Annotated in this window: 100 protein-coding genes and 9 pseudogenes (1 of these 109 cut by a window edge); 73 read left to right on the top strand and 36 right to left on the bottom strand. The window is 70.9% G+C overall.

All coding sequences use genetic code 11. The features are described from left to right. The 9 genes from ACT2CW_RS19215 to ACT2CW_RS19175 form a co-directional block, all read left to right on the top strand. Positions 1 to 316, top strand: partial view of a TetR/AcrR family transcriptional regulator gene (locus tag ACT2CW_RS19215; protein ID WP_445517513.1) — the 3' portion only. 266 nt of this gene lie to the left of the window's left edge; only the last 316 of its 582 coding nucleotides appear in the window; its start codon lies beyond the left edge, outside the window; it ends in the stop codon at positions 314 to 316. A gap of 115 nt (positions 317 to 431) precedes the next feature. Further along, complete coding sequence (locus ACT2CW_RS19210) at positions 432 to 1,214, top strand: DUF6182 family protein (RefSeq protein ID WP_445517512.1); 783 nt, start codon at positions 432 to 434, stop codon at positions 1,212 to 1,214. 168 nt (positions 1,215 to 1,382) lie between these two features. Next, entirely contained in the window at positions 1,383 to 2,018 is a 636-nt protein-coding gene (locus ACT2CW_RS19205) for a hypothetical protein (RefSeq protein WP_164422699.1), read from the top strand. Further along, entirely contained in the window at positions 2,011 to 3,738 is a 1,728-nt protein-coding gene (locus ACT2CW_RS19200) for a GH3 family domain-containing protein (RefSeq protein WP_182468314.1), read from the top strand. The genes ACT2CW_RS19205 and ACT2CW_RS19200 overlap by 8 nt, the downstream gene beginning before the upstream one ends. 59 nt (positions 3,739 to 3,797) lie before the next feature. After that, positions 3,798 to 4,694 carry a class I SAM-dependent methyltransferase gene (locus tag ACT2CW_RS19195; RefSeq protein WP_445517511.1) on the top strand — a complete coding sequence of 299 codons (897 nt, stop codon included), beginning with the start codon at positions 3,798 to 3,800 and terminating at the stop codon, positions 4,692 to 4,694. Positions 4,695 to 4,696: 2 nt separating this feature from the next. Next, entirely contained in the window at positions 4,697 to 5,878 is a 1,182-nt protein-coding gene (locus ACT2CW_RS19190; RefSeq protein ID WP_445517510.1) for a hypothetical protein, read from the top strand. A 122-nt stretch (positions 5,879 to 6,000) separates the two neighbouring features. Next, positions 6,001 to 8,232 carry a BTAD domain-containing putative transcriptional regulator gene (locus ACT2CW_RS19185; protein ID WP_445517509.1) on the top strand — a complete coding sequence of 744 codons (2,232 nt, stop codon included), beginning with the start codon at positions 6,001 to 6,003 and terminating at the stop codon, positions 8,230 to 8,232. Between the two features lie 35 nt (positions 8,233 to 8,267). Then, entirely contained in the window at positions 8,268 to 8,963 is a 696-nt protein-coding gene (locus ACT2CW_RS19180; RefSeq protein WP_445517508.1) for a response regulator transcription factor, read from the top strand. Positions 8,964 to 8,968: 5 nt separating this feature from the next. Continuing rightward, a complete protein-coding gene (locus ACT2CW_RS19175; protein ID WP_445517507.1) occupies positions 8,969 to 10,279 on the top strand; it encodes a sensor histidine kinase in 1,311 nt (436 codons plus the stop codon). Between the two features lie 23 nt (positions 10,280 to 10,302). On the opposite strand, the gene ACT2CW_RS19170 is transcribed toward ACT2CW_RS19175, so the two are convergent. The 3 genes from ACT2CW_RS19170 to ACT2CW_RS19160 are packed head-to-tail and all read right to left on the bottom strand — an operon-like array spanning position 10,303 to position 13,365. After that, positions 10,303 to 11,181 carry a LysR family transcriptional regulator gene (locus ACT2CW_RS19170; RefSeq protein ID WP_445517506.1) on the bottom strand — a complete coding sequence of 293 codons (879 nt, stop codon included), beginning with the start codon at positions 11,179 to 11,181 and terminating at the stop codon, positions 10,303 to 10,305. After that, the gene (locus ACT2CW_RS19165; protein ID WP_445517505.1) at positions 11,165 to 12,772 is read right to left on the bottom strand and encodes an MFS transporter; all 1,608 of its coding nucleotides are present in this window, start codon (positions 12,770 to 12,772) and stop codon (positions 11,165 to 11,167) included. The genes ACT2CW_RS19170 and ACT2CW_RS19165 overlap by 17 nt, the downstream gene beginning before the upstream one ends. Then, positions 12,769 to 13,365, bottom strand: coding sequence for a flavodoxin family protein (locus tag ACT2CW_RS19160; RefSeq protein ID WP_445517736.1), 597 nt, complete (start codon positions 13,363 to 13,365; stop codon positions 12,769 to 12,771). The genes ACT2CW_RS19165 and ACT2CW_RS19160 overlap by 4 nt, the downstream gene beginning before the upstream one ends. Before the next feature lie 209 nt (positions 13,366 to 13,574). Between ACT2CW_RS19160 and ACT2CW_RS19155 the strand changes: the two genes are divergently transcribed. From ACT2CW_RS19155 to ACT2CW_RS19080, 16 genes and pseudogenes are all read left to right on the top strand, one after another. Continuing rightward, positions 13,575 to 14,381, top strand: a complete 807-nt coding sequence (locus tag ACT2CW_RS19155; RefSeq protein WP_164422713.1) for a 2-amino-3,7-dideoxy-D-threo-hept-6-ulosonate synthase — start codon at positions 13,575 to 13,577, stop codon at positions 14,379 to 14,381. Then, positions 14,378 to 15,415 carry a 3-dehydroquinate synthase II gene (locus ACT2CW_RS19150; RefSeq protein ID WP_330808131.1) on the top strand — a complete coding sequence of 346 codons (1,038 nt, stop codon included), beginning with the start codon at positions 14,378 to 14,380 and terminating at the stop codon, positions 15,413 to 15,415. Before ACT2CW_RS19155 ends, ACT2CW_RS19150 begins: the two co-directional genes overlap by 4 nt. Beyond that, positions 15,415 to 16,800 carry a class I adenylate-forming enzyme family protein gene (locus ACT2CW_RS19145; RefSeq protein WP_445517504.1) on the top strand — a complete coding sequence of 462 codons (1,386 nt, stop codon included), beginning with the start codon at positions 15,415 to 15,417 and terminating at the stop codon, positions 16,798 to 16,800. The genes ACT2CW_RS19150 and ACT2CW_RS19145 overlap by 1 nt, the downstream gene beginning before the upstream one ends. Positions 16,801 to 16,865: 65 nt before the next feature. Continuing rightward, positions 16,866 to 17,144, top strand: a complete 279-nt coding sequence (locus tag ACT2CW_RS19140) for a phosphopantetheine-binding protein (RefSeq protein WP_037965528.1) — start codon at positions 16,866 to 16,868, stop codon at positions 17,142 to 17,144. Continuing rightward, positions 17,141 to 17,404, top strand: a complete 264-nt coding sequence (locus ACT2CW_RS19135) for a phosphopantetheine-binding protein (RefSeq protein WP_037965531.1) — start codon at positions 17,141 to 17,143, stop codon at positions 17,402 to 17,404. Before ACT2CW_RS19140 ends, ACT2CW_RS19135 begins: the two co-directional genes overlap by 4 nt. Then, positions 17,394 to 18,632, top strand: a complete 1,239-nt coding sequence (locus tag ACT2CW_RS19130) for a beta-ketoacyl-[acyl-carrier-protein] synthase family protein (protein WP_445517503.1) — start codon at positions 17,394 to 17,396, stop codon at positions 18,630 to 18,632. Before ACT2CW_RS19135 ends, ACT2CW_RS19130 begins: the two co-directional genes overlap by 11 nt. Before the next feature lie 8 nt (positions 18,633 to 18,640). Then, positions 18,641 to 19,231, top strand: a complete 591-nt coding sequence (locus ACT2CW_RS19125) for a hypothetical protein (RefSeq protein WP_445517502.1) — start codon at positions 18,641 to 18,643, stop codon at positions 19,229 to 19,231. After that, the gene (locus ACT2CW_RS19120) at positions 19,228 to 20,952 is read left to right on the top strand and encodes an AMP-binding protein (protein WP_445517501.1); all 1,725 of its coding nucleotides are present in this window, start codon (positions 19,228 to 19,230) and stop codon (positions 20,950 to 20,952) included. Before ACT2CW_RS19125 ends, ACT2CW_RS19120 begins: the two co-directional genes overlap by 4 nt. Next, positions 20,949 to 21,476, top strand: a complete 528-nt coding sequence (locus ACT2CW_RS19115; RefSeq protein ID WP_445517500.1) for a hypothetical protein — start codon at positions 20,949 to 20,951, stop codon at positions 21,474 to 21,476. The genes ACT2CW_RS19120 and ACT2CW_RS19115 overlap by 4 nt, the downstream gene beginning before the upstream one ends. Further along, on the top strand, positions 21,473 to 22,393 hold the full coding sequence (locus ACT2CW_RS19110; RefSeq protein ID WP_445517499.1) for an NAD-dependent epimerase/dehydratase family protein: 921 nt from the start codon (positions 21,473 to 21,475) through the stop codon (positions 22,391 to 22,393). The genes ACT2CW_RS19115 and ACT2CW_RS19110 overlap by 4 nt, the downstream gene beginning before the upstream one ends. 393 nt (positions 22,394 to 22,786) lie before the next feature. Next, positions 22,787 to 23,347 carry a GNAT family N-acetyltransferase gene (locus ACT2CW_RS19105; protein ID WP_445517498.1) on the top strand — a complete coding sequence of 187 codons (561 nt, stop codon included), beginning with the start codon at positions 22,787 to 22,789 and terminating at the stop codon, positions 23,345 to 23,347. 134 nt (positions 23,348 to 23,481) lie between these two features. Beyond that, positions 23,482 to 23,604 carry a putative leader peptide gene (locus ACT2CW_RS19100; RefSeq protein WP_414082842.1) on the top strand — a complete coding sequence of 41 codons (123 nt, stop codon included), beginning with the start codon at positions 23,482 to 23,484 and terminating at the stop codon, positions 23,602 to 23,604. Positions 23,605 to 23,636: 32 nt separating this feature from the next. Then, positions 23,637 to 24,890: an LLM class flavin-dependent oxidoreductase gene (locus tag ACT2CW_RS19095; RefSeq protein ID WP_445517497.1), complete on the top strand. Its 1,254-nt coding sequence runs from the start codon at positions 23,637 to 23,639 to the stop codon at positions 24,888 to 24,890. Positions 24,891 to 24,909: 19 nt separating this feature from the next. After that, on the top strand, positions 24,910 to 26,286 hold the full coding sequence (locus tag ACT2CW_RS19090; RefSeq protein ID WP_164422769.1) for an NtaA/DmoA family FMN-dependent monooxygenase: 1,377 nt from the start codon (positions 24,910 to 24,912) through the stop codon (positions 26,284 to 26,286). Continuing rightward, positions 26,283 to 26,540 (top strand): annotated as a pseudogene (locus tag ACT2CW_RS19085) (LLM class flavin-dependent oxidoreductase); the annotation flags it as partial. The gene ACT2CW_RS19090 and the pseudogene ACT2CW_RS19085, both read left to right, overlap by 4 nt. Before the next feature lie 43 nt (positions 26,541 to 26,583). After that, a pseudogene (locus tag ACT2CW_RS19080) lies at positions 26,584 to 26,763 on the top strand (LLM class flavin-dependent oxidoreductase); the annotation flags it as partial. Here ACT2CW_RS19080 and ACT2CW_RS19075 read toward each other — a convergent pair. From ACT2CW_RS19075 to ACT2CW_RS19060, 4 genes and pseudogenes are all read right to left on the bottom strand, one after another. Further along, positions 26,727 to 26,981 carry a hypothetical protein gene (locus tag ACT2CW_RS19075; RefSeq protein ID WP_445517746.1) on the bottom strand — a complete coding sequence of 85 codons (255 nt, stop codon included), beginning with the start codon at positions 26,979 to 26,981 and terminating at the stop codon, positions 26,727 to 26,729. The pseudogene ACT2CW_RS19080 and the gene ACT2CW_RS19075 overlap by 37 nt on opposite strands. A gap of 71 nt (positions 26,982 to 27,052) precedes the next feature. Continuing rightward, positions 27,053 to 27,214: pseudogene (locus ACT2CW_RS19070) on the bottom strand (LLM class flavin-dependent oxidoreductase); the annotation flags it as partial. Between the two features lie 52 nt (positions 27,215 to 27,266). Then, a pseudogene (locus tag ACT2CW_RS19065) lies at positions 27,267 to 27,482 on the bottom strand (LLM class flavin-dependent oxidoreductase); the annotation flags it as partial. Positions 27,483 to 27,913: 431 nt separating this feature from the next. Beyond that, complete coding sequence (locus ACT2CW_RS19060; RefSeq protein ID WP_445517496.1) at positions 27,914 to 28,348, bottom strand: thioredoxin family protein; 435 nt, start codon at positions 28,346 to 28,348, stop codon at positions 27,914 to 27,916. A gap of 208 nt (positions 28,349 to 28,556) precedes the next feature. On the opposite strand from ACT2CW_RS19060, the gene ACT2CW_RS19055 reads away from it, so the two are divergent. Further along, positions 28,557 to 28,967 carry a DUF4395 domain-containing protein gene (locus ACT2CW_RS19055; protein ID WP_445517495.1) on the top strand — a complete coding sequence of 137 codons (411 nt, stop codon included), beginning with the start codon at positions 28,557 to 28,559 and terminating at the stop codon, positions 28,965 to 28,967. A gap of 219 nt (positions 28,968 to 29,186) precedes the next feature. Here ACT2CW_RS19055 and ACT2CW_RS19050 read toward each other — a convergent pair whose 3' ends face one another. The 6 genes from ACT2CW_RS19050 to ACT2CW_RS19025 form a co-directional block, all read right to left on the bottom strand. Then, on the bottom strand, positions 29,187 to 30,596 hold the full coding sequence (locus ACT2CW_RS19050) for a PLP-dependent cysteine synthase family protein (RefSeq protein ID WP_445517494.1): 1,410 nt from the start codon (positions 30,594 to 30,596) through the stop codon (positions 29,187 to 29,189). Positions 30,597 to 30,789: 193 nt separating this feature from the next. Beyond that, positions 30,790 to 31,989, bottom strand: coding sequence for a S8 family peptidase (locus tag ACT2CW_RS19045; RefSeq protein ID WP_445517493.1), 1,200 nt, complete (start codon positions 31,987 to 31,989; stop codon positions 30,790 to 30,792). A gap of 372 nt (positions 31,990 to 32,361) precedes the next feature. Further along, positions 32,362 to 33,297: an NADP-dependent oxidoreductase gene (locus ACT2CW_RS19040; RefSeq protein WP_445517492.1), complete on the bottom strand. Its 936-nt coding sequence runs from the start codon at positions 33,295 to 33,297 to the stop codon at positions 32,362 to 32,364. Positions 33,298 to 33,468: 171 nt separating this feature from the next. Then, complete coding sequence (locus tag ACT2CW_RS19035) at positions 33,469 to 34,683, bottom strand: acyl-CoA dehydrogenase family protein (RefSeq protein ID WP_445517491.1); 1,215 nt, start codon at positions 34,681 to 34,683, stop codon at positions 33,469 to 33,471. 39 nt (positions 34,684 to 34,722) lie between these two features. Continuing rightward, a complete protein-coding gene (locus ACT2CW_RS19030; protein ID WP_445517490.1) occupies positions 34,723 to 35,217 on the bottom strand; it encodes a flavin reductase family protein in 495 nt (164 codons plus the stop codon). Positions 35,218 to 35,388: 171 nt separating this feature from the next. Then, positions 35,389 to 36,750 carry a PucR family transcriptional regulator gene (locus ACT2CW_RS19025; RefSeq protein WP_445517489.1) on the bottom strand — a complete coding sequence of 454 codons (1,362 nt, stop codon included), beginning with the start codon at positions 36,748 to 36,750 and terminating at the stop codon, positions 35,389 to 35,391. A 100-nt stretch (positions 36,751 to 36,850) separates the two neighbouring features. On the opposite strand from ACT2CW_RS19025, the pseudogene ACT2CW_RS19020 reads away from it, so the two are divergent. Beyond that, positions 36,851 to 36,955: pseudogene (locus tag ACT2CW_RS19020) on the top strand (TetR/AcrR family transcriptional regulator); the annotation flags it as partial. 60 nt (positions 36,956 to 37,015) lie between these two features. On the opposite strand, the gene ACT2CW_RS19015 reads toward ACT2CW_RS19020, so the two are convergent. Continuing rightward, on the bottom strand, positions 37,016 to 37,591 hold the full coding sequence (locus ACT2CW_RS19015; RefSeq protein ID WP_445517488.1) for a TetR/AcrR family transcriptional regulator: 576 nt from the start codon (positions 37,589 to 37,591) through the stop codon (positions 37,016 to 37,018). An 88-nt stretch (positions 37,592 to 37,679) separates the two neighbouring features. On the opposite strand from ACT2CW_RS19015, the gene ACT2CW_RS19010 reads away from it, so the two are divergent. Then, on the top strand, positions 37,680 to 38,603 hold the full coding sequence (locus ACT2CW_RS19010) for an SDR family oxidoreductase (protein ID WP_445517487.1): 924 nt from the start codon (positions 37,680 to 37,682) through the stop codon (positions 38,601 to 38,603). Between the two features lie 354 nt (positions 38,604 to 38,957). Then, positions 38,958 to 40,595, top strand: coding sequence for a DHA2 family efflux MFS transporter permease subunit (locus ACT2CW_RS19005; protein ID WP_445517486.1), 1,638 nt, complete (start codon positions 38,958 to 38,960; stop codon positions 40,593 to 40,595). 86 nt (positions 40,596 to 40,681) lie between these two features. Here ACT2CW_RS19005 and ACT2CW_RS19000 read toward each other — a convergent pair whose 3' ends face one another. Continuing rightward, positions 40,682 to 41,851, bottom strand: a complete 1,170-nt coding sequence (locus tag ACT2CW_RS19000; RefSeq protein WP_445517485.1) for an ROK family transcriptional regulator — start codon at positions 41,849 to 41,851, stop codon at positions 40,682 to 40,684. Positions 41,852 to 42,017: 166 nt separating this feature from the next. Between ACT2CW_RS19000 and ACT2CW_RS18995 the strand changes: the two genes are divergently transcribed. The 4 genes from ACT2CW_RS18995 to ACT2CW_RS18980 are packed head-to-tail and all read left to right on the top strand — an operon-like array spanning position 42,018 to position 46,502. Continuing rightward, the gene (locus ACT2CW_RS18995) at positions 42,018 to 42,977 is read left to right on the top strand and encodes a carbohydrate ABC transporter permease (RefSeq protein WP_164422825.1); all 960 of its coding nucleotides are present in this window, start codon (positions 42,018 to 42,020) and stop codon (positions 42,975 to 42,977) included. 18 nt (positions 42,978 to 42,995) lie between these two features. Then, positions 42,996 to 43,916 (top strand): carbohydrate ABC transporter permease, encoded by a 921-nt coding sequence (locus ACT2CW_RS18990; protein ID WP_445517484.1) that lies wholly within the window; start codon positions 42,996 to 42,998, stop codon positions 43,914 to 43,916. A 10-nt stretch (positions 43,917 to 43,926) separates the two neighbouring features. Continuing rightward, the gene (locus tag ACT2CW_RS18985; protein WP_445517483.1) at positions 43,927 to 45,267 is read left to right on the top strand and encodes an ABC transporter substrate-binding protein; all 1,341 of its coding nucleotides are present in this window, start codon (positions 43,927 to 43,929) and stop codon (positions 45,265 to 45,267) included. Positions 45,268 to 45,299: 32 nt separating this feature from the next. Then, positions 45,300 to 46,502: a Gfo/Idh/MocA family protein gene (locus ACT2CW_RS18980; protein ID WP_445517482.1), complete on the top strand. Its 1,203-nt coding sequence runs from the start codon at positions 45,300 to 45,302 to the stop codon at positions 46,500 to 46,502. Positions 46,503 to 46,537: 35 nt separating this feature from the next. Here the strand turns inward: ACT2CW_RS18980 and ACT2CW_RS18975 are convergent, their stop codons facing one another. Both ACT2CW_RS18975 and ACT2CW_RS18970 read right to left on the bottom strand, forming a co-directional pair. Beyond that, positions 46,538 to 47,224 (bottom strand): GntR family transcriptional regulator, encoded by a 687-nt coding sequence (locus tag ACT2CW_RS18975; RefSeq protein WP_182468291.1) that lies wholly within the window; start codon positions 47,222 to 47,224, stop codon positions 46,538 to 46,540. A 129-nt stretch (positions 47,225 to 47,353) separates the two neighbouring features. Beyond that, complete coding sequence (locus tag ACT2CW_RS18970; RefSeq protein WP_445517481.1) at positions 47,354 to 48,727, bottom strand: aminopeptidase P family protein; 1,374 nt, start codon at positions 48,725 to 48,727, stop codon at positions 47,354 to 47,356. Positions 48,728 to 48,933: 206 nt separating this feature from the next. Here ACT2CW_RS18970 and ACT2CW_RS18965 point away from each other — a divergent pair, with 206 nt between their 5' ends. Further along, a complete protein-coding gene (locus tag ACT2CW_RS18965; RefSeq protein ID WP_445517480.1) occupies positions 48,934 to 51,297 on the top strand; it encodes a collagenase in 2,364 nt (787 codons plus the stop codon). Positions 51,298 to 51,334: 37 nt separating this feature from the next. Here ACT2CW_RS18965 and ACT2CW_RS18960 read toward each other — a convergent pair whose 3' ends face one another. The 4 genes and pseudogenes from ACT2CW_RS18960 to ACT2CW_RS18945 form a co-directional block, all read right to left on the bottom strand. Continuing rightward, positions 51,335 to 51,973, bottom strand: coding sequence for an Rv1733c family protein (locus ACT2CW_RS18960; RefSeq protein ID WP_445517479.1), 639 nt, complete (start codon positions 51,971 to 51,973; stop codon positions 51,335 to 51,337). 65 nt (positions 51,974 to 52,038) lie between these two features. Beyond that, positions 52,039 to 52,463, bottom strand: a pseudogene (locus ACT2CW_RS18955) (hypothetical protein); the annotation flags it as partial. Further along, positions 52,460 to 52,828: a TraR/DksA family transcriptional regulator gene (locus ACT2CW_RS18950; RefSeq protein WP_445517478.1), complete on the bottom strand. Its 369-nt coding sequence runs from the start codon at positions 52,826 to 52,828 to the stop codon at positions 52,460 to 52,462. The gene ACT2CW_RS18950 and the pseudogene ACT2CW_RS18955, both read right to left, overlap by 4 nt. A 58-nt stretch (positions 52,829 to 52,886) precedes the next feature. Next, positions 52,887 to 53,216, bottom strand: a complete 330-nt coding sequence (locus ACT2CW_RS18945; RefSeq protein ID WP_182468286.1) for a TraR/DksA family transcriptional regulator — start codon at positions 53,214 to 53,216, stop codon at positions 52,887 to 52,889. A 379-nt stretch (positions 53,217 to 53,595) separates the two neighbouring features. Here ACT2CW_RS18945 and ACT2CW_RS18940 point away from each other — a divergent pair, with 379 nt between their 5' ends. The 4 genes from ACT2CW_RS18940 (at position 53,596) to secD (ending at position 58,171) form a co-directional block, all read left to right on the top strand. Then, on the top strand, positions 53,596 to 54,558 hold the full coding sequence (locus ACT2CW_RS18940; protein WP_445517477.1) for a HAMP domain-containing sensor histidine kinase: 963 nt from the start codon (positions 53,596 to 53,598) through the stop codon (positions 54,556 to 54,558). 2 nt (positions 54,559 to 54,560) lie between these two features. Then, entirely contained in the window at positions 54,561 to 55,280 is a 720-nt protein-coding gene (locus ACT2CW_RS18935; protein WP_445517476.1) for a response regulator, read from the top strand. 20 nt (positions 55,281 to 55,300) lie between these two features. Then, positions 55,301 to 55,762, top strand: a complete 462-nt coding sequence (locus ACT2CW_RS18930; RefSeq protein WP_445517475.1) for a hypothetical protein — start codon at positions 55,301 to 55,303, stop codon at positions 55,760 to 55,762. 147 nt (positions 55,763 to 55,909) lie between these two features. Further along, positions 55,910 to 58,171, top strand: a complete 2,262-nt coding sequence (gene secD / locus ACT2CW_RS18925) for a protein translocase subunit SecD (RefSeq protein ID WP_445517735.1) — start codon at positions 55,910 to 55,912, stop codon at positions 58,169 to 58,171. Here the strand turns inward: secD and ACT2CW_RS18920 are convergent. Next, a complete protein-coding gene (locus tag ACT2CW_RS18920) occupies positions 58,140 to 58,712 on the bottom strand; it encodes a TetR/AcrR family transcriptional regulator (protein ID WP_445517474.1) in 573 nt (190 codons plus the stop codon). The two genes, secD and ACT2CW_RS18920, sit on opposite strands and share 32 nt — an antisense overlap. 143 nt (positions 58,713 to 58,855) lie before the next feature. Here ACT2CW_RS18920 and ACT2CW_RS18915 point away from each other — a divergent pair, with 143 nt between their 5' ends. The 4 genes from ACT2CW_RS18915 (at position 58,856) to ACT2CW_RS18900 (ending at position 64,908) form a co-directional block, all read left to right on the top strand. Continuing rightward, positions 58,856 to 59,593: an SDR family oxidoreductase gene (locus ACT2CW_RS18915; protein WP_445517473.1), complete on the top strand. Its 738-nt coding sequence runs from the start codon at positions 58,856 to 58,858 to the stop codon at positions 59,591 to 59,593. 150 nt (positions 59,594 to 59,743) lie between these two features. Then, positions 59,744 to 60,409 carry a hypothetical protein gene (locus ACT2CW_RS18910; RefSeq protein WP_445517472.1) on the top strand — a complete coding sequence of 222 codons (666 nt, stop codon included), beginning with the start codon at positions 59,744 to 59,746 and terminating at the stop codon, positions 60,407 to 60,409. 27 nt (positions 60,410 to 60,436) lie between these two features. Next, positions 60,437 to 61,837, top strand: a complete 1,401-nt coding sequence (locus ACT2CW_RS18905) for a lanthionine synthetase C family protein (RefSeq protein ID WP_445517471.1) — start codon at positions 60,437 to 60,439, stop codon at positions 61,835 to 61,837. Then, entirely contained in the window at positions 61,834 to 64,908 is a 3,075-nt protein-coding gene (locus ACT2CW_RS18900) for a lantibiotic dehydratase (RefSeq protein WP_445517470.1), read from the top strand. Before ACT2CW_RS18905 ends, ACT2CW_RS18900 begins: the two co-directional genes overlap by 4 nt. 27 nt (positions 64,909 to 64,935) lie before the next feature. Here the strand turns inward: ACT2CW_RS18900 and pdxA are convergent, their stop codons facing one another. Continuing rightward, the gene (pdxA, locus tag ACT2CW_RS18895; protein ID WP_445517469.1) at positions 64,936 to 65,949 is read right to left on the bottom strand and encodes a 4-hydroxythreonine-4-phosphate dehydrogenase PdxA; all 1,014 of its coding nucleotides are present in this window, start codon (positions 65,947 to 65,949) and stop codon (positions 64,936 to 64,938) included. 574 nt (positions 65,950 to 66,523) lie between these two features. On the opposite strand from pdxA, the gene ACT2CW_RS18890 reads away from it, so the two are divergent. From ACT2CW_RS18890 to larC, 15 genes are all read left to right on the top strand, one after another. Next, the gene (locus ACT2CW_RS18890) at positions 66,524 to 67,504 is read left to right on the top strand and encodes an aldo/keto reductase (RefSeq protein ID WP_445517468.1); all 981 of its coding nucleotides are present in this window, start codon (positions 66,524 to 66,526) and stop codon (positions 67,502 to 67,504) included. A gap of 39 nt (positions 67,505 to 67,543) precedes the next feature. Next, on the top strand, positions 67,544 to 68,329 hold the full coding sequence (locus ACT2CW_RS18885; RefSeq protein ID WP_445517467.1) for an HpcH/HpaI aldolase family protein: 786 nt from the start codon (positions 67,544 to 67,546) through the stop codon (positions 68,327 to 68,329). Continuing rightward, positions 68,329 to 69,282, top strand: coding sequence for a phosphoglycerate dehydrogenase (locus tag ACT2CW_RS18880; protein WP_445517466.1), 954 nt, complete (start codon positions 68,329 to 68,331; stop codon positions 69,280 to 69,282). The genes ACT2CW_RS18885 and ACT2CW_RS18880 overlap by 1 nt, the downstream gene beginning before the upstream one ends. A gap of 100 nt (positions 69,283 to 69,382) precedes the next feature. Further along, on the top strand, positions 69,383 to 70,810 hold the full coding sequence (locus ACT2CW_RS18875) for an Nramp family divalent metal transporter (RefSeq protein ID WP_445517465.1): 1,428 nt from the start codon (positions 69,383 to 69,385) through the stop codon (positions 70,808 to 70,810). Positions 70,811 to 71,001: 191 nt separating this feature from the next. Continuing rightward, positions 71,002 to 71,577 (top strand): PadR family transcriptional regulator, encoded by a 576-nt coding sequence (locus ACT2CW_RS18870; RefSeq protein ID WP_164422860.1) that lies wholly within the window; start codon positions 71,002 to 71,004, stop codon positions 71,575 to 71,577. A 237-nt stretch (positions 71,578 to 71,814) separates the two neighbouring features. Then, entirely contained in the window at positions 71,815 to 73,368 is a 1,554-nt protein-coding gene (locus tag ACT2CW_RS18865; RefSeq protein ID WP_445517464.1) for a class I adenylate-forming enzyme family protein, read from the top strand. A 5-nt stretch (positions 73,369 to 73,373) separates the two neighbouring features. After that, positions 73,374 to 75,806 (top strand): xanthine dehydrogenase family protein molybdopterin-binding subunit, encoded by a 2,433-nt coding sequence (locus ACT2CW_RS18860; RefSeq protein ID WP_445517463.1) that lies wholly within the window; start codon positions 73,374 to 73,376, stop codon positions 75,804 to 75,806. A gap of 1 nt (position 75,807) precedes the next feature. Further along, the gene (locus tag ACT2CW_RS18855; RefSeq protein ID WP_445517462.1) at positions 75,808 to 76,587 is read left to right on the top strand and encodes an enoyl-CoA hydratase/isomerase family protein; all 780 of its coding nucleotides are present in this window, start codon (positions 75,808 to 75,810) and stop codon (positions 76,585 to 76,587) included. An 8-nt stretch (positions 76,588 to 76,595) separates the two neighbouring features. Next, the gene (locus ACT2CW_RS18850; protein ID WP_445517461.1) at positions 76,596 to 77,492 is read left to right on the top strand and encodes an FAD binding domain-containing protein; all 897 of its coding nucleotides are present in this window, start codon (positions 76,596 to 76,598) and stop codon (positions 77,490 to 77,492) included. After that, complete coding sequence (locus tag ACT2CW_RS18845) at positions 77,489 to 78,802, top strand: 2Fe-2S iron-sulfur cluster-binding protein (protein WP_445517460.1); 1,314 nt, start codon at positions 77,489 to 77,491, stop codon at positions 78,800 to 78,802. The genes ACT2CW_RS18850 and ACT2CW_RS18845 overlap by 4 nt, the downstream gene beginning before the upstream one ends. A gap of 114 nt (positions 78,803 to 78,916) precedes the next feature. Continuing rightward, entirely contained in the window at positions 78,917 to 80,371 is a 1,455-nt protein-coding gene (locus tag ACT2CW_RS18840; RefSeq protein ID WP_445517459.1) for a lactate racemase domain-containing protein, read from the top strand. Between the two features lie 83 nt (positions 80,372 to 80,454). Beyond that, on the top strand, positions 80,455 to 80,649 hold the full coding sequence (locus ACT2CW_RS18835) for a hypothetical protein (protein ID WP_445517458.1): 195 nt from the start codon (positions 80,455 to 80,457) through the stop codon (positions 80,647 to 80,649). A 2-nt stretch (positions 80,650 to 80,651) separates the two neighbouring features. Further along, positions 80,652 to 81,476, top strand: coding sequence for an ATP-dependent sacrificial sulfur transferase LarE (larE, locus tag ACT2CW_RS18830; protein WP_445517457.1), 825 nt, complete (start codon positions 80,652 to 80,654; stop codon positions 81,474 to 81,476). Then, a complete protein-coding gene (gene larB / locus ACT2CW_RS18825) occupies positions 81,473 to 82,156 on the top strand; it encodes a nickel pincer cofactor biosynthesis protein LarB (RefSeq protein ID WP_445517456.1) in 684 nt (227 codons plus the stop codon). The genes larE and larB overlap by 4 nt, the downstream gene beginning before the upstream one ends. Continuing rightward, positions 82,149 to 83,360: a nickel pincer cofactor biosynthesis protein LarC gene (gene larC / locus ACT2CW_RS18820; RefSeq protein ID WP_445517455.1), complete on the top strand. Its 1,212-nt coding sequence runs from the start codon at positions 82,149 to 82,151 to the stop codon at positions 83,358 to 83,360. The genes larB and larC overlap by 8 nt, the downstream gene beginning before the upstream one ends. 13 nt (positions 83,361 to 83,373) lie before the next feature. Here the strand turns inward: larC and ACT2CW_RS18815 are convergent. Beyond that, positions 83,374 to 83,856, bottom strand: a pseudogene (locus ACT2CW_RS18815) (erythromycin esterase family protein); the annotation flags it as partial. Between the two features lie 103 nt (positions 83,857 to 83,959). Between ACT2CW_RS18815 and ACT2CW_RS18810 the strand changes: the two are divergent. Continuing rightward, entirely contained in the window at positions 83,960 to 84,349 is a 390-nt protein-coding gene (locus tag ACT2CW_RS18810) for a hypothetical protein (protein ID WP_445517454.1), read from the top strand. Here the strand turns inward: ACT2CW_RS18810 and ACT2CW_RS18805 are convergent. Continuing rightward, complete coding sequence (locus ACT2CW_RS18805) at positions 84,333 to 84,914, bottom strand: DUF305 domain-containing protein (protein ID WP_445517453.1); 582 nt, start codon at positions 84,912 to 84,914, stop codon at positions 84,333 to 84,335. The two genes, ACT2CW_RS18810 and ACT2CW_RS18805, sit on opposite strands and share 17 nt — an antisense overlap. Before the next feature lie 523 nt (positions 84,915 to 85,437). Between ACT2CW_RS18805 and ACT2CW_RS18800 the strand changes: the two genes are divergently transcribed. The 7 genes and pseudogenes from ACT2CW_RS18800 (at position 85,438) to ACT2CW_RS18770 (ending at position 90,437) form a co-directional block, all read left to right on the top strand. Continuing rightward, a complete protein-coding gene (locus ACT2CW_RS18800; protein WP_445517452.1) occupies positions 85,438 to 86,628 on the top strand; it encodes a permease in 1,191 nt (396 codons plus the stop codon). Positions 86,629 to 86,832: 204 nt separating this feature from the next. Then, positions 86,833 to 87,168, top strand: a complete 336-nt coding sequence (locus tag ACT2CW_RS18795; RefSeq protein ID WP_445517451.1) for an ArsR/SmtB family transcription factor — start codon at positions 86,833 to 86,835, stop codon at positions 87,166 to 87,168. Next, positions 87,168 to 87,902 carry a cation transporter gene (locus tag ACT2CW_RS18790; protein ID WP_445517450.1) on the top strand — a complete coding sequence of 245 codons (735 nt, stop codon included), beginning with the start codon at positions 87,168 to 87,170 and terminating at the stop codon, positions 87,900 to 87,902. Before ACT2CW_RS18795 ends, ACT2CW_RS18790 begins: the two co-directional genes overlap by 1 nt. Continuing rightward, entirely contained in the window at positions 87,899 to 88,522 is a 624-nt protein-coding gene (locus ACT2CW_RS18785) for a methyltransferase family protein (RefSeq protein WP_445517449.1), read from the top strand. Before ACT2CW_RS18790 ends, ACT2CW_RS18785 begins: the two co-directional genes overlap by 4 nt. 295 nt (positions 88,523 to 88,817) lie before the next feature. Next, a pseudogene (locus ACT2CW_RS18780) lies at positions 88,818 to 89,078 on the top strand (ArsR/SmtB family transcription factor); the annotation flags it as partial. A gap of 51 nt (positions 89,079 to 89,129) precedes the next feature. Next, positions 89,130 to 89,639 carry a GNAT family N-acetyltransferase gene (locus ACT2CW_RS18775; protein WP_445517448.1) on the top strand — a complete coding sequence of 170 codons (510 nt, stop codon included), beginning with the start codon at positions 89,130 to 89,132 and terminating at the stop codon, positions 89,637 to 89,639. Between the two features lie 81 nt (positions 89,640 to 89,720). Then, on the top strand, positions 89,721 to 90,437 hold the full coding sequence (locus ACT2CW_RS18770) for a TIGR02391 family protein (protein WP_445517447.1): 717 nt from the start codon (positions 89,721 to 89,723) through the stop codon (positions 90,435 to 90,437). Here ACT2CW_RS18770 and arsB read toward each other — a convergent pair whose 3' ends face one another. Both arsB and ACT2CW_RS18760 read right to left on the bottom strand, forming a co-directional pair. Beyond that, positions 90,438 to 91,544 carry an ACR3 family arsenite efflux transporter gene (arsB, locus tag ACT2CW_RS18765; RefSeq protein WP_445517734.1) on the bottom strand — a complete coding sequence of 369 codons (1,107 nt, stop codon included), beginning with the start codon at positions 91,542 to 91,544 and terminating at the stop codon, positions 90,438 to 90,440. It lies immediately after the preceding gene. After that, the gene (locus tag ACT2CW_RS18760) at positions 91,535 to 91,849 is read right to left on the bottom strand and encodes an ArsR/SmtB family transcription factor (RefSeq protein WP_164422905.1); all 315 of its coding nucleotides are present in this window, start codon (positions 91,847 to 91,849) and stop codon (positions 91,535 to 91,537) included. Before ACT2CW_RS18760 ends, arsB begins: the two co-directional genes overlap by 10 nt. Positions 91,850 to 91,957: 108 nt before the next feature. On the opposite strand from ACT2CW_RS18760, the gene ACT2CW_RS18755 reads away from it, so the two are divergent. The 4 genes and pseudogenes from ACT2CW_RS18755 to ACT2CW_RS18740 all read left to right on the top strand — a co-directional run bounded on the left by ACT2CW_RS18755 (position 91,958) and on the right by ACT2CW_RS18740 (position 99,273). After that, a complete protein-coding gene (locus ACT2CW_RS18755; RefSeq protein ID WP_445517446.1) occupies positions 91,958 to 92,449 on the top strand; it encodes an arsenate-mycothiol transferase ArsC in 492 nt (163 codons plus the stop codon). 51 nt (positions 92,450 to 92,500) lie between these two features. Further along, complete coding sequence (locus tag ACT2CW_RS18750) at positions 92,501 to 92,920, top strand: arsenate reductase ArsC (protein ID WP_164422907.1); 420 nt, start codon at positions 92,501 to 92,503, stop codon at positions 92,918 to 92,920. A gap of 5 nt (positions 92,921 to 92,925) precedes the next feature. Beyond that, positions 92,926 to 93,138, top strand: a pseudogene (locus ACT2CW_RS18745) (FAD-binding protein); the annotation flags it as partial. A 540-nt stretch (positions 93,139 to 93,678) separates the two neighbouring features. Next, the gene (locus ACT2CW_RS18740) at positions 93,679 to 99,273 is read left to right on the top strand and encodes a CHAT domain-containing protein (RefSeq protein WP_445517445.1); all 5,595 of its coding nucleotides are present in this window, start codon (positions 93,679 to 93,681) and stop codon (positions 99,271 to 99,273) included. Between the two features lie 10 nt (positions 99,274 to 99,283). Here the strand turns inward: ACT2CW_RS18740 and ACT2CW_RS18735 are convergent, their stop codons facing one another. After that, the gene (locus ACT2CW_RS18735; protein WP_445517444.1) at positions 99,284 to 99,832 is read right to left on the bottom strand and encodes a restriction endonuclease; all 549 of its coding nucleotides are present in this window, start codon (positions 99,830 to 99,832) and stop codon (positions 99,284 to 99,286) included. A gap of 152 nt (positions 99,833 to 99,984) precedes the next feature. Beyond that, positions 99,985 to 100,377, bottom strand: a complete 393-nt coding sequence (locus tag ACT2CW_RS18730) for an ArsR/SmtB family transcription factor (RefSeq protein WP_445517443.1) — start codon at positions 100,375 to 100,377, stop codon at positions 99,985 to 99,987. 105 nt (positions 100,378 to 100,482) lie between these two features. Between ACT2CW_RS18730 and ACT2CW_RS18725 the strand changes: the two genes are divergently transcribed. The 4 genes from ACT2CW_RS18725 (at position 100,483) to ACT2CW_RS18710 (ending at position 105,032) form a co-directional block, all read left to right on the top strand. Next, positions 100,483 to 102,459, top strand: a complete 1,977-nt coding sequence (locus tag ACT2CW_RS18725; RefSeq protein ID WP_445517442.1) for a heavy metal translocating P-type ATPase — start codon at positions 100,483 to 100,485, stop codon at positions 102,457 to 102,459. Positions 102,460 to 102,783: 324 nt separating this feature from the next. Next, positions 102,784 to 103,236, top strand: coding sequence for a DUF6153 family protein (locus ACT2CW_RS18720; RefSeq protein WP_445517441.1), 453 nt, complete (start codon positions 102,784 to 102,786; stop codon positions 103,234 to 103,236). An 86-nt stretch (positions 103,237 to 103,322) separates the two neighbouring features. Then, a complete protein-coding gene (locus ACT2CW_RS18715; protein WP_445517440.1) occupies positions 103,323 to 104,033 on the top strand; it encodes a DUF305 domain-containing protein in 711 nt (236 codons plus the stop codon). Positions 104,034 to 104,165: 132 nt separating this feature from the next. Next, complete coding sequence (locus ACT2CW_RS18710; protein ID WP_445517439.1) at positions 104,166 to 105,032, top strand: F510_1955 family glycosylhydrolase; 867 nt, start codon at positions 104,166 to 104,168, stop codon at positions 105,030 to 105,032. Between the two features lie 93 nt (positions 105,033 to 105,125). Here ACT2CW_RS18710 and serA read toward each other — a convergent pair whose 3' ends face one another. The 7 genes from serA to ACT2CW_RS18675 form a co-directional block, all read right to left on the bottom strand. Then, entirely contained in the window at positions 105,126 to 106,715 is a 1,590-nt protein-coding gene (gene serA, locus ACT2CW_RS18705; protein WP_445517438.1) for a phosphoglycerate dehydrogenase, read from the bottom strand. 129 nt (positions 106,716 to 106,844) lie between these two features. Further along, positions 106,845 to 108,170 (bottom strand): MFS transporter, encoded by a 1,326-nt coding sequence (locus ACT2CW_RS18700; RefSeq protein ID WP_445517437.1) that lies wholly within the window; start codon positions 108,168 to 108,170, stop codon positions 106,845 to 106,847. Next, complete coding sequence (locus ACT2CW_RS18695) at positions 108,170 to 109,315, bottom strand: PLP-dependent cysteine synthase family protein (RefSeq protein ID WP_445517436.1); 1,146 nt, start codon at positions 109,313 to 109,315, stop codon at positions 108,170 to 108,172. Before ACT2CW_RS18695 ends, ACT2CW_RS18700 begins: the two co-directional genes overlap by 1 nt. 1,506 nt (positions 109,316 to 110,821) lie before the next feature. Beyond that, entirely contained in the window at positions 110,822 to 111,172 is a 351-nt protein-coding gene (locus ACT2CW_RS18690; RefSeq protein ID WP_445517435.1) for a winged helix-turn-helix transcriptional regulator, read from the bottom strand. A 46-nt stretch (positions 111,173 to 111,218) separates the two neighbouring features. Then, positions 111,219 to 112,346, bottom strand: coding sequence for an NADH:flavin oxidoreductase (locus tag ACT2CW_RS18685; protein WP_445517434.1), 1,128 nt, complete (start codon positions 112,344 to 112,346; stop codon positions 111,219 to 111,221). A gap of 280 nt (positions 112,347 to 112,626) precedes the next feature. Continuing rightward, positions 112,627 to 113,307, bottom strand: a complete 681-nt coding sequence (locus ACT2CW_RS18680) for a response regulator (protein WP_164422930.1) — start codon at positions 113,305 to 113,307, stop codon at positions 112,627 to 112,629. 90 nt (positions 113,308 to 113,397) lie between these two features. Beyond that, positions 113,398 to 114,594, bottom strand: a complete 1,197-nt coding sequence (locus tag ACT2CW_RS18675; protein ID WP_445517433.1) for a sensor histidine kinase — start codon at positions 114,592 to 114,594, stop codon at positions 113,398 to 113,400. Positions 114,595 to 114,708: the final 114 nt, after the last annotated feature.

Here is a 114,708-nt window from a genome sequence, read left to right as displayed (position 1 = left end):
ACTGCCCCCGGTGGACGCGCTGCGGACCTGGATGGAGCGCTTCATCGACTTCATGGCCGCCAAGAGCGGGATGGCCGACGCGCTGAGGGTGGTGCTGACCGACGACGGCGAGCGGCTCCAGACCCGGGCTCTTCTCGCCGAGGCGATCGACCATCTGCTGTCGGGGGAGGGCCGGTCGGTGGCGCGGCCGGAAGCCGATGCCCAGGACGTGTTGATGGCCCTCGGCGGGATCAGCCTCATGGCCGCCGGTGAGGACCGGCGCGACCTGGCCACCCGGCTCATCGACCTACTGCTGCGCGGCGTCGTGAGGAGCTGACACAGTCCGCGCTACCGGGACGATAGAGGTCCTTTGAACACTCGGTGGACCCACGCCGGGTGGCCAAAGGAGTGGCGCCATCGCGGGACGGTCCGGCGCCAGAGAGTAGTTGCGCATGTTTACCCAACAGTTTCTCCAGACTCAGCTCGCCTCCAGGATCCGCGCCGCACGCGCGGGGCATGACACGGAGGCACTGGACGCCCAGCCGCTCACCGCGGAACGGATGGCGGAGCTGGCCGCTGAGGCCGCGTCGGCGACGACGACCGTGACCGTCGTCCTGCGCCGGTTCGAGCCCCGGATCTACGCGGAATCGGTGCTGGGCTACGCGCTGAGCCTTCCGGACCCCCTGCGTGAGGCATGGCTCCGGGCCTACACCAGGACCGTGTTCCTGACCGGCAACCCGGCGAACCTCGCCACCCGATTCGACTTCCACCACACCAGCCGGGACGGCTCCATGGCGTGGACGGCGCCCGATGACTCGGGGGAGCGGTCACCGCTTCGCCGGCTGCTCAGACTGTTCCCCACGGCGGGGTTGCCGGCCCTCCCCGCCCGGCTGGAGGTGTCCGCGACGGCCTCGCCGGAACGGGACCCCCACGCACCGGTCCGCCGTGCGCGGCTGTACGCCGTCACGACCCGGGTGTCCCTGGCCGCCTACCTCGTCCACGTCCACCATGTCCTCGCCGAGGCCGTCATCACGAAGCTGATCGACGAGCACACCCGGCTGACGATCCACCACGTACCGCAACTCGATCCGTCGGACGGCCCCTTCGACATGCTGCGCGTCGTCCCCGACGCGGACGCGGACGCCTCCGGTGACGGTCCGGAGACCGCCGGCCCCGGCCGGCTGCGCGCCTGCGCGGGACTCTCCCTCGGCGGCGGGGTCCGGGCCCTGACGTGACGCCTCGCCGCCGCCGGCGCTATCGAGGCGATACATCGCGCTCGGATACTCGGTAAATCCAAGTGAACGAGCGAAGGAGGAACTAATGCCCGAAACGCGTACGGCCCGTGCGCTGCCATCCGAAGGGGGCCCGGAGCCCGGTACCACCGCCGGGGGGAGGCCCGCCGGGTGAGGCCGCGATCAACGGTCCTGCTGGGGCCCGACTACTCCGGAAAGTCCTCGGTGCTGGAGCGGCTCGCCGAGCGGGGGACCTGGACGGTCGTCTCGTACGACGAGGCCCTGCTGGACCCGGTGTACTCGCTCATCGGCAGGGTGCGCGACGAATTCCTGACGGAGGCGCTGCGCGCGCCCGCGGGACGTTACTCCTCGGATCTCTTTCTCACCCTGGTGCAGATCGCGGCGGTGCACCTTCGTGACCGGGTGGCGGACGCCCCGCCGGACCGGCCGGTGATCGTGGACTCCTACCACTACAAGCTCCTGGCCAAGTGCTCCCTCCTCGGCCACGACAACCCGTCGCTGCTCTCCTGGTGGCGGTCCTTCCCGCCGCCCGACCAGGTCGTCTACCTCGATGTGGAGCCCGCCGTCGCCTGGGAGCGAAGCGGCTGGGGGGCGGACGCGAATCCGATGGAGCACTACGGCGAGAAGCCCACCGAGGAGTCGTTCACACGCTTTCAGGCCGATCTGGGCGATGTGATGAGGAAGGAGCTGGCCGGGCTGAACGTCATCACCCTCGGCCAGTCCGATGGTGTCGAGGAGTCCGTGGAACTCGTGGAGAAGGCAGTGAGGAACGGTGCACATGGCTGAGGCGGCGGAGACGGCCGACGCGGCGGGCGGGACGTTCTCCGCCTACCGGAGCAGGGTGTTCGGCGAGCGCGACCGGCTGTGGGCGGCGCTGGACAACGCGCGGGAATCCCAGGACGACGCGCTGCGCGGCATGCTGCGCGAGAACGCGGACACCGAGTTCGGCAGGGCGCACGGCTTCTCCCGCTGCGGCGGCGTGGACGAGTACCGCGCGGCGGTCCCCATCGCCGACTACGCCTCGCTCGCCCCCTGGATCGAGTCGGCCGCCGCCGGGGCGCGGAACGTACTCAGCGCGGATCCCGCCGTGGTCTTCTTCAAGAGCAGCGGCAGCACCGGGGACAGCAAACAGATCCCGATCACCCGGCAGTTCATGCGCACGTCCTTCTTCCCCTTCTACTACGCGGCGTGGGCCAACTTCGTCGAACACTTCCCGGAGGCCGTCCACCGCGCGGACGCCACGCTCAACCTCAAACACGACCCGGCCCCCGCGGTCGGCACCACCCGTTCCGGACAGCCGCATCTGGGCGCCAGCCAGGTCGACTTCGGCCAGGCGTTCGGCGAACCCCTCGCGGCGGAGCCGGGCAGCCGGGCTCCCTGGGGCACCCTGCCGGACTTCGTGGACCCCGCGGACCACCTTCAGCGCGGCTATGTACGGCTGCGCGCCGCGATCGAGCACGATGTGCGGTGCGTCATCGGTATCAACCCGGCGATGGTCGCCGCCGTGCCGCACCAACTCGTCCAGTGGTGGCCCCGGTTGGTCAAGGACCTGTACGACGGCACGATCGACGGCCACCCCGGCTCCACCCCCGACCCCGGCCGCGCCCGCCTGCTGGAGAGGTCGGCGGAGCGCGCGGGAGGGCTGCTGCCCACGCATGTCTGGCCCCGGATGCAGTTGCTGTTCTGCTGGACCACCGGCCTGGCCTCGCTCTATCTGCCACGGCTGCGGGAGGCGTTCGGCCCCCGGGTCACCGCGCTGCCCGCCCCGGTGGCGGCGTCGGAAGGCTTCGTGGCCGTCGCCCTCGACCGCCATCTGACGGCCGGATCACCGGCGATCACCGGCGGGCTGCTGGAGTTCGTCGACGCCGACGAGGACCTCCGGCCCGACTCCGCCACTCAGCTCTTCCACGAACTGGAGACCGGTCGCGAGTACCACGCCGTCATCAGCCACGTCGGCGGCCTGTACCGGTACGCGCTCGGTGATGTGGTGCGGGTGGTCGACCGGGTCGGGGACATCCCGCGGGTCGAGTACGCCGGCCGGCGCACCCTCTCGGACGCCGTCGGCGAGCGGCTGCGCGAGTCCCATGTGGTGACCGCCCTGCGCACGGCGCTCGCGTCCACCGGGCTCGAGGTGCGCAACGCCACCTGCCGGGTGGTCGACGCCCCGGCGACGCGGACCGGTGGGGACCCGGCGGGCGCGGGGCCAGCGCAAGGTGCCGTGCGGCCGCGCTACGCCTTCGCGCTGGAGCCGTTCCTGCCCTGGTCGGACCGGGAGACCGCGGCCTTGGGACGTGCGGTCGACGCGGCGCTGAGCGCCGCCGCCCCCGGCTACCGGTCGGCGCGTGGGACGGGCCGGCTCGACGCCCCCGAGATCCACCGCGTGGCGCCGGACGCCTTCGCCCGCGACTGGCAGCACAGGGTCGCCGCCGGAACCCGTCCGGCCCAGGTCAAGGACCGGGTCTTCCAGCAGGACGACGCCGCCTGGCAGCGCCTGCTCGGCAGCTGAGGCGTATCTGCGGCCGCCTGCCCGGCCCTCTTCACCAACCTCGTACAAGGAGCACCCACGTGGCACCATTGGACGCGATCGCCCGGACGTCCCTGCTGACGGCGGCGCTGCGCGCCGAGGAGACCCGGCGACCGGACCGGCTCTACGAGGACCCCTTGGCCGCCCGGCTCGTGGGCGCCCTCGGAGGCGATCTGCTCGGCCAGGTCGTCGATGCGAGCGGGCCGCGTGACACCGATCCCGGACAGGGCGATCCCGGACGACACGTTTCCGTGCGGAAGGTGCCGAGCACCGTCGATTTCAACGCGATCCGGACCCGGTACTTCGACGACTATCTGCTCACCCAGGTGAGGGACGGCGGATATCCCCAGGTGGTCATGGTGGCCGCGGGCATGGACACCCGCGCCCACCGGTTGCCCTGGCCCCGGGCGATCGAGCTCTTCGAACTGGATCGTCCGGGTGTCCTGGAGGCGAAGGAGTCGGCCCTCGGCGACGAGCCGGTGCACCAGCGGGTCACCAGGCGTCCGATCGGCGTCGACCTCCTCGGCCCGGACTGGATGGACGCCCTCGTCATGGCCGGTTACCGGCCGGAAGAGCCCTCCCTGTGGCTGCTCGAAGGACTGCTGTACTACCTCACCGATGACGAGACCCGGCGGCTTCTCTCCCGTCTCGCGGACCTGACGGCCCCCGGCAGCCGGATAGCCGCGGACATGGTCAGCGCCACCACCCTGACGGCCCCCGCCGTCGCGCCGCTGCTCGACGTCTTCGAACGCCAGGGCTGTCCCTGGCTGTCCGGACACGACGAGCCGGAGGCGCTCTTCGCCGAGTACGGCATCGAGGCGGAAGCGGTGCAGCCGGGCGAGGAATCCGCGCACTACGGACGGTGGCCCGACCCCGTCCATCCGCGCCATGTCCCGGATGTCGAGCGGGTGTTCCTCGTCCACGGCGTGCGGAAGTGAGCATGGCCACGCCCCGACGGTCCACCACCGGACCGCACGACGGCACCGGTCCGGTGGCGGTGGACGGTTCCCCGCGCCGTCCCAGGGTGCTGATCGCCCCGGTGACCGTGACCCCCACCAAGGCGCTGGGCCTCAGCCACCTCAAGGGCCTGCTGTGGGTGGACGTCATGTACCGCGCCACCCGATCGCTGGCCGATGTCGACTACCTCTACAACCACACCGCCTTCAACATCACCCGCCAGACCGCGGGCTTCTGGGAGTACCTGGACCGCGCCTGCCCGGACATCGACCCGTCCCGGTGCACGGAGGACGATGCCGGCCGTCTCTACACCGCCTTCCAGGCGCAGCCGTCGCCACCGCCGGAAGAGGCGCTTCAGCCGTACGTCCGCGCGGTCGAGGAGACCGGCTGGACGCATCCGGTGAGCCGGCGCCTGCTGGAGATCTGGCGCGGCCACTATGACTGGCTGGGGCTGTACGATCCGGGCATCACCCGCACCATGCCGCCCAGGATGGGGCTCGAGGAGGTGGTCGAGTACCTCGCCAAGCGCGGTCTGTGCCTGGACGCCCGCTGCGACGGAGGCCCCGTCTATCTCGATGCCACCGCCCAGGGCCTGCCGCTGCGCGCCGTCACCTCGGCCACCGGCCACCCGAACTACCTGGGCTGCGCGCTGCGTGACCTGGTGCCGATGCTCGAGCAGTACGACGAGATCGTTCTTGTTCACGACCTCGAGCTGACCGAGGACTACATCCTCCTCCAGAAGGTCTTCGGCGCGCTCGGCGCCGACACCTATCGCCTCGGTCTCGGCAGAGTGCCGCTCGACGGCATCGTGCGCTCCAGCCGCCATGGAGTCGACCACCGCCACACGGTCGCCGGGCTCGCGGACGAGTTCGGCACCTGCGGATCCACGGACGCCGTCCGCCTCGGCATGCGCCTGTACTTCATCGCGGCTCTCGGCAAGGGCTGCGGTCAGTCGTTCCGCATGGACCTGCTGCGCGAATTCATCGACCGTGCCGGGAAACTGCTCGCCAGGGACGACGCTCCCGACGCACCGGACGTGGCGGCGTTTCTGCGGCGGAACACCGGCGGCCGGGCATTCGTCGACGCTTATCGCCTCACCTCCGCGCTCCTCGGAAGACATCGTCGAGTTCCGCTGAGGGCCCTCATCTCCGCTCTCCACGGCTGAAATTCCTGACCCGGAACACTAGGTTTTCTGCCGGTGTTTTGGTTTGAGTCATGGTTTAGCCTTATTGAGGCCACGCTGCGGAGAGCGTGGTGAGGTCTACTCGACGTCCGAATGAGGTAGTTGTGGACTTCGCGCTTCTCGGGCCTCTCGTCATCAACGTCGAGGGCCGTCAGCTGACCGTTCCGGCGGCGCGGCAGCGCGTTCTTCTTGCCGCGCTGCTGCTCAACGCCAACCGCGTCGTGTCCGCCGACCGCCTCTCGCACTTTCTGTGGGACGGATCTCCGCCGTCCAGTGCCTCGGCCACCCTGCGTACCTATGTGATGCGGCTGAGACAGGTGCTCGGACCCCAGGCGGGCCGGCGGATCGTGACCCGTTCCCCGGGATATCTCATCGAACTGGGCGAGCGCGAAAGCGATCTCGGCCGGTTCGTCGCGCACCGCCGGGCGGGCGAATCCGCCATCGCCTCCGGCGACCTGGCCTCCGGCGCCGAGGAACTGAACCGGGCACTGTCGCTGTGGCGGGACGAACCACTGCTGGACATCGCCTCGTCCACCCTGTGCGACGTCGAGGTGCGCCACCTCCAGGAGCTGCGCAGACAGACCGTCGGCAAGTGGATCGACGCCGAGCTGGAACTCGGCCGGCACCACCGCATGCTTCCCGAACTGTGGCGGCTGGTCCTCCAGAACCCGCTGGACGAACCGATGGCGGCCCGCCTGATGCTGGCCCTGTCCCGATCGGGTCAGCAGGCGGAGGCGCTCCAGGTCTTCCAGCGCAGCCGTGCCCTGCTGATCGACCAGTTGGGCGCCGAACCCGGGCCCGAGCTGAGGCGCATGCAGCAGCAGGTGCTGAGGGACGACGAGCCGCGGCCCTCCGCCGGGCACGACAGGCGCCTGAGCGCCGCCCGGCCCTCCCGGAGCCGACCGCGGCCGGCGCAGCTGCCGGTCGCGCCCACGGCCTTCGCCGGCCGGGCCGACGAGGCCGCGGCTCTCCGTTCCCTGGTGTGCTCCCCGGTGTCGGACCCCGGCGGTGCGGTGATCGTGGCCCTCACCGGCGGGCCCGGCGTCGGCAAGAGCGCACTGGCCCTGCACCTGGCCCATGGCCTGCGCGACACGTTCGAGGACGGCCAGCTCTTCGCCGAACTGCGGGACGCGGACGGGCGGCCGGTCTCTCCCGCCGATGTACTGGCCCGGTTCCTGACCGACCTGGGGCTGCGCCGATCGGCCGTTCCGCACAGCCTGGTCGAACGGACGCATCTGTACCGGACATTGATGGCCGACCGCAGGATGCTCGTCGTCCTCGACGACGCCCAGGACGCCGCCCAGGTCCGCAGCCTGATCCCGGGAAGCGGCGACAGCCGGCTGATCATCACCAGCCGCGGCCACCTCGCGGATCTGGAGGGGGCGTACACCTTCACGGTGCGGCCGCTCCCCGAGGCCGCCTCACTGGAGTTGCTGGGTGGCGTCGTCGGTCATCAGCGCGTGCGGGAGGAGCCGTTCGCGGCCCGGCGCATAGCCTCCGTCTGCGCCGGGCTGCCGCTGGCGCTCCGGATAGCCGGCGCGCGCTGTCTGGCCCGGGAGCAGTGGTCGCTCGACGACATGGCCGAACGGCTCACCTCATCCGGCCGATTACTCGACGAGTTACGTGTCGGCGATCTCACCGTGGGCACCGGGCTGCGCTCCCAGTACGCCGCGCTGCGCGCCCGCTCCGCCCACCCCGGCCCTCCGGCGGACCCGGCCCCCGACGCCGCCTTCCGCGCCCTGGGTGTCCTGGGCGCCGCCGATGTCACCCCCGAGCCGGTGGCCGTCATGCTGAACTGCCGGGTCCACCAGGCCCAGGACACCCTGGAACGGCTGGTCGACGCCCGGCTGCTGACCTCCCCGAGCCCCGGCCGGTACCACCTCGACGACCTGGTGCGGGCGCTGGCCCGGGAGGTGGCCGAGGCCGAGGAGCCACCGGTCGGCCGCGCCGTTCTCCGCGAGCTGCTGACCTGGTACGGCTGGGTCTGCGAGCGGTTCAACCCCGATGTGGGGCCCGGCACCCGGCCGCCGTCGTCGCGCACCGGCCGCACGCTCCCCGCCGTCGACGGCGACGAGTCCGCCGCACGCTGGCTGGCCCGGCAGCGGGACTCCATCGTGGCCGCGGTGCTCGCGGGACGGCGCAGCGGGGTGGGTCACACCGCCGACCTGCTCGTCGCGGTCCTCGCCGATCTGAGGTCCGTCGAGGGCCTTCTCCCTGGTCTGGAAGCCGTTCTCGACAGCATCCTGAGCCGTGTCGGCGCCCGGACCGGACCCACGACGCGCGCTTTCCCCGAGAGCCATTTCTGGCGGCTTCACGGCCCTGTTTCGCACCCCTGACGTCGTACCGACGCGGGTTGGGCCAAGATGAGCGGATGATCTACCCAGCCGATATAGACCGGTCGACTGCGGATCAGACACGGCTGTTACTGGTCGAGGACGACCGGGAAACCGCAGACATGCTGGCCGAACTGTTCAATTCAGAGGGTTACGACGTCGATGTGGCATTCGATGGCCAACGGGGGCTTCATCTCGCTCTGGGACGACGACATCAGGTGATGGTCATCGACCGGATGATTCCGGGCATCGAGGGCCTGGACCTGGTGAAACGATTACGAAGGGTCGGTGTCACCACCCGGGTGCTGGTGCTGAGCGCGCTGGGGGCACTCGACGAGCGTGTCACCGGCCTCGACTCCGGCGCGGACGACTATCTGGTCAAGCCCTTCGAAGTGGACGAACTCCTGGCGAGGGTACGGGCGCTGCACCGCCGCGACCTCGTCGCCGCGGAAGTCCTTCCGCTCGGCAACGGAGAGCTCGACCTCCGGCGCCGCGAGGTGCGCCTGGCCGACGGCACGGGCGTCGAACTCTCCCTGCGGGAATTCGGACTGCTCCATGCCCTCGCCGAAGGCCCCAGGATGGTGCACGAGCGTGCGCACCTCCGCGAGCGTGTCTTCCCCGACACCTCGGCCGAGTCCATCGTCGACACCTATGTCTACTACCTGCGGCGGAAACTCGGCCGCGATGTCGTCCGCACCGTGCGCGGACGCGGCTACCAGCTGGGGGCGCTGTGAAAGCGATGCCGATCCGTCTTCCGCGCCGCAGGGCGCGGAGCCCCGAGCAGCGCAGGCTCGCCGCCGCCCAGTGGACGATCACCTGGCGGATCTCGCTGGTGATGTCGGTGATCATGCTGATCGTCGGGGGCATCGTCTACACCGTGGTGCTGTTCGCCCAGCGCGCCGACGCGGAGCGCGAGACCCAGTGGGGCATCGACCACAACACCGTCGAGAGCCCGCCGGTCTGTGTGTGGATGACCGTGGAGCGGGGCGGAGTGGTCAGCAGCACCCCCGGCACCCCCGCCGGACTGCCCGTGAGATCCAGCCTGGCCGCGGTCCGCGCGGGCGCTCCCGCGGTGCTGGAACGGGTGGAGCGAGGCGGTGAGCAGTACACGGTGCGCACCGCCCGGCGTGGCCCGGAGCTCGTCCAGGCGGCGTACGGGGAACGGTTCCAGCGCGCCGACCGCAACCATCTGCTGCTCGCCTTCGCGGCGGCCGAGGCGGTCGGTCTGCTGCTCGTCGCGGCCGCCAGCGGCATGCTCGCGCGACGGTCGATGGAGCCGCTCTCCGACGCGCTGGACCGGCAGCGGCGGTTCGTCGCGGACGCCAGCCATGAACTGCGCACCCCGCTGACCCAGTTGCACACCCGCGCCCAGCTGCTGGCCCGGCGCTCCGGCTCGGAGATCCCCCAGCAGCTGGCCACCGACCTCCAGCGCCTGGTGACCGGCACCCGCCAGCTCGGCGACGTCATCGACGACCTGCTGCTGTCCGCGCGGCTGCCCCAGTCGCCGGGGTCCCGCGATCCGGTCGACCTGACCGCGCTCGCCGAGGAGGCGGTGTCCGCCGAGGACGCCCGGGCCCAGGAGATGGGGCTGACCGTGCGTCTGCGGCCCGGGCCTGGGCGGCATGTGGTGGTGGGCACCGCGCCGGCCCTGCGCCGGGTGATCGCCGCGCTGGTCGACAACGCGATGGGGCACACCCCGCCCGGCGGGGAGGTGACGGTGTCCGTGGACGCCCCGCTTCCCGGCACCGTGTCGCTGTCCGTACGCGACACCGGCGTGGGGTTCGCGCCGGAGGAGGCCGCGCGCCTCTTCGAGCGGTTCGCCAGGGGCTCCGCCGGTCGCGGCAGACGGTTCGGGCTCGGACTGGCGCTCGCCCGCGAGGTGGTCGAAAGCCACGGGGGGCGGATCACCGCGGACGGGCGACCGGGGCACGGTGCGCTGTTCACCGTGGAGCTGCCGGCGGCGCGGACCGGGGAGGCGGTTCCGCGGGAGCGGACGATCGCGTCGTGCCTCTCCGTCGGAGGCAGACGGCCCGACGCCCGGGGGGACTGAGCCGGCCGGGTCCGCGGCCGGGCTCACGAGGCGTACGGCCGGCGCCAGTCGAGCGCGCCGCCGTCGAGGTCCTCGGCGAGCCCGGCCAGCGGCGACTCGGCGTCCCACACCAGCCGCGTCCGGCGCCACAGCCGGCCGTTCGCCAGCCGTTTCAACGAGACCCCCGGGCAGTGGTCGCCCGGTGCGAAGAAGGCCCCGATCGCGTTCCCGGCGCTCACGATGGCCGCCGCGGTCGTCGGGTCGGCGCCGAAGTACCGGAACCGAGGGGTGAACCCCGCACGCTCGCAGGCGATCCTCAGGCTCAGGCCGAGCCCGTCGGAGCGGTCGCCCGGCGCGACCCAGGTGTCCTCGGCCAGCTCCTCGAGGGTGATCAGCTGCCGGTGGGCCAGCCGGTGGCCGGGGGACAGACCGATCAGCACCGGTTCGGTGTCGAGGTCGCGGACGGCGAACTCGCGGATCGCGGGCGGCACGACGTCCGGGAACTCGCTGATGACCGCGAGCGCGATCTTCTCGGTGCGCAGCAGCTCCAGCACGGCCTGGGACGAGGGCTCCAGATAGGTCAGCTGTTCATGATGGGGCAGCCGCTCCCGGACGAGCTCGGCGATCAGCGGCACCCAGGGGTTGTCCACTCCGCCCAGTCCGACGGCCCGCGGTGGTTCGGCCGGCTGGGCCAGCGCCCGCGCCGTGGAGAGCAGATCGCCGAACTCGTCGAGCAGCTGTCGGGCCCTCCCCAGCACATGGACGCCGAGCTCGGTCGGCACCACGCCGTGCGGGCGGCGGCGGAACAGCGGTCCGCCGAATTCCTGCTCAATGCGTCTGAGCTGGGTGGACAGGCCGGATTGGGCGATCTTCAAGGTGGCGGCCGCATGGCTGATACTGCCCGATTCAGCCACGGTGAGCACGATTCGAAGATGGCGCAGCCCCATATCCACTTCCTGCTCCCGTCGTTGAAGGTCGCGGCCGGAAATATCCGATGACGAGGACGGCACCGGCGAGGGACAGCAGCGCCGTCCACGCGGCGGTGACGTACATGGCGTGCAGATAGGCCCGGTCCGCGGCGGCGATGAGCTCGGGCCGGTTCAGCGACCGCGCCACCGCCCGGGCGGCCTCCGCGGAGTCCAGGGCCTTCTCCCGTGGCCCGGGAGGCAGATCGCCGAGCTCGGGCCGGATGGCCCCGCGATAGGCGGTGGCGAGGACCGAGCCGAGCACCGCGACCCCGAGCGTGCTGCCCACCGGCCGGGCCGCGGCGTTGATCGCCGCGCCGGCCCCGGTGTACCGCGGCGGCAGGGCGGCCATCATCTCCGCCGTCATCGGCGCGACCACCAGCCCGATACCCGCTCCTTGCGCGAACAGGGTCCCGGCGATCCAGGCCACCGGGGTGTCCGCGTCGAAGAGCAGGTAGTCGCCGAAGGTGGCGCTCGACAGGAGTATCCCCGCGACCGCGCACCAGCGGACGGTCAGCAGCCGGGACAGCGCGGGGGAGACCTGGTTGCCGAGGACGATGCCGCCCGCGGCGGCCGACATCACGGCCCCGGCGGCCAGCGTCGACAGCCCGTGCACCCCCTGGAGATAGAAGGCGCAGTAGAAGAGCTGCCCCGCCAGGCCGAAGAAGAGCAGCAGCAGGGTCACGCTGCCGCCTGCGAAGCGCGCCTCGGTGAACAGGCGCACATCGAAACCCGGCACGGCCCGGCGGCTCTGCGACACCACGAACGCCGCCAGCAGGACGAGGCCGAGCGCCATGGGCAGCAGCGCGGCCGGGCTCGTCCATCCGGACGGGCGGCCGCCCCGGATGACGCCGTACACCACAAGGCCCAGCCCCAGCACGGAGAGCGCCAGGCCCAGCGGGTCGAGCACCCTGCGCTCGGCGTAGCGCAGCTCGGGCACCAGCAGACCCGCGCCGATCAGGCACACGGCCACCACCGGAAGGTTGACCAGGAACACCGAGCCCCACCAGAACCGGGTCAGCAGCGCACCGCCGACCACCGGTCCGAGCGCGACGGCGGCGCCGCCCGCGGAGGCCCAGACCGCGATCGCCCGGGTCCGGACGGCCGGCGCGGTACCGCGGGTGACGATCGCCAGCGTCGCCGGTGTGATCAGCGCCCCGCCCGCGCCCATGAAACCGCGGGTGACGATCAGCTCCGTGGCCCCGTCCGAGAACGCGGCCAGCGCGGAGGCGCAGGCCAGGAGCGTCAGCCCGGCGATCAGCGTGCGGCGCGGCCCGTAGCGGTCGGCGAGCGCGCCACCGGCGAAGCTGCCCGCGGCGAAGACCAGCGAGTACGAGGCGTTGGCCCACGCCAGGTCCGCCGCGCTCGCCCCGAGCCCGTGCACCGGATCGGCGAGGGTCTCCATCGCCACGTTGAGGACCGTGTTGTCCAGCAGGACCAGCGTCTGGGCCAGGACCGCGACGGCCACGGTCCACCACTGCCGGGCGGGGGCCGCCACGGCATGGCCCTCGTCCCCGGCCGCGGTCGGCGCGGCGGGCCGGTGGCTCACGACTCCAGCGCTCGTCTGCCCGCGACAACGGTCCGGGTGAGTTCCGCGACCCGGTGCCCGAGATGTTCCGCGGTGGCGAGGTCGGACTTGTGCACCGTCCCCGTTCTGTCGTCCACCGGGGACTGCGCGGCGGCGCCCTGGTAGAAACCGAGCCGGTTCGGGTCGAACTCGCTGCCGGCGGAGGAGTTCCAGCCGGGGGCCAGCCCGAGGCTGACCCAGAGCATGCCGTGCTGTGCGGCGAAGGTGGCGAAATAGCCCAGGGTGCCGGCCTTGTCCCCGGCCATCGAACCGGAGTTGGTGAATCCCGCCGCCAGTTTGTCCTGCCAGCGGCGGGTGAGCCAGCGTCTGGCGCTCGCCTCCGCGAAGGTGTGGAAGGCCGATGAGGCCGTACCCATATAGGTCGGCGCACCGAAGACGATCGCGTCGGCGTCGTCGAGCCGATGCCATTCCTGATCGGTGATCCGGTCGACCCGGACGGATGTCACCTCGGTGTGCGGAACCCGGCTCGCTCCGGCTTCTACGGCCTCGCTCAGCCGGGCGGTGTGACCACGTCCGCCGTGACAGGCGATCGAGATGCGTACCGGGTCGGTCAGGGCGGTCAAACCAGCCTCCTGGAAAACGCGGTTTCGGCTCCGGCGGAATAGCCGTCGGACAGCCTGTCAGAGCAATCTCAGAAATTCCTCAGAGTCGCATAACCGCAGAGTTATGGAGATTCGATATCCGCCCGCTATTGCATAACCGTGCCATTCTGTCTCCGCAATCCTCTGCGTGGTTCGCCCCTTGGGAGAGGTGTGCCTGGCACATGACCGATATTGGTAAATCATTCCGGATGCGGAGGCTCTCGGTCGCGGGGGACGGAAGATATCTTTTCGTCCCGCTCGACCACAGTGTGTCCGATGGGCCGGTGGTGTCCCAGGCCCGCTGGAACGGGCTGCTGAGGGCCCTTGTGGACGGCGGCGCGGACGCGGTCGTCGTCCACAAGGGCCGGGCGCGGGCGATCGCACCGGACATCCTGCGCCACTGCGCCCTGGTCGTTCACCTGAGCGCGGGAACCGTGCACGCGGCCGACACCGACGCCAAGGTGCTCGTCGGCGACGTCGAAGAGGCCGTACGGCTGGGCGCGGACGCGGTGAGCGTGCATGTGAATCTCGGATCGGACACCGAGCACCGGCAGCTCAAGGATCTCGGGACCGTCGCGGCCTCGTGCGACCTGTGGAACATGCCGCTGCTCGCGATGATCTACCCGAGGGGGCCGCGGATCGCCGATCCGCACGACCCGGCGCTGCTCGCCCATGCCGTCAACATCGCCGCGGATCTCGGCGCCGACCTCGTGAAGACCTCGATCGCCCTGCCGATGGAGCGGATGGCCGAGGTGGTGAACAGCTGTCCGCTGCCGATCCTCGCCGCGGGCGGCCCGCCCGACGGCTCGGACCTGGTCAGCCATGGGACCTCGTTGATGCTCGCGGGCTGCCGGGGCCTCGCGGTGGGCCGCCGGATCTTCTCCTCGCCCTCACCCTCCTCACTGGTGGCACGACTCGCCGCCGTGGTGCACGCCGCCGAAGCCGGGACGACCCCCCACCCCTCGACGATCGCGACAGGAGCCGCATGAAGTTCGCATGGATCGACCTCCGCACCGTTCCGCAGGCCCGGCTCGAGTCCGTCGTGGACGCCGCCATCCACACCCGGATGCAGGGTGTGCTGTGCGATGACGAATCCGTCCTCAAGGCGCTGCCCCCCACGGTCACCGCCGTCACCACCGCGGCGGTGACCGAGGAGAAGCAGCTGTACGGCCTCGACGCCGACGCGGCCTGGGTCGATGTGCACGACGAACCGTCGCTGCGGCTGGCGTGCGCCGCCGCGGTCGCGCTGCCCCACACCGTGGTCCGCTTCGCCGACCCGACCAAGATCCCCCTGGAGATCGTGCTCGCCGCGGCGGACCGCTCCGCCGGAAAGCTGATCACCGTCTGCGCGGACCTGGAAGAGGCCGCCACCGTGCTGGACGTGCTCGAACGCGGTTCGGACGGGGTCCTGTTGGCGCCCTCCGACGCCGGCGAGGTGTTCGCGCTGGCCCGGCTGCTGGAGGCCGGGACCTCTCCGCTGGAGCTGACCACGCTGACCGTCGACCGCATCGAGCACCACGGGCTCGGCGACCGGGTGTGCGTGGACACCTGCACCCACTTCGCCGAGGACGAGGGCATCCTGGTCGGCTCGTACTCGACCGGCTTCATCCTGTGCTGTAGCGAGACCCATCCGCTGCCGTACATGCCGACCCGTCCGTTCCGGGTCAACGCCGGCGCCCTGCACTCCTATGTGCTCGGCCCGGAGAACCGGACCAACTACCTGAGCGAGCTGGGCTCGGGCAGCACGACCCTGGCCGTCAACGCCGAGGGCCGGACCCGGCCGGTCACGGTCGGCCGGGCCAAGCTGGAGTCCCGTCCGCTGCTGACCATCACCGCGCGGTCGGCCGACGGCACCGTGGTGAGCCTGACCGTCCAGGACGACTGGCATGTGCGGGTGCTCGGGCCCGGCGGCAAGGTCCACAACGTCACCGAGCTGCGGCAGGGCGACGAGCTGCTCGGCTACCTGGCCACGGATCAGCGCCATGTGGGCTTTCCCATCGGCGAGTTCTGCAAGGAACACTGATGAGCGCACCGATGCGGGAGCTCATCGACACGCTGTTCGACGCCCATCCCGACGACCTGCCCTACCTCGTCCACGGCGACCACCCGGTGAGCCGTGGCGAGGTCCGGGCCGCCGTGGACATGGAGGCGGCGGTCTTCGCCGGGCACGGCATCGGCGAGGGGCATACGGTGATGCTCCAGATCCCGCCGAGCTGCACCCAGATAGAGGTGCTGCTCGCGCTGTGGCGGCTGGGCGCCCAGGTGCTGCTGGTCGACCACCGGCTCAAACCGTCCGAAGTGGACGCCCTGCGCTCGCTGTGCCATCCGCAGTTCCTGGTCCACGCGGGCACGGCGGGCCGCTCACCGCTCAGGTTCGAGCCCAGGTACGAGGTGGTCACCTCCCGGTACCCGGACGGCCGCCCGGCGACGACCGAGCACAAACTGGTGCAGTTCAGCTCGGGTTCCACCGGGCTGCCCAAGGTGATCGGACGGACCGCCGCCTCCCTGTCGGCCGAGATCGAGCGGTTCACCCGGATCGAGGGGATGCCGGTCCTGGGCGAGCGGATGCTGCTGCTGAGCTCGACCGCGCACAGTTTCGGCCTGATCGCCGGGGTGCTGCACTCCCTCGCCGCGGGCGTCTCGGCGGTCTTCGCGCGGCGGGTGTCGGCCAAGGACATCCTCGCCGCCGCCGGGGGCCACGACGTCCACGTGATCTTCGGTACCCCGTTCCACTACGAACTGCTCAGCACCGCCCGCAGCCTGCCCGCCCTGCCCTCGCTGCGCGCGGCGGTCTCCGGTGGGGAGATCATGCCGCCGCAGACCGCCGCGCGGTTCGCCGAGCGGTTCGGCACCGGGGTCGGCGAGTCGTACGGGACCACCGAGACGGGCGTCATCGCGATGGAGGTCAGCGGCGCCTCGCGGCCCGCGGTCGGCCGGGCGGCGCCCGGTGTGCGCTTGAGGATCCGCGAGGGCGAGCTGGACGTCTGGCTGCCGGACGGCTCACCGTATCTGCACGACTCGGGCGGCGACCGGTTCGCCGACGGCTGGCTGCGCACCCACGACCGGGCCGAACTGGATCCCTCCGGCGCCGTGCGGCTGCTGGGCCGTGGCGACTCCCTGGTGGTCATCGGCGGCCTCAAGGTCGATCTGACCGAGGTGGAGGCCGTACTGCGCCGGCACCCCGGGGTGAGCGGGGCCGTGGTCGTACACGCCGGAGCCACCGAAGCCTATGTCTCGGTCGCGGCGGACGGCCCCTCGGCGGGGGAGTTGCTGCGCTGGTGCCGGGACCGGCTGGCCGACTACAAGGTGCCGCGCGTCGTCCACGTCCTGGCGGATCTGCCCCGCACCTCCAACGGCAAGCTGGTCAGGCGCCGCGATGCGCTGCTCGCCCGCGCTCCCGACCGCTGACCCGGCTGACCGCCCCTTGCCGACCACCCCCCAACGACCCCTGTGGCACAGAAAGGTTGCGCACCATGGAGACGCAGACGGCCTTGCAGAAGGAGATCCGCGAGTTCGTGCTCAGCACGATCAGCGAGGAGATGAACCATCCGCTCGCCGCGGACGAGATCAGCGATGACAGCCCCATGGGCACCGGTGGAATCGACATCGACTCACTGGGCCTGATCGAACTGCTCCTCCGCCTGGAGCGCCGGTTCGACGTGAAGTTCCCCGACAGCGACATCGAACAGGCCGGCGCGATGAACCTGGGCGACCTGATCAACGATGTCGTGAAGCGGGGCGCCACGGCATGACCGCGGAATCCGAAGCCCGGCCGAGGATCACCACCGACGCCGTCCGGGAACTGCTGTCCGACCCCAAGATCTTCGCCGATCTGCCGCCCGGCCTGGACGACGACGCCGAACTCGCCCTGGACTCGCTGGGACTGGTGTGGTTCCTGCACCAACTGGAGCTGCGCTACGGCCTGGAGATCGAGCCGGCCGACGCGTTCCTCGCCGAGTTCACCTCGATCCGCCGGATCACCGACTACCTGGTGGACGTCCATGAGCCGTGAGGTACTGCTGACCGGATTCGGGGTGCGCACGGCCTTCGGCACCGGGGCGGACGCCGTGCGGGAGGGGGTGTTCGACGGGCGGCCCGCGTTCGCGCCGATCACCCGCTTCGACACCGGCCCGTACCGAACGGGTCTGGCCGCCACCGGCGGCCCGGCCGCCCCGCTGCGGGAGGTACTGGCCGACGTAGGCGGGGCGGCGGTCGCCATGGCCGGGTTGCCGACGGGGGCCGAGGCCGCCGTCCTGGTGGGGACCGCGGGCGACTTCACCGGCCTGACCCGCTTCTGGCGCGGCGCGGACGTGCCCGGCGCGTCCGGCGCATCTGGCGCTCCCGGGTTTTCCGGGGCAGCCGACTCTCCCGGGTCTCCCGGCTCTTCCGACTCTCCCGGCTCTTCCGACGCGGTGGACTCCGGCGGCGCCGTGGAGACCGTACCCGCGTGGCAGGCCGAGGCCCTCGCGGACACCCTCGGTCTGCGCGGCCCCCGGCTGGCGTTCACCAGCGCGTGCGTCGCCTCGGCCACCGCGATCACACACGCCTGCCGGCTCATCGCCTCCGGCCGGGCCGACACCGCGGTCTGTGCCGGGGCGTATCTGGTGGAGGAGGAGAACCTGGCCAAGTTCGACTCGGGATTCGCGCTGTCCCGGGACGGGATGGTGCGTCCGTTCTGCGCCGACCGCAGCGGTCTGCTGCTCGGGGACGGAGCCGCCGCCGTCGTGCTCGAATCCGCCGGGAGCGCCCGGCGCCGGGGAGCGCGCGCGCTCGGCGCGCTGACCGGCTGGGGCGCCGCCGGTGACGCCCACCACGTCGCCCGGCCCCATCCGGAGGGTGCCGGGCTGGTCATGGCCGCCGGCCGGGCCCTGCGGCGTGCGGGCGGCCCGCGGATCGACTACGTGAACGCGCATGGCACCGCCACCCGGTACAACGACCCCGCCGAGACACGGGGCTTGCACACGCTCCTCGGCGCGGCGGCCGCCCGGACGCCGGTGAGTTCGACGAAGAGCACCACGGGACATCTGCTGGAGGCGTCCGGAGTCGTGGAACTCGTGATCACTCTGCTCGCGCTGCGGGACGGGGTGCTGCCGCCCACCGCCGGGTTCACCGAACCCGATTCGCACTGCGACCTCGACTATGTGCCCAACCGCCCGCACAAGGCCGAGCTCCGGTGCGCGCTCACCGTCAACGCCGCGTTCGGCGGCGCCAACACCGCGCTGGTACTGGAGCGAGCATGATCGCCGCGATGTCCGGTCCCTCCGCGCCACCGGTCTCCGGTTTCGTGGAGTCCGCCTTCAACCCGATGGTGTACGAGGCCGTCGAGCGCTGCCTGACCGCCCGGCCGGGCGACGGCGATCGGACCGCCATGGTCCTGGCCAGCACGATGGGGGACGCCGCCACCCTCGACCTCGGCAGCCGTCTGCTGGTGGCCGGGCAGGTGCACAATCCGCTGCTGTTCATGCAGTCCACCGCCAACGCAGTGCTGGGGCAGCTCGGCCGCGAGTTCGCCATCACCGGGCCGCTGGTCTGCCTGTCCACCGTGGCGGACCCGGCCGGTGAACTGCTGGCCGCCGCGGAACTGCTGCTGGAGGACGAGGAGCTGGACCGCGTCGTGCTCATCGGGGTCGAGCTGACCGGCACCGAGCGCACCACGGCGGCGTACCGCGAGCTTCGTACCGGCCCGCCCGCCGCGGACCTGGCCGTGGCCCTCGTACTGGACCGGGACGATCCGCTCCCGCGCCCGCCGTCCGACATCCCGCCCGCCCCCTCGGGGGAGTACGGCACCCTTCGCGGCCTGGTCGAGCTGGCCGCCCGAATCCAAGGAACCACTCCATGATCACCAAACAGGAACGCGCGCGGATCAGCGAGGACGCCACCCTGGGAGCCGGGAACGTGATCCACCGGCTGAAGGCGTACGGCAGACCGCTCGACGAGCAGGTCCTGTGGACCGACGCCACCTGGCAGGCGCCGGACGGCGGCCACCCCGAGGTGCTGACCCTGGGAGAGCTGCACGAGGCCGTGGAGATCTATGCGAGCTGGTACCACGCACAGGGCGTCGGGCCCCGCGACCCGGTGGCGATCCAGACCTGGTCCAGCACCGAGTTCGCCATCAACTTCCTCGCCCTCACCTCCCTGGGCGCGATCCCCTCGTTCGTCAACGGCAACCTCCGCCCGGAGATCGCCCGCGAGTACGTACGGCGCCAGGGCGCGGTCGGCGCCATCACCGACCAGGCCCACCACGCGGTCCTGGCCCCGGACCGGGAAGAACTGGGCCTCGGCTTCTGCGTCACGGCGGCCGACATCCGCGCGGAGAACCGCGCACCTCTCCCCGCCAGCTACCCGTACGCCCACCACGCCACCGACCCCATCATCATCTCCCACTCCTCGGGCACCACCGGTATGCCCAAGGCCGTACCGCACACCCACGAAACCCTGCTGTACGCGCAGTTGCACCGGCTGAAGCTGTCGGTCGGCTCCGCGATGGGCCGGCTGCTGGTCGCGCTGCCCGGCTCGCACAACGCCGCCATCTCGGTCATGCTGTTCGGCTTCCTGCTGCGCTCGCCCGTCCGCATGCTGTCCAGCCAGCGAGGGGTCGACGTCCTGGACGCCATGGAGTCCTTCCGCCCCACCACGGTGTTCGCGTTCGCCGGAACCTACGGGGAGATGGCGGCCCAGGATCTCTCCGTGCGCGATCTGTCCAGCGTGGAGGCCTGGTACAACACCGGGGACGCGGCGCACGAGAGCCATATCAAGGCGCTGATCGCGCAGGGCAGCCATGAGACGGTCGGCCAGGACCTGAAGCGCCGCCGCGTCTCCGGGTCCGTCTTCACCGACGGGCTCGGCTCCTCCGAGACCGGCTACTCGCTCTTCCACAACGGACACCGGCCCGGCAAGTCGTCGTTCTCCCGCTGTGTCGGCAAACCGATGAGCTTCGCCGAGGCCGCGGTGCTCTCCGAGGACGGCACACCGCTGCCGCCCGGCGAGATCGGCCGCCTCGGTGTGCGCTCACCCACGCTCACCCCCGGATACTGGAACGACTCGCTGACCTTCCACCGGCTGCGGCTCGGTGGCTACTGGCTCACCGGCGATCTGTCCTACCGGGACGAGGAAGGCAACTTCTACCACCTCGACCGGGCGCCGGACGCGATCCGCACCCCCGCGGGCATCGTGTTCAGCACCCGCACCGAGGAGTTGCTGCTGCGCGAGCTGCCCGAGCTCGAGGACTGCACGGTGGTGGCCGTCGCGCCCGAGGGCGTACGCGCGGACTGGGACGGCGACGGGACCGCCGACGCCTACGCCCTGCTTCAGGTGCGCGCGGACACGTCGGAGACGGCGGACACCGGGGACACAGGGGACACGGGCGGGGACGACGCCCGATGGACGGCCGACGTCAACCGGGTGCTGGCCGCCGAAGGCTTCCCGCAGCTGACCGGAGCGCTCCGGATGGACGCGAGCGAAGTGGTGAAGGGAGCCACCGGCAAGGTGCTCAAGCGGGAGATGCGCGAGCGGTTCCGGGCCCGGGTGGCCGACGGTCAGCTGGACGGGAAGGCGCGATGACGGCACTCGACCACACGAGCCACGGCACGGGCCCCCGTCCGAGGACCATGGATGTGTACCGGCAGTGGTGGCTGCACGACGCGCGCTGGTACCAGGGCGTGGCGAAGCGGTTCGGGCACGAGGTGGCGAATGAGATCAACGCCGAGGCGCTGCGGTATGTGGCCGTCCAGGTGGGCAAGCGGATCCGTCGCCACTTCGGTGGAAAACCGGCCGCCGACCTCGAGGAACTCCGCCGCCGGTACGACGCCTGCTCCGAGTGGATGTTCCCGAACGAACTGCGCGACGGCGGGACCGCGGTGCTCCCGGACGGCGATATCGAGCTCACCATGCGGCAGAACTTCGCCGTGACCATGGTCCGGATGGCCGGTTCGCTCGACGGCTACGAATGCCCGTGCACCGACATCCACGCCGGCTGGTCGGAGGGGCTCGGGGTAGAACTCACCCGCAACTGCGCCACCGCGTGTCTGCGGGACGGCGATCCCGCGTGCCGTCTGCTGATGCGGGCCCGGGGAGGCGTGGCATGACGGTGCGAGTGCTTGTCGCCGGGGCCACCGGGGTGATCGGCCGCGCCCTGGTCCCGCTGCTCAGCGCCCGCGGCCACCATGTGACCGCGCTGGTACGGGAGCCGTCCGGGGCGGCCTCGCTGAGCCCGGACGGCGTCGTGGTGGCCGACGCGCTGGACGCCGAGGCGGTGCGCGCGGCGATGCTCTCGGCGCGGCCCGAGGTGGTGGTGCATCAGCTGACCGCGCTGCGCGGGCCCACCGCGGAGGGCCTGGAGCACACCGCCCGGCTGCGCACCGAGGGCACGGCACATCTGATCGCCGCGGCCGAGGCGGCCGGAGCGCGGCGGATGGTGGCCCAGAGCATCGCGTTCGCCACGGCCCCCGACGGCGGGCCGGTGCTCACCGAGGACGCACCGCTCCATGTCGACGCACCGGATCCGGGCTGGGCGCTCACCGCCCGCGCGATCGCCGAATTGGAGCGCCGGGTACTGGGCGCCGCGCACCTCTCCGGGACCGTGCTGCGCTACGGCACCCTGTACGGTCCTGGCACCCTCTACCACCGCGGCGGCGCGATCCACGACGCGGTGGCACGGGGCAGGCTGCCGCTGCCCGACCCCGCCACCGGCGTCACCTCGTTCCTCCATGTCGAGGACGCCGCGCGGGCCGCGGTCCGTGCCGTCGAGGCGGATACCGACGGCGTGTTCAACGTGGCCGATGACGACCCGGCGGAGGCCGCGGTCTGGCTGCCCGAATACGCCCGACTGCTCGGAGCGCCCCCGCCCCGTACGGTGCCGGCCGCTCTGGCCGAGCGGCTGCTGGGCTGGCTCACCGCCCACCAGCTGACCGCCATGCGCGGCGCGTCCAACGACCGCATCCGGCAGGCGCTCGACTGGAAGCCCTCGATACCCAGCTGGCGGACCCGCCTGGCCGCCGACTGACCGGCCGCGCGCTGGGGTCCGCCACCACTCCTTCACTCTGCCGAGGTCAACAGCGGACCGCGGGGTGAGATGCGCGGTGTGCCCGGCGGCCGTCCACCGTTTCGCATGGTGGTCACTGCTTGACCAGTGCACGAACGCCGGTGTTGGGTGACGCCCATGGCCTCCACACTTTTGGTGCACCGCCACCACGTCGACCTCGGTCGAGTGGCGAGCGCGCAGTGTTGTTGAGGCATTGACGGCTGCCCGCCGGGGCGCCTTCTCCCAGCTGTTTCTTCGCGTGTGATCCGTCTGCCCGTACGGGTGCCGCACTCCCGTGCGCCTTTGGGGCATGACGGCACGTCAACTCGTTCGCGTCGGTTCCGAAGAGCCCGCGCACCTCATGAGGAAACCACTGTGACCGACACCTGTCATCGGGAGCCGCGCCAAGCCCCCGCCGCCGTACCCGCCCCCGCGCTCGCCACGGACGGGCCCGTCCGCTGGGTGGCCCTGGGCTGGGACGACCCGGCGGCCGCCGAGCTGCGGGCGCTGATGGACGCGGAGATCAAGCCCCGCTACGCAGCCTTCGGGCCGCGTCCGCATCTGCCGCCCCAGCCCACCGCCGACGAGGTGGCCGTCACCTGGATCGCCTTCACCGGCTCCGGCGAACCCGTGGCCACCGCCTCGCTGCGCGCGCTGCCCGGCGACCGGTGGGAGGTCAAGCGCGTCTTCGTCCGTGCCGACCACCGCGGCCGCGGGCTGGCCGCGGCGGCCCTGGCCGCCGTCGAGGCGTCCGCGGCCGAACGGGGCGTGGCGGAGCTGATGTTGCAGACGGGTGTCCGGCAGCCGGAGGCCGCCGCCCTCTACGCACGCGAGGGCTGGTACCGCATCCCGCCGTATCCGCCCTACTCCCGCGACCCGTACAGCGTCTGCTTCGCCAAGTGGCTGCCCGGCGCACTTTTGCCGGGCTGGTCATAGGTGGCGGGGAATATGGCCCGGCCCCGTCTGGGTTGGCGATTGCGTGAGGTCACCGGCCTCACGTAGCGTTCCGAGCTATCAGCGAGGGCTCGAAGGCCCGTCGGACACGGGAACGGACATGGGAACGGGAGGCGATGGTGTCGCGGCCGATGATCTGCCCGCCCGCGCCTGCTCCGGCCCTCCGCGGGGGTGTCCGCCTGTACTCCCGGCACCACATCGACCTGCTGCGCGTCGCCGGCGCGCTCTGTCGCCGCTGACCTGATCACCTCGAGGACACCGCGCCCTCCCGATGAGGGGCGGTGATCACCCATGGCCGACCAGGGAGGCACCCTTCGTGTCCGAATCCTCATCCACACCGCTGCACCTCGCCGTCGCCCTTGACGGGGCGGGCTGGCATCCGGCCGCGTGGCGCGAGCCGCAGGCCCGCCCCCGGGAGCTGTTCGACGCCGCGTACTGGACCGATGTCGTCACCGAGGCCGAGCGCGGGCTGCTCGACTTCGTGACCTTCGAGGACGGGCTCTCGCTCCAGTCATCACACCGCACCGAGCCCGACGGCCGCACCGACCAGGTGCGCGGGCGGCTGGACGCGGTGCTCATCGCCTCCCGGGTGGCGCCGCTGACCCGGCACATCGGGCTGGTGCCGACCGTCGTCGCCACCCACACCGAGCCGTTCCACATCTCCAAGGCGATCGCCACCCTGGACTACGTCAGCACCGGCCGCGCCGGGCTGCGGATCCGGGTGTCCAGGCGGAGCCACGAGGCGGAACACTTCGGCCGCCGCGCCATTCCACGCTTCGGCCCCGAGGAGCTGGACAGCCCGGTGGTCCGGGAGCTCACCGCCGAGCTCTTCGAGGAGGCCACCGACTACATCGAGGTGGTACGCCGCCTCTGGGACAGCTGGGAGGACGACGCCGAGATCCGGGACGTCGCCACCGGACGCTTCATCGACCGCGACAAGCTGCACTACATCGACTTCGAGGGCCGGCACTTCAGCGTCAAGGGCCCCTCGATCACCCCCAGGCCGCCCCAGGGACAGCCGGTCGTCAGCGCGCTGGCCCATCAGAGCGTGCCCTACCGGCTGGTGGCGACCTCCACCGACATCGGCTACCTCACCCCGCACGACACGGACCAGGCCCACGCCACCGTCGCCGAGATCCGCGCCGCCCAGGCAGCGGCGGGCCGGGCCGAGGAGCCCTTGCACCTCTTCGGCGACCTGGTGGTGTTCCTCGACGACGAACCGGGTGCCGCGGCCGCCCGGCTGGAGCGCCTGGACGCCCTCGCGGGCTACCCGTACACCAGCGACGCCAAGGTGTTCACCGGTACCCCCGCACAGCTCGCGGATCTGCTTCTGAGCTGGCAGCGGACCGGACTGTCGGGTTTCCGGCTGCGCCCCGGTGTGATCGGCCACGACCTCGAGGCGATCACCCGCGGCCTGGTGCCCGAACTCCAGCGCCGTGACGCCTTCCGCCGGTCCTACGAGGCCGACACCCTGCGCGGGCTGCTGGGCCTCGCCCGCCCCGCCAACCGCTACGCCACCGTCTGAGCCGGAGGGACCACCGACCATGAGCACACCGCTCAAGCAGATCCACCTGGCGGCACACTTCCCCGGTGTCAACAACACCACGGTGTGGAGTGACCCGGAGGCGGGCAGCCATATCGAGTTCAGCTCGTTCGCCCACTTCGCGCGCACCGCCGAGCGCGCCAAGTTCGACTTCCTGTTCCTCGCCGAAGGGCTGCGGCTGCGCGAACAGGGCGGCAAGATCTACGACTTGGACGTGGTGGGACGGCCGGACACCTTCACCGTCCTGTCCGCGCTCGCCGCCGTCACCGACCGCCTCGGCCTCACCGGCACCATCAACTCCACCTTCAATGAGCCCTACGAGGTGGCCCGCCAGTTCGCCAGCCTCGACCACCTGTCGGGCGGGCGCGCCGCGTGGAACGTCGTCACCTCGTGGGACGCCTTCACCGGGGAGAACTTCCGCCGCGGCGGCTTCCTCCCGCAGGACGAGCGGTACTCCCGGGCCAAGGAGTTCCTGGCCACCGCCACCGAGCTGTTCGACTCCTGGCGGGGCGACGAGATCGTCGCCGACCAGGCGTCCGGCACCTTCCTCGGCGACGCGCGGGCCGGAGCCTTCGCCCATCAGGGACGGCACTTCGACATCGCCGGGCAGTTCAACGTCCCGCGCAGCCCACAGGGCCGCCCCGTGATCTTCCAGGCCGGTGACTCCGAGGAGGGCAGGGAGTTCGCCGCGGCCGGCGCCGACGCCATCTTCAGCCGGTACAGCACCTTCAAGGAGGGGCAGGCGTTCTACACGGACGTCAAGGGCCGCCTCGCCCGCCATGGCCGCACCCACGACCAGCTGCTGATCCTGCCCGCCGCCACCTTCGTCCTCGGCGACACCGACGCCGAGGCGCGGGAGCTGGCCCACGAGGTACGCCGCCAACAGGTCAGCGGCGCCACCGCGATCAAACACCTGGAGTTCGTCTGGAACCGCGACCTGTCCGCGTACGACCCGGACGGCCCGCTCCCCGACATCGACCCCGACCCCGGTGAGCACACCATCGCCCGCGGCCGCGCCCAGGTGCGGATGTACCGCGATCCGCTGGCCGTCGCCCGGGAGTGGCGGGAGCTCGCGGCGGCGAACAAGTGGTCCATCCGTGACCTGGTCATCGAGACCGGCAGCCGCCAGTCGTTCATCGGCTCCCCGGCCACGGTCGCCGAGACCATCAACTCCTTCGTCCAGGCGGACGCCAGTGATGGCTTCATCCTCGTACCGCACATCACCCCCGGCGGGCTGGACGTCTTCGCGGACACCGTCGTCCCGCTGCTCCAGGAGCGCGGTGTGTTCCGCACCGAGTACGAGGGCACGACCCTGCGCGACCACCTCGGCCTGGCCCACCCCGGCACCGAGTCGCACCAGAACCGGGCCGCGTCATGAAGTTCCTGGCCATCACCCTCATCGTGCACGCCCCGGACCCGGTGACCGGGATCCAGAAGACCACCGGTGAGCGCTTCCGCGAGGTGATCGACAACGCGCTGCTGGCGGAGGAGCTCGGCTTCGACGGCTTCGGCGTCGGCGAACGCCATGAGCGGCCGTTCATCTCCTCCTCACCACCGGTCGTGCTCAGCCACCTCGCCGCACTCACCTCCCGGATCCGGCTGTTCACCGCGGTGACCCGACCCGCTGTTCTCGGCCAACGTCACTCACCCCATCAAGCCGTACGCCGAGCTGATCCTGGTCGCCGACCGCGTGGACACCCAGTTCGTCGGCTCACCCGCGCGCGTCGCCGACCAGCTCGAGCAACTCCAGGAAGCCACCGGCGCGGACGAGCTGCTCATCACCACCATCACCCACCGCCACGCCGACCGGGTGCGCTCCTACGAACTGCTCGCCGAGGAGTGGCGACGCCGCTGAGCCGGGGCGGAATCGCGCAGCAGGGGAAGCAGTTGGTCACCGATCCGGCTGATCTCTTGCTTGTAGGGGGTGTCGGACAGGACGAAGTGGGTGATGCCGAGCTCGCGGTAGCCGTGCAGCGCCCGGGCGACGTCATCGGCGGAGCCGACCAGCCAGGTGGTCCCCGCTCCGCCGGCGCCGAACGTGCCCGGGGTGGTGTACAGGCAGGTGTCGAGCACCTCTCCGCGCTGGGCGAGTGCCGTCGGTCCACCTCCTCGCTCAGCGTCTTGAGCCGGTCGACGCGTTCGGCGATCCCGTCGAGTGGTTCACCCCAGAAGAGCTGGACAACCGCCTCGGCCGCCGACACCCGTTCGGCGGCCGGGGACGCGCCGCCGAAATAGAGCGTCGGATGCGTCCTCCCACCGGTGGGGTACGGACGTGGAGCGACGGTTGAGCCGGTGACCCGCCGCACTGGCGAAGTTCGCCGGGTGCCAGTAGCCGGGGCGGATCGCGATCAAGGGTTTGAACGTCGTGGTCCGGGCGGCCAGCGCCGTGGCGACGGTGAAGGTGTCCGGACGCCCCCATCCGGTGCCGAGCAGCGCCCCGCTCCAGCCGTGGTCCTCCGCCAGCCGGGCGAGGTCGGTCGAGTACTCGATGGACCCCCAGCCGGATGTCGTGTCGTCACCGCGATGGCCCGGTTCGACGGTGTTGGGTATGTACCAGAGAAATTCCAGGCTCATGCTGGTTCCGATCGCTGCTTGGCTTGTGGGCACGACACGAGCCGGGCCGGTCATGGAGGGTGAGGGGCAGAGGGCGGTGGACCGGTCGACTGCGGCGCCGCCGTCTGTGAAGGGCCCGCGGGTCAAGGGGAACGCGGCGGAACGTGAACGGAGCGTTGGTTCACGTTCGGAGGGCCGCGGCGGCGCGGCGGCGGAGCGGATGGAGGATCAACACTGCGCGCTGGACACGCGAACGAGGTCAACACAACGCTCGCTGGTCAGGAGCAGGACCTCATAACATGTGATCGAGTCTCTGCGTGAGCGTTCAGAATGTCAATGAGCCTTTTACGGCCTCGGCCCGGCGCCACCCGGTGCGATGAGGACGGCGCCGTCCACTGTCGCCTGTCCCTGGCATGGTGCGCGGCCCGTCGCGGCCGCGCCCCTTGGCTCGATTACGGTGAGGCGGCGTTGGCGCCGGTCGCCTTATCGATCGCCGCCATCACCTCCGCGCGCCGGGGCTGCCCGGACGCCCTGCCGACGACCCGGCCGGCCCGGTCGAGCACCAGCACGGTGGGCGTCCGCAGGATCCCCAGCCGCTTGGCCAGCTCGAGCCGGTCCTCCGCGTCGATCTCGACATGCGTCGCTCCCGGCACCGTCCCGGAGATCTCCGCCAGCAGACGCCGCGTCACCCGGCAAGGGCCGCAGAAGGCGGTGGAGAACTGAACCAGGGTCGCCCGGTCGCCCAGCTCGGTCCCGAGCTCCACCGCCGACAGGCGCACCGCGCTATCCCGGGGCCGCGCCCGGAACCTCCCGCCGGACACCGCACGCGCCACTCCGACGACGCTCGCCAGAATGAGCACCGCCGCACACACCACCAAGCCGGTCATGCCACCAGTCTGCATCCACCCGGTCCCTTCGATGACAACCGGCCATCGCCCCCCGGCTGTCCTTCGCCTACCATGACCGCCATGGACTCCACCCGTTCGCCGCGGCTGACCAGCCGCCGCGTGGTCGACCTGTGCCGGGCCACGGCATCCCGTTGTCGCTGACACCCGCACCGGTCATCGCCGTTCCCGCCCTTCCGGAGTCCTCCTCATGCAGATCGATCCGCGCGGCCCCCGGTTCGCCGCCGCGCTCACCACACTCGTCCTGTCCGCGGTGCTGATCACCGGCAGCGGCGCCCTCCTCGCCGCGCAGACCGTGGTCTTCGCGCTCGGTGCGTTCGGCGGCCTGCGGTACTCCCCGTATGGCTGGCTGTACCGAGTCGCGGTTCGGCCCAGGCTCCCTGCGCCCGGTGAGCTGGAGGACGCCCGGCCGCCCCGCTTCGCCCAGGGTGTCGGCGCCGTCTTCGGCCTGCTCGGCACCGTCGGCCATCTCACCGGCACGCACTGGCTGGGCCTGGCCGCGACCGCTCTTGCCCTCGCGGCGGCCTTCCTCAACGCGGCCTTCGACTACTGCCTCGGTTGCGAGATGTACCTGCTCGTGCGCCGCGTCCGAAGCGCCTGATCACACGCCTTCGAGAGCTCTCCGGGCGTTGCGGGCCGCGGTTCGTACGGGAATCACGCGGGTCGCGACGGGTGGGCGCCGCTGCGGGGGTCAGGTACTGACCGCGCCCCGGTGGTCCGCCGCGAATGGTTGCCCGAGATCAGTTCGGACTCGCTGGTTCGTCAACAGCGTTGTGTTGCCACGCCATTGCAATCATGTGCATCCCGATTCCGCGTCGCCTCACGATGTCCCGGTTCCGCCACGTCCGCCCACGTCGGCCTGGCGCAGGGCGTCGTGGGTGACGGTGCCGGACACCCGGCCGTCAATGAGGACCCAGGCGGTGCCGGTGTCCGGGGCGAGCCGGGCGGCGGCCTCGTCGACGGCTTCACCGATGCCCACGGCCGGGGGCGAGGGGAGGAGATGGTCATGGAGCGGGGCGGTGGACGCTGAGGGATCCCCGGCCACCAGGGCGCGGAGGGCATCGGGCCGGACGGCGCCGATGACCTCGGACACATCGGTCGTCGCGTTGCCGCCGGAGCGGGGGAGACGCACCGGGACGAGCGCTCCGGCGGCGGTGAGCGCGTCCGCCACCGTGGCCGTGGACGGAAGGGCGGTGAGGGGGGCCGGGCGGTCGCCCAGGACGTCGGCGACCGTCGGCGTTCCCGGGAGGTCCTCCAGGAAGCCGAAGCGCCGCAGCCAGCCGTCGTCGAAGTACTTCGACAGATATCCCCGGCCCGAGTCCGGGAGCAGGACCACCACCAGGTCGTCCGGGGTGAGGGTGGCGGCCACCCGCAGGGCCGCGGCCACCGCCGTGCCTGCCGAGCCGCCCGCGAGGATGCCCTCCTCGCGGGCCAGTCTGCGCACCGTCGTGATCGACTCACGGTCTGCGATCCGCTCGAACCGGTCCACCACGGACGGGTCGTACGACTCCGGGTACTCGTCCTCCGCGGTCTGCGGGTGGAGGTAGTGGCCGATGCTCTCCACGTAGTACGGACTTCCGTCGCCGCCCGAGTACGTGGATGTCAGCGGATCGGCGCCGATCACCCGGACCAGGCCGCCGCTGGCCTCCTTGAGGAAACCGCCGGTCCCGGTGGCCGTCCCGCCCGTGCCGACGCCCACGACGAAGTGGGTGACCCGGCCGCCGGTCTCGGCCCAGATCTCCGGGCCGGTCGTGGTCCGGTGGGCCTCCGGATTGGCCGGGTTGTCGTACTGGTTGGCGTACCAGGCGCCAGGTGTCCGCGCCGCCAGGCGCGCGGCGACGTTGCGCACGTGCTCCGGATGCTCACGCGGGAGCGCCCCCGTGGTGACGACCACCTCGGCGCCGTACGCCTTGAGCGTCTTGATCTTCTCGGGGCTCGTACGGTCCGGGACGACGACGATCGACCCGTAGCCCCGCTGGGCGGCGATCATGGCCAGCGCCATCCCGGTGTTGCCGGAGGTCCCCTCGACGATGACGCCGCCGGGCGCCAGCGCCCCGGACTTCTCCGCCGCCAGGACCATGCCCAGCGCCGCCCGGTCCTTGACGCTGCCGGCGGGGTTGAAGAACTCCACCTTGGCGTAGACGGGGGCGGGCACCCCGGAGGCGATCCTGGTGAGTCTGACCAGCGGGGTGTCGCCGACGGCGTCGAGCAGGGATTCGTGAAGAGTCATGGCTCCGCCTGAGTGAGGCCCGGTGCGGGCCGTGGTTATCGGTCAGTTGACAGTCTGGTCCGTTTCATCACCTCCCGCGGCGGCACCGGCGTGGCGACACGGCCGATCCGAGTGGGAAACATCGCACCGCCGGACAGCGGAGTACCGCCCGCCGGGTGGGACCCGGCGGGCGGCGGGTGCGCCGATCAGGGTGTCACTGCACGATCTTGAGCAGCTTGTTGGGCGAGCCCGAACCGATGCCGGAGAGCGCCCCCGACGTGGCCCCGTCCACCAGCGCGCTCCCCACCTCGGACGGGGACGCGGTGGTGTGGCCCGAGAGGTAGATCGCCGCCGCGCCCGAGACATGCGGGGCGGCGAAGGAGGTCCCGGAACCCGTGTAGGTGGCGGTGTCGGAGCTGTTCCAGCCGGCCGTGATGTTCGAGCCCGGGGCGAAGAGGTCCACGGTCGAGCCGTAGTTGGAGTAGCTCGCCCGCGCGTCGGCGTTGGTGGTGGCGCCTACGGTGAGGGCGGTCGGCACCCGGGCGGGGGAGTAGTTCGCAGCGTTGGCGTTGGAATTGCCGGCCGCGATGGAGTAGGTCACCCCGGACGCGATCGACTTGGTCACCGCGTTGTCGAGGGAGGCACTGGCGCCGCCGCCGAGCGATACGTTGGCGACGGACGGGCCGGAGTGGTTGGCGGTGATCCAGTCCACGCCCGCGATGACACCGGCCGTGGTGCCGGACCCGTCATTGCCGAGCACCCGGACCGCCACGATCTTCGCCTTCTTGGCCACGCCGTAGGTGGTGCCGGCGACGGTCGTGGCGACGTGCGTGCCGTGGCCGTAACCGTCCTGTGCCGTGGTGTCGTTGTCCACGAAGTCGTAGCCGTACGACGCCCGGCCACTGATCTGCGCGTGGGTGATCCGCACACCGGTGTCGAGGACGTAGACGGTCACCCCGCTGCCGGCGCTATCGGGGTAGGTGTACGTGCCGCTCAGCGGCAGGTTGGACTGGTCGACCCGGTCCAGGCCCCAGGGTGCGTTGGTCTGGGTCGCGTCGGCGTGGACCATCTGGTCCTGCTCGACGGAGGCGACCGCCGGATCGGCGGCGAGTCTCCTGGCCTCGGTGGACGCGAGCTTCGCCGCGTAGCCGTTCAGCGCGGCGGTGAAGGTCCGCTTCACCTCGCCGCCGTATCCGGATATGAGGTCCTTCCCCCGGGCGGAGGAGGCCTTGAAGTCGGCCGTCTTCTTCAGGGTGACGATGTAGCTGCCCGGGACCGCCTCCGCGGCCCCGGCGTTCAGGACCGTGCCTTCGGCCGGGGCGGCGTGGGCGGGGAGCACCGTGGCTGCTCCGATAGCCGCCGCGGCGGCGATTCCCGCGGCGATCCGCCGCTTGGTGGTACGCATCACTGCCATCGCGAGGGGTTCCTCCTCGGTCGGTGGCGCGCCGTGGTGCGTGCGCGCTCTGCTGGTTGTGGGCCTTGCGCGGTTCGCGGGAAGCACACGGTCACGCTTCCGGCTCGTCGAGGATTCGCCGGGCCGGGTGCGGGCGGCAAGGGCTGACATCAACACGACACGCACACGTAGCGGGGCGTCATGTGCCGTTGCGGGCGGTCAAGTTCCCGCAATCACCCGTACACACCGCCTCGTGGTGTCAAGGCCCCGTGCGCGGTCCCATCGGTATCCGCCCGCGGACTCGCTGCACATCACGCAATCGGCGCTCAGCCAGCACATCTCCGCACTGGAACACGACGTCAAGACACGTTTTAGTGCGTCCCGGCCGGGGGATCAGGGAGCGGTCAGGACGGTCTTACCGGGCAGCCGCCCGGCGGCGGCGTCCTCGTGCACCGCACTCGACTCGGCCACCGGGCGGCGGTCGGCGATGTGGAGCCGGAGCCGACCGTCGTCGACCCTGGCGACCAGCTCGGTCAGCTGGGCGGCGTCGCCGCGGACGAACAGGCTCGCGGTGCGCACCGACCGGGCGGCTTCCTCGGGAACCGGGCCGGCCGCGCTGGCGGCGACCCCGCCGTCGGCGACGTAGCGCGACAGCCGCGCGGCCTCGTCCGGTGTGACGCGCACCAGGTTCAGCAGGACATGGAAGGGACCACCCACGGCGGCCGGGCCCTCGGCGAGATCGAGGTGGCCGACGACCCGGGTCGCGCCGTAGCTCCGCAGGCGCTCGGCGTGGAGCGGACCGGCCGCCGCGGTCACCTGCGCTCCCGCGTCGACGGCGAGCTGCACCGCGAGGCCACCCACCGCACCCCCTGCCCCGTTGACCAGGATGGTCTGCCCGGGCTTCAACTCGGCGAGCTCGAACAACGTCTGCCAGGCCGCCAGGCCGGTCAGGGGCAGCGCCGCGGCGTCGACCAGCGAGATCGTCCGGGGCGCCGCGACCAGGGCCTCGGCCGGGGCCAGCACATACTCGGCGGACGCGCCGGCGGCGTTGAGGGGCAGCATCGCCACGACCCGGTCACCGACCTCAAGGCCCGTCACCTCCGCGCCGAGTTCGGCGACGGTGCCCGCCAGGTCGATTCCGGGCACATGCGGGAGGGCGACCGGGATCATCTCGGTCAGGACACCGGCGCGGATGTGAGCGTCGACCGGGTTGAACGATGTGGCCGCCACCCGCACCAGCACCTGCCCGGTGCCGGGGACCGGACGCTCGATGTCCTCGTAGCGCAGGACCTCGCTGCCGCCGAAGCCGTGGTAACGCACTGCCTTCATGGCACTTTCCTCCAGTGTGTAGTCACATATCAATCGGCCGGTACACCCTCGCCACCCTGACCGAGGCCGGGCGGGAGAAGGTGCGCCGGGAACTCGAAGGAGATGGCCGATGACCATCGCCGCGGTTGTGGGAATCTCCGTCGTCGACGAGAGCCGTCGGCGAACCTCGTCCTACACCATCAAGGACACCGTGCCCCGGATGCCGAACAGCGACTTGCCGTAGATCTCGGCGGCCACTTCGGGGTTGAGGACCGCGTGTCGGCTCCCGGTCTCGATGTCGCGCCAGATGCGCTGCAACGGGTTGGACTCACCGAAGCTCGAAGCCCCCTGGGCCGAGCACACGGTGCGGACGGCCTCACGCGCGTGGACCGCCGCCGTTCCCGCGTCCATCCGCATCCGTGCCCGGGCGTCGTAATCGGGGAACACCCCCGCCCGTGCGGCCTCGTCGATGTCGTCGGCCGCGCGGTAGGCGTGCAGCCGGGCGGAGTCGGCGAGCGACGCCGCCCTCGCGGCGGCGAGCTGGATGGTGGGTGCCTCGGCCTGGGAGGTGTAGTTCGTCAGGGTCAACGCCCGCCCCGGGGCCCGCTCCACCAGGAGATCGACGGCGGCCGCGGCCAGCCCGAGCAGGGGCCCGGTCAGCACGAGCGCGGCGGTCGGCACGAACGGTGCCCGGTAGAGCGCCTCGTCGGTGAAGGGTGTGGCGTAGCGGCCCTCGACGGCGTCGGGAACGGAGTGGAAACGGTGTGCGGGTACGAAGAGGTCCTCGCCGACGAGCGTGTTCGAGGCGGTCCCGCGCATGCCCGCCACGAACCAGGTGTCCTCGACGGTCAGCTCCGACATCGGTGCCAGCACGATGCCGACGGCGTCCGGCGTGCCCTCGGCGTCCGGCCGGGTGACCCCGAGGACCGCCCAGTCGGCGTGGGCGCACCCGGACGCGGGGGCCCAGCGCCCGCTCACCCGGTACCCGCCGTCGACCACGCGCGCGGTACCCGAGGGGGTCACGACACCGGCGACCCGGGCGTGCGGGGTGTGGGCCCATACGTCGTCCTGGGCCTCGGCGGGGAAGAGCCCGACGAACCACGCGTTGGCATTGAGCAGTGAGGTCACCCAGGCGGTGGAGCCGCAGGCGCGCCCGACCTCGCGGCTGACCTCCAGCAGGGTGCGGTGGTCGGTCTGGAGACCGCCGTAACGGGCGGGTCGCATCAGCGAGAGCAGACCGGCCCCGGCCAGGGCGTCGATGTTCTCGGTGGGCACTCCGCGCTCGCGGTCGGTCGCATCGGCGTTGCCGGAGAGCAGCGGGCGCAGCGCGGCGGCGCGCTCGACGAGGTCGGCCCGCAGCTCGCGCACGGCGTCGGTGGTGCGGGGAACGTCCATGGTGATGTTCATCGTCGTCACTTCGGTGTCGGGGAAAGTGCGAGGTACGGGTCAGCTCGCGACGGCGAGCGGGGCGTGGGTGCCGAAGATCCGGCGCGCGTAGACCAGCGGGGCCGCGGAGGTGGCCTCGGCCTCCTCGAGGCATACGACGAGCAGGACGTGGTCACCGCCGTCCACGTGGCGTTCGACGCGTCCCGCCGTCCAGCCGGCCGACTCGGGCAGGTAGGGGAGTCCGGCGCGGACGGTCCAGGTGACGCCGTCGAACTTCGAGCCGGGACCCTGGCGCCGACGGGCGAACGTCGATGCCAGCTCCCACTGGTGGGCGCCGAGGATGTTCACGCCCACCCGGTCACCGGGCTGGAGGCAGGGCAGCAGCCCCGAGGCGCGATCGAGGGCGAAACTCACCAGCGGAGGGTCGAGCGAGAGCGAGGCGAAGCTCGACACGGTGCTGCCGTGCGGCCGCCCGTCGGCGGTCGTCGCCGTGACCACGGTGACCGGGGCACACACCCCGCTCATCAGCTCGGTAAAGGTCTCTCGGTCGATCATCGTGGGCCTTCCGTTGGGCTGGAATCCGGCTGTCGGGATGCGCGGGCCGGTGCGGCACCGCGTCCGACATCACGAAGTCAACTCCGGCTGAGAGAAGGCCGCTTGGTCCGTCGGCTCAGGATTCCGGTGTCCGGTTGGTCTGCCGGGCCGAGTCGGACCGGGACATCGGCCTCACCGGTCGGCGTCGCGCGGCAGGAGCACCGCGTCCCCCAGTTCCTCGGCGAGTGCCAGCGCGGTGTGGAGGGCGAAGCGGCGGTCGTCGAGGTCGTGTCCCAGCACCTCCTGGGCCCGCTTCACGCGGTAGGTCACGGTCCCCCTGGCCACGTGCAGGCGTCGGGCGACATCCACGAGGCTGCGCTCGGCGCCGATGTAGTGGTACAGCGTGGTCCGCAGTGCCTCCATCGGCGCGCCGCGGGCGGCGAGCCCGCCGAGTTCACGCCGTACGAAGTCGCCGGCTGCGTCGAGATCGGTGGCCAGCAGCGCGATGGCGGCGACGTCGGCGTAGGCGGTCGCGTACCTCGGAGCCCGTCCGGCCTCGCGCCGCAGTCGCTCGACCCTCTCCCCGCGCTCGGCCTCGCGGTGGGAGCGGCGGAAGCCCGCGACGCCGGAACCGGGGGTCCCGAAGGCCGCCCGCATTCGTTGCCGGGACAGTGCCTCCGCGATGGTCTCCCATGAGCCGGTCAGGTCCATCCCGTCCGCCCCCTCTGTCCCGTCCGGAGGTACGGTGCCCCATGCCCACAACCGCCCCGAGGCCACGGGTATGACCAGCGTCGTGGTGGCGCCACGGGCCCGTAGCACCTCGATCGCCGCCGCCTGGAGCGTGGAGCCGCCCATCGGCGAGTCCGACCACACCACCACCGCCTCGTGGGTCCGCCGCAGGTTGTAGCCGAGAGCACGCGACGCCTCGTCGACGTCCATCGCCGCGGCATCGCTCAGCAGGGAACGCACGAGGTCGGCCCGTGCCGCGGCCGCGCTGGTGCTCCACACCTCGTGCTCCACGAGGTAGGTGCGGATCATGGTGTCGGAAAGCTCATCGACGTAGGAGAACAGCTCGCGGGAGACCGCCGTGACCTCGTCGACCGCATTCTCCGGGCCGACCAGCTCGGCACAGGCCCGTAGGAACGCCTCGGTGGTTGCCGCGTGCCCGACCCGGACGCCGTGCAACACCCGCTCGAGCGGTATGGCCCGGTGCACGAACTCGCGGATGCCCTCCAGGATCGCCTCATCGGCGGGCGGGGCGGCTGCCCGGCCCTCCGCCAGAGTGAACAGCGCCCGCAGGGTGGTCGCTTCATTGCCCCGGCGGAGCATCTCGACCGCGGCCGGACTGCCGCCGAGGACCGGCACCTCGCCGACGATCCGCCGCAGGACCACGGAATTCAGCTCGATCGCCCACCGCACGGGGTCCGCACCGACGCGTGCGACGGCGTCCTCGACGATCGCGCGCGGGCTCGCCGCACGGTCGAGGTCGATCTCGCCTTGCGGCCCCAGCCGCGCGATCCAGGCCCGCCGCGGCGGCCGACTGGTCTTGGTCACACCGCCATACTCGATCCGACCCGAGGGGCTGATCAACTGGGCGCCGCCGGAAGCGGCGCCCCACGGTTCGGCTCGTGTGGCGACCCTCAGCCGGTGGGCGGCCGCGCGCTACGGCGCCAAGTACGACGCCGCCCTGTCGTGTGCGGCCTCCGAGCCCCTTGCGGCTGTCCGCGCGTTCTTCGACGTCACCCTCGAGCGCATGGCCGTAGTGGACGTGACCGTTGACGCGCTCTCGCAGGCGTTGCGCGCGCAACTGGGCCGCCTTTTAAGAGGTGCCGCCGCGCGCGGTCACGGCCTTGAGCCCGGCCAGCGATTCCCGCATCAACTGCGACATCTCACGTTCCTCCGGTGCCGTGAGCCAGCGCGTGAAACCGACCTTGAAGACGGCGACCCCCACCTCGGCGGTCAGGCTCGCGGCCGGCTCCTCGACACCGCGTCGGCGCAGGGCGTCGGCGAGCGCGGTCGACATCGAGGCGAGTTTGATCAGCTCGCGCTCCTGGAGTTCCGCGTTCGCCACGATGACGGCCTGCCGCTGCCGGGCGTGCTCGCGCCGACCCTCGAACACCGTGGAGACCGCCTCGAGCCCCGCCATCATCGCGTCGATCGGCGCCACGGACTTCGGCGCCTCGGCGACCGCGGTCGCGAACAGCTCCTGCAACGCGCCCGATCCGTCGAACAACACCTCGCGCTTGTCGGCGTAGTGCCGGAAGAAGGTCCGCTCGGTGAGGCCGGCCCGTTTGGCGATCTCCGCCACCGTGGTCTGTTCGTAGCCGAGCTCGCCATAGAGCTCCAACGCCGCCTTCGCCAGGCGTCCGCGCGCGTTCGGCTCCCATCTACCCATGCTCGGATCCTACCGCGATGGCAGTGGCTGACATCAGGTGCTAGAGTTCGATGACAGTCACTGACATCAATGATTTGGGGCATCTCTCATGCGCGTCTTCGTGACCGGAGCCTCCGGTTGGATCGGCTCCGCCGTCGTTCCCGAGCTCATCGGCTCGGGGCACCAGGTTGTCGGGCTCGCCCGCTCCGACACCTCCGCCGCCGCCCTCACCGCCGCCGGGGTGGAAGTGGTCCGCGGCACCATTGACGACCTCGACGTCCTGGGGAGCACCGCCGCCGCGTCGGACGGCGTGATCCATCTCGCGTTCAAGCACGACATCGCCTTCACCGGCGACTTCCAGGGCGCGGCCGAGGCCGACCGCCGCGCCGTCGACACCCTCGGAGAAGCGCTCTCCGGCACCGGCCGCCCCTTCGTCCTCGCCTCCGGTTTGGCCGGCCTCGCGCCCGGGCGGGTGGCGACCGAGCGGGACACGCCCACGATCGACGGTTCGTCGGTCTCGGTCCGGGCGACCACCGCCCAGGCGGTGCTCGCACTCGCCTCGCGCGGTGTGCGCTCGTCCGTGGTGCGACTGTCCCCGACCTGCCACGGTGACGGGGACAACGGCTTCATGGCGGCCCTGGTCGCCATCGCCCGGGCCAAGGGCGTCTCCGGCCACATCGGCGACGGCGCCAACCGCTGGCCGGCCGTCCACCGCCTCGACGCCGCACGGCTGTTCCGCCTGGCGGTCGAGAAGGCCCCGGCGGGCTCGGTGCTGCATGGCGTCGCGGAGGAGGGTGTCCCAATCCGGGACATCGCCGAGGTGATCGGCCGTCATCTCGGCGTACCGGTGACCTCTGTGGACCCCGAGGCCGCGGCCGAGCACTTCACCTGGCTCGGCGGCTTCCTCGGCCAGGACATCCCGGCGTCGAACGCCCTGACCCGTGAACTGCTGGACTGGCGGCCGACCCACCCCGGCCTCCTCGAAGACCTCGACAAGGGCCACTACTTCCGGGTCCCCGCCACCCCCGCCTGACCCGGATCCGCCCCCGCCTGACCCAGCTCCGCCACGCCGGGCTCCGGGCCATCTCCTGTGCGCGCGGGCCGAATACGGCGTGTTAAGCTCCGAACCGGCTTCTCACCGTTGGGCTCTCCGCCTCGCCAACCAGCTTCACCCGGGTCCCGATGACACGGGGAAGGTGGAAGTCACTCATCACATCCTGGAAAAGGGTGTTCTGTGATGGTGGCGACGTGCGTCGGCTCTCCTGGTTCCTTCCGAGCCCCTGGGGATCTGCCCGGGGCCGTGTCCCGGCCATATCGCCGATCCGGCATCAGCGGTCCGGTCCGTGTCACCACCCCGCAGACGGTTCCCCTCAGGGAGGTCTCCGGAGTGCCGGAAGTCAAATCCCCCGAGCAACCCGCCACGCGACACCCGTGGCGGGTTCTCGCCGTCATGTGCATCGGCTTCTTCATGTCGTTGCTCGACGGATCCATCGTCAACGTAGCCATCCCCACGCTGATCCACAGCATGGACGCCTCCTACGACCAGGTGCTGTGGGTCATCGACGGCTATCTGCTCCTCTTCTCGGTGCTGCTGATCACCACCGGGCGGCTGGGTGACATCTTCGGATACCGGCGGCTGTACGTGATCGGCGTCATCACCTTCACCATCGCCTCGGCGCTGTGCGGGCTGGCCAGTTCACCGACCCAACTGCTGGTCGCCCGGCTGCTCCAGGGAGTGGGCGGCGCGGTGCTGTTCCCGCAGGTCATCTCGTCGATCCTGACGATCTTCCCGCCGCAGCTGCGCGGCAGGGCGTTCGGCCTGTTCGGCGCGATCGTCGGCTTCGCCCCGATCGTGGGGCCGGTCCTCGGCGGTTTCCTGCTCGCCCACCTCAGCTGGCGCTGGATCTTCTTCATCAACGTTCCGATCGGGGTCGCCACGGCCGTGCTGGCGCTGACGGTCGCCCCGCCCATGCGCTCGGAACGCCGGCACCGACTCGACCTGGCCGGTGTCGCGCTGGCCACCGCCGGACTGAGCGGGGTCGTGTTCGGTCTGATCGAGGGAGAACGCTACGACTGGGGCGGCATCGCCGGGCCGATCAGCATCACCTCGGTCATCGTCGCCGGTGTCGCGCTGCTGACGGTGTTCGTCCTCCGGCAGCACCGGCAGCGGGACGAACCCCTGATGCCCCTGGCCCTGTTCCGCGCGCGCAACTTCGCGGTCGGCAACGGGGTCGGGTTCGTCTTCCAACTGGGCATGATCGGCATCATGTTCGTGCTGGTGCTGTACTTGCAGATGGCACGCGGGTACTCGGCGCTGGAGACCGGTTTGGTGGTGCTGCCGAACGCCGTACTCACCGCCGTCGGCTCGATGTACGCCGGGCGGCTGTCGGACACGTTCGGCGGCAAGTACATCCTGCTGGCGGGGATGACGCTGCTGGCCGTCGGCCTGCTGGTGCTGGTCGCCATGGTCGGCCCCGGCAGCGGCGCATGGAGTCTGCTGCCCGGCTTGACCATCATCGGGATCGCCAGTGGTGCCACGTTCGCACCACTTCAGCAGGCCACCATGGACGGCGTCGATCCCCGGCTGGCCGGGGCGGCCTCCGGAGTCTCCAGCACCACCCGGCAGATCGGCGGTGTCCTCGGCACCGCCGTGCTGGGCGCCCTGCTGTCGGCCCGCCTCTCCTCGACCCTGCGCGACGAGGCCGAGAAACGGGCCGGTCGGCTGCCGGAGGATCTGCGTGCCCAGTTCATCGACAACAGCGCCGCCGCCGCACATGACTACCGTCCGCCCACGCCACCCGACGGCCTGAATCCCGCCACGACCGGCCTGTACGAACGCGTCACCGCCGACACGTTCGCCACCGGCTTCGTCAACGCCATGCAGACCGCCCTCGTGGCATGCGCCGGGGTCCTGGTGGCCGCCGCCCTGTGCTGTTTCCTGTTCAGCCCGCACAAGAAGCCGCACAAGAAGCCGACGGCCAGGCCCACTGCTGGGCAGCGGGCCGAAACCACACCGCACGACTGACCCGGCGATGACAACGGCCGCGGCCCGCTGGCCGCGGCCGTTGCGCGGCCGCCGTCATCGCCGCGAGCCTCTCCCACAACGCGGCGTCATGCCTGCGCCGAGCCCAGGACCAGCACCTGGATGGCCAGCACTGCGGCGCCGCGGGCCCAGTCGTGGAAGTCGGACACCTTGGTCTCGAGGTTGACCTTCTCGGCCCGGGGATGGCGGTTGGCGAGGATGGCCTTCTCCACCGCTGCCCCGGCCACGTCGACCAGGCCCACTCCCTCGCCGGCCAGCAGGATCTTCTGGGGCATCGCGAAATTGGCGATCTGGGAGACGATGGTGCCGAGGGCCCGGGCCGCCTCGTCCACGACCCGGGCGGCCATGGGCTCGCCATCGGCGGCGAGGCCGAGGATCTCCTCGTACGTCATCTCCCGGCCGGTGGCGGCCTGGAGCTGGTAGCGGATGCTGGGGATGGTCAGCAGGGAGACGGCGCTGCCGCGTTCTCCGTACGGGGTGAGCGGGCCGTGGGGATCGACCATCCAGTGCCGCCCCCGGCCGAGGCTCAGACCGTCCTCGGAAGAGACCACCCGCCTGCCGCCACTGACCAGTCCGTAACCCAGTCCGGCCCCGATGGTGAGCACCGCGAACCGGTCGAGGCCGCGGCCCGCGCCGAACCAGCACTCGGCCTCGACCAGCGCCGCCACGTCGTTCTCGACGACCGTCGGCAGCCCCGTCCGCTCCTCGACCAGTTCGGCCAGCGGTACCTCGTCCCAGTCGAGGAAGGGCGACCGGATGACGACCGAGCGGTCCCGGACACCGGCCCCCACCCCGATGCCGATCCCGGCCGTCCGGGGATGGGCCCGGGTGAACTCCCGCGTCATCTCGCGCAGCAGATCGATGACCGACTCGGGCTCGTGTGTGGTCAGCTGCCGCTCGGCGCGGGCCAGGATGTCACTGCGGAGCGTGGTGACCACCCCGTACACCATGTCCTCGGTGATCTTGAAGCCGATGAAGAGCCGGGACTCGGCGACCATGTCCAGCGGCTGCGAGGGCCGTCCCTGGCGCACCTCCGCCGATGCCGCACCCTCGGTGCCCCTCTCGACCAGCAGACCCGATTCGATGAGCGGTTTGGTCAGCCGGGTGAGGCTGCCCGCCGAGAGGTCCAGCCGGCGGGCGAGTTCGGCGCGCGACAGCGGACCGTGCACGAGCACCTCGATCGCCACCGCACGTTCCCCGGGACTCAGCGGCAGCCAACTGGCGTCAGGTGTGGTCATGAGGGGCGGACTCCTCCATGTTTTCTTTCGCTTCGGAAGTAATGCTGTCACCCTACGGCGCCATGGCTCGCATCAGAAGACGCTTGCACAACTCTTGACGGCAGGATTCTTCCGCATCAAAAGTAAATGGCACCTGAGGACGAGCCGCAGACGAAAGAGCCTCCTGATGACCGTCGCCTCCAGCAGCCCTCCCTCGCGCCTGCCCCTGCGCCGCGCCGAGGAAGCCACCTCGAAACTCAAGATCCGCAAAGGCCGGGGAGCGGGTGACGACGGAGCTCTCGCGGCCGTCTTCATCGCCCCCGCCCTGTTCGGCTTCCTGGTCTTCCTGCTCTGGCCGACGCTGCGAGGCATCTATCTGAGCTTCACCCGCTTCAATCTGCTGACTCCGGCCGAGTGGGTCGGCCTCGACAACTACGCCAGGATGATCCGCGATCCCGTGTTCTGGCACTCGCTGGCGGTCACGGTGGAGTACGTGGTCATCAACATCGGTGTGCAGACGGTCGCGGCCCTCGCCATCGCGGTTCTGCTCCAGCGGCTGACGCGGTCGGCCGTACTGCGGGGCGTCGTGCTCACCCCGTATCTGATGTCGAACGTCGTCGCCGGCATCGTCTGGCTGTGGATCCTCGACACCCAGATGGGCATCGGCAACGAGATCCTCCAGGGTCTCGGCTTCGACCGCGTTCCCTTCCTGGCCGACGAGACCTGGGCGATCCCCACCATCGCCCTGATCAACGTCTGGCGGCACGTCGGCTACACCGCCCTCCTCCTCTTCGCGGGCCTTCAGGCGATACCGAACGACATGTACGAGGCGGCCAGGGTCGACGGCGCGAGCGAGTGGCGGATGTTCTGGCGGATCACGATGCCACTGCTGCGGCCGGTGCTCGCGGTCGTGCTCATCATGACCGTGATCGGTTCGTTCCAGGTCTTCGACACCGTGGCGGTGACCACCGCGGGCGGTCCCGCCAACGCGACCAACGTGCTCCAGTACTACATCTACGGCGCGGCCTTCGGCCGCTTCCAGTTCGGCTACGCGTCCGCGATGTCCGTCGCCCTGCTGGCCGTGCTCAGCGTGATCACCATCGTCCAGTACCGGCTCACCCGGGCCGGCCAGACCGATCTCGGCTGACGGAGGGGATGAACCGGCATGGTTGCCATGACCACAGCGACACCGAGCGTCCGGCGCGTTCGGCGCGGGCCCACTCCCGGACGGGCCATGGCCTGGACCGTGATGGGCCTGATCGTCCTCATCACACTGCTGCCCTTCTACTGGATCCTGCGCACCGCGCTCTCCTCCAATTCCGCGCTGGCCGGCGATCCCGTCAACCCGCTGCCGGTGGACTTCACCCTCGGTGGCTTCGAACGGGCCCTCGGCCTCCAGTCCGCCGAGGAGGCGATCGCACAGGGCGGTGCGGGCGACGGGCTGGTCTTCTGGCGTTATCTGCTCAACTCGGTGCTGCTCTCGACCCTGATCACCGTGTGCCAGGTCTTCTTCTCCGCGATGGCCGCGTACGCGTTCGCGCGCCTGAAGTGGCGCGGCCGGGACAAGGTGTTCGGGCTCTTCCTGGCCGGTCTGATGGTGCCCGCCATCTTCACCCTGCTGCCGAACTTCGTGCTCATCAAGCAACTCGGCCTGGTGGACACGCTGCTCGGGATCGCCCTGCCGACGATGTTCATGACCCCGTTCGCGGTGTTCTTCCTGCGGCAGTTCTTCATGAACGTGCCACGGGAGGTCGAGGAGGCGGCGCTGCTCGACGGCGCCGGAAAGGTCCGGATCTTCTTCCGGGTGCTCCTGCCGATGGCGGCCACCCCCATCGTCACCCTGGCCGTCCTGACCTACATCACGTCCTGGAACGACTACTTCTGGCCGTTGATGGTGTCGTACAGCGACAGTTCGCGTGTCCTGACCGTGGCGCTGGCCACCTTCCGGGCACAGACCCCGCAGACCGGCACCGACTGGTCCGGGCTCATGGCGGCGACCCTCATCGCCGCGATCCCGATGCTCGTGCTCTTCGGTCTCTTCGCGCGCCGCATCGTCAGCTCCATCGGCTTCACCGGGATCAAGTAAGGGGACAGTGATGCGATTTCGTACGGTCATGGCGCTGACCGGGGCGCTGGCGCTGTCCCTGGTGACCGGATGCGCGAAGGGCGGATCCGCCGGGTCGTCCGCGCACACGGTGACGTACTGGATGTGGGACACCAATCAGCTGCCCGCCTACCGGGCCTGCGCGAAGGGCTTCGAGAGGGAGAACCCGGGCCTGAAGGTCAAGATCACCCAGATAGGCTTCGACGCCTACTGGACCAAGCTCACCGCGAGCTTCATCGCGGGCACCCAGCCGGACGTGTTCACCGACCACATCCAGAAGTTCGGGCAGTTCAGCGACCTGAAGGTGCTCGAGCCGCTCGACAATCTGGGCATCGAGAAGTCCGACTACCAGCCGGGGCTCGCCGACAACTGGGTCGGCGAGGACGGCCACCGCTACGGCGCCCCGAAGGACTGGGACACGGTCGCCCTCTTCTACAACAAGAAGATGGCCGAGGCGGCCGGGATCTCCGCCGGGAAACTCAACGCCCTCTCCTGGAACCCCGAGGACGGCGGCACGTTCGAGAAGGCCATCGCGCACCTCACCATCGACAGGAACGGCAAGCGGGGCGACGAACCGGGCTTCGACAAGCACCATGTCAAGGTCTACGGGCTGGCCACCGGAGGCGCGGGCGACGACAACGGCCAGACCCAGTGGAGCCCCTTCACCGGCTCCGCGGGCTGGTCCTACACCGACAAGAAGCGGTGGGGCACGAAGTACAACTACGACAGCCCCATCTTCCAGTCCGTCGTCAAGTGGTACTTCGGCCTGGCGAAGAAGGGGTACCTCGCACCGCTCGAGGTCTACGGTGATCAGGCGAACCCGCCCAACGCGCAGGTGGCCGCGGGCAAGGCCGCGACGGCCTTCGACGGCGCCTGGATGCTCTCCACCTACTACGGGGCCAAAGGCCTCGACGTCGGCACCGCCCGCACCCCGGTCGGCCCGACCGGCAAGCGGGCCACGATGATGAACGGCCTGGCGGACTCGATCTCCAAGGGCGCCCGCAACAAGGAGGGCGCCAGGAAGTGGGTGGAGTACCTGGCCTCCGACGCGTGCCAGACCGCCGTCGGCGCATACGGGGTCGTCTTCCCCGCCACCCCGGCCGGCACCAGGGCCGCCGTCGCCGCCTACGAGAAAAAGGGAATCGACACCACGGCCTTCACCCAGCCGGTGGCGGACAAGAAGGACTTCACGACCTTCTCGTTCCCGATCACCAACTACGCCGCAGACGTGTACGCGCTCATGCGCCCCGCGATGCAGGACCTCTACGGGGGCGGCGCGCCCGCGAGACTCGACACGGCCAACAGCCAGATCAACTTCATTTTCGACCAGTGAACTCTCCGCGACTTCACGAAAGGCATTGCCGCATGACGTTCTCCCTCGGCATCGTCGGCGCCGGGCAGTTCTCCGGCCAGTTCGCCAAGCTGTTCCTCGCCCACCCGGGCGTCGGCGACGTCCACGTCACCGATCTGCTGCCCGAGCGGGCCGAGCAACTGGCCGCCGCGGAAGGGCTGTCGGGCACCTTCCCCTCCTACGAGGCGATGCTGGAGTCGAACGCGGTCGACGCGGTGGCCGTCTTCACCCAGCGCTGGACACATGGCCCGCTCGTACTCCAGGGCCTGAACGCCGGAAAACACGTGTACTCGGCGGTACCGATGGCGATCAGCCGCGAGGAGATAGCGGCGATCATCGAGGCCGTACGTGCCACCGGCCTGACGTACATGATGGGGGAGACGAGCCAGTACAACCCGGCGACCGTGCACGCCCGCGACCAGATCGCCGCCGGCGCCTTCGGCCGCCTCTTCTATGCCGAGGGCGACTACGTACACGACATGGACCTCGGCTTCTACGAGGCCTATCAGTACAGCGGCGGCGAGAACTGGAAGGCGACGGCCAGCTATCCGCCGCTGCTCTACCCGACGCACTCCGTCGGCGGGGTCCTCGGCGCCTGGCAGACGCACGCGGTGAGTGTGTCGGCGATCGGAGTGAAGGACGACCGCGGGGACGGTGTCTTCGACCAGGAGGTCAGCCAGTTCGGGAACGACATCTCCAACGCCACCGCGTTGTTCGAGGTGGCCGGTGGCGGCTCGTTCCGTACGAACGAGTTCCGGCGGGTCGGCTATCCCTCGCATATCCGCGAATCGCGCTTCCGGTTCTTCGGTACGGACGCGAGCATGGAACAGCTCGCCACGGTGAGCTTCTGGCAGGACAAGAAGGGGGTCAAGGACATCACGGAGCTGCTGGAGCCCAAGCCGACACTGGCTCCCGATGACCCGTCGCTCGAGCACATCGCGCCCGCCCTGCGCGCCGCCTTCACTTCCGGTTCCGCGCCCGTGCACGACCGGTCGCGGCTGCCCCGGGAGTTCGACCATCTGCACAACGGGCACGAGGGCAGCCACCACTTCCTGGTGGACGACTTCGTGACCGCGGTCAACACCCGCACACTGCCCTCCGTGAACGCCTGGGTCGCGGCCCGCTACACCCTGCCGGGCATCGTGGCGCACGAGTCCGCGCGGCAGGGCGGAGCCCGGTTGGAGATCCCCGACTTCGGGGACGCCCCCGAGAGCTGAGCGGCCGTGGACCGGCTGCCCCTCGGGGCGGCCGGTCAGGTGCCAGGGCCTGTGCCTGGACCGGGCTTGGCCCACAGCGAGCGCACATGGCCGAGGTGGCGGGCCATGCATGTCTCGGCGCCCGTCACATCACCCGCGACCATCAGGTCGAGGAGCTCGATGTGCTCCTCGGCGGACGGGATCAGCTGATCGCGCTCGTCCAGTGTGGTCAGTCCGTACAGGCGTGAGCGTTTGCGCAGGTCGCCGACGGTTTCGACGAGCCGGTCGTTTCCTGCGAGCGCGAGCAGGGAGAGATGGAACTGACGGTCGGCCTCCAGATAGCCGATGAGGTCGTGCTCGCGCGCGGCGCGCACGATGTCCTCCGCCACCGGGCGCAGCGCCTCCAGGTCCTCGCGGGCGGCACCGCGGGTGATCCGGCCGATCATGGGGACTTCGATCAGGGCGCGGATCTCGGTGTACTGGTCGAGGTCGCGTTCGTTGACCTCGGTGACGCGGAAGCCCTTGTTGCGTACGGGTTCGACGAGGCCCTCGCGGGCCAGGTCGAGCATCGCCTCGCGCACCGGCGTCGCGGAGATGCCGAAGTCCTCGGCCAGACCGGGTGCCGAGTAGACCTCGCCGGGGCGCAGTTCGCCGGAGATCAGCGCGGCGCGCAGGGCGTGGGCCACCTGGTCGCGCAGCCGCTCCCTGGTGGTGATGAGGTTGCGCTGCTTGAGGTGGCCCATGACGGTTGGTGTTCCCTTCGTGCCCCGTGCCTGCACGGCCGAGAGGATCACCAGAGTACAATGTCATGTTGTTCTCACGGGCGTCGTTCTCGTGGGTGCCCGTGTGCGGATGCGGCTACCGGCACCGATTCAGCGGCTCTCGATCAGTTCTCCCATCCACGCCTCGATCGCGTCCGGGGTGCGCGGCAGGGCGCCCGACATCAGCCGTGCTCCTTCGGCGGTGATGACCAGGTCGTCCTCGATGCGCACCCCGATGCCCCGCAGTTCGTCCGGGAGCGTCTCGTCGTCGGCCTGGAGGTAGAGGCCGGGCTCGACCGTCAGCACCTGGCCCTCCGCCAGCACCCCGTCCAGATAGCTCTCCGCGCGTGCCTGAGCGCAGTCGTGGACGTCGAGCCCGAGCATATGTCCGCTGCTGCACAGGGTGTAGCGACGGTGGAAGTCGCCCTCGGGGCTTTTGAGCACACCCCATTCCGTGAGCCCTTCCGCGATCACGCGCATCGCGGCCCGGTGGAAGTCACGGAAGCTCGCGCCCGGCCTGAGCGCCGCGATGCCCGCGTCCTGGGCGGCGAGCACGAGGTCGTACACCCGCCGTTGCACGGGGGAGTACCGCCCGGAGAGCGGGAGGGTGCGCGTGATGTCGGCGGTGTAGAGGCTGTCCGTCTCCACGCCCGCGTCCAGCAGCAGCAACCGCCGTGCGTCCAGGGGCCCGTCGTTCCGTATCCAGTGCAGCACGCAGGCGTGGGCACCGGACGCCACGATGGTCTCGTAGCCGGTGCCGTTGCCCTCCGCGCGGGCGCGCAGGCCGAAGACGCCCTCGATCCAGCGCTCGCCGCGTGGATGGGCGAGGGCGCGCGGCAGGGCACGCACCACGTCTTCGAAACCGGCGACCGTGTGGTCCACGGCGAGCTGTAGCTGCCCCACTTCCCAGGCATCCTTGATCAGCCTCAACTCGCTCAAGGCCGCGCGCAGTTCGGCGTCGACCGTGGCGTCGCGGCCAGGCGGTGGCTCCGCCCCGTCGCCGATGTCGGCACAGCGGATGCCGGTCATACGCGCGGTCTCGTCGCGGTCGGGGCGCCGGCCGACCCAGAACTCGCCGTAGCGCCGGTCCCGGTAGAAGCCGCCATCGGTGCGCGGCGAACGGGGCCGCACATACAGGACCGCCTCATGCCGGTGGGGCCCGTCCGGCTCCAGGACCAGGACATGCCCGGCCTGCTCCTCGCCGGTCAGACCGGTGAGCCAGGCGTACGCACTGTACGGCCGGAAGCGGTGGTCGCAGTCGTTCGAGCGGACCTTCAGCTCGCCCGCGGGGATGATCAGTCGCTCGCCGGGGAAGCGGGCGGACAGCCGGGCGCGGCGAGCGGAGGTGAAGTCGGCGGCGGCCGACCGGATGTCCGCGGGCAGCGGGGTCGGCGCCCAGTCACCCGCCATGAAGACCTCGAACTCCGGTGAGACGGGCAGGTCATGGCCGGCCGTCCGAGGTGCGCCGGTCAGGGGATCGTGCATCGGTCCTCCTTGATCCGTACGTTGACAGGCTCAAGCTCTCCGCGGTCCGTCGCGTCGAGGGCCTTGCACCCTGTGCAATTTCACATTATTACGTTACGCATCACATGGCACCACGCGCTCTCATGTGCAGCCCCGCACAGGGCGATTCAGGCCCTGAGGCACCGCTGCCCCACAGCCCTTGCCACCTCCCCACACAGGAGCCAACGGTGTTCCAGTCGAGAAACCCGCGCGGATTCACGCGCGGATCCACGCGCGGAAGTCTGCTCACGGCCTTGGTGGCGGTGACGCTCTGCGTGACGGCGACCTCGTCCGGTCACGCGGCCGCCCCCGCTCCCGCGCGGCCTTCGGCGTTACGGACGGCCGCCTCGTCCGACCCCTTCGACAGGGTCGACCGCCTGGCCAAGGCCCCGAGCAGGGCACGGAAGGTCCCGGCCCCCGGCGGCCTCACCGGCGGCGGTGTCCCCGGAGCCCGAACGCCCGCGCCGAAGAGCCGGGGCGGCGCCGGCACTCCGCACGCCACACTCGGCACGGCATCCGTGCCCTGCACGCTCGACGGCGTCACGGGCCTGCCGCCGGAGCGGTTCGCCGACTTCCTGGCCGACCCCGCCGTCACCGCCGACGGCTGTCTGCGCTCGATCCTGTGGACCTGGGACCAGCGACTCGTCCCCGTCATGTCGGACGAGCACGTCCAGGCCGTCTCCCGCCGCATCACCCAACTCGCCGCCTCCCACGACGGCAAGGACGGCAGCCATCTGCTGGAGCTGTTCACCTACCTGCACGCGGTGGCGTACCAGGACTTCTCGCACGACGAGATCGACATCACCGACGTGCCGACCGTGAACGCCATGCGCGAGGCTGTCGACGCCTTCGGCTCGGCCGCCCGTACCTTCGACGTCACCCGCCCCAACGCCGAAACCCTGCGCGAAGCGCTCGACGCGGCCTCCGCCCCCGGCCTGCGTCAGCACCAACTCCCCCTGGTCAAGCGGGTTCTGGCCACCATGGACGCCCAGCACCCCGAAACCGCCCAGGACACCTCTTGGGCCGGTGCCGCCCTCGCGGCGCTCACCGTGAACTACCTCGGCGTGTATCCCGGCAACAAGGACGCCGCCTTCCACACCGCGGTGACGGCCGACCCCTCGTACCGGGCGGCCTTCAGCTCCTTCGCCGGCCACACCCACCTCAAGGACGGGCCCAACGCCTGGGTGATACGCGACGCGCTCAGCGAGTACGGCCGCTTCGGCCAGATCGAAGGGCTGCGCGACGAGATCGTCTCCGGCCTCGGCACCCTCCTGGACACCACCGCCCGCAACTTCGGGGACAGCAGCGCACCCTGGGCGAAGGTCGCCACCTGGCTGGGGGTGTTCGAAGCCTGCGCCCCGTACCACGTGTGCAAGGACGACATCGAGAGGCGACTCTTCCCGTACACGTACGTCTACGGCACCGAAGGCACCGACGGCATCCAGGTCCGCACCGCCCTCGACCGGGACACCGTCGACCAGCTCACTTACGCCAGCAAGCAGGTCAAGGCGCAGTTCCACCGCGTCCTCGGCACGGACACGCCCCTCGCGGACGACACCAACACCACGCTGCACATCGTCCTGTACGGCTCCCGCGCCGACTACGAGAACTTCCACCCGCTCCTCACCGGCATGGACACCAACAACGGCGGCGTCTACATCGAGAAGGGGGCGACCTTCTACACATACCAGCGCCGCGTCCCGCAGGACTCCTCACTGACCCTGGAGGAGCTGTTCCGCCACGAGTACACCCACTACCTCAACGGTCGCTGGGCGGTGCCCGGCAGCTTCGGCGAAGGTCACTGGTACGAGGGTGACCGGACCACCGCGATGGACGAGGGCACCGCCGAGTTCTTCGACGGCGCCACCCGCGACGACGGCATCCGGGTCCGCAAGTCCCTGGTTCAGGGGATCATCGACGACACGGCCGGCGGCGGGCCGCGCATGACCGTGAACCAGCTCCTGCACGCGACGTACGGCGGCGACGGCTTCCGCTTCTACGACTACGCGGGCACCTTCTTCGAGTTCCTGTGGCTCGAACACCCCTCCCTCTTGCGGGAGATGTACCGCGATCTGCGCTCCGACGACCCGGCGGCCTTCGACGCCTGGCGCGACCGGCTCGGCGGGGACGCGGGGCTCCAGAGCGCGTACGACCGCTTCCTCGACGAACAGATCGCCCACGTAGCCGACTTGTACGTGCCCCACACCACCTACACGCCCCTGGGTGAGCTCCGTGACAGCTCGGCCGACCAGATCCGCTCCTCCTTCACCGCGATGACCGCGTCCGACCCGGACTGCCGTGCCACCGGCGCGGCGGAACGTCCCCGGTTCGTCTGCACCGGCCGGATCACCGCGAACCTGACCGATGCCCGTGACACGGACGCGGTCTTCGAGGACATGTCCGAGACGGTCGACTACTTCATCCTCGACCGGGCCGCGGGCGGCGACAACAACTTGACCGATATGAACTGCTGGTTCGGCGAGGTGGACATCTGGTCCAACCAGCGCGCGGGCACATCGGACTACACCTGTGAGGGTCCCCTCCGCGGCTGATGTGTCACCGGCGTCGAGGCCGCTGTCGGCCGGTGGCTCAGGGGGACCTGGTCCAGCGTGGCGCGGTCTCGGCCCATTCGGTGTCCCACTCGGCGAGATTGCGCCGGCGCAGGACCACGGTGGCGCAGCGGTAGGCGGTGGCACCGGCGAACGCCACGGTCAGGAAGGCCACAAGCGCCCAGCCCATGGTGCGGCTGCGGATCTGTGCGGCGGTCATGGGCGGCTCGGCGATCGCTCCGTCCGCGTCGACCCAGACGTGGACGGAGCTGCCCGCGTTCAGCCCGGGCAGGACGTCGGTCTCCGCGGTGCGGGCCCGTCCGCTCGGGTCGGTGAAGCGGACCGTGGCCGGGTAGCGGTTCTCCCTCGCCTCCGCCGATCCGGGCTCCGGGTGATCCGGGGCGTCATGGGTGAGGACGGCGGTGGTGAGGCGCAGGCTCTGTCGCTGGTGCTCGGCGGCCGCGCGGTAGTGGCGGTGCGCGGCGTCACCGACGGCGAACGTGGCGGCGAGCCCCAGGGCCGGCACCAGCAGCAACAACGCCAGTGCGATCCGGGCCTGGAGGCGGTCGGTGCACCGGTACAGCGGATTGTGCCGCCAGCGCCACAGCGACAGGGGATGTACGAGGTCGTGGTGCGGGGGATCGGGAGGCGGCTGCGCGGGTGGTATCTCGCCGGACACGGTGGTTCTCCTTCCAGGATCGGGGGATGGCGTACCGGAGACCCCGGCCGGTGCGGCGGCGGGGTCGGCGGGGAGAGGTCGGCGTCCGCGGCCAGGGCGATGGCGCGTGCGGTGGGGACCGTCAGGACCGGCGCAGCACCTCCACGGCGGTGCGGGCGCGTTCCCGGTAGGCGGGGCCGTCCAGCACGGGCGCGGCGACCACCACCAGCGGCCGGGTGAGGCGGGGCAGGCGATGGCTGAGCAGCCGGTCGAGCATCCGGGCCGTTCCGGGGACGTCCACGATGGCACCGCGCTGGATCGGGTACACCGCCCCGGCACCGGGGAAGGTGATGGTGGGTACGTCGAAGATCATGCCGCGGCCGGCGAGCCAGGCGCGGGTGCGGGCGCTGCCCAGGTCGAGGGCGAGGCCGCAGCAGGTCCGGCACGACGGCCAGGGCCGGTGTCGGTGCCCGGCGGGGGAGCCGGACCGGAAGCGGCGGAGGACGGTCATCGTCCGGCCTCCCGCACCTGCTGGCACCGCGCGCAGTAGCGTGCCTGCGGAATGATCATCAGCCGTTCGCGTTCAACGGGGCGGCGGCACAGATGGCAGCTGCCGTAGCGGCCATCGGCGATGCGCCGCAGCGCCGCCTCCACGTCGGCGAGGACCATGCGCGCGGAGGCGGCGACTTTGACGTGCACTTCGGCCTGTGCCGCGGAGCGGCGCCGGAGCAGGTCCTCGGTGCGGGGCGCCGCGGCGATCTGCCGCAGCTGTTCCTGGCGGAAGAGGCGCTGTTCGTGGAGGTTCTCCCGCAGCGCGGCAAGGTCCTCGGGCGACAGATGCGCGGCCGGGTTGTCGATGGTCTGGTGGTTCACCACTTCACCCCTTTGAGCAGGGCGGAGACGAAGACGGGTCGGATGGGTCGGACGGGGCGGATCAGGCGGTGGCGCGGCCCTGGCAGCCGACGCAGTAGCGGGTGTAGGGGAGGATCTCGAGGCGTTCGGCGGGGACGGGCTTGGCGCAGCCCTGGCAGGTGCCGTAGGCGCCGTCGTCGATACGGGCGAACGCCTCGTCGATCTCGGTGAGGACGCGCTGGATCGCCTCTGTCTGTGCGGACACCAGATGGGCGTCCGTGCTCTGCGCGCTCTCGTCGAGGGCGCGCAGCTGAGCCAGGCGGCTGTTGCGGGCGTGTTCCAGGCGCTGGCGGGCCTCATGAGAGGTCAGCCGCCCGGGGCGGGGGCCGGTCTGGGCGGTGTCGAGCGGCACGGGTGTGGTCCTTTCGCGAAAGGCGCGCTGAGCGCGGCAGCGGCCGCCCGGTGCCGTCGGCCGCGGTCTCCACGACCGCGAGCACTGGCCGTACCGGACGGCTCGATCTTCTTCGACTCTGCTCGACCCGGCGTCGGAATCCCATCGGGCGCGGACCCCATTTGCCCGGGGCAGCGGTGACCACGGGGCGAAGGCGGGGCACGGCGCATGGGTACCCGACGACCCCGGATATGGGGAACGGACCCCATCGACCCCGCGCGGTGGGGGAGGCAGGCTGGGTCGGGCTCGGTCGTGATCAGTCGCGGCGGCTCGGTCCGGGGGAGCGATGAGCGACAGTAGAGCTGATCACAATCGGAGCGCAGAAGGAGGAGTTTCCCCGGTGTCGCTGTTCTGGCGGATCTTCGGGCTCAACGCCCTGGTGCTGGGCACCGCCACGGCGCTGCTGCTGTGGGCGCCGGTGACCGTCTCCGTGCCGGTGGTGCTGACCGAGGCGATCATCCTGATCGGCGGTCTCGCCGTCATGCTGGTCGCCAACGGCACCCTGCTGCGCTGGGGCCTGGCCCCGCTGGACCGGCTGACCCGGCTGATGACCACCGTCGACCTGCTGCGCCCGGGCCAGCGGCTGCCCGTGCCCGGCACCGGTGGCGGCAGCGAGGTGTCCGAGCTGATCCGTACCTTCAACGCCATGCTCGACCGGCTGGAGCACGAACGCGCCACGTCCAGCGCCCGGGTGCTGCTGGCTCAGGAGGCGGAACGCCGCCGTATCGCCCAGGAGTTGCACGACGAGGTCGGGCAGAGCATGACCGCGATCCTGCTGGTGCTGGGTCGCACCGCGGACGACGCCCCCGAGCCGCTGCGCGAGGACCTCCAGCAGGCCCAGGAGATCACCCGGGAGAGCCTGGACGAGGTGCGCCGCCTGGTGCGCCGGCTGCGGCCGGGTGTCCTGGACGACCTGGGCCTGGTCAGCGCACTGACCTCGCTCACCCAGGACTTCGCCACCCACACCGGGCTGCGCGTCGTACGCCGCCTCGACGCCGACCTGCCCGCCCTCGACCAGGAGAGCGAGCTCGTGCTGTACCGGGTGGCTCAGGAGAGCCTGACCAACGCGGCGCGCCACGCGGACGCGCGGCAGGTCGAGGTGAGCCTGCGCCGCGTCGGCGAGGCGGTGGCGCTGGAGATCGCCGACGACGGCCGCGGTATCGAGGCCGCCTGCGAGGGCGCCGGGATCCGCGGTATGCGCGAACGGGCCCTGCTCGCCGGAGCCAGCCTGGACATTACCTCGACGCCCGGCACCGGCACCCGGATCCGCCTCATCACACCCGCCCCCAGGAAGCAGCTCTGACCATGCCCGATCCGACCCCGCCCGGACCCACCACGGCCTCGACACCGGCTCCCACGAGCTCTCCCGCGCACGCGACGCCGATCCGCATCCTGCTCGCGGACGACCACGCTCTGGTACGCCGCGGCGTACGCCTGATCCTCGACCGGGAGCCCGACCTGGAGGTCGTCGCCGAGGCCGGGGACGGCGCCGAGGCCATCGAGGCGGCCCGGAGCCAGGAGATCGACCTGGCGGTGCTCGACATCGCCATGCCGCGCCTGACCGGACTCCAGGCCACCCGTGAGCTGGTGGCGCTCAAACCGGGCCTGCGGATCCTGATGCTGACGATGCACGACAACGAGCAGTACTTGTTCCAGGCGCTCAAGGCCGGGGCCTGCGGCTATGTGCTGAAGTCGGTCGCCGACCGCGATCTGGTCGCCGCCTGCCGGGCCGCGATGCGCAACGAGCCGTTCCTCTACCCCGGCGCGGTCACCGCCCTCATCCGCAACTACCTGGACCGCGTCCGTCACGGCGAGGAAGACCCCGATCAGCTCCTCACCCCTCGTGAGGAGGAGGTCCTCAAACTCGTCGCCGAAGGGCACTCCTCCAAGGAGATCGCCGAGATCCTGTTCATCAGCGTCAAGACCGTGCACCGCCACCGGGCCAACCTCCTGCACAAACTCGGTCTGCACGACCGGCTGGAGCTGACCCGCTACGCCATCCGCGCCGGTCTCATCGAACCCTGACGCCCGCCCCGCCCCCGACCATGCGTCCAGCACCCCGCGCCGTCCCGACCGCCGGTCACCGGCTCACGGGAACGCTCATCGCGCTCCTCGCCGTCCTGCTGGCGCTGGTTCCCGCCGATACCGCGCGCGCCGCCTCCGGTCCGGTGCCCCATCCGGTCTCGGTGGCCAATCCGGCCTCGGTGGCCGATCCGGCCCCGGCGGCCACTCCGGCCTCGGCGGCCACGGGCGCCGAGCGCCCGGACACCCGGCCCCGCGCGGACGACCCGTGCGCCGCCGGTTGCGCGGCCCAGGCCAGGGTCCGGCATGACCACCTCGGTGAGCGCCCGTGCCCACCGGATCACCACGCCACCGACCCCCGCGCTACGGATGCCGGTCCGGCCGTCGGTACCCGTACCTCAGCGCCTTCCGCATACGCCCCCGTCTCGCCCGGCCGATCGGCCCACGACCGCGGCCGGGCCCCTCCGGCGCCCGCAGGTACCTGACGCCACCCATCACCCTTTCCTCCGTCGCGGCCGCGTGCGCCGCTGCCGCGACATGCCTGCCGGAGGCTCGTGTTGAAACGCCGCGACGACGTGTCGAAACGCCGCAACAAGTGGAGCAAGCGGAACAAACGAAACAAGTCCCTGCGCATGCGGGCGCTGTTCGCCCTCGCCGTGATCGCCGGATCGCTGGCCATCGCCCTCACCACGCCGGTCCGCCTCGGACTCGATCTGCGCGGCGGCACCCAGCTCATGCTGGAAACCCGCTCCACCCCCACCACCGAAGCCGACGCCGCGGCCACCGACCGGACCGTGGAGGTGCTGCGCGGCCGCATCGACGCGCTCGGCGTCGCCGAACCGACCCTCGTCCGCTCCGGCGACCACCGCATCCTCGTCGAGCTGCCCGGAGTTCACGACCCGAAGAAGGCCGCCGATGTGCTGGGCCGCACCGCGCAGCTCACCGTGCACGCGGTCCTCGGCCCGGCCGGGACCGGTGACGGCGCCACCTCCCCGCCGGCCGATCCGGCCGAGGAGCGCGTGCTGCCGGACGATTCCGGACAGCCCCTGCGGCTGCGGGCCGCCGAGCTGACCGGGCGGGATGTCGAAGGCGCCGAGGCCCGCTTCGACCAGCAGGGCGGCGCCGGCTGGCATGTCACGGTCGACTTCTCCAAGACCGGTCAGGACCGATGGCGGCAGGTCACCGCGCGGGTCGCCTGCCACCCGGCAGGCGACCCGCAGCGCCGGGTCGCCATCGTCCTCGACAACAAGATCATCTCCTCGCCGCAGGTCGACCCCTCCGTACCGTGCGGGACCGGCATCCCGGGCGGCACCACCCAGATCACCGGCTCCTTCGACGACACCGAAGCCCGCGAACTGGCCCTGCTGATCTCCGGTGGCGCCCTGCCCGTACCGGTCGAGACCGTCGAACAGCGCACCGTCGGCGCCACGCTCGGCGACGCGGCGATCGAGGCCGCGGCCTGGGCCGCCGTCATCGGCACCGCCCTGACCGCGCTGTTCATCATCGCCGTCTACCGGCTCCTGGGCCTGCTCGCGACCGTGGCCCTGGCCTGCTACGGCCTTATCTCCTACGCCGCCCTGGCCGCGCTCGGCGCCACATTGACCCTGCCGGGCCTCGCCGGGTTCGTCCTGGCGATCGGCATGGCCGTGGACGCCAACGTCCTGGTCTTCGAACGGGCCCGGGAGGAGTACGCGGCCCGCAGCCGCCCCAGCCCCCGCTCGGCGCTGACGGCCGGGTTCCGCGGTGCCCTCAGCGCGATCGCCGACTCCAACATCACGACGCTGATCGCCGCGGGCCTCATGTTCGCCTTCGCCTCCGGCCCGGTACGCGGCTTCGGCATCACCCTCGCCATCGGCGTCCTCGCCTCGATGGTCAGCGCCCTGGTGATCAGCCGGGTGCTCGCCGAGTACGCGGCGGGCCGCCCCGCGGTCCGCCGTCGGCCCCGTATCACCGGCATCGCGAGCACCGGCTGGGTCCGCGACCGGCTGCTGCGCCGCGACCCGTTCCTGCTGCGCCGTCCGCGCCGCTGGCTGGCCGCCTCCGCCGCGCTCGCCGTCGTGGCCGCGTCGGGCATCCTCGTCCGCGGCCTGGACTTCGGCATCGAGTTCACCGGCGGTCGGCTGATCGAGTACGCCACCAGCACCCCCGTCGACCCCGACCGCGCCCGTACCGCCCTCACCGACGCCGGGTTCCCCCGCGCGGTCGTGCAGTCCTCCGGCGACACCGGGCTCACGGTGCGCGCCGAGAACCTGACCAACGCCGACGAGGCCACCGTCACCGAAACCATCGGCGCACTCGGCGGCGAGACGAAGAAGATCCGCGACGAGCTGATCGGCCCCAGCATGGGCGACGAGCTCCGCCGCAACGCCCTCATCGCGCTCTCCCTCGCACTCGGCGCCCAACTGCTGTATCTCGCGGTCCGCTTCCGCTGGTTCTTCGGGACGGCGGCCGTCGCCGCGCTCGCCCACGACGTGGTGATCCTCATCGGTGCCTTCGCCTGGCTCGGCAAGCCCATCGACGGGGTCTTCCTGGCCGCCTTGCTGACCGTCATCGGCTACTCGGTCAACGACTCCGTCGTCCTCTTCGACCGCGTCCGCGAACTGCTCGGCCGCGACCGTGCCACACCGCTTCCCCGCCTGACGAACCAGGCGATCCTCCAGACCCTGCCCCGTACCGTCAACACCGGCATGGGTGCGGCCTTCATCCTCACCGCTCTCGCCGTCCTCGCCGACGACACCCTCGCCGACTTCGCCCTCGCCCTGCTGATCGGCCTGGCGGTCGGCACCTACTCCTCCGTCTTCACTGCCGCCTCGCTCACCATCGAGTTGCACCCGCACCGGAAGCCCCTCGGCAGGGCCGCCGTCACGAACGGGCCTTCAGGCCGTCCAGGGTGAGGTCGAGCAGGCGCTCTGCCCGTTCCCGGTGTTCGGGTTCGGCCGAGGTGAGGGCGATGCCTTCGAGGGCGGCACCCATGTCGGTGGGGCTGATGTCGGTGCGAATCGCCCCGGCGGCCGCGCACGCGTCCAGCAGGGTGGTGATGGCGGCCTGGATCATGTCCCGGCTGTGGCCGTAGGGGTTGTTTCCCGTGGCGGCGATGGCGCGCAGGGCGTCGGCCATGCCGAACTTCGCGGTGACGTAGTCCAGGAAGAGACGCGTCCAGGCGCGCAGGGCCTCGTAGGGCGGCTGCTCGGCGAGCAGATCGGGGACGGCGTCGCACAGCTGGGCCACCTCGTTGCGGTAGACCGCCTCGATCAGCGCCTCGCGGGTGGCGAAGTTCCGGTACAGCGTCGCGCTGCCCACGCCCGCCTCCTTGGCGATGCGCTCCAGGTGCGCGTCCAGCCCCTCCTCGGCGAACACGCGCACCGCGGCCGCGAGGATCTTGTCTCTGTTGCGCCGTGCGTCAGCTCGCAGCGGGCGTGGTGCACTGCCGGTCATCAGCGGTTGCCATGTCCTCTCCGGTCTCCTTCGCCTTGCTAACCGGAGGCGTCCCCAATTAGGCTCGGCTTAACTGGGGGCGCCCCCAGTTCCACTGTAGGTCATGGTCTGACCTGCGCACATCCCCTTGGAGGACGTTGGCCATGTCAGGCATCGAAGGCAAGGTCGTGGCCATCACGGGTGCCAGCAGCGGCATCGGAGCGGCGACGGCGACGTACCTCGCCGAGAAGGGTGCCCGGCTCGTGCTCGGGGCCCGGCGGGAGGACCGGCTGCACGCGGTGGTGGACGAGATCACGGCGCGGGGCGGCTCGGCCGTCGGGGCCGTCATCGACGTGACGCGCCGCGAGGACCTCAAGCGGCTGACGGACATGGCGGTCGACCGGTTCGGCCGGCTCGACGTCCTGGTCTCCAACGCCGGCACGATGGCGGTGTCACCGTTCGACGAACTGCGCCAGGACGACTGGGACGCGATGGTCGCGACGCACATCACCGGCCTGCTGAACGGAATCGGGGCGGCACTTCCCGTCTTCCGGCGGCAGCGCTCCGGCCAGTTCGTCAACATCGCCTCCACCGCGGCCTACGTCGTGAAGCCCCCGCAGGCCGTCTACGCCGCCACCAAGACGGCGGTGAAGGTGCTGACCGAGGGGCTGCGGCAGGAGTCGGGGCCCGATCTGCGCGTCACCCTCGTCTCACCCGGATTCACCAACACCGAGGGCGTGGGCAAGGGGGCGAGTCCCGAGGCAGCGGCGGCGGCAGCCCGGCAGCGCGACGAGATCGCCATCCCGCCCTCGGCCATCGCGTCCGCGATCGGTTACGCGATCGAGCAGCCCGTCGGCATCGACATCAGCGAGGTCGTCGTCCGGCCCACCGTGCAAGCCTGACGTCCAACGGGGACAACAACGTCTCCGCGGCGGCCGGCTCAGGTTGCCCGCCATGGTCCGTCATGACACGTTGGACGTAATGAATGGCTCGTCCGCATTCCCGGGAGCCATCGAGTGTTTCCGCCGTGCGAGATCCAGGGGAGTACGGCGATGGCTGATAAATCGGAGCGAAACAAACGCGGGGACAGGGCCCGCGATATCGAGGGCCCGCAGGATCCGGTAGTCGAGAGGCGCCGCCCCGAGCCCACGGAACCGGCTGCCGAGGGGCTGACCCTCAAGGGGTTCCTGGGCGACAGTGACCGTGATGGATATCGGCGGCTGTACTTCACGGCAGACCTCGACCACTACGCGGAGTTCAGCGTCCAGGACGTCGTGGACACCACGCGCATACCGCCGGAACGCCTGCCGTTCCCGGGTGAGGAAGCCACCGAGGTCATGCTGAAGAAGGGCGCGAACATCGAGTACACCCACAACCGGGTAGTCCGTGTGCCCGATGAGTTCGACCTGGACTTTCGGCGTCTCCACAGGGCACGGCACCGGACCATGCGCTTCGAGTGGACCGAAGCACCCGAAGGGGAGTGCCCGCCGGCCACATGGGAGAAAACCTGTGAGGCGACCTGCGGTGACCAATTCACGTGTTACGACACGTATTGCGTGGGCGGCAGCTGCAATACCTGCTGGGAAACCTGTTACACCTGCGGGACCTGCGGAAAAACCGGTTGCACGGGGTGCTGCCCGATGCGGACGGATGACCCGCCATGCGGCCCGAGCGCGATTGAGACCGCGTGCGAGACCGGATGCTTTGTCTGCCACTAACCGCGTTCCCTGGATTGCGAGATGCCGATGAGCGAGAACGACCACACTTCGGCTGCGCCCACGACCTCCCCGTGGAAAGTGGCGCTGAGCGGGCAACGCCGCGACGCGGCGCTGACGGTGGCGCAGGACGTGGCCGCGCGCGCCGTGGACCGGCGGCGCGTCGCCGAGGCGCTCACAGCGGCCGGCCGGCAGACGCGGTACCCGGATACCGTCAGGTGGCTGCCGTACTCTGTGGCAGAAGGCGATGTCGGGACCGCGCTTCTGTGTTCGTACCTCGACCAGTGCCTGCCCCAGTGCGGCTGGGACGCGGCCGGTCATGGTTTCCTGGCCGCAGGAGCCCACGCGGCGGAACAGACCGCGTCCCTGGACTGCGGCCTCTACAGCGGGCTGAGCGGCCTGGCGTTCGCGGTGGCATCGCTGAGCCGGAACGGGGAGCGCTATCCGCGCCTGCTCACGGTGCTCGACGACGAACTGGCGCCACTGGTGTCGGCGCAGGCGAGCCGCTTGAGCGCCCACCGCGGCGGAATGCCGGTCCGTGACTTCGACCTCATCTCTGGGGCCAGCGGCGCCGCGGCCCCGCTTCTGACGCGCGATCCCCGCGGGACACTGCCGCAGCTGCTGGCCGCCCTCGTACGCCTGGTCGCCCCGAGGGACGGGCCACCGCTGTGGGCGACCCCTCCGGAGCTGATGAGCAACGAGGCCATGCGGCGCTCATACCCGGCCGGCAACCTCAACTGCGGTCTGGCACACGGGATTCCGGGACCGCTGAGCATCCTGGCCCTGGCCTTGGGGGAGGGGTACGAAGTGCCGGGCCAGGCCGATGCGGTGCGCCACGTGGCCGACTGGGTCGCGGGCCAGCGCAGTGACGATCGCTGGGGCATCAACTGGCCCTGCGCGATGCCCCTGCCAAACGGCCAGAACCCGCCGAACGGCCGGAAGGGGCGTGCGCTCGGCCACTCGGAGTCCAGCCGGCGGCCCGCTCCGCCCGTCCCGGCCCGCAGCGCCTGGTGCTACGGCGCTCCCGGCGTGGCCCGCGCGCTCTGGCACGCCGGACAGGCATTGGACGACGACGGCCTGCGCCGGCTCGCGGTCGATGCCATCGCCGCCGTACTCCGCCGCCCGCCAGGGGCCCGCGACATCGACTCGCCGACCTTCTGCCATGGCGTGGCGGGGCTGCTCCAGGTCGTCCTGAGATTCGCCGCCGACACCGGGCTGCCACTGCTGACGAAGGCCGTCGACCCACTCGTCGATCAACTGCTCGCCGCCTACGCGCCCGAGCGCCCCATGGGCTACGCCGACCTGGAGCAGGGACGGAACCCCGTGGATCGCGCCGGACTCCTGGACGGCGCGTCAGGCATCGCCCTGGTACTCCTCGCCGCCGCCACCGACACCGAGCCCACCTGGGACCGGTTGTTCCTGCTGTCATGACCTCCTGTGAGTACCGGCCGCTCGGGTGGGCGCTGGTCCGCGCCCCCCTGCTGCCGTTCCGCACCCCGGCCGTATCGGCGCCACCGGGTCCCGGTGGCTCTCTGCTCCCCACGGATCCACGGGCTCGCCTCGCGGTCCTGGTGGCCAGCCGTGACCTGACCGCGGCCCTGGAGCGCGCCCGCCCTGACGATGCCGCGGCGGCGCGGGTGCGGCGCAAGCTCATCCGATACCTCATCCGCATGAGCACCCGGCCGACCCCCTTCGGCCTCTTCGCCGGTGTCGGTCTGGCTCATTGGGCCGACGCCACCGACCTGGCCCTGACGGCGGAGCCGCCGCGTACCCGCACCCGTCCGGACATGGCGTGGCTGCTGGACCTGGTCGCCCACTTGGAGCAGGACCCCGTCGTCCGCGCCGAGCTCCGGCTGGTGGCGGACCCGGCGGTCACCGTACGCGGAGACCGCGCGTGGCTGACGGACGGCTCGGCCTCCGAGACCTCCATCAGGGCCACCGCGGCGGTTCTCCGGGTACTCGAGGCGGCCCGGCTGCCCACCCCGGTCGGCCACCTGGTGGAGGCGGCCGGACGGCTTCCCGGCGCGACGCCCGAGAGGGCCGCCGTACTGGTCGACCGCCTGTGGTCCCAAGGATTCCTGTTCTCGGAGCTACGGCCGCCGCTGACCGGTGGCGATCCGGCGTCCCATGTGCGGCGGTGCCTGCGGGGCGTTCCGGCCGCCCGGGACGTCACCGATCGACTCGCGGCGCTCACGGACGACCTGGCCCGATGGGACCGGCTTCACCTCGAGGCCCGCGCCCGGCCCTGGCCCGGCCTCCTGGAGCGCGCGAACAGCCTCCACCCCGTTCCGGACGGCGACCCGGTCTTCCAGACCGACATGGCGCTCCCACTGCGATGCGCCGGTCTGCACACGACCGTGGGAACCGAGGCGGCACGCGCCGCCGAACTCCTGCTCCGCCTGAGCCCGTATCCGGCGGGGAGCCAGGAACTGGACGGCTACCGGCGGGCCTTCCTCGCCCGGTACGGGCCGGAGCGTCAGGTCCCGCTGCTGGAGTTGCTCGATCCGGACACCGGGCTCGGCCCGCCCTGGGAGCACGCCCCGCACAGCTCGGTCGAGCCGGGAGAGCAACAGCGTGGCCGACTCCTGCTGGACCTGGCCCTGTGTGCCAACCGTGACCGCCGCGCGGTGCTGGAGCTGACCGACGAGCACATCGACGGCCTCACCATCGCCCCTCCGGCGCCCGCGGACTGTCCCCCGTCGCTCGACCTGTCGCTGCTGGTCGCGGCCACTTCACCCGCCGCCCTGGACGCCGGGGACTTCCAGCTGGTCGTCGGCCCCAACCCGGGAGCGCCCGCGGCCGGCCGCCACCTGGGCCGGTTCGCCGACCTGCTGGGCCCCGACGCCCACCACGCGCTGGAGGAGGCGGCTCGAGCCGAAGAGGAACTCCAGGCCGACACCCTTCCGGTCGAGGTCGTATACCAGCCGGACCCCGCCCGCTCGGCCAACGTCGCCATCAGGCCCGCCCTGCGGACCCATGAGACCGTCCTCGCCACCCAGCCCGGAGTGGAGCCGGAGCGCGTCGTACCACTGGAAGAACTGGTCGTCGGGGTCCGGTCCGGGCGCTTCGTCATCGGCTGGCCGCCCCGGCATGCCGAAGTGGCCGGAGTGCAAGGGCATATGCTCAACCCCTGGCGCGCACCCGCCCCGGCCCGCTTCCTGCTGGCGGCCGCCACCGATGGCCGCCGCCAGTTCGCCTCGTTCTCCTGGGGTCCCGCCGCCGGTTCGCTGTTCCTGCCCCGGGTCCAGCGGGGTCGCGTCGTCCTCGCACCGGCGCAGTGGCGTCTGGACCGCACCGGCTCGCTCGCGGTGGCGTCCGACGGCCGGTTCCACGCCGAGCTGGCCGCCTGGCGGGCCGACTGGCACGTCCCGCGCCATGTCTATCTGACGGTCGGCGACAACCGGCTCCTGCTCGATCTCGAGGAGCGCGACACCGCCGAGGTGCTACGGGAAGAACTGCGAAGGGACTCCGAGGGCCGGTCGATGCTCCTCCAGGAGGCGTTGCCGGGGCCCGAGCACGCCTGGCTGCCGGGCACCGCGGCCAGTGGCCACATCTGCGAGATCGTGGTGCCACTCGTTCGCCGTACGCGTGCTCCTCAGCAGGACCCGCTCGCATCGGCCGCACCGGCCGCGCCCGCCGTCCCGCCCGCTCACTCCGTTCCGTCCGAGGCCCGGCTGCGCCCTCCGGGCAGCGAGTGGCTGTATCTGAAGCTCTACTGCGGCTCCTGGCGGCAGGACGAACTAGTGGCCGGTCCGCTGCGCACCTTCGCGGAGACCGTCACCGCCGCCGGCTTCTGCGACGGCTGGTTCTTCCTGCGCTACGCCGATCCGGAGAGCCATCTGCGCATTCGCTTCCACGGCGACCCGGCGACACTTCTGGGACCACTGGTCGAGCAGGCCTGCTCATGGGCCGCCGACCTGATGCGCGCGGGCGACTGCGCCAGGTTCTCCTTCGACACCTATGAACCCGAGATCGAGCGGTACGGCGGTGAGGACGGCGTTCGCGCGGCGGAGATGGTCTTCGCGGCGGACAGCCCGATCGTCGCGCGCCTCCTGCATGCGAGCGGCGCGAACCGGCTCTCCCTCGATGCCCTGACCCTGGCGGTCGTCACCGTCGACGACCTGCTGGACGCTCTGGGAATGTCCGAGGAACAGCGCGTGGAGAACTACCGGACAACGGCCTCGGCGTCCCGGTCCGGCGGTGCCGTGTACCGGGAGCGGAAACAGGGACTGCGGCGGGCCCTCGGCCTTCCCGGGACGCTCGACCCCACCCTCGCCCCGCTCCTGGCCGCCCGCCGTGCGGCCCTGGCCCCCGCTGTTGATCTGCTGACAGCCCTGCGGGACATCAACCGGCTCCACCGCCCGTACGGAGATCTCTGCCGCGCCCATGTGCATATGCACCTCAACCGCCTCCTCGGCGCGGACCCCGCCGAGGAGCACACCGTCCTGGACCTTCTCCGCCGCACCCGCGAGGGTCTCGCCAGGTCACCGGTCGCCCGCTGACCCGGGCCCTTCGCCGGAGGCGGTGGTTCAGGCCGCCGGGGGGATCGGCACCGTGGCCATCTCGGTCGCCTGGCGCAGCGCCTCGACCATGCTGCCCGCCTCCGCCGTGCCCGTTCCGGCGATGTCGAAGGCGGTGCCGTGGTCGACGGAGGTGCGGATGACGGGCAGGCCCACGGTGAGGTTGACACCCGCCTCGATGCCCAGGACCTTGACCGGGCCGTGGCCCTGGTCGTGGTACATCGCCACGATCAGGTCGTAGTCGCCGCGTGAGGCGAGGAAGAAGGCGGTGTCGGCGGGGAGCGGGCCGCGGGCGTCGACGCCGTCGGCGCGCAGCTTCTCCAGGGCCGGGACGATCTTCTCGGCCTCCTCGCCGTAGCCGAACAGGCCGTTCTCGCCCGCGTGCGGGTTGATGCCGCAGACGCCGATCACGGGGTTCGGGGTGCCGGCGCGGACCATCGCCTCGTGGCCGCGGCGCACGGTGCGCTCGACGAGGCCGGGCTCGATGCGGTGGACGGCGTCGATCAGGCCGATGTGCGTGGTGACGTGGATGACCTTCACCTTCTCGGTGGAGAGCATCATCGAGACCTCCTCGGTCCCGGTCAGATGGGCGAGGAGTTCGGTGTGGCCGGGGTAGAGACGGCCCGCGGCGTGCAGGGCCTCCTTGTTGAGCGGTGCGGTGCAGATGGCGTGCACCTCGCCCGCCACGGCGAGCTCGGCGGCGCGCTCGATGTACGCGTACGCGGCGCCCCCCGCGACCGTCGACAGCTTGCCCCAGGGCAGCTCGGCGGGGAGCAGGCCGAGGTCGACCACGTTGACGCGGCCGGGGGTGAACTCCGCGTCGCGCGGGTGGTCGACGGCGGCGATCTCGCAGTCCAGGCCGAGGACGCGGGCCGCCTCGCGCAGCCGCCGGGCGTCACCGATGACGACGGGGCGGCAGCGGGTCAGGACGGCGTCGTCGAGCAGGGCCGCGACGACGACCTCGGGGCCGATACCGGCACCGTCGCCCATGGTGACGGCAATGAGGGGGAGGGGGGTGGACATGAGAGCAGCTCCTAGGCGGGAGGCGGGAAGCGGTGGCGGACGGCAGGAGAGGCGGACGGCGACGGGTTCGGGTGGCGGCCGTGGTGGCAGCCGGACGGGGCCGCGGCGCGACAGCGGTGCGCGGCGGCGAGTACCCGGCACCGTCGATGGACAACACGGTCGGGCCCAGTGAGGATCATGGCATAGGCTGCGTGAACTGCGCGATACATCTTGCGTGATTTACGCAACCGTGCGAGCGTTCCCATGGCGCCGACGGCCATCACCCATGGACCGTGTCGCCGTCGTGGGCGCGACGCTGACCGGCTGACCCAGCGGATCGCATCGCACCACACTCGGCCGCCGCGCGGCGCGTCGCCGGAAACCGCCGCGGCGACCGGTCGGGGCCACGGAGCCGCATGGCGCCATGCGCGCCATGCGCGCGATGCGCACATCACGCGTGTGATCGCCTATGAGCACGACCGCACCACCCGCGCCTCACCCGCACCACCGCCTCATCCGCACCACGCACCACCCGCGCCACGCACCACCGGCACCACCCGCACCACGCACCACCCGCCTCGGAAGGAACCCGCCCGTGACCGTCGGCCTCGCACTCCCGCATGTGCCCGTCCCGCTGTCCCCTCTCATCCTCGGGACGATGACCTTCGGCGACACCGCCGACCGCGCGACGGCGGCCGCCATGGTGGACGCCGCGCTCGACGCGGGCATCACCGGCGTGGACACCGCCAACGGCTACGCGGGCGGCGAGAGCGAGCGCATCCTCGCCGAGCTGCTGCCCGGCCGCCGCGACCAGGTGGTCCTCGCCACCAAGGCCGGTATCCCGCACCCCGACCAGGGCGAGCACGCGCCGCTCTCACCCGAGGGGCTGCGCGCCGCGCTCGACGGGAGCCTCAAGCGTCTGGGCACCGACCACGTCGACCTGTTCTATCTGCACCAGCCGGACCGCCGGACACCGCTCTCCGCGACCCTGGCGACCGTCGCCGAGTTCGTACGGGCGGGCAAGGTCCTCGCCCTCGGCGTCTCCAACTTCGCCGCCTGGCAGATCGCCGAGCTGAACCGGGTGGCCGACGAGGTCGGGGCGCCCCGCCCGGTCGTCGCCCAGCAGCTCCACAACCTCCTCGCGCGCCGCATCGAGGAGGAGTACGTGGAATTCGCCGCCAGTACCGGACTGCGCACGGTGGTCTACAACCCGCTCGGCGGCGGCCTGCTCACCGGCCGCCACCGCTTCGATCAGGTTCCGGAGGGCGGGCGCTTCGGCGACTCCAAGGTGGCCGCGATGTACCGCGAGCGGTACTGGAACGAGGAGGTGTTCCAGGCCGTCACCGACCTCGCCCGCATCGCCTCCGAGGCGGGGCTGCCGCTGACCGAGCTGGCCCTGCGCTGGCTGCTGTCCCGGCCCTCCACCGACGCGCTGCTGCTCGGCGGCTCCAAGGCCGAACATCTGAAGGCCAACATCGCCGCCGCGTCCGCGGGCCCGCTGCCCGCGGACGTCCTGACCGCCTGCGACGAGGTCGGCGCCCGGCTGCGCGGCCCGATGCCCGCCTACAACCGCTGACCCCGCCGCCCACCTCGCAACGTCGCAAGGGAGACACCCATGGCCACCGGCCGCACCTCCGCCCAGTTCATCGCCGCACTGCGCAATCGCGAGCAGCTCATCGGCTACTGGTCCCTGCTCGACTCGCCGATCGCCGCCGAGCGCCTGGCCCGCGTCGGCTACGACTACCTGGCCTTCGACGCCCAGCACGGCCTCTTCGGCTACCAGGGCATGCTGCACAACCTCCTCGCCACCGACACCAAGGGCAGTACCGCCGTCGGCATGGTGCGCGTCGAGGCCAACGACCTCACCTACATCGGCAAGGCGCTCGACGCGGGGGCGAGCGCCGTGATCGTCCCGATGATCAACACCGCCCAGGACGCCGCCGACGCCGTGGCCGCCGTCCGCTACCCGCCGCTGGGCCGCCGCTCGTACGGCCCGATGCGCGCCCAGCTCCGCATCGGCCCGAACCCGGCCGACGCACACGACCAGACCGCCGTCCTCGCGATGATCGAGACGGCCGACGGACTGGCCAACGTCGAGGAGATCTGCCGGACCCCCGGCCTGGACGGCGTCTACATCGGCCCGTCCGATCTGCGCCTGGCCATCGGCGGCGCGACGTCCACCGACCCCGCCGTACAGGAGGAGTTCGAGCAGGCCCTCGTCCGCGTCCGCGAGGCGGCCGAGGCGGTGGGCATCGCGGCCGGGATTCACAACGCCGACGGTGAGAGCGCCGCCCGTCGCCTCGCCGAGGGCTTCACGTTCGCGACGGTGGCGTCCGACGTCGTGCACCTCCAGCAGATCGCGACGTCCCACCTCCGGGCGGCGCGCGGCGAGGCCCGCTGATGCCGACCACGCTCATCACGACACCCACCTTCGCCCGGCATTCGGCGCGGCCCTGGCAGATCCTGGAGGCGGCCGGAGCGGGTCCCCTGCGCCCCCGCGAGGACACCGCGCTGCCCACCGCCGAACTTCTGTCGCACGCGGCCGAGGCGGATGCGCTGATCGTCGGCATGGACCCGATCACCGCCGAGGTGATGGACGCCGCGCCCCGCCTCAAGGTGATCGCCAAGCACGGTGTCGGCGTCGACACCATCGACGTGGCCGCAGCCCACGCGCGCGCGATCCCGGTGGTGTGCGCGCCGGGCAGCAACTCGCGTGCGGTGGCGGAGTACACCTTCGGCCTGCTGCTGTCCGCGGCCCGCTCGCTGACCGCCTCGCACACCGCGGTGGCGGCGGGCGGCTGGCCGAAGCTGTTCGGCCCCGAACTGCACGGCAAGACGCTGGGCATCGTCGGCTTCGGCCGCATCGGCCGCCTGCTGGCCGGCTACGCGCGCGCCTTCGGGATGGAGCTGCTCGCCCAGGACCCGTACGTCCCCGAGGCCGACGTCCGCGCGCACGGCGCGGAACCGGCCGCGCTCGACGCCCTGCTGGAGCGCGCCGACGCCGTCAGCCTGCACACCCCGCCCGACCCGTCCGGCGCGCCGCTGCTCGACCGCGCCCGCCTGGCGGCGATGAAGCCGGGAGCGATCCTGGTCAACGCCGCGCGCGGCGGCCTCGTCGACGAACGCGCGCTCGCCGATCTGCTCGGCTCCGGGCACCTCGGGGCCGCGGCCCTCGACGCGTTCGGCACCGAGCCGCTGCCGGCCGACCACCCGCTGCGCGGGGCCCCGCGCACCGTGCTCACCTCCCACATGGCCGCCTGCACCCCGGAGGCCAACCGGGCCATGGGCGCGATGGTGGCCGAGGACGTCGTCCGCGTACTGGCGGGTGAGGAGCCGCGCCACCCGGCGCGCTGAGACACCACGGCACACGGCATCACGGCACGCCCCCACACCACCCCTGCCCGCATTTTCCGGATACCGGCGACGACGCCGGAAGATCCTCTAAGGACCCGCTATGTCCACCACGACCGACGGCGCCACGGCGGCGCCGCCACCCGCGCAGGCCGACCCGTACGCGCTGCGCGCCGAAGACGCCCGCCCGGCCCCCGAGACCTTCCGCGGCCGACTGCGCCACCTCGGCCCCGGGCTCGTGCTGTCCGCCGCCGTCGTCGGCTCCGGTGAGCTGATCACCACCACCTCGCTCGGTGCGAAGGCCGGGTTCGCCCTGCTGTGGCTGGTGATCGTCTCGACCGCGGTCAAGGTGTGGGTGCAGATGGAGCTGGCCCGCTGGACCATCCTCAACGGCCGCCCCGCGCTCGACGGGTTCCGCGACGTCGGCCCCCGGATCGGCCCGCTGAGCTGGATCAACTGGCTCTGGATCGGCATGGACTTCGCCAAGATGTTCCAGCGCGGCGGCATCATCGGCGGCACCGCGGCCGCCTGCTCGATCCTGCTGCCGATCCGGGGCGGGTCGCTGAGCACATCGTCGCTGACAATCTGGGCGATCATCGTGACCGGCGCCGCCATTCTCATCCTCCAGACGGGCAAGTACCCCGTCGTCGAGCGGGTCGAGGTCGTCGGCATCACCCTCAAGACCATCATCACCTTCGGCCTGGCCCTCGCCCTGCCGTTCACCGCCTTCGGCTACGGCCCCGAGCAGTTCGCCGACGGGCTGAGCTTCCAGATTCCCGCGGGCACGGTCGGCATCGCGCTCGCCATGTTCGGCATCACCGGTGTCGGCGCCGACGAGATGACGACGTACACCTACTGGTGTCTGGAGAAGGGCTATGCCCGCTGGACCGGCCCCGACGACGGCAGCGAGCAGCGCGCCCGGCGGGCCGAGGGCTGGCTCAAGGTCATGCGGCTCGACGTGGCCGTCTCCTGGGTCGTGTGCACCATCTGCACCCTGTCCTTCTACGTGATCGGCGCCTCGGTGCTCCATCCGCAGGGCCTGGTGCCCGAGGGTAACGAGATGATCACCACGCTGTCGCACATCTACACCGACACACTCGGCCCCTGGGCGGAGTACCTGTTCCTGGCCGGTGCGATCGCCGTCCTCTTCTCGGTCACCGTCGCCTCGTCGGCCAGCGTTCCCCGTCTGTGGACCAACACCCTCGGGCTGCTCGGCGTGGTCGACTGGCACGACATGCGCATCCGCACGCGCACCATCCGCATCCTCACCTGCTGTCTGCCTCCGGTGTGGATGTGCATCTTCCTGTGGGTGCAGTCGCCGGTCCTGATGGTGCAGATCGGCGGCATCGGCGGTGGCATCTTCCTGCTCGCGGTCGTGGTCGCGGTCTGGCGCCTGCGCTACACCGGTGTCCCGCCCCGCTTCCGCGCCAACCCCTGGCTGACCGCCGCCCTCGTCATGAGCAGTGTGGCGATCGCCTTCCTCGGGGTGTACGGAGTGCTCGACACCCTCGAACTCACGCCCGGGAGCTGAACCGGCGACGGGACGTGCTCGTGCCGCCCCCGCACCGCACACCGCCCGACCCCTGTCGCCCCGCCATGCCGGTGCCCGCCCGCCTTCCGAAGGCGGCGGTGCCGGGCGAACACGGCGGGGCGTCGGTGGTGAACTGCCGCTTCCCCACGCCGAAGCACACGGGTCCTGGGCGCCACGGTACGCTTCGGACCATGTCAGCGTTCCGGCTCTCGACGACGTCGTACGTGGTTCTCGGGATGATCGCCATGCGTGGCCCGTCCACCCCCTACGACCTCAAGCGCGCGATCGGCCGGTCGGTGGGCTACTTCTGGAACTTCCCGCACGCTCAGCTGTACGCGGAGCCCAAAAGGCTTCAGGGGGCCGGGCTTCTGGATGTGCACGAGGAGGACACCGGGCGGCGGCGCAAGATCTACACGATCACCGAGGCGGGCGACGCCGCGCTGCGGGCCTGGCTGGCCGAGCCGGTCAAGGAGCACTTCGAACTGCGCGACATCGCGGAGATCAAGCTCTTCTTCAACGAGTTGGCGGAACCGGACGACGTGGCGCGCCTGGCCCGGGACCAGATCGAGCAGCATGAGCGGCGCATCGCGGAGTACGAGGAGATGCAGCGCCGTTACGGCGGGATCGAAGAGGTCTCCAGCCGTATGGTCACCCTCGAACTTGGTCTGGGCATGGAATACGCCGCTCGTGAGTTCTGGCGCGGTGTCCAGGAACGCGTCGAGCGCGGTGAGTTCTCGTCCATGAAGAGGCGGCCGACCGCCCGGTAACACCGGCGCACAGCACCCCGCCGCCATGCCCGCCGGGCATGGCGGCTTCTTGCGTGCGGGCATGCCCGGAAGCGCGGTCGGCGCGGGCGTCGTCTTCTCCGGACCGTTGACACCTTCCTCAGGTCGGCGTAGTTTCCAACCCCACGATGGTCCGAATCATACGGTGCGACTCGCACCGTTCGATTGGGAAGCTTCCGCCGAGCGCCGGCAGGCGCATGGGGAATGGAGAGGACCGCGATGGATCTGAGCACGGTTCTGCGCTGGACGGCCGAGCGCCATCCGCGTCGCCGGGCTGTCGGCGGCAGGACCCCGATGACGTACGGACAGTGGGACGCCCACACCAATCAGCTGGCACGGGCGATGGCCGAACTCGGGGTCCGCCCGCGGGAACGGGTGGTGCTCCTGAGCGCCGGAGGCGAACCACTGGCCAGCCTCCATCTGGCGGCGCAGAAGCTGGGAGCCGTCTCCGTGCCCCTGTCCTTCCGCTTCGCCCCCTCGGAACTCGCCTACTGCGTATCCGACGCGGAGCCGGCGCTGGTGATCGCCGACGAATCCACCTCGGCTCTCGCGCAGGAGGCGCTCGCCTCCGTCGAGGCGGTTCCGTGGATCCGCTCGGGAGACCCGGCCGAGGCGACCATCGAGCGCCTGGCGCGCGACCAGCCGGACGGCCCGCTCGACGTCCGGGTGTCCGAGCGGGACATCAGCGTCATGCTGTACACCTCGGGGACCACGGGCCGGCCCAAGGGCGTGCCGCGCACACATGGCGCCGAGTACCACGCCTCGGTCGCCCACCTGCTACAGAGCGGACAGTCGCTCTTCGACACGACGCTCGGCGTGATGCCGCTGTTCCACACCATGGGGCTGCGCACACTCATCGCCACCGTTGTCGCCGCGGGCACCTGGGTCCCCCAGACGAGGTTCGACGCCGGGGAAATGCTCGACCTCATCGCCCACGAGCGGATCAGTTCGCTCTACCTGGTGCCTACCATCTACTGGTCGCTGTTGCGCACCGGCCGCCTGGGACAGGCCACCTCCGTGCGCAAGCTGGCCTACGCCGGCGCTTCGATGACTCCGACGCTGGTGCGGCAGTTGGCGGACACGCTGCGGCCGGAGTCCTTCGTCAACCACTTCGGATCCACCGAGATCTACACCTTCACCGTCGGGACCGACGTCATCGCCAAGCCGGGATGTGCGGGCCGGGCGGGGGTCTTCTCCCGGGTCCGCCTGGTGGAGCCGTTCCCGGACGCCCCGCCCGATGCCGAGGTGGCGCCGGGCGAGCAGGGGCAGATCGCCGTCTCCATGCGCAACCCGGACGCCTTCGCCGGCTACTGGCACCGGCCCGACGCGAACACCAAGTCGATCCGCGGCGGCTGGTACTTCCCCGGTGACCTCGCCGTCGCCGACGAGGACGGCGACCTGTGGGTCACCGGACGCGTTGACGACATGATCAACTCCGGGGGCGAGAACATCTATCCGGACGAGATCGAGGACAAGCTGATCGGCTGTCCGGTGATCAGCGAGGTCGTTGTCGTCGGGCTTCCCGACGACCGCTGGGGACAGGCCGCCACCGCCTTCTTCGTCCCCGAGAGCGGGACGACCCCCGACCACGCGCTGACCGAGCTGCGCTCCTATGTGCGCGAGGGCTCCGGACTGCCGTCCCTCAAACGCCCCAAGCGCCTCATCGCCGTCGAGGAGATCCCGAAGTCGGGCGCCGGCAAGATCCTCCGCCGTCGGCTGAGCTCCGGCGACTACCACCCGCTGGCCGACAGCGACACCGCGACAGACAGGTGAACCACGTGACCGCGACCACGGAACGGCCGGGGCGGCCGACCGCACGGATCGAGGACCCCGCACTGCTCACCGGCCGGGGCCGCTTCCTCGACGATCTCGACCCGCTGCCGGGCACCCTGACCGCCGCGGTCGTCCGGAGCCCGCATCCGCACGCCCGCATCCGCGGCGTACGGCTCGAACGGGCGCGGCGGCACCCCGGCGTCGCCGCCGTGATCGGTCCCGATGAGGTCGCCGCGACACTGCGGCCGTTCCCGCTCTCTCTCAAGACGCCCATGCCGTACTACCCGACGGGCACCGACAAGGTCCGGTTCGTCGGTGAACCGGTCGCCGTGGTGGTGGCGGCGGACCGCTACCTCGCGGAGGACGCCGCCGAACTCGTCGAGATCGACTACGAGCCGCTGCCCCCGGTGGTCGACGCCGAGCAGGCCCTCCTGCCCGACGCCCCACGGCTGCACGAGGGCGCCGACAGCAATGTGGCGACCGACCGGACCTTCGAGTTCGGCGATGTGGACGGCCACTTCGCCACCGCCCACCACGTGGTGAAGGGCAAGTACACCTTCCCGCGGTACTCCTCCACCCCGATGGAGTGCTACGCGGTCGTCGCCCACTGGCAGGACGAGGCCGACGGACCGGGCGTTCAGGCGTGGGCCAACTTCCACGGGCCGTTCTCCATGGTCCCGGTCCTGGCCGGGGCGCTGGGCGTACCCGCCTCCCGCGTCCGGCTGATGATCCCCGCCGACAACGGCGGCAGCTTCGGCATCAAGGCCGGCATCTACCCCTACGTGGCCCTGATGGCGCTGGCCAGCAAGCACGCCGGCCGCCCGGTGCGCTGGACCGAGGACCGCATCGAGCACCTGCTCGCCAGCTCCGCCGGATCCGACCGTGTGATGTGGTTCGAGGCCGCGGTCTCCGCCGACGGCGAGGTGCGGGCACTCCGCGCGGATCTGGTGGACAACGTCGGCGCGTATCTCCGCCCGCCGGAGCCCAGCACGCTGTACCGCTGCTTCGGCAACATCACCGGCGCGTACACGATCGACGCCGTGCGGATCCGCTCCCGCGCGGTCGTGACCAACAAGACCCCCACCGGACTCAACCGTGGATTCGGCGGCCAGCAGTTGTACTTCGGCCTGGAACGGCTGATGGACAAGATCGCCGGGGTCTGCGGCCTGGACCCGGTCGAGCTGCGGCAGCGCAACCTCGTGGGCAGTGACGACTTCCCGTACACCACTCCGACCGGCGGCGTCTACGACTCGGGCGACTATCGGCGCGCCCTGGACATGCTGCTGAAGAACGCCGACTACCAGGCACTCCGGGAGGAGCAGCGCGCGGCGCGGGAGCGCGGTGAGTACTACGGCATCGGCGTCGCCACCATCGTCGACCCGTCGGCGACCAACATCGGCTATGTCAGCCTGGCCACCCCGGCCGAACAGCGCACGGCGGGGCGCGGCAAGTCCGGCTCCACCGAGCACGTACGCGTCAGCGTCGACCTCAATGGCATCGTGTCCGTCCTGCTGGGCACTGTGCCGCAGGGGCAGGGCCACGCCACGGTCGCCCAGGCCGTGATCGCCGAACAGCTCGGGCTGCCGCTGGACCAGGTCCGTCCGGTGGTCGAGATGGACACCGCCACCACCCCCTGGACGGTGACCTCCGGCAGCTATTCGTCGAGGTTCGCCCCCTTGCTGACCAGCGCGCTGGTCGAAGCCGGCGAAAGGCTGGCCGAGACGGTCAAGGTCGCCGGTGCCACCTTGCTGGACGTCCCGGCGGACCGGGTGGAACTCGCCGACGGCAGGGTCCGGGTCCGGGACCAGCTCGAGCGGTCGGTGCTGTTCCGGCACGCGGCCGGGCTGGTCCACTGGGACCCCGGAGCGCTGCCCGAGGGCACCACCGCGCGGCTGTACGAGGAGGCCGCCTTCACACCCCCTCAGTCGAAGGCCGCCAGCCGAGGCGACCAGATCAACTCGAGCCTGTGCTACGGATTCGTCGCCGAGCTCGCCACCGTACGCATCGACGCCGAGACCCGGCAGCTCCGGCTCGAGAAGGTGGTGACCGTCCACGACCCGGGCACCATCCTCAACCCCACGCTCCTCGAAGGCCAGATCCACGGCGCGCTCGCACACGCCATAGGCGGTGCGATGTTCGAGGAGATGCGCTACACCGACGCCGGGCAACCGACGGCCACGTTCATGGACTACTTGTGTCCCACGACGGCCGAGACACGGTACGCGCTCCACAGCGACCACCTCGAGACCCCCTCACCCCTCACCCGCCTCGGCGCGAAGGGCTGCGGCGAGGGCAGCAGCATGAGCCTCCCCGCCGCGATCGCGGGCGCCGTCGCCGACGCGCTCGCCCCGGCGGGCGTGGACATCACCACCCTGCCCCTGCACGGAAACGTACTCAACGAGCTGCTCAACGGCAGTGACAGCGAAAGGGATCTGTGACATGGCACTGACCGGAGGCCGGATCGGGCTGGACCACGGCCACGACGGACGTGTCGCCTACCTGACCCTCGATCACGGCACGTACAACATCGTCACCATGGAGACCCGCCAGGCGATGGCCGACCGCTTCGCCGAGATCGACGCGGACGAGAGCATCCAGGTCGTGGTCGTCCGGGGCGAGGGCGAGCACTTCACCTCGGGCGGCGACATCCCCGGCTTCATGGAGATGGAGCCCGTCGACTTCACCGATCTGGGCCAGAACATCACGGCTCCGTCCCGCAGCCCGAAGCCGGTCATCACCGCGGTCGACGGCTACTGCTTCGGCGTCGGCTTCGAGCTCGCGCTGTCCACCGACATCCGTATCGCCACCGAGCGCAGCGAGTTCGCCCTTCCGGAAATGCGCCTGGGCATGATCCCCGGCTCCGGCGGCACCCAGCGCCTCGCCCGGCTCATCGGTCTCTCCCGCGCCAAATACCACGTCATGACCGCGACCCGCATCACGGCGCGGCAGGCGGGGGACTGGGGTCTGGTGTCGGCCGTGCTGCCCGATCGCGCGGCGCTGGACGCGGAGGTCGAACGGGTGGTGAAGACCATGCTGGGCTACTCGCCGCTGGCCCTGCGCACCGCCAAGGAGGTGCTCGACAAGGGGATCGACGCACCGCTCTACTCGGGGATCGAGCTGGAGCGCAAGGCGTACGCGATGCTCCGGTCGAGCCACGACTTCGCCGAGGGCGTCGCCGCGTTCGGCGAGAAGCGGGCCCCGAAGTTCCAGGGCCGGTGATCTGATCCATGAAAGCCGCACCGTTCGCCTACGTCCGGCCCTCGCGCCTCTCCGACGCGATCGCCGAACTGGCGGAGACCCGCGGGGGCGGCAAGGTCATCGCGGGCGGGCAGTCGCTGACACCGGTGCTCGCCATGCGGCTCGCCCGCCCCGACACGCTGATCGACATCAACTCCATCGAGGAACTCGGCGCGCTGACCCGCTCCGGTCCCGCCCTGCACATCGGCGCGACCGTGACGCAGCGCCGGGTGGAGCGGGACCCGCTCGGCGCGAGCGTTCCCCTGCTGCGCCTGGCGCTGCCCTGGGTGGGCCACCGCGAACTGCGCAGCCGGGGGACGGTGTGCGGCAGCCTCGCCCACGCCGACCCGGCCGCCGAGCTGCCCGCCGTGGCCTGCTGCCTCGACGCGGAGCTGACGCTGACCGGACCCAACGGCGCCCGGCGCGTGTCCGCCCGGGAGTTCTTCCACGGCGCGATGACCACAGCGCTGACCCCCGACGAGATCCTCACCTCCGTACGGCTGCCCGTGGCCGCCGAGGGGGAGGGGTTCGGGTTCGCCGAAATCGCCCGTCGCCACGGCGACTTCGCGCTCGCGGGCGTCGCCGTGCGGGTGCGTCTGCGCGCGGGCCGCCCGGAGGCGACGATGACCGCCTTCGGCGTGTCCGACCGGCCGGTCACCCGCGATCTGTCCGAGCCGCTCGCCGCCGCGCTCACCGGCGGCGACGACGGCCTCGCGGACCGGCTCAGGGAGCGGCTCGCCGCCGTCGTCGAGGAGACCGTCGACACCGACGGCGACATCCACGCGTCCAGGGACTACCGGCGCCGGCTGCTGCTCGCCCTGACCGGCCGGGAACTGTCCAAGGCTTACGAGCGCGCCCGCGACGGCGCCGAGGAGGTGGCCACATGACCGTCGGCGAAGCCGGGTCCCGCGAGGCGGGACCCCGTACGCCGCGCCCGGTGAAGGCCGGTGCGGACGACCCGGTCGAGGTCCGGATGACCGTCAACGGGACGCCCACGGCGCTGAGCCTCCCGGCGCGGGTCACCCTGGCCGACGCGTTGCGTGACCACCTCGGCCTCACCGGTACGCATGTGGGCTGCGAGCACGGGGTCTGCGGTATGTGCACCGTGCTCGTCGACGGCGCGGCCGCCCGCGCCTGTCTGCTGTTCGCCGTGCAGCTGGACGGGACGGACATCGTCACCGTCGAGGGTCTGGGGCGGCCCGACTCCCTGCACCCGCTCCAGGAGTCGTTCGGCCGTCACCACGCCCTTCAGTGCGGCTTCTGCACGCCCGGCTTCCTGATGAGCTCCTACGACCTGCTGGTCAACAAGCCGGACGTCACCGAGGAGGAGCTGCCGGAGGAGCTGTCGGGCGTCATCTGCCGCTGCACCGGGTACCGGAACATCCTCACCGCGGTGGACGAGACCCGGCGCGCACACCCCGAGGGCATCCCCGGGCCGGGCAACCGCGTGCGTACGGCGCTGGTCGGCCGGGCCGGGCAGGGCGCGGACGCGTCCGGCGGTCCGGACGAGGCCGCGGACACGGCGTCGTCGGGCGTCCAGGACATCGTGCTGCCCAGCGGTGATCCCACCATCGCGGTGCGGATCACCACCGAGATCGACCTGTCCGAGGACCGGGTCTGGGGCGTTCTCGACGACATCTACCTGCTGGCGCGCTGCCTGCCGGGTGCGGAGCTCACCGACGACCACGGCGACGGACACTACGCGGGCAGGGCCCGGGTCTCCGTGGGCCCGATCAAACTGGCCTTCAACGGGGTGGCGCAGATCCTCGAACACGACCGCGCGGCCGGCCGGCTGCGGGCGATCGCACAGGGTCAGGACACCGGGGGAGCGCAGACACAGGCGGACATCACCCTGACCACCGAGGCCACGGAGACCGGCACCGCGATGCACGCCGACGCCAAGGTCTATCTCACCGGCCGCATCGCCCAGTTCGGCCGCGCTCTCGCCGGAGACGTCAGCCGCCGGATGTTCGAGCAGTTCGCCGACGCCGTCACCGAGGCGGCGACATCCGGGCAGGCGCCGTCCGGGCCGGTGAAGGCCCCCAGCGCCCTGAGCCTGGTGTTCGCGCCCCTGCTCGACCGGGTCAGGCGGCTGCTGCGCGGTGCCGGAAAGCGCGCCCGCCCCGAGCGCGGATCGTCCGACCCCGAGCACGGATCGTCCGACCCCGAGCGTGGATCGGCCGATCGTCGGCCGTGACGCACGAGCGTTGACAGCGTCTGATATCTCGCCTAGCTTCCAATATATTGATCGACCATCCTAAACATACGGTCCGTTGAGTATGGCGACGCGCCGTTCGCGAAGAGGTCCACGATGACCGGAACTTTCCACGCACGCATTCCCTACGAGTCGCTGGACCCGCTGACCATCGGCGTCATGGACGACGAGAGCAACGTCCGCCGCGAGGAGCTCGAACTCGCCATCCCCGAGCGGAACCTGCTCGCCGCGATCTATCCCGACGAACCCCCCGCGGTGAAGAACACCACCGACGAGGCGCGGCGCGCACTGGCCAATCCGGTGGCGGGGCCGAGTCTGGCGCAGTTGCTCGAAGGCGGCCGGAGCATCACGGTCATCATCGACAACCAGTTCCGGCCCACCCCCGCCTCGAAGATCCTTCCGGCGGTGCTCGACGAGATCGAGCGGGCCGGTACGACCAGGGCGACCGTTATCACCGGCAACGGCAAGGTCATATCCATGTCGCGGCGCGACATCGAGCAGAAGGTGGGCCGGGACAACCTCGCGCGCATGGCCCGGCTGGGTATCCCGCTGCTCCAGAACGACCCCCTCAACTACGACGCCTACACCCACCTCGGCATCACCTCGCGGGGTACGCCCGCCTGGGTGCATGAGTCCGTGACCAGCCACGACGTGGTGATCGCGATCGGACAGGCACAGGCCAATCACTGGGGTTACGGCGGAGGCGGCAAGCTGGTCATGCCGGGGGTGTGCGCCGACATCACCATCGAGGCCAACCACGGCAACTTCGTGATGTCGCCCCAGACGCATTACGGGGCCCTGGCCGGGCCGATGCGCTCGGACATCGACGAGATCGCCACGATGGCCGGTCTCACCGCGACCCTGGACGTCCTGCTCGACACCCGCGGCAAGGTGATCGAGATGAACTTCGGGGCACATCCGGTGTCGCACCGCAGGACCATCGAGCGGTTCAACGAGATCTACGCCTTCGACAGCCCGGTGGCCGAGAGCGGTCCGGCCGACATCGTCATCTGCGGGGTGTTCGCACCCACCGACCATCTGTTCTTCCACACCGGCTGGGGCTGTATGTCCGCCGACCACGTGGTGCGCGACGGCGGCACCGTCATCTACACCAGTCCCTCGCCCGGTGTGCGCACCGAGACGGGCTTCTTCCCCGGCCTGGCCCTGATGGACCTGATGAAGCCCTACATGCCACCCTCCGAGGCCGGTTACCACCGGCTGCTGGGGGACATCCACGCCCGTGAGATCCAGATGTGGGCGGGCTGCATCTGGGCCCCGATCTACGAGGTGATGGTGCGCAAACACCTGACCCTGGTCACCCTCGAAGAGAACCTCGCCATGGCGGAGGACATCGGCATCGACGCCACCACCTCGCTGGACGCGGCGTTCGCCGCGGCGATGGAGCGCCACGGCCCCGACGCCAAGGTGGCGATCCTGCCCTTCGCCCGGTACCAGTTGCCCCGGGAGCTGGTCCGGCTGGACGCCCAGCCGCTGCGTTTCCCGCAAGAGGCTCTCCGGCAAGAGGCTTTCCCGCACGAGGCGCCGAGGTGAATCCGGACGGGCCACCCCGGCCACCCGTCCGGGGCTCGACCACGATCACGGAACTGATCAGGAGGCATCCCGACGGCTCCGCGATGCGGTTGCTGTCCGCGATAGGCGTGGGCTGTGTCTACTGCGGTGGAGCCCCACGGGAGCCCATCACCCTGGCCGCCCGCCGCCATGGCCGTGATCCGGGGGCATTTCTGCGGGTGTGTCAGGCGCTCGACGACGGGTGGCCACCGGACGAGTTGATCGACGCCGCGAAGGCGAAGAAACCCAAGGAGGGCTGACCGTGCACACCACCACTCCGCTGGAGGCCCTGACCGCGCGCATCGGCGCCGTCGGCAGTGCCATCGTGGCCTTCTCGGGCGGCGTCGACTCGTCACTGGTGGCGGCGGTGGCGGCGCGGGCGCTCGGGTCACGGACGCTGGCCGTGACGGCCGTGTCGTCCGCGCTCGCCACCGGTGAGCTCGAGGGCGCGCGCGCCGTGGCCGCCTCGGTCGGCATCGCCCATGAAGTCGTCGACACCGCCGAGCTGGCCCGGGAGGGCTACCGCCGCAACGACCGTTTCCGTTGCTACCACTGCAAGTCCGAGCTCTACGACCGGCTGGACGAACTCGCCGCGCGGCGCGGCTACGCGGCGGTGCTGTCCGGCGCGAACGCCGACGACATCGGCGACTGGCGCCCGGGACTGCGCGCCGCGGCCGAACACGGCGTACGCCACCCCCTGCTGGAGGCCGGTCTGGGCAAGGAAGCCGTACGGGCGCTGGCCCGCGCCCTGGCCGTGCCCTCCGCCGAGAAGCCCGCCTCCCCGTGTCTGGCCTCCCGCCTTCCGTACGGCACGGCCGTCAGCGCTCCGGTACTCGCGCAGGTCGACCGGGCGGAGCTGGCGCTGAAGCGGCTCGGCTACAAGGTTCTGCGGGTGCGGCACCACGGCCCGCTCGGCAGGGTCCAGCTGGCCGCCGAGGAACTCGTCCGGGTGGGCGATCCCGGGGAGCGCGCCGCGGTGGTGGCGGCCGTGCGGGCCGCCGGCTACGACCAGGTGGACATCGATGAACAGCCCTTCCGCTCCGGCTCGTTGAACCTGCCGATCACCCCGGTGGAGCGGGGCCGGTGAGCGGGGCGGTCGGAGTCGGCGGCTACGCCCGGCTGGATGTGGACCGCAGGACGCGCACGGGCGTCCCCGAGGTGGTCTTCGGCGCGGGCAAGCCGCCTGAGCAGACGCTGCGGCTCCTGGCCGAGCTGCGGGCGCACGACCGCACCGGCCCGGCCCTGGCGACCCGCTGCCCGGAAGCGGTTCTCGACGCCGCGGCCGAGGCGTTTCCGGGCGAGGTGGTGAGCGTCGACCGGACGGCCGCGACGGTCACCGTGGGAGAGCCGCCACCACCGGCGGGGCACGCCCTGGTCCTGACCGCGGGCACGACCGACCTGCCGGTGGCCCGTGAATGCCTGGCCACGCTGACGGCCCTGGGAGTGGGCGCCGAGGTGATGGCGGACGTCGGAGTGGCCGGACTGCACAGGCTGCTGGCGAAGCTGGACGAGGTGCGCGCGGCGGACTGTCTCGTCGTCGTGGCCGGAATGGACGGAGCCCTGCCCAGCGTGGTCGCCGGCCTGGTCGCGGCCCCGGTCGTCGGCGTGCCCACCAGCGTCGGATACGGAGTGGCCACCGGGGGCGTCGCCGCCGCCATGACCATGCTGTCGTCCTGTAGCCCCGGGCTGGCCGTGGTCAACATCGACAATGGCTTCGGCGCCGCCGTGCATGTCGCGAAGATCCTCGAAGTGGCGTGCCGTGGCTGAGCGAGCCTGCTGGATCGACGCCACGTCCGGACTGGCAGGCGACATGCTGATGGCCGCTCTCCTCGACGCGGGCGCGGACCAGGAGCGGGTCGCCGCCGCGGTGGCGTCACTCGGCCTCGGCGTCGCCGTACGCGTCGAACCCGGCCGGCGCGGCGGATTCCGCTGTCTGCGCGCCCAGGTCGGCGTCCCTGCGGGACCTCCGGCGCACCGCCACCTGGACGACGTCCTGGCGCTGGTCGAGTCGGCGGAGCTGGACGCGGACGCCAGGAGCTATGCCAGGCGGGTGTTCGAGGTTCTCGCCCACGCCGAAGGCGGCGTGCACGGAATCGACCCCACGGCGGTGCATTTCCACGAGGTGGGGGCGCTGGACGCGCTGGCCGACGTCGTGGGCTGCGCGGCGGCGCTGGACGACCTCGGGCTGCTCACCGGAAACCCCGTGGTGACGACCTCGCCACTGGCGGCCGGAAGTGGCACCGTGCGCGCCGAACACGGCCGGCTGCCGGTGCCCACCCCGGCGGTGCTGGGCATCGCCGCGCGAGCGGGCCTGCCGCTGACCCAGGGAGATCTGGAGGGGGAGCGCACGACCCCCACCGGGGCGGCCCTGGTCGCCGCGCTCGCCCGGCCCGGGGCGTTCCCCGCCATGACGGTGCGCGGCGTCGGCATCGGCGGCGGCTCCCGGGACCCCGCCGACCGCCCCAACATCACCCGCGTCGTCGTGGGCACCGTCCAGGAGACCGTGCGCAGGCCGTCCGGCGAGGTGCTCGTGGTCGAAGCCACGATCGACGACCTGGACCCGCAGCTGTGGCCGTCGGTGCTCACCGCCGTCCGGGCCGCGGGCGCCTGGGACTGCTGGACGAGCCCCATCACCGCCCGGCACGGCCGGCCCGGACAGGTCCTCACCGCCCTGTGCGACGAAGGCGTGCGGGAGGCGATCGTCGACACGGTGTTCCGCCACACCACCACGGTGGGCGTGCGCTGGTCGTCCTGGCAACGGGCCACCCTGCCCCGCCGGTCGGTGACCGTGACCATCGGGCCCGAGGGGCGCCGGCAGCACATCGGCGTCAAGGTGTCCGAGATCGGAGACGGGAGCCGTACGGTCAAACCGGAGCACTCCGACGTGGAATCCGCCGCCCGGGCCCTGGATCTGCCACTGCGGGTGGTGGTGGATCAGCTGATGACCGAGTTCCGGCGCCGCGGCGGGTGAAGCCGGTCCGGAGTCAGTGGCGCTGGATCAGCGGGACGTCCTTGATGAACACGATCCCGTCGCTTCCGGCCAAGTGGGCCGGGTCGAGCGGGGAGTAGCCGAACCAGGGGGACACCCGGGGTGCGGGCCGTGTGTCACCGAGGGCGGTGGCCAGCCGCGGGGCGTCGATGACGCAGCGGTCCTCCGGGAGCGCGTACAGGAGCCCTTCGACGGTGTCCGGTGGCGGAGTGTCCACTCCCTGGTGGCGGACCGTGCCGAGGGCCGTGGCCACGAAGGCGTACCCCTCGCCGAGCCGGGCACTCACCAGAGCGCCGGCGCTCCACCACTTCACCGCCCCCTGCCACATCTGCATCGTGCTCTCCTCCCGCTGGAGATGGGAGTTGTGGGCGTGGACGAGTGCCGGGCCCCGAGCGGCGATGGCGAGGAGGTTGTCGGCCATCATCTGATCCCGCACGCCCACCAGCCGGGTCATGCGGGCCGGTGAGGTGTCGGCCAGATCCGCACCCATCAGGTCCGTGCGCCCGGTCGTGCCGTAGGAGGAAGCCTTCGTCTCCAGCGCCCTCACCGGACTTGAGCCCTATCCCACGTACTACAACCGGATGGCGCCCATCAACGCCGCCGGGCCGGTGCCCGTGGCCGCCCTCGCCTTCCGCCGCGCCCTGCGGGTCTTCGGCTTCGCCCGCCGCCACGCCCGCACCATCATGCGCATCGGCGGCGTCATGCTGATCGTCGTCGGTATCCTGCAAGTCACCGGAGCCTGGACGTACTTCATTGGCCAACTGCGCTACTGGGTTGCGGGCTACCAACTGCCCCTGGGAAGCCACGGAACGGCGCGGGCAGCGGGGGGACGTCAGAGAGCGGCGTTCCCGGCAGTTGTTGCCCCGGCGCAGCTAGGTGCTAGGTGGCGGCCCTTTCCAGGCGACCAGGGGGGCGCCGAACGCGATAAGGGTGGCAGCGACGGTGAGCGCTGTCCTACCTGCGGTCCTTGAGCATCCTCCGCATCTTGGTGATCTCGGCGGTCTGTGTGGTGACGATGTCACCGGCGAGGGCCTTGGCGGGGCCGTAAACCCCCCGCTTCTGCTCCGTCTTGGCCATGTGGATCGCGCCCTGGTGGTGCTTGATCATCATGGTCAGAAACATGGTGTCGAACGTCTTTCCTGAGGCGCGCATCATCTCGCGCATCTGCTGGTTGCTCATCATGCCGGGCATGCTGGGCATCGCGGAGGGGCTCCCTTGGCCCATGCGGTGCGTATCCACCCCCCGAGGAACCCTTTCTCCCCAGGACTTCAACCAGCGGGACATGGTCTTGATCTCCGGGCGCTGCTCTTTCTTGATCTTCGCGGCGAGGGCTTTCACGTCCTGGGAGGAGGCGCGCCGCTCGGCCATGTCGGCCATCGCGATGGCCTGGAGGTGGTGCGTGATCATCTGCTGGGCGAAGGTGACATCTGCCTGGTTGTGTTTGCCTGTGGCCGCCGCTGTCGGGGCGGATGCGGATGTGACGCTGTGAGCCACATCAGCGGTGTCATTGTCGCCGCAGGCGCCCAGCACCAGCATGGCTGCCGTAGCTGTGGTGGCCAGGGCGGTTCGGCACGGGAGGAGGCGAATCACGGTCGGGAGTCTCCTGACGCGGGGTCATGGCGCACGTGGCAATCGGTGAGGCCGGGGCCGCGGAGAAGCGGGAGTGGCTTGGCGGAGGCGGGCCCTGAGTTCAGACAGATGGTGCGGGTGTAGCCCATGGTCGCGCGTCTCGTTCTGCCTGGGGTGACGAGACTCGCGGGTCGGCTGACGGGCACCCGGGTGGACCAGTCACCCCCGGGGCCAGGCTGGACGTCCGTTGCTCGACGTCCGTACTCGCCCCGCCCCAGCAGGGGAATGCCGCTCGTTGCGCTCGCCGTTCCGCCAGCGCTGTCGCGGGCCGGGCCGATGACAGTCACCTAAGCCGCGGGCTACCAGCTGCCCTTGTGAAGCCGTAACACAGGGCAGCCGGCGCGGATGTCCCCGGAATGCTCTCCCCCTCGATGGATAGTCGTCAGGTCGGCAGGTCGGAGCGATGACCCCGTGGGGAAGGTGAAGGCCGATGCACGCGATCCTGCACGCGCTGTCGATCGCCGGGTCGATGACCTGGGAAATCACCTGGGCGCTGATACTCGGCTTCGCACTGTCGGCCGTAGTACAGGCGGTGGTGCGCAAGTCCACGATCGGGCGGCTGCTCGGCGATGACCGGCCCCGTACGCTGGCACTCGCCGCCGGACTGGGGGCGGCATCCTCCTCCTGCTCGTACGCCGCCGTCGCGCTCGCCCGGTCTCTCTTCCGCAAGGGCGCGAACTTCACCGCGGCAATGGCGTTCGAGATCGCCTCGACCAACCTGGTGGTGGAGCTCGGCGTGATTCTGGCCCTGCTGATGGGCTGGCAGTTCACCGTTGCCGAATTCGCCGGCGGCCTGATCATGATCACCGTGCTGGCAGTGCTCTTCCGGATCTTCCTCCGCGAGCGACTGCTGCGCGAAGCGCGGCAACAGGCCGGGCGCGGGACGGCCGGGGCCATGGAAGGCCACGCGGCGATGGACATGTCGGTGCGGCGCCAGGGATCCTTCGCGCGGCGGCTGTTCTCACGCGACGGCTACACCTCGGTCGCGCACGTCTTCGTCATGGAGTGGGCCGCGATCCTGCGGGATCTGGTGCTCGGCCTGCTCATCGCCGGAGCCATCGCCGCCTGGGTGCCCGACTCCTTCTGGCGCGCCTTCTTCTTCGAGGGGCACCCGCTCGCCGTGAAGCTGTGGGGCCCGCTGATCGGGCCGCTCGTGGCCATCGCGTCGTTTGTGTGCTCCATCGGCAACGTGCCGCTGGCGGTGGTCCTGTGGAAGGGAGGCATCAGTTTCGGAGGGGTGGTCGCGTTCATCTTCGCCGACTTGCTGATCCTGCCGATCTTGAACATCTACCGGAAGTACTACGGCCCGCGGATAACCGTCTTCTTGCTGGTCACCTTCTACGCCGCCACGGTCATCGCCGGGTACATCGTGGAGTTCGCCTTCGGCGGGCTGGGCCTGATCCCCGACCAGGCCGACGCCAAGGTCCCCATGGAAGGCGTCTCCTGGAACTACACGACCTGGCTCAACATCGCTTTCCTGCTCCTGGCCGCAACCCTGGCCGTACGGTTCTTGCGCACCGGCGGGATTGCCATGCTCCGCATGATGGGCGGTGCACCGGAGGATGACCATGACGGCGAGGGTAAGCATGGTGGCCATGACACCGGCCCGCACCGGCGTTGACGTTCCAGGCACACCTTCCTTTCACAGAACCGCGTGGGCGGGATCCGCGGAGCACTCGGCCGGACGCGTGGTGGGAGCTGTTCCGGCAGGAGGTTCCGGTGATCCCGTGCGACCGCAGGGATCCGAGGGCGGCCCCCTGCTGCACAGATTCGGGGCTTTGGTTCATGACTCCCTGAATTCAGGCTTCTGTGTATCTTGAGGGGCATGCTGACCGTTGCCCCCGACATCGAGGTGCTGGTCCGCTTCGGCCGCGCGCTCGCCGATCCGATCCGTTGCCGGCTGCTGCTCGCGCTGCGCGAGGGCCCGGCCCACCCATCCGACCTCGCCGAGAAGCTCGGCATCTCCCGTACGCGGCTGTCCAATCATCTGGCCTGTCTGCGTGACTGCGGGTTGGTCGTCACCGTGCCGGTCGGACGCCGTATCCGGTACGAGTTGGCCGACGAACGGCTCGGGCATGCGCTGGACGACCTGCGGGCGGCCGTGGTGGCGGTCGCGGCCGATCGGAGTTGCCCGGACGCGGAGACGGAGGGCCGCTGCTGATGACCGCGATATCCCTCGGGCCATCTCCGGCTCGCCGCGACGCGCTCACCCGTCGCATTCGACTGCTGGTCACCGCGACGATCACCTACAACGTCATCGAGGCCATCGTCGCGATCAGCGCCGGGACGGTCGCCTCCTCCACCGCGCTGGTCGGTTTCGGCCTGGACTCGGTCATCGAGGTCTCCTCCGCCGCCGCGGTCGCCTGGCAGTTCTCCGCCCACGACCACGCGGTGCGCGAGGCGCGCGAGAAGACCACGCTGCGGATCATCGCCGTCTCCTTCTTCGCCCTCGCCGTGTATGTGAGCCTCGACGCGGCCCGCTCGCTGGCCGGGACCGCGGAGGCCGACCGTTCGATTCCCGGCATCGTCCTCGCCGCCCTGTCGCTGGCGATCATGCCCTTCCTGTCAGCCGCCCAGCGCCGCGCCGGACACGAACTCGGTTCCGCCTCCGCGGTCGCCGACTCCAAGCAGACCCTGCTGTGCACCTACCTCTCCGCCGTACTCCTGCTCGGCCTCGTCGCCAACGCCACCCTCGGCTGGTCCTGGGCCGACCCCATCGCGGCCCTCGTCATCGCGGCGGTCGCGGTCAAGGAAGGCCGGGACGCCTGGCGCGGGGACGGGTGCTGCGCCGCTCCACCCGCCACCGCAGGCGTTCCCCTGCTCCAGACTGAGGGTGGCTGCGGATGCCGGCCGGGATGCGCCTGCTGCGGCCCGGTGCAGGAGACGGACCGGTGACCGGCTGGGTCGTGGCGGCACTTGCCCTATACACCGGGTGGGCCGGGGCCGCGTTCGGCATCCGGGCGGTTCTCCAGCGTCGTCGTACCGGTGACGCCGGGTTCCGGGGAATCTCCGGACGCCCGGGGACGGCCGCGTGGTGGGCGGGAGTGCTGTTCGTCCTGGCCCTGCTCGGCGGGGCTGCGGCCCCGCTCGGCACGCTGTCTGGCCTACCGGAGCTCCCCGGCATCCACGCAGCACTTGTCCGGTGGGCCGGGCTGGTCCTCACCCTGGCCGGTATCGCGGTCACATGGGTCGCCCAGACGAACATGGGCGCCTCCTGGTGGGTAGGCGTGGACGCGGCCGAGCGTACGGAGCTGGTAACCGACGGACTGTTCGCCCACGTGCGCAACCCGGTCTTCACCGCGATGACCATCACGGCGACCGGACTGGCCCTGATGGTGCCCAACCTGATCGCCGTGACGGCACTCGCGGCACTGGTTCTCGCGGTGCAACTACAGGTCCGTGTAGTGGAGGAGCCCTACCTCAGGGTCTCGCACGGCGCCGCCTACGCCGCCTACACCTCACGCGCCGGGCGTTTCCTGCCCGGCATCGGCCTCGGAGCCGCCGACAGGGCCTGACCCTGCTCCGGTGGCCGGTAGCCCGTCAGAGGAGGTCGACACCATTGTGCTGGCCACAGGCTACCGACCGGACCTCGGCTACCTCGCCCCTTGAGGGTTTTGGACCCACAGGGGCACCCCCGCCATCGCAACAGAATTGCCCACGTACATCCGGGCCTGGCGTTCGTGGGGCTGGACGGGGTCGGTCGCGACGCGGACCGCATGGCCCGGCACCTGGCCGCCTGTCTGGCCCGGCCCTGGCCCCGTGGCCATCGGCCGTGGACTCGCTTGGTTTGATGTATGTCAACATAGGCGCATGTCGAACGCGCAGGCGATGCCGCAGCTCGGTACGGAAGGCGGCCGGGCGGTGGCGCCGTGCTGTCCGCCGCTGACCGAGCGCCCTTTCACCGCCGAGGAGGCCGAGACGGCCGCGCGGATGTTCAAGGCGCTCGGTGACCCGGTCCGGGTGCGGTTGTTCTCCGCGGTCGCCTCGCATGCGGGTGGGGAGGCGTGCGTGTGCGACATCTCAGACGTCGGCGTCTCCCAGCCCACGGTCTCCCATCACCTGAGGAAGCTGATCGCGCTGCCGGCCGCTGCCTGACGGAAACCCGTTTCACAAGGGGGAGCGATGACGGGCAGAGCATCGAGCGTGCTGATCGTGCCGCTGGCGATGGAGCACGCCGAGCAGGTGCTGGCGATCTACCAGGCGGGCATCGACGAAGGCAACGCCACCTTCGAGACCACCGCGCCCGCCTGGGACACCTTCGACGCGGCCAAACTGCCCGACCACCGCTTCGCCGCCCTCGATGAACACGGGGCGGTGCTCGGCTGGGTCGCGGCCACCAAGGTCTCCGACCGGTGCGCATACGCCGGCGTGGTCGAACACTCTGTCTACGTTCACCCGGCAGCCCGTGGCCGGGGCGTCGCTTCCGCGCTGCTCAAGGCACTCATTGCCTCCACCGAGGCGGCAGGGATCTGGACCATCCAGTCCGGCATCTTCCCCGAGAACACCGCCAGCCTCGCCGTGCACCGGCGAGTCGGGTTCCGAGTCATCGGCACCCGTGAGCGCATCGGCCGCCACCATGGCACGTGGCGTGACGTGCTGCTCATCGAGCGGCGCAGCCCGGCCATTCTCTGATGCCGATCCGCGCATTCGGTGGCAAGGGGATGCACGGCTGTGGGGCGATGTGGTGTCGGTGGCTGGGTGGATGATGCCCGGATGAGCATCGACATCGACTGGGCTCGCGAGCAGTGCCCGCGTTTCCTGGAACTGACGGAGCTGTATCGGCCGCCCGATCCTCCGGGGACCACTATCTTGCGCAGCAGCCGTGCGAATCGCGGTCCGCAGGACGAGATCATCGCCAGTGCGCAGGTCGTGGAGCAGATTCTGGACCGCGTGCTGCCGCGATGGCGCACTGAAGTCCCCGACGAGAGCAACGAGCGTGTGAACCGCTGGTGCCAACATCGCGAGGCGGTTCAGCGGGCCGATGTCGTCCTCGTGCGTGACGCGGAGATCAGGGAACACCTCGGTGATGATGCGCCCCAGATCAGCGCCGCCACGATGCACCCGTGGGCGTGGGACGGGGCCCGCTCGCTGTGGCAGAGCGGCCACTTCCGCGAGGCGGTCACCGCGACTGCCAAGAAGGTCAACGCCGAGACCCAGAACAAGGTCCAACGCCGCGATGTGAGCGAGACCAACCTCTTCAAGAGCGTCTTCTCCCAGGACCCGCCCAAGCCTGGCCAGCCCCGGCTGCGGATCATGGCCAATGACGGCAGCGATACCTTCCGCAGCCTTCACCGCGGCGCCATGTCCTTCGCCGAGGGGTGTTACACGGGCATCCGCAATCCCAGCAGCCACGAGGACGGCCTGCCCGAGCTGCCGGAACACCAGGCGCTGGAGCAGTTGGCGGCCTTCAGCGTCCTGGTGCGCCTGTGATCAGGGTGTGGCAGGTGCGCTGAACTTCCGTCGCCAGGCAAGCGATACGTACACCAGCGCCACCAGCACCGGAACCTCGATGAGCGGACCGACAACCCCGGACAGGGCCTGGCCGGAGGTGACGCCGAAGGTGGCGATGGCGACCGCGATGGCCAGTTCGAAGTTGTTGCCCGCGGCGGTGAAGGCGAGGGTGGCGGTGCGGTCGTAGGCCAGGCCGATGGCCTTGCCGAGGGCGAAGGTGCCGAACCACATCAGAGCGAAGTACACCAGCAGCGGGAGGGCGATCCGGGCGACGTCCAGCGGCTGCGAGGTGATCGTCTTCCCCTGGAGGGCGAAGAGGATCACGATCGTGAACAGCAGCCCGCAGAGGGCGAACGGGCCGATCTTCGGCAGGAAGCCGATCTCGTACCGCTCGCGGCCGAGCTTGTTCTCCCCGATGCGGCGGGTGAGGAATCCGGCCAGCAGCGGGATGCCGAGGAAGATGACGACGTTCAGCGCGATCTTCCACATCGAGATGTCCAGGTGCTCGCCATCGCCCAGCCCGAGCCAGCCGGGCAGCAGGTCCAGGTAGAACCAGCCCAGCAGACCGAACGCGAGGACCTGGAAAACCGAATTCAGGGCCACCAGAACGGCGGCGGCTTCGCGGTCGCCGCAGGCCAGGTCGTTCCAGATGATGACCATGGCGATGCAGCGGGCCAGCCCCACGACGATCAGCCCGGTGCGGTACTCGGGCAGGTCCGCCAGGAAAATCCACGCGAGGACGAACATCACGGCCGGGCCGAGGACCCAGTTGATGACCAGCGAGGAGACCATCAGCTTGCGGTCGCCGGTGACGGCGTCGAGCTTGTCGTAGCGGACCTTGGCCAGCACCGGATACATCATGACCAGCAGGCCGACGGCGATCGGCAGGGAGATACCGCCGATCTCGACCTTGGACAGTGCGTCGTTCAGGCCGGGGATCGCCCGGCCCAGACCCAGCCCCAGGGCCATAGCGGCCAGGATCCACACGGCCAGGAAACGGTCGAGGGCGGAGAGCTTGCCGACGACACCGGCCGCGGTGCCCTCCGCGGGTCGGTTGGCGGTCTCTTCGGTGGTGCTCACGGGCAGGCCCTCTTGATGTCGGCGGCGGCGGTGGCGCGGGCAGTCTCGGCCAGCTCGGTGAACTGCCCGGCCACAGTGGCGAGGACATCAGCCTGGAGCCGGTAGTAGGTGAACCGCCCGCACGGCTCCGTCTCCACCAGCCCGGCCTCGCGCAGCACCCGCAGATGGTTGGAGAGGTTGGTCTGCTTGGCGCCGGTCTCCTCCACCAGGTGTGTGGTGCACAGCGTCTCGCGGGCGAGCAGGGTCACGATCTTCATCCTGATCGGGTCGGCCAGCACCCGGATCAGATCAGTGTCGACTGACGTCAGCATGGGCTGATACTTTCACATCAGTCGAGGCTGATACCAGCCCCGGCGCCTGACCGCCACCAGGACGTATCCGCCACCTGCACCGTGCGGAGCCCCTTTGAGAGGGTTCTCATGACCGCATCACCACCTTCTGTCCTGCCCGACGAGCGCCTGGCGGCCGAGCGGCTGGACGCGCTCGCCCACGCCCAGGCCATTACGGACAAGGCGCTGCCGCGGGTGCTGTTCGTGTGCAGCCACAACGCCGGACGCTCCCAGATGGCCGCCGCCCTGCTGGGGCTCCGGGCGGGCGGACGCGTGACCGTTTCCTCCGCCGGAACCGATCCGGCCGCCGAGGTCGAACCGGAAGTGGCACAGGTGCTGCACGATGCCGGGCGTAGCGCTGGAAGACGCTTCCCCCAAGCCGCTGACCGACGAGGTGATCCAGGCCGCGGACATCGTGGTCACCATGGGCTGCGGCGACGCCTGCCCGGTCGTGCCCGGCCGCCGCTACCTGGACTGGCCCGTCGCCGACCCGGACGGGGCACGATCACCGCTGTCCGGGCCATCCGCGACGAGATCGACGCCCACATCACCGAGCTGCTCACCTCCCTCCCGGGCGCCTGAGCTTCCCCCGTCCGCATCACCCGCTTGAACCGACCCGCGAAGGATGAACCGATGTCCTCCACCCCTGCCGCGTCCGTACTGTTCGTCTGCGTCCACAACGCCGGACGCTCGCAGATGGCCGCCGGATTCCTCACCCACCTCGCGGGCGACCGCGTCGAGGTCCGCTCCGCCGGGTCTATCCCGGCCGAGCAGGTCAACCCGGCCGCCGTCGAGGCCATGCTGGAAGTCGGCATCGACATCTCCGGCCAGCAGCCGAAGATCCTGACCACCGAGGCCGTCCAGGCCTCCGATTACGTCATCACCATGGGCTGCGGCGACGCCTGCCCGATCTTTCCCGGCAAGAAGTACCTCGACTGGGCCCTGGAGGACCCCGCGGGCAAGGGCGTGGAGTCCGTCCGCCCCATCCGCGACGAGATCAAGACCCGCATCGAGGCGCTGATCGCCGAGATCGACACCAAGCCGGAGGTCTGAACGCCGTGCCCGACAGCACCGACGCACGCGAGGCCATCGTCATCGGCTCCGGACCCGCCGGATACACCGCCGCCCTCCACACCGCCCGCGCCAGCCTCAGGCCACTCGTCTTCGAAGGAGCGGTCACCGCAAGCCGCGCCCCGATGGCCGCCACCGAGGTCGAGAACTTCCCCGGCTTCGCCGACGGCGACGTCGTCGACCACCCCTACCGCCAAGCCATCACCGCCTCCGGCACCGGCTGTGCCGCGGCACTGGACGCCGAACGCTACCTCGCCGCCCTGGACCACCAGGACGCCACCTCCGCGCAACCGCGGGCGGTCGCGGTCGCCTGAACACCAAGCGAGCAAACGGATCCCGGGCGGTGTGGCCACGTGTGACGCGGCCACACCGCTCTCATGCACAGGGTCTTCCGCCGCAGTCCCTGCCTTGCCAGGCGGCGCGCCCTTCACTGGGGGCGATGACCAGGGCGGCCGATCGGGGTGGCCCAGGACTCGCTGAGGGTGGCGTTGACGGGCCAAGCCAACCAGGAGCACGGAGGACAGGAACGGCGCCACCGCGAGGGGCAGGGCGGCGAAGATGGCCGGGGACGGCACGTTCGGCCTCGTCGGCGCTGATCAAGGCACGGACAGCATCGCCCCTGACGGACGCGGCGGGCACGACCCCGAACGCGCCCTGCGCCGCGTCACCTTTTCGGACCAGACCCGCACTGATCGGCGGTCTCGGTAGACTGCTGCCGGTTGGGGCGGGCGGAGGTGTTCGTGCGGGAGAAGTTGCTCGCGGCCGTGCGGGCGCGGACCGCGCACGCCATCGAGACCGGTCATTCGCGGTGGGTGCTGGCGCCGGAAGCGTTGGAGGAGGCGGGTGCCCTGCTGGCCCGGCTGCTCGGGTCCGACGAGGATCCCGACCTGGAGGTGCTGCGGGCCGTCGGCGAGCTGTACTGGCTGCGGGTTCAGGCGCTGCCGGTCGATGAATGGGACGAGGATCTGCGCATGGCTGCGATCCTCTACCAGCCGGTGTACCAGGCCGATCCAGATGCGGTGCCGGAACAATTGCGCAGCTTGTACGCCGAACAGGCCCGTCGCCCCAAGGAGCGCAAACGCAAGGGTGGGCGGGTGGATCCGGCCGCCTGTACCGACCAGGGCGCGGAATTGTTCGACCGGTTCCTGCACAACGGTGACCTGGAGGCGTTGGAGAAGGCTGTTCACCTGTTCCGGACGGCGTTGTCCGCCGTTCCGGAGGACCATCCGATGTACGGGCCGTGCCTGTCGAACATGCATGCTGCGGCGTCCGCGCTGGCCGACGAGACCGGCGACGCGGACGTGCAGCAGGAGGCGGTGAGCGCGGGCCTGACCCTGCTCGAGGTCATAGACGAACGCGATCCCGAGTACCCCGAACACGCCAGCGAGGTCGGGCTTTCGCTGCGGTCCCTGTTCGAGCGCACCGGGGTCGTCGGCGTGCTGCGAAAGTCGGTGGAGCTGGCCCGGTCCGCGGTGGCCGCGACCCCAGGGGACGGAGCCATCCGAGCCGGTCGCCTGTCCAATCTAGGCGTCGTGCTCCAGATGCTGCACGAGTACACCGGGGATGCGCGGGCCATCGACGAGGCGATCACCGCCGGGCGGGATGCGGTCGCCGCGATGCCGGTCGGCGATCCCGACCGGGCCACCTGCCTGTCCAACCTGGGAAACACCCTGCGCGTCGCGTTCGAAGCGAGCGGCGACACCGCCATGTTGCGCGAGGCGGTCGCGGTTGGCCGGGCGGCGTTGGAGAGCACGCCGGAGGATGATCCCGGTCGGGCGGGGAGCATGTCGAGCCTCGGCGGCACGCTACAGTTGCTGTACGAGCACACCGGGGACCGCGCTGCGCTGGCGGAGGCGGTCGCCGTCGGGCGCGCCGCGTCGGCCTCCCTGCCCGCCGACCACCCTGCCCGGCAGGCTGTCCTGGCCAACCTCGGCGTGAGCCTGCGGGAGCTGTTCGAGGCCGCCGGGGACGCGAACCTGCTCCACGAAGCGGTCGTCGCCCACCGCCAGGTCGACGCCGCCACCCCCGACGGACATCCCAGCCAGGCCAGCCGCCTGACCAACCTCGGGAACACGCTGCGCGCGCTGTACGACCATTCCGGGGATCGGCAGGCATTGGACGATGCCGTTGCGGCCGGTCGTCGTGCCGTCGCGGCGATCCCCGACGGCCATCCCATGCGGGCCGCGAGCCTGTCCAGCCTCGGGAGTTCGCTGCTGGCCCAGTTCGACGAGACCGATGATCTGCGGACGCTGGGCGAGGCCGTTTCGGCCAACCGAAAGGCGCTCGCGGCAATTCCGGTCGACCATCCGTGGCACGCCCGATTCCAGTCCAACCTCGGGATCAGCCTGCACATGCTGTTCAAGCGGACCGGTGATCTCGACATTTTGCGCGAGGCCATTGCGGCCGGTCGGGCCGCGGTCACCGAGGTGCCTGACGGCCACCCGGAACTGGTCAGCTACGTGACCGGCCTGAGTGCCACCCTGCGCACCGCGTTCACCAAATCCGAAGACCAGCAAGCACTTTCGGATGCCCGGAATGCTCTGGCGGACATCGCGGCCACCGGCGTCGGCGCACGAGATGGCTTGGCGGAAGACGATCCAGTCCGTTCGATGATCCGGTCCGATCTCGAGCCGGCCGCCCAGGATCCTGCCGAGGAGACCGGCTCGAAACAGAATCCGGACCCGGAGGTGGAACTCGACGAGCGGCCTGCACAGGGTTCGACGAGGGATCACCGGCTCCGGCAGGTCCGCGGTCGGGTCGACCGGTTCACCACTACTCGTACGCCGGAGGTCGTGCTCGGCTCCGACGCGATCGGCGAGGTGGTGGACCTGCTCTGCTCGGTGCCCGATCCGGTCCAGGACATCGAGGTCGCGCAGACCGCGGGCTGGCTGTTCTGGTCACGGTTCGCCGCCCGCGGCACGGTGGACGGCGAACCGGAGCTGATGATCGCGCTGGACCTGCTCGCCCCGCTGTACCCGTTGGGCGCCGGCGCCGTTCCGGAGCTGATCGGCGAACTGTGGGACGACAAACCGCCGGCCAAGCCGGACGGGGCCGCGGTGCTGGCCAAGCTCGGCCGGGCGCAGTTCCGGGAAGCGCGGGACAACGACGACGACGCGGTCGCGCTGAACCGGTCCGTCGACCTGCTGCGGCGGGCCGTCGCCGTGGCCGGATCCGACCACCCCGACTACGCCCAATGCCTGACCAACCTGGGCAGCGCGCTGCTGACCCGGTTCGAACGCGTCAAACTCCCGGCCGACTTGTCCGAGTCGATCGAGTTCTGCCGGGCGGCGGTCGGGGTAAGCCGACCCGACGAGCCCGCCCGCGCCATCTACCTGTCCAACCTGGGCAACGCCCTGCTGACCCGGTTCGAGCACCTGGCGAGCGAGGCCGACCTGGACGCCGCCATCGAGGCCGGCCAGGCCGCGGTCACCGGCTGGCCCGATCACCCCGACCACGCCGCGATAGTGTCCAATCTCGACCTCGCGCTGCGGACCAGGGCCGCGTTCGGCGACCAGGCGGCCGGGCTGGATCGGAGGATCGAGGAAGCGCGCATCGGCTCGAGCGCACCCGATGGGCCGGACGCGGTCGAACTGAGCGAGCTGCTGCTGGCCCGGTTCGAACGCGCCGGGGATCCGGCGGATCTGGACGAGGCGATCCAGGTGCGCCGGGACGCGGTCGCCACGGCGGTCGACGATTCCGGACGGGCCGCGCACCTGTCCGGCCTCTGCGACCTGCTGCGGGTCTGGTTCGTCCACTTCGGACACGAATCGGACCTCACCGACGCGATAGCGCACGGTCGCGCCGCGGTGGCGGGGACCCCGGCCGGGGATCCCGAGCTCGACGGGCGGCAGGCCAACCTCGCCAACGCGCTGAGCCGGTGCTACAAGAACACCGGCGATCTCGACGACCTGACGGAGGCGGCTGCGCTCGGCCGAAGCGCGGTGGCCGCCACACCCGTCGGCGACTTCAACCGCCCCAATTACCTGGCGAGCCTTTGCGACACCCTCCGCACCCTGTTCGAGCGCACCGACCGGCTCGCGGACATCGACGAAGCAGTCGAGGCCGGGCGGGGCGCGCTCGACGCCGCACCGCGGCATTCCCCGAACCTTCCGGCGTTCCTCGGCAACCTCGGGGCCGCGCTGCTGGCCCGGTTCCGGCATACCGGCAGCCAGACCGACCTGGACGAGTCGGTCGATCTGCTGCGGCGGGCGGCGCTCGCCGCGCAGGCCGCGAGCCCGGACCGGGCGCTGATGCTGGCGAACCTGGGCGCCGCCCTACAGATCCGCTTCGATTCGGTGCACGACCCCGAGGACCTGGACGAGGCGATCGACGTCTGCCGGGAGGCCGTGCGCACCACCCCGCTCGAGCACTCCGGCCGGGCGGCACGCCTGTCCAACCTCGCCGGGGCGTTGCAGGCGCGGTTCGGGATCGGCGGCGAGGCGACAGATCTGCACGAGGCGGTGGAGGCCGGCCGGTCCGCGGTCGAGGCGCATCCACCCGGTCACCCGGCCCGGGTGGCGGCGTGGTCGAATTACGCCCTGGTGCTGCGCGGGTGGTACGAGCACAGCGGCCGGCCGGCGGACCTCGACGCGGCGGTGGCGGCCGCGCGCGCCGCGGTGGCCGAGGCGCCCGCCGATCACCCGGGCCGCCCCGCGTACCTGGCCAACCTGAGTGCGGCGCTGCGCGACCGGCACGCCCGGACCGGTGCCGATGCGGACCTCGACGGTGCGCTCACGGCGGCGCGGGAAGGGGCGTCGGCCGAGATGGGTCCGCCCCGGGTCCGCGCGGTGGCGGCGGCGCGGTGGGGAAGCCTGGCCGCGGCGGCCGGCCGGTGGGCGGAGGCCGTGGCCGGATACCAGGCGACGGTCGATCTCTTGGCCCGGACCATTCCGCGCCAACTCGCCCGCCGCGACCAGGAGTTCCTGCTCGACGGCACGCACGAGATCGGGTCGGAGGCCGCCGCGTGCTGCGTGCGGGCCGGGTCGGTCGCCCAGGCCGTTGAGCTGTTCGAGCAGGGCCGCGGCCTGCTGCTGAGCCAGGCGCTGGACGGCCGCACCGACCTCACCGCGCTGGCCGAGCGCCACCCGGAGCCGGCCAGCCGGTTCACCGCGCTGTGCGCGGAGCTCGACTCCCACGGTCCTGCGGACGATGTGGTGGCGCGACGTGCGACGGCCACGTCGTTCGATCGGCTCGTCGCGGACATCCGGAAGCTGCCCGGGTTCGACCGCTTCCTGCGCCCACCGGCCGTAGCTGACCTCGCGCCGGACGAGGGCCAGGTAGTGATCGTCAGTGTGTCCCGGTACGGCTCCTACGCACTGATCCTGCCCGCCGACGGCGAGGTCACGGCCGTGCCGCTGCCCACGCTCACGCCCGACGCCGTGCTGGCCGAGGTCGGCGACTTCCTCCGGGCGGTCGAGGACACCACCGCCAACTCGGCGCGGACCCGGGCCGCCGCCCAGGATCGGATGGCGCGCACGCTCGGCTGGCTGTGGGACACGGTCGCCGGTCCGGTACTCGACGCCGTGGGCATCACCGGGACGCCGCGCGGCGGCGAGTCCTGGCCCCGGCTGTGGTGGTGCCCGTCGGGCCTGCTGTCGTTCCTGCCACTGCACGCCGCGGGCCACCACGACACGGCGTCCGATGCCGTGCCGCGCACGGTGCTGGACCGGGTGGTGTGCTCCGTCACCCCGACGCTTCGGGCGTTCGCCCATTCCCGGCGCGCGGCTGATTCGCCCCCGCCTCGTGCCGGTCGGGCGGTCGTGGTGGCGATGCCGAAGACGCCGGGTGGATACGCCGATCTGTCGGGTGCCGAAGCCGAGACGGCGGTGCTGCGTCGGCACTTCCCCGGCGAGGTCGACGTGCGCACTGGCACGGCCGCCACCCATGACGCCGTGCTCGACGCGCTGACCGGGGCCCGGTGGGCACACTTCGCCTGCCACGGGCACAGCGACCTGGCCGATCCGTCGGCCGGGCGGCTGGTGCTGGCCGACCACCACAACCGGCCGCTCACCGTGGTGGACCTGGCCAGGCTCCGGATGGATGACGCCGAACTGGCGTTCCTGTCCGCGTGCTCCACCGCGCGTCCCAGCGGTTGGCTGGCCGACGAGGCGATCCACGTGGCCTCCGCCTTCCAACTCGCCGGCTACCGGCACGTGATCGGCACGCTGTGGCGGATCGGCGACTGGCAGGCGGTGGACGTCGCCGACCTGGTCTACTCGGCGATCGCCGACGGCGCGGGCGTTGCCGAGGCGGTCCACAGCGCGACCCGCCGAATGCGCGACCGATGGCCGGATGACCCATCGGCGTGGGCGTCGCACATCCACGTCGGCACGTAGCCGGAGGGTGTCAGGCAGGCCGTCCCAACAGGAACGTCGCGACACAAGCCGCATGATCATCGTCGTCGGCGGATAGCACCAGGTCCCGCGAGCCCGCCCCACCGCTGCAAGGCGCCACGAACGTGGGGCGCGCGGTCGCGGTGTCCCTGGTCGTGAACACGAAGCGGCTCTCCGTGACCGTCACCAAAGCAATACCATGCGCTGCCGCGAACTCGACCGCACCGCTCTGGTACGGCGAAGTGGCGACCATTACACCCTTATGCGCGCCGACGCTGTGGATCTTCTGGTGAAGCACCTGGACGAGTTCACGCTTGATCGGATTCCGGTGCAGCTTGGCCTCGACGACCACCAGAAAGGCCATTCCCGCGAACCGGTACCGGACGGTCGCGTCGAAGTCGTACGTACCATCGGCGCCAACGATTTTCTCGCGCACGGTGACCACGAGGTCGTCCACCTCCGACCCCGCCGCGCCCAGCAGTTCCCCCGCGACGAATTCCTCGAACTCCCCAGGGGTGATCGCCGGGTGCGGGTAACGCATGGTGCGGTTGTCCTCGGTCACGCGCCGACATTATTCCAGGCCGTCACATTGTCGACTGCCTCGGCGCCGGAGCCCGTCGCTGGGCCATGTCCGGGCCCTTGATCGGTTTACCAGTGGCGCCGCACCTGGAGGAAGGGCGGACGCGAGGCGCTGCGCTCCAAAGGCTCCTGCGACTACAGACTGAGAGCGCCGGTGTCCTCGGTGGCCGTGGCCGGGGTGTCGGTGATGCCGAGCCGTAGGTGTTCGACGTGGTACAGGGCCTGGTCGAGGAGTTCGGCGACGTGGTGGTCGTACAGGGCGTAGACCACGGACCGGCCCTTGCGGGTGCCGGTGACCAGGCCGAGGTTGCGCAGCAGGCGGAGCTGGTGGGAACAGGCGGACTGCTCCATGCCGACCTCGGCGGCCAGCTCGGTGGCGGGCAGCGCCCCCTCGCGCAGCCGGGCGAGGATCAGCAGACGGGAGGGTGTCGCCAGCGCTTGCAGCGTGGTGGCGACCTTCGCGGCGTCGTCCGCGTTCAGGCGCGTGCGCGGGACGCTGCTGGCAGACGGTGCGGCTCCATGACCCATGGGCCCAGGGTAGCCGAATGTATACATGAAGGTGTGTTCATGTGTTCCTGTATGGTGGTGGAGTTGGACCGAATCGACCCCCGTGCGCGTAAGGATCACCACCGCATGTCTTCGCCCCTGACCCGTCCGGCGGCCCCACCGGCTGTCCGTGACGCGGTAACGCCCCGGCGCCGCACACGGATCTTCGCGCTGCCCGAGGCCCGCTGGGCGTTCGCGGCTCTGGTGCTGTTCCTGATCGCACTGCCGCTTCAGCTGCTCGGCGCCCCAGCGTGGGCGTGGGGCCCGCTGTACACGCTCACCTACATCACCGGTGGCTGGGAGCCCGGCTGGGCGGGCCTTCAGGCCCTGAAGGACAAGAGGTTGGATGTGGACCTGCTGATGGTCGTCGCCGCGATCGGCGCCGCCGCCATCGGGCAGGTCCTCGACGGCGCGCTGCTGATCGTCATCTTCGCCACCTCCGGTGCCCTGGAGGCCATCGCCACCGCCCGGACCGCGGATTCGGTGCGCGGCCTGCTGGACCTGGCCCCCACGACCGCGACCCGCCTGGCCGACGACGGCAGCGAGCAGACGGTGGCCACCGAACAGCTGACGGTCGGCGACACCATCCTGGTCCGGCCCGGCGAGCGCATCGGCGCCGACGGCCGCGTCCTGGACGGCGCCGGCGAGGTGGACCAGGCCACCATCACCGGCGAGCCGCTGCCGGTGGCGAAGGAAGTCGGGGACGAGGTGTTCGCCGGGACTCTCAACGGCACCGGCGCGCTGCGGGTGAAGACCGAGCGCGACCCCGCCGACTCGGTCATCGCCCGCATCGTGAAGATGGTCGAAGAAGCCTCCGAGACCAAGGCGCCGACCCAGCTGTTCATCGAGAAGGTGGAACAGCGGTACTCCATCGGCATGGTGGCCGCCACGGTGGCCCTCTTCGTCCTGCCCCTGCTCTTCGGCGCAGCGTTGCAGCCCACCCTGCTGCGGGCGATGACGTTCATGATCGTCGCCTCGCCGTGCGCGGTGGTGCTGGCCACCATGCCGCCGCTGCTGTCCGCGATCGCCAACGCCGGACGCCACGGCGTGCTGGTCAAGTCCGCCGTGGTCATGGAACAGCTCGGGCAGGTCGACGCCGTCGCACTGGACAAGACGGGCACCCTGACCGAAGGCACCCCCTACGTCACCGACGTGCGCCCGCTGTCCGCCTCCGGCCTGGACGAGGATGCGCTGCTGCGGCTCGCGGCCGCCGCCGAGCACCCCAGCGAGCACCCCCTCGCGCGGGCCGTCGTGGACGCCGCCCGCACCCGCGGCCTGGACGTCCCCGTGGTGGAGGACTTCACCTCAGCGCCCGGTACCGGCGTGACGGCCACCGTCGACGGCCGCGCGGTCGCGGTCGGCAGCCCCGCCCGGCTGCTGGACGGCCGTGGCACCGACGCCACCGCTGTGGTGGCCGGGCAACTGGAAGAGGAGGGCCGTACCGCTGTCCTGGTCCAGGTGGACGGCGCCCCGGCCGGGGTGCTCGGCATCGCCGACCGGCTCCGTGAGGAAGCCGCCGCCACCGTCACCGCCCTGACCACGCTCACCGGCAGCACGCCCGTGCTGGTCACCGGTGACAACCCGCGCGCCGCCGCCCGCCTCGCCGGCGAGGTCGGCATCACCGACGTCCGCGCCGGTCTCCTACCCCAGGACAAGGTGGCGAGCGTCAACGAACTGGAGCAGGCCGGACGCAAGGTGCTCGTGGTCGGCGACGGTGTCAACGACGCCCCCGCCCTGGCTGCCGCCCACACCGGCATCGCCATGGGCCACGCAGGCTCCGACCTCGCCCTGGAGACCGCCGACGCCGTCGTCGTGCGCGACGAGCTGGCCACCATCCCCACCGTTGTGGCCCTCTCCCGCCGGGCCCGCAAGCTGGTCATGCAGAACCTGGTGATCGCCTCGGTGTTCATCACCGGCCTGGTCATCTGGGACCTGGTCGGCACCCTGCCGCTGCCGCTCGGCGTCGCCGGCCACGAGGGCTCCACCGTCATCGTCGGCCTCAACGGACTGTGCCTGCTGGCCGATACCGCCTGGCGCCGCGCCCGCACCGGGAACGACCAGTGAGCCGCCGCACCCGCAAAGCCACACCCGCCACGGCGGGAGCGGCCCACTGCCTGACCCGCCCCACACGAAGGCTCCACTCGAGCATCACGGGCGGAACCTTGGTCCTCCTGGAGCCCTGCGAGGCCTTGGCGAGAAGGCGCGGCCGGCACGGCCACCGCCGTCACCCCCTGATGTGGCGTCCACGTACGCAGGCGCCCGCCTCTCTGCCGTTACCATTGCTATTAAACTACTTAGTAGGCTGTTCCTACGCCCGAACCACACGGCATGATCCGGTCCGCTTCGGTAGTGTCGGACGGCGAAGCGACCACGGATGGAGCCACGAACATGCATGTGAGCCGATGCGCACGAATGGGAGGCGCCCTCGGGCACCTCCTGCTCGTCGTCGTGCTCGCGATGGGCGTTTTCGTGATGCACTCGATGGGCCATCCCGACAGCGCCGCCGACACGAGCATGGGAGCGGCTCACGCATCGGCCACGACCGCCCACCCAGGCGGCGGCATGTCCTCGCCGCAGGGCGTTGTCGTCTCCTCGCACACGTCGGACCCGCATCAGGACGGCAAGACGTCTTCCCACTCCCCGGCCATGGGGATGGACATGGCCTCGCTGTGCGTGGCCGTGCTCGGCACGTGGATTCTCGCCAGTCTTCTCCGGGCGGTTCTGAGCCGCGGGACGGACTGGCCGGCACGGCTTCGCGATGCCGCCGTGGCGGTCCTGCGCCCCAACCCCCCTCCGCTCAGACCACCTGACCTCGCTCAACTGTCAGTCCTGCGGATCTAGGCCGAACGCCACCGCGGGCGGCTCGCGCTGCCCGCGTACCCCGTTCGACAGGCTTTCCGCAGAACAGACAACACGAGGTTTTCGACATGACCGCCATCAAGCGCAGCACGCTGCGTCCGCGCGCCCGCCGCATCGCTCTCGTCAGCACCGTCGCCGCCGCAGGCCTGGTCCTCGCCGCCTGTGGCAACGACGACGACATGAGCGGCATGGACCACGGGAGCAAGAGCAAGACCTCCGCCTCGGCGAGCGCGACCACCGGGGAGAACCCCGCGCCGGGCACGTTCAACGACGCGGACGTGAAATTCGCGCAGATGATGATCCCCCACCACGAGCAGGCCGTCGAGATGTCCAAGCTCGCCGACGAGCAGGCGGAGGACGCCAAGATCAAGACCCTCGCCGGGGACATCGAGAAGGCTCAGGATCCCGAGATCAAGAAGATGAAGTCCTGGCTCAAGGCATGGGGCAAGCCCGAGTCGGGCAGCAGCATGCCCGGCATGGACCACGGCTCCGACAGCAGCATGCCCGGTATGGATCACGGTTCCGGCAGCTCTGACGACTCGGGCATGCCCGGGATGATGTCCGACAAGGACATGAAGGAGCTGAAGGCCGCCAAGGGCGCGGACTTCGACAAGATGTTCGCGCAGATGATGATCGGCCACCACAACGGGGCGATCGACATGGCCAAGGACGAGCAGAAGAACGGGAAGAACGCCACGGCGAAGAAGCTCGCCGACGATGTGGTGAAGACCCAGACCGCCGAGGTCAAGCAGCTCCAGGGCATGCTCGACAAGCTCTGATCCGATCACCCGCTGACCGTTCCGGGCTCAGCCGGTCACTCCGGTGAGCCCGGGGCGGTCACGCCCACACACTCCTTACTCGGGCCGCGCCCGGTCATGTCCCGGCCCGCCCCCACCATGCAACGAGGACCCATGAAGACGCACCGCGCTGTCCAGGCGGCCACCGCCGTCGCCCTCGGCCTCACACTGGCCGCCTGCTCCAGCGGAGACGGCGACACGGACTCGTCCGATGCCGTCACGACCGTCAGCCACATCCACGGACTCGGGCTGGACCCGTCCGACCAGCGCCTGTACGTCGCGACCCACGAAGGCATCTACACCCCCGGCCCCAAGGGCAATCCCAAGCTGGTGGGCGACAGCAAGGACGACTTCATGGGCTTCACGGTGGCCCAGGGCAAGACCTTTTACGCCAGCGGCCACCCTGCCTCCGGAGCGGACGGTCCCGGCAACAAGGGACTGATCAAGAGCACCGACGCGGGCAGGAGCTGGAGGTCGCTCTCCCTCTCGGGGGAGTCCGACTTCCACGCGCTGGACTACGCACACGGCACCGTCTACGGCTACGACTCCACAGGCGGCCTGCTCCGCACCAGCAAGGACGGCACCACCTGGAAGGACCGAGCGACCCTCCAAGCGCTCGACATCGCGGTCAACCCGGATGACGCCGACCTCGTGCTCGCCACCACCGCGGAAGGAGTCGCCCGCAGTACGGACGGCGGCAAGACCTTCGCCGAGGGCAAGCAGCCAGTGATGGCCTTCCTCTCCTGGAAGGCCAAGAACGCCCTCTACGGCATCGACACCTCCGGCAGGCTGAGCCGCAGCACCGACGGCGGCGCCACCTGGAAGAGGCTCGCCACCGTCCCTGGCGGACAGCCTCAGGCGCTCACCGCCGTCGACGCCCAGCACGTCCTGGCCGCGACACAGAGCGGCGTCTACGAGTCGAAGGACGGCGGCAAGACGTTCACCAAGCGCCTCGCCGTCGAAGCGAGCGGCGGCCACTGACCCCTCGGCGAAACGCCATGTCGGCGCGTGCGGCCTCGGGCCGCCCACCGCCGAAGCGGTGAGCGGCCCGGGCCCTGCGATCTTGATATGGGGTCAGCCGAGGGTGACCGAGCGGGCGAAGGTGGCGTCGGTCTCCTGGGCGATTTCGTTGAGTACGTCGGCGGGGACGTCGCTGTCGACGTTCAGGACGGCGAGCGCCTCACCGCCCGGCACGGACCGGGAGACCTGCATGCCGGCGATGTTCAGGCCCGACTCGCCGAGTACGTGGCCGACGGTGCCGACGATGCCGGGCCGGTCCTTGTACCGCAGGAAGACCATGTGGTCGCTGACCGCGAGGTCGATGGTGTGCTGACCCACCGACACGATCTTCTGGATGTTCCTGGGGCCGGCCAGCGTGCCGGAGACCGCGACCTGCTCACCGCTGTTCAGGGTGCCACGGACGGTCACCACATGGTGGTGGTCGGGGGACGTCGAGCTGGTGGTGTGGCGCACGTCGACCCTGCGTTCCTGTGCGAGCAGTGGTGCGTTGACGTAGGAAACCGCCTGGTCGACGACGTTCTCGAAGACGCCCTTGAGTGCGGAGAGTTCCAGCACCTTGACGTTGTGCCGGGTGATGTCGCCGTAGACCTCGACATCGAGCCGGACCGCGACCTCGCCGGCCAGGGCGGTGAAGATCCGGCCGAGGTTCTCGGCGAGCGGCACGCAGGGGCGGACGTCCTCGGCGATGACACCGCCCTCGACGTTGACCGCGTCCGGGACCAGCTCTCCCGCGAGCGCCAGCCGCACCGACTCGGCGACGGCGATGCCCGCCTTCTCCTGGGCCTCATCGGTCGAGGCGCCCAGGTGCGGGGTGGCCACGACGTTGTCGAACTCGAAGAGCGGGGAGTCGGTGCACGGCTCCTGGGCGAAGACGTCCAGTCCCGCGGCGGCGACGCGGCCCTCCTTGAGCGCGCTGGACAGTGCCTGCTCGTCGACGATCCCGCCGCGCGCGGCGTTGACGATCCGCACCTCCGGCTTGACCTTGTGCAGTGCCTCGTCGCCGATCAGACCGACGGTCTCGGGCGTCTTCGGAAGGTGGACCGTGATGAAGTCGGAGACCTCCAGCAGCTCATCGAGCGAGAGGAGCTTGACGCCCAGCTGCGCGGCGCGCGCGGGCTGAACGTACGGGTCGTAGGCGACGACCTTCATCCCGAAGGCGGACATCCGCTGGGCGACCAGCACGCCGATGCGGCCGAGGCCGACCACACCGAGGGTCTTCTCGCTCAGTTCGACGCCGGTGTACTTGCTGCGCTTCCACTCGCCGTTCTTCAGTGCGGCATTGGCCTGCGGAATGTTCCGCGCGGTGGCGAGGAGCAGGCCACAGGCGAGCTCGGCGGCGGTGACGATGTTGGATGTGGGGGCGTTGACGACCATGACGCCGGCCTTGGTGGCGGCGGAGACGTCGACGTTGTCGAGGCCGACCCCGGCGCGGGCGACGACCTTCAGCTTCTTGGCGGCGGCGATGGCCTCCGCGTCGACCTTGGTCGCGCTTCGCACCAGGATCGCGTCCACATCCGCGATCGCGGGGAGGAGTTCGGCTCGATCGGCGCCATCGCAGAGCCGGATCTCGAAGTCCGGGCCCAGGGCGCCGACAGTGGCGGGCGACAGCTTTTCAGCCAGGAGTACGACAGGTTTCGAGCTCACGGTGGATTTCCATCCCTACTGGTTCGTTGAGGAACGGCCGCCCCGGCGGCCGCATACGGTGCCAGTTCCGGCGCATGGCCGACAGGGAGGACGAAGGAAAGCTCGTCCCCCCTGCCGCGGGACCATGGGTCAGGCAGACACCGACTCGGGCTGTGTCTCGCGCACCGGCGGCGCGAGGCGGCCGGTGCGGTGCAGTCCGTACAGGGCGGCGGCACAGGCCAGGCCGAGTGCGCAGAACGCGATCCACGGGAGCGCGGAGACGCCGGCCGCGCGGGCGGCGTCCAGAGAGGCCCCGGTCAGCAGGTTCCCGAGCGTGATGCCGACGCCGCAGATGGTGTTGTAGAGCCCGTAGTGGGTGGCGACCAGGCGGTCACCGGAGAGCCGGACGATGGTGTCCATCTCGAACGGGTAGGCGATCATCGTCCCCACCGCCAGGAGCAGAGCGGAGAGCGCGGGCGGTACGGCCGCGAGCAGCCACCGCCCCATGCCGCCCTCCGGCACGGGCACGGCCGTCGGTACCAGCAGGGGCACGAACGCCACGCCCATGGTGAGCAGGCCCCAGGCAAGGGCCCGGCCCGGCTCCATGCGGGCCTTGCACCACGCGGTCACCTTGGTCTGGAAGAGGATCGTGCTCAAGCCCGAGACAGCGAAGAGCATCGCCACCGCCGCTGTCCCGGACGTTCCGTCGCCGCCCAGGCGCCGCACTTCCAGCGGCAGGGCGAGATAGACCTGGAACTGCATGACATAGAAGCCGATCATGGCGACCGAGAACAGCAGGAACGGCCGGTTGGCCACGATGGTGCGCCACTGGGACAGCACGCCGTCCTGTTGGCCGCTTCCCTTGGTGGTCGGTGCGTCATGTGCGCGGCGGGCGGGGAGACTGCGGAGCTGCACGATGCTCAGCAGCGCGAAGATCCCGGCCGACACCAGGCAGGCGACGCGGAAGTCGACACCGGTGAGCACCATGCCGACGAGGGGGCCGAGCAGGATGCCGGCCTGGTAGAAGATGTTGAACAGCCCGAACGCTTCGACCCTGCGCTCCCCGGCGTCCGCCGCCAGATAGGCCCTCACCGCCGGGTTGAACAGGGCGCCCGCCAGCCCGGTCGCCGCGGATGCGGCGAGCAGCGCGGGCAGCGCGTCCACCAGACCGAGGGTCGCGAAGCCGACGATGCGGAGCATCAGCCCGGCGATGATCAGCGGCTTGTAGCCGAGCCGGTCGGCCAGGGTTCCGCCGACCAGGAACATCCCCTGCTGGCTGAAGTTGCGTATGCCGAGCACGAGCCCGACGGCCCAGCCGGCCAGCCCGACCGTGCCGGACAGGTGCGCGGCCAAGTACGGCATCAGCATGTAGAAGCCGAGGTTGATGGAGAACTGGTTCACCATCAGCAACTGGACGCTGCGCGGGTAGGAGCGCATCTGCGCCCAGGTTCCCCCGGAACGTGACTGCCGGTCCATCACCGGTCTCCCTCCTCCTGGGTGTCGAACCCGGGGAGCTCTGCGGCGTCGTGCACCTGCGCCGGGTCGGACAGGGTGAGCGGGTCGACCACGGTGGTGCACCGGGTCCAGCGGCTGACTTCCTTTTCGTCCAGGCGGCCGATCGTCTCCGGTTCGACGGGCGGCGGGGAGTCGAGCAGACCGTGGGCGGCGCAGTAGTCGTCGTCGTAGACCGTGCCGAGATAGCGTTGCGGGCCGTCGGGGAAGATGGCCGCGATCTTCGTGTCCGCGGGCAGGGTACGGGCCAGCCAGCCCGCCACCAGGGCGACCGCGCCGACGCTCCAGCCGCCGGTGGCGTAGTGGGAGGTGGCGAGCCGGCGGCAGGTCCACACCGCTTCGGCCGGTGCCACCCAGTGCACCTCGCTGAAATTGTCGTAGGCGACGTTGCGGGGGTAGATGCTTGAACCCAGGCCGCGCATCAGCCGGGTGCGGGCCGGCTGCCCGAAGATGGTCGACCCGATGGTGTCGACGCCGACGAGCTTCAGCTCCGGGTACAGGGCCTGCAACGCTCGGGAGACGCCAGCGGAGTGGCCGCCGGTACCCACGCTGCACACCAGCACGTCGATATGGCCCAGTTCGGAGGCCAGCTCCAGCGCGAGCGGGGTGTAGGCGGTGGTGTTGTCGGGATTGTTGTACTGGTCGGGGCACCACGAGCCGGGGTGCTGCGCCATGAGCTGAGCCACTCGCTCGCGCCGCGCCTGCTGCCAGCCGCCGGTGGGGTGGGGTTCGGAGACGACGTCGACCTGGGCTCCGTAGGTGGTCAGCAGCTGGGTCATGGACCGCTCCAACCCTGGGTCGGTGACCAGGGTGACGGGGTGGCGGTAGACCATGCCGGCCAGAGCCAGTCCCAGGCCGAGGGTGCCGCTGGTGGATTCGATGATCCTGGCGCCGGGGCGCAGATCACCACGGGCGCGGGCCCGCTCGACCATGTACAGGCCGGGCCGGTCCTTGATCCCGCCGGGGTTGAAACCCTCCAGCTTCGCCCAGAACCCCCGGTCAGCGGGGGTGAGGGGATCGGAGATCCGGAGAACCGGGGTGTTGCCCACGAGCCCGGACAGGGCCGAGCGGGCGGGAAGTGTGATCTCGGTTGTGGTCTGCGGGTTCATCTTCCGCTCTCATCGGTGGTGTGACGGGGTTTCGTCGGGCGCGCCGTCCGGTCCAGGAAGAGGCATCCGCCTCGATGACCTGGTGGCAGCACGCGCGGCCCGTGTCGATGGCCGCGAAGGCCCGTCTAGATCCGCCACCGGCAGACGACGGTAAGAGTGGTGCGTCCTGAACGCCGTATCCGGGGTCTGCTTCCTCCGTGTCGAGCGACCCACTGCCGACCGGTCACGGCGGCGGTCACTCCCGCCGCCGCTCCGGCGAGGACGGCCGGGGCCGCGGTGTCCGTGAACAACTGCCGGGCCTGCGGCGGGGCTTGGCTGACCACGTGCGGCGCGCAATGCGCACCGGAGTGTGGATGCGGTCCGTGGGGCATCGCACGCTCGGTGGCCGCCGACGCGAGCGGGGGGAGATCGGCCGAGGCCGAGGGCCGGCCCTGCGTGTGGTTGTCGTCAGCGTGCGAGGCAGAACAGCCGAGCGCCCACAGCAGCAAGACTCCGAGGACGAGGACCAGCAGCCGCAGCAGCCGAGTCCTGGTAGCCGGGCGGCTGATGTGAGCGCGAGAAAGGGGGCGTAACGGCACGGTTCCTCCGGGGAGCGGCCGCCGCTCCCACGGCGTGGGGTGAGCGGCGGATCGGGATCAGCAGGCATCCGAGCAGGCAGGCGCCGAGGAGCGGTCCGTTCAACGCGAGGAAGCGTGGCCACGGACGTCCAGGGAGCCGGGATTTGACCCCATGTGGCCGACCCGTCCCGCAGGGCGGGCTGTCATCTCTCGGGAGAGTGGCGGCCAGTCGGGGACGCCGGAATCTAGACCTGCTGCACCATGGAGACTCCCGAATCCGTCAGCGAAGGAACGGTCGGCTTCGACCGGAAGGGGTCGGGCTTCCCCCATGCAAACGGGTGCGTCGTTGGCACACGGCCCCGTGTGGACAGACTTGGAGCGGCCAGATACAGGTCCTGCTGGGGCTGGCCGGAGACGCAGCCTTCAGCCGGGTGGGGCGGGCCGTCACCCTCGTGCTGGCCGTCGGCTGCCGCAGCGTCAGGCGACGCGCTCGCGACAGCGCCGCCCCCTCCGGACCCGCTCGTGTGACCTTCCTGCATCACGGCGGACGCGTGTGCGGGCGCGGTTGCACCGACCCCTGCGTGCCCCTGGGCGCTCTCCGCGCTCGCGCCGTGCGTGACCAGGACGCCGAGCACCAGCACGGCCAGCCACAGCAGACGCAACGGCCCCGCGGAGCGGGGCCGCGGCATGCCCGAGCGCAACCAAGCCGTAACCATGCCGTGATCGTAACCATTGCCCGGCGGTGCGGCGCAAACTTCCCTCGGAAACACCGCGTTAACATCTGTACACACATTTCACGCAATGGATCAGGCTGATGCTTCGGGTCTCGTGAAACGACAGGTCGTCCCACCCTCGGCACCCATTCGCACGAGCCGCGACCACCTGGCCTCCGCCAGACGTGATCCGCCTCACCCTCAACTGGGGAGAGGCGGACAACGTTATCCATCGATCAGGATCTGACGGGTTGGCTCACCAACGCCCCGATCCGATCCATGTGGGCGTATCCCCATTCGCACAGCGGGCGCAGCGCTTCAGCCAGGCTGGAGCCGTACGGCGTCAGGGAGTATTCGACGTGAGGGGGAAGCTCCTGGAAGTCCTTGCGGACGACAATGCGGTCTGCCTCAAGGTCTTTGAGCGCACCGATCAGCACTTTCTCGGTAACGCCGTCGACAAGGCGGCGCAGCTGGCCGAACCGCTGGGGACCGTGCATGGCGAGCTGCCACAGCACCAGAAACTTCCACCTGCCCCCGACGACGGACAGTGCGGCGTCCAATCCGCAGTAGAACCCACGCTCAGTCATCTGGACATATCCTTCCGTCCGCCACCTACATCAATCCGCTTCGGCGTCAGTGCAGGGTGGCGACCTGGTCGACGGTGAACGGGATCAGCGCCTCCGTGTCCCCGGTGAGGACCTTGCGAGCCCACTCCGGGTCGGCGATCAGGGCCCGGCCGACCGCGATCAAGTCGAACTCGTCCCGCTCCAGCCGGTCCAGCAGGTTCTGGATGCCCGCCACCCCGGTCCGGCTCCCGCTCTCGAACCCCGGCTTGAACGCCTTGTCCAGGCCGACGGAGCCGACGCTGATGGTGGGCTTGCCGGTGAGCTTCTTGGTCCAGCCCGCGAGATTCAGGTCCGAGTCCTCGAACTCCGGCACCCAGTACCGGCGGGTGGAGGAGTGGAAGGCGTCCACCCCGGCCTCCGCGAGCGGGATGAGGACCGCCTCCAGCTCCTGCGGGGTGGTGGCCAGCCGCGCGTCGTAGTTGCCCACCTTCCACTGCGAGGTGCGGAAGACGATCGGGAAGTCGGCGGAGACGGCCTTCCGGCAGGCGGCCACGATCTCGGCGGCGAACCGGGTACGGGCGACCGGGTCACCGCCGTAGCCGTCGGTGCGGCGGTTGGTGCGCTCCCACAGGAACTGGTCGATCAGAAGGCCATGGGCGCCGTGCACTTCGACGCCGTCGAAGCCGGTGCGCTCGGCCGCGGCGGCGGCCTCGGCGAAGGCGGCGATCACCGCGTCCAGGTCGTCCTGGGTCATGGCCTTACCGGCCGGGGCGCCGTCCAGCCCGATACCCGACGGGCCGACCGTCGGGGCGTCGGGGAACGGGCCCGCGCCCTCGGGGCGCTGCACCCCGACGTGGCAGATCTGCGCCAAGATCCGGCCGCCCGCGCGGTGCACCTCCGCCACCACGTTCTTCCAGCCCGCCAGGGCGTCCTCGCCGTGGAACAGCGGCGCCGTGACGCTGTCCCCCGCCGCGTCGTGACGGATGTACGTTCCCTCGGTGACGATCAGCCCGACCCCGCCGGCCGCCCGGCGCGCGTAGTACCGCGCCACATCGGCACCGGGGACGCCGCCCGGCGAGAAGTCGCGCGTCATCGGCGCCATGACGATCCGGTTCGGGACGGTGAGCCCGCGCAGGGTGAACGGGCGGGACAGGGTCTGAGCCGCGCGGTCGGTGGCAGCGCTGCTGGCAGGCACGTGAATGCTCCTCGAAGTAGGACGACGTTTCCAAGGCTCGTGCGCCCGGAGTCGGGACGGGGCTTGACGGCTAGGCCGGTTGCCTACGCCAGAACCGAGGGAACATGCAGTTCCTTCCCGTGGACAAGTACCTACTTTTTTGTAAGTGCCCCCCAGTGTGGGTGTTTTACCTGGTCGTGTGGCAGCTCGCCTCGGAAGGGCTCGCTGTGCAGGATGCAGCCTGCTTTCAGGCCGCTGCGGCCGTGGGCCGTCCTCAGGGCCCGGGCGGCCGCCGGCCGTCTCATCGGCTTCTGCGGACTGCTCCGTGTTCCCAGGCCCAGGCCGCTATCTCGACCCGGTTGCGGGCGTTGAGCTTGGCCTGGATGCGTGCCAGGTATGTTTTCACCGTCGACAGCGACAGGAACAGCTCATTGCCGATCTCCTGGTTCGTGCGGCCCACGGCCACCAGCCGGACGATGTCCCGCTCCCGTTCGCTGAGGCCGGCGTCATCGGACGCCGCGGGCGCCTGCGCCGTCCCGCGTTCCGTCGCTTCCAGCTTCCGCAGGAGCCGCACGGTGACCGCGGGGGAGACGAGGGCGTCTCCCCGCGCTGCCGCCTGGACCGCTTCCACCAGAAGGGCGGGAGAGGCGTCCTTGAGCAGGAAACCGCATGCGCCGTTGCGCAGTGCGGTTCGCACATAGTCGTCCTGGTCGAATGTGGTGATCACGACGACGTTCATCGGGTCGGCCACGCCGGGACCGGCCAGCTGTCGCACAACCTCCAGCCCGTCCAGCCGCGGCATACGAATGTCGACCAGCACGACCCGGGGACGCAGACGACGCGCGAGTTCGATGCACTCCACACCGTCTGCCGCCTCACCGACCACCGTGATTCCTGGCTGCACACCAAGGATCAGGCTGAATCCCATCCGTACCAGTTCCTGGTCGTCGGCGATGACGACGTCAATCTGGGGTTCGTGCACTGACCGTTCCTGTCATCACGGGGCTGGGCTGCGTCGAGACGGCCCAGGTCGCTTCGTCGGAGCCCGGCTCCGGCAGGGCTCGGCCCGGGGTCATGACGGTGCGAGCGGGAGGGCGGCGGAGACTTCCCAGCCGCCGTCGGGCAGCGGCCCGGCGCGCAGGGTGCCGTCGAGGGCCTCGACGCGTTCTCGGAGCCCGAGCAGGCCGAAGCCGCCCCGGCCCCCGGCCGGCGTGAGCGCCCTGCGGTGAGGTGGAGTGTTGGTGACGGTCACGCGCAGCCGCTCGGTGTCGGCATCCAGGCGGACGACGGTGTGCGCGTTCGATGCGTGGCGGCGTACGTTGGTCAGGGCTTCCTGGACCACGCGGTGGGCGGAGGTCTCCATTTCGGGGCTCAGTCGGACCACCCGCGCTGCCGCTGTCGCTTCGAGGCGTGCCGTCTCGGCTTCGGTGGGCCCGGAGCCGGGCGACGCGGCGGCGCAGTGGGCGGACACGAGTTCACCGAGATCGGTGAGCAAGTCGCCGGGCCGCAATGACGTGTTGCTCTCCTCGCGCAGGACGCGGACCAGACGGCGCGTGGATTCCAGGGTCTCGGCACCGGTCCGGGCGATGTTGTGCAGAATAGGCTCGATCTTGTCCGGTGCGGCGGCCTGGATGGACAAGGCGGCGTTGGCCTGCACGATGATGCCGGTCATGTGATGGGCGATGAGATCGTGCAGATCGCGGGCCAGGGCGAGGCGCTCCCCGTAGCGGACCTCGCGGGCCGTACGCTCTCTCCGCGCTTCCAGGGCTCGGATGGTATAGCCGAGCGTGATGAAGATGGCGAGGGCGACGGTCAGCACATAGCCGCCGCCGGTGAACGCCTGCCACGACCCGGCCCGCAGGGGAAGCAGAAGTACGGTCACGCTGATCAGGACGGTTTCCGCCACCGCGGCGGCCGGTCGGCCGGGTTGGGCTGAGGTGCGCAGGGCCATGCACAGCAGGCCCAATGTCTCCAGTGCTCCCCACCACGCCATGGTGCTCTGCGCGATCAGGCTCCAAGCGGTCAGCGCCAAGGACGGTGAGACCGCGACGGCGACGCACGTGCCCAGCGACGGCGACCAGGGGGTCTCGGCGACAGCCAGGGCGATCAGGGGGCCGGTGGCCACGACGGGCAGCCAGGCGGTTCCGGACGTCATGGAAGCGCTCGTGACCACGGCGATGTCCGCCAGCCAGGTAAGAGCGAACGCGAACAGGCCGCTGACGGTGATCAGCCGTCTGACGTGCGGAGTACGCGGAAGATGTCGATCCACGATGCTCAGCGTAGGAGGACGGATGGGCGCGGGGGGGGGGGGGGGGGGGGGAAAAACAAAAAACCCCCCCACCGCCTCGGGGTGGAGGGTTGTCTACGAGGACTATAGGGAGGG

Source organism: Streptomyces sp. NEAU-174 (assembly GCF_052665095.1).
Note: the sequence above shows the minus strand (reverse complement) of the source record. Positions and strands in the feature narration are given on the sequence as shown.

Coding starts and splice junctions, on each gene's coding strand:
- ACT2CW_RS19210 (WP_445517512.1), top strand. CDS start 432: ATGTTTACCCAACAGTTTCTCCAGACTCAGCTCGCCTCCAGGATCCGC.
- ACT2CW_RS19200 (WP_182468314.1), top strand. CDS start 2,011: ATGGCTGAGGCGGCGGAGACGGCCGACGCGGCGGGCGGGACGTTCTCC.
- ACT2CW_RS19190 (WP_445517510.1), top strand. CDS start 4,697: ATGGCCACGCCCCGACGGTCCACCACCGGACCGCACGACGGCACCGGT.
- ACT2CW_RS19180 (WP_445517508.1), top strand. CDS start 8,268: ATGATCTACCCAGCCGATATAGACCGGTCGACTGCGGATCAGACACGG.
- ACT2CW_RS19175 (WP_445517507.1), top strand. CDS start 8,969: ATGCCGATCCGTCTTCCGCGCCGCAGGGCGCGGAGCCCCGAGCAGCGC.
- ACT2CW_RS19155 (WP_164422713.1), top strand. CDS start 13,575: ATGACCGATATTGGTAAATCATTCCGGATGCGGAGGCTCTCGGTCGCG.
- ACT2CW_RS19150 (WP_330808131.1), top strand. CDS start 14,378: ATGAAGTTCGCATGGATCGACCTCCGCACCGTTCCGCAGGCCCGGCTC.
- ACT2CW_RS19145 (WP_445517504.1), top strand. CDS start 15,415: ATGAGCGCACCGATGCGGGAGCTCATCGACACGCTGTTCGACGCCCAT.
- ACT2CW_RS19140 (WP_037965528.1), top strand. CDS start 16,866: ATGGAGACGCAGACGGCCTTGCAGAAGGAGATCCGCGAGTTCGTGCTC.
- ACT2CW_RS19135 (WP_037965531.1), top strand. CDS start 17,141: ATGACCGCGGAATCCGAAGCCCGGCCGAGGATCACCACCGACGCCGTC.
- ACT2CW_RS19130 (WP_445517503.1), top strand. CDS start 17,394: ATGAGCCGTGAGGTACTGCTGACCGGATTCGGGGTGCGCACGGCCTTC.
- ACT2CW_RS19125 (WP_445517502.1), top strand. CDS start 18,641: ATGTCCGGTCCCTCCGCGCCACCGGTCTCCGGTTTCGTGGAGTCCGCC.
- ACT2CW_RS19120 (WP_445517501.1), top strand. CDS start 19,228: ATGATCACCAAACAGGAACGCGCGCGGATCAGCGAGGACGCCACCCTG.
- ACT2CW_RS19115 (WP_445517500.1), top strand. CDS start 20,949: ATGACGGCACTCGACCACACGAGCCACGGCACGGGCCCCCGTCCGAGG.
- ACT2CW_RS19110 (WP_445517499.1), top strand. CDS start 21,473: ATGACGGTGCGAGTGCTTGTCGCCGGGGCCACCGGGGTGATCGGCCGC.
- ACT2CW_RS19100 (WP_414082842.1), top strand. CDS start 23,482: ATGGTGTCGCGGCCGATGATCTGCCCGCCCGCGCCTGCTCCGGCCCTC.
- ACT2CW_RS19095 (WP_445517497.1), top strand. CDS start 23,637: ATGAGGGGCGGTGATCACCCATGGCCGACCAGGGAGGCACCCTTCGTG.
- ACT2CW_RS19090 (WP_164422769.1), top strand. CDS start 24,910: ATGAGCACACCGCTCAAGCAGATCCACCTGGCGGCACACTTCCCCGGT.
- ACT2CW_RS19060 (WP_445517496.1), bottom strand. CDS start 28,348: ATGACCGGCTTGGTGGTGTGTGCGGCGGTGCTCATTCTGGCGAGCGTC.
- ACT2CW_RS19055 (WP_445517495.1), top strand. CDS start 28,557: ATGCAGATCGATCCGCGCGGCCCCCGGTTCGCCGCCGCGCTCACCACA.
- ACT2CW_RS19050 (WP_445517494.1), bottom strand. CDS start 30,596: ATGACTCTTCACGAATCCCTGCTCGACGCCGTCGGCGACACCCCGCTG.
- ACT2CW_RS19045 (WP_445517493.1), bottom strand. CDS start 31,989: ATGGCAGTGATGCGTACCACCAAGCGGCGGATCGCCGCGGGAATCGCC.
- ACT2CW_RS19040 (WP_445517492.1), bottom strand. CDS start 33,297: ATGAAGGCAGTGCGTTACCACGGCTTCGGCGGCAGCGAGGTCCTGCGC.
- ACT2CW_RS19035 (WP_445517491.1), bottom strand. CDS start 34,683: ATGAACATCACCATGGACGTTCCCCGCACCACCGACGCCGTGCGCGAG.
- ACT2CW_RS19030 (WP_445517490.1), bottom strand. CDS start 35,217: ATGATCGACCGAGAGACCTTTACCGAGCTGATGAGCGGGGTGTGTGCC.
- ACT2CW_RS19015 (WP_445517488.1), bottom strand. CDS start 37,591: ATGGGTAGATGGGAGCCGAACGCGCGCGGACGCCTGGCGAAGGCGGCG.
- ACT2CW_RS19010 (WP_445517487.1), top strand. CDS start 37,680: ATGCGCGTCTTCGTGACCGGAGCCTCCGGTTGGATCGGCTCCGCCGTC.
- ACT2CW_RS19000 (WP_445517485.1), bottom strand. CDS start 41,851: ATGACCACACCTGACGCCAGTTGGCTGCCGCTGAGTCCCGGGGAACGT.
- ACT2CW_RS18995 (WP_164422825.1), top strand. CDS start 42,018: ATGACCGTCGCCTCCAGCAGCCCTCCCTCGCGCCTGCCCCTGCGCCGC.
- ACT2CW_RS18990 (WP_445517484.1), top strand. CDS start 42,996: ATGGTTGCCATGACCACAGCGACACCGAGCGTCCGGCGCGTTCGGCGC.
- ACT2CW_RS18985 (WP_445517483.1), top strand. CDS start 43,927: ATGCGATTTCGTACGGTCATGGCGCTGACCGGGGCGCTGGCGCTGTCC.
- ACT2CW_RS18980 (WP_445517482.1), top strand. CDS start 45,300: ATGACGTTCTCCCTCGGCATCGTCGGCGCCGGGCAGTTCTCCGGCCAG.
- ACT2CW_RS18975 (WP_182468291.1), bottom strand. CDS start 47,224: ATGGGCCACCTCAAGCAGCGCAACCTCATCACCACCAGGGAGCGGCTG.
- ACT2CW_RS18970 (WP_445517481.1), bottom strand. CDS start 48,727: ATGCACGATCCCCTGACCGGCGCACCTCGGACGGCCGGCCATGACCTG.
- ACT2CW_RS18935 (WP_445517476.1), top strand. CDS start 54,561: ATGCCCGATCCGACCCCGCCCGGACCCACCACGGCCTCGACACCGGCT.
- ACT2CW_RS18930 (WP_445517475.1), top strand. CDS start 55,301: ATGCGTCCAGCACCCCGCGCCGTCCCGACCGCCGGTCACCGGCTCACG.
- secD (WP_445517735.1), top strand. CDS start 55,910: ATGCGGGCGCTGTTCGCCCTCGCCGTGATCGCCGGATCGCTGGCCATC.
- ACT2CW_RS18920 (WP_445517474.1), bottom strand. CDS start 58,712: ATGACCGGCAGTGCACCACGCCCGCTGCGAGCTGACGCACGGCGCAAC.
- ACT2CW_RS18915 (WP_445517473.1), top strand. CDS start 58,856: ATGTCAGGCATCGAAGGCAAGGTCGTGGCCATCACGGGTGCCAGCAGC.
- ACT2CW_RS18910 (WP_445517472.1), top strand. CDS start 59,744: ATGGCTGATAAATCGGAGCGAAACAAACGCGGGGACAGGGCCCGCGAT.
- ACT2CW_RS18905 (WP_445517471.1), top strand. CDS start 60,437: ATGAGCGAGAACGACCACACTTCGGCTGCGCCCACGACCTCCCCGTGG.
- ACT2CW_RS18900 (WP_445517470.1), top strand. CDS start 61,834: ATGACCTCCTGTGAGTACCGGCCGCTCGGGTGGGCGCTGGTCCGCGCC.
- pdxA (WP_445517469.1), bottom strand. CDS start 65,949: ATGTCCACCCCCCTCCCCCTCATTGCCGTCACCATGGGCGACGGTGCC.
- ACT2CW_RS18885 (WP_445517467.1), top strand. CDS start 67,544: ATGGCCACCGGCCGCACCTCCGCCCAGTTCATCGCCGCACTGCGCAAT.
- ACT2CW_RS18880 (WP_445517466.1), top strand. CDS start 68,329: ATGCCGACCACGCTCATCACGACACCCACCTTCGCCCGGCATTCGGCG.
- ACT2CW_RS18875 (WP_445517465.1), top strand. CDS start 69,383: ATGTCCACCACGACCGACGGCGCCACGGCGGCGCCGCCACCCGCGCAG.
- ACT2CW_RS18870 (WP_164422860.1), top strand. CDS start 71,002: ATGTCAGCGTTCCGGCTCTCGACGACGTCGTACGTGGTTCTCGGGATG.
- ACT2CW_RS18865 (WP_445517464.1), top strand. CDS start 71,815: ATGGATCTGAGCACGGTTCTGCGCTGGACGGCCGAGCGCCATCCGCGT.
- ACT2CW_RS18855 (WP_445517462.1), top strand. CDS start 75,808: ATGGCACTGACCGGAGGCCGGATCGGGCTGGACCACGGCCACGACGGA.
- ACT2CW_RS18850 (WP_445517461.1), top strand. CDS start 76,596: ATGAAAGCCGCACCGTTCGCCTACGTCCGGCCCTCGCGCCTCTCCGAC.
- ACT2CW_RS18845 (WP_445517460.1), top strand. CDS start 77,489: ATGACCGTCGGCGAAGCCGGGTCCCGCGAGGCGGGACCCCGTACGCCG.
- ACT2CW_RS18840 (WP_445517459.1), top strand. CDS start 78,917: ATGACCGGAACTTTCCACGCACGCATTCCCTACGAGTCGCTGGACCCG.
- ACT2CW_RS18835 (WP_445517458.1), top strand. CDS start 80,455: ATGCGGTTGCTGTCCGCGATAGGCGTGGGCTGTGTCTACTGCGGTGGA.
- ACT2CW_RS18810 (WP_445517454.1), top strand. CDS start 83,960: ATGGCGCCCATCAACGCCGCCGGGCCGGTGCCCGTGGCCGCCCTCGCC.
- ACT2CW_RS18805 (WP_445517453.1), bottom strand. CDS start 84,914: ATGCTGGTGCTGGGCGCCTGCGGCGACAATGACACCGCTGATGTGGCT.
- ACT2CW_RS18800 (WP_445517452.1), top strand. CDS start 85,438: ATGCACGCGATCCTGCACGCGCTGTCGATCGCCGGGTCGATGACCTGG.
- ACT2CW_RS18795 (WP_445517451.1), top strand. CDS start 86,833: ATGCTGACCGTTGCCCCCGACATCGAGGTGCTGGTCCGCTTCGGCCGC.
- ACT2CW_RS18790 (WP_445517450.1), top strand. CDS start 87,168: ATGACCGCGATATCCCTCGGGCCATCTCCGGCTCGCCGCGACGCGCTC.
- ACT2CW_RS18775 (WP_445517448.1), top strand. CDS start 89,130: ATGACGGGCAGAGCATCGAGCGTGCTGATCGTGCCGCTGGCGATGGAG.
- ACT2CW_RS18770 (WP_445517447.1), top strand. CDS start 89,721: ATGAGCATCGACATCGACTGGGCTCGCGAGCAGTGCCCGCGTTTCCTG.
- ACT2CW_RS18760 (WP_164422905.1), bottom strand. CDS start 91,849: ATGCTGACGTCAGTCGACACTGATCTGATCCGGGTGCTGGCCGACCCG.
- ACT2CW_RS18755 (WP_445517446.1), top strand. CDS start 91,958: ATGACCGCATCACCACCTTCTGTCCTGCCCGACGAGCGCCTGGCGGCC.
- ACT2CW_RS18750 (WP_164422907.1), top strand. CDS start 92,501: ATGTCCTCCACCCCTGCCGCGTCCGTACTGTTCGTCTGCGTCCACAAC.
- ACT2CW_RS18730 (WP_445517443.1), bottom strand. CDS start 100,377: ATGGGTCATGGAGCCGCACCGTCTGCCAGCAGCGTCCCGCGCACGCGC.
- ACT2CW_RS18725 (WP_445517442.1), top strand. CDS start 100,483: ATGTCTTCGCCCCTGACCCGTCCGGCGGCCCCACCGGCTGTCCGTGAC.
- ACT2CW_RS18720 (WP_445517441.1), top strand. CDS start 102,784: ATGCATGTGAGCCGATGCGCACGAATGGGAGGCGCCCTCGGGCACCTC.
- ACT2CW_RS18715 (WP_445517440.1), top strand. CDS start 103,323: ATGACCGCCATCAAGCGCAGCACGCTGCGTCCGCGCGCCCGCCGCATC.
- ACT2CW_RS18710 (WP_445517439.1), top strand. CDS start 104,166: ATGAAGACGCACCGCGCTGTCCAGGCGGCCACCGCCGTCGCCCTCGGC.
- ACT2CW_RS18700 (WP_445517437.1), bottom strand. CDS start 108,170: ATGGACCGGCAGTCACGTTCCGGGGGAACCTGGGCGCAGATGCGCTCC.
- ACT2CW_RS18695 (WP_445517436.1), bottom strand. CDS start 109,315: ATGAACCCGCAGACCACAACCGAGATCACACTTCCCGCCCGCTCGGCC.
- ACT2CW_RS18690 (WP_445517435.1), bottom strand. CDS start 111,172: ATGACTGAGCGTGGGTTCTACTGCGGATTGGACGCCGCACTGTCCGTC.